Origin of the sequence: Serratia ureilytica, from assembly GCF_013375155.1 — a bacterium.
Lineage (GTDB): Bacteria > Pseudomonadota > Gammaproteobacteria > Enterobacterales > Enterobacteriaceae > Serratia > Serratia ureilytica.
In genome coordinates this window covers 54,625-169,197 of sequence record NZ_JABXOF010000008.1, presented here as the reverse complement: position 1 = coordinate 169,197, position 114,573 = coordinate 54,625, and the positions used below count along the sequence as shown (strand labels likewise).

At 59.7% G+C, this 114,573-nt stretch carries 105 protein-coding genes, 1 other RNA gene and 1 other annotated feature (2 of these 107 cut by a window edge); of the genes, 62 read left to right on the top strand and 44 right to left on the bottom strand.

From position 1 onward, the window contains the following. Positions 1 to 251: the 5' portion of an exodeoxyribonuclease VII small subunit gene (gene xseB / locus HWW83_RS16010; RefSeq protein WP_033642062.1), read on the bottom strand. Its footprint begins 13 nt before the window's first position; 251 of the gene's 264 nt are visible here — the first part of the coding sequence; the start codon lies at positions 249 to 251; its stop codon lies off the left edge, out of view. A gap of 160 nt (positions 252 to 411) precedes the next feature. Here xseB and thiI point away from each other — a divergent pair, with 160 nt between their 5' ends. Beyond that, positions 412 to 1,860, top strand: a complete 1,449-nt coding sequence (gene thiI / locus HWW83_RS16005) for a tRNA uracil 4-sulfurtransferase ThiI (protein ID WP_033642063.1) — start codon at positions 412 to 414, stop codon at positions 1,858 to 1,860. Between the two features lie 66 nt (positions 1,861 to 1,926). Here the strand turns inward: thiI and yajL are convergent, their stop codons facing one another. Both yajL and panE read right to left on the bottom strand, forming a co-directional pair. Next, positions 1,927 to 2,517 (bottom strand): protein deglycase YajL, encoded by a 591-nt coding sequence (gene yajL / locus HWW83_RS16000; protein WP_176589418.1) that lies wholly within the window; start codon positions 2,515 to 2,517, stop codon positions 1,927 to 1,929. Continuing rightward, positions 2,480 to 3,391, bottom strand: coding sequence for a 2-dehydropantoate 2-reductase (gene panE / locus HWW83_RS15995; RefSeq protein ID WP_033642065.1), 912 nt, complete (start codon positions 3,389 to 3,391; stop codon positions 2,480 to 2,482). Before panE ends, yajL begins: the two co-directional genes overlap by 38 nt. A gap of 182 nt (positions 3,392 to 3,573) precedes the next feature. Between panE and HWW83_RS15990 the strand changes: the two genes are divergently transcribed. Beyond that, on the top strand, positions 3,574 to 4,065 hold the full coding sequence (locus tag HWW83_RS15990) for a YajQ family cyclic di-GMP-binding protein (protein ID WP_004940373.1): 492 nt from the start codon (positions 3,574 to 3,576) through the stop codon (positions 4,063 to 4,065). A gap of 34 nt (positions 4,066 to 4,099) precedes the next feature. Here HWW83_RS15990 and HWW83_RS15985 read toward each other — a convergent pair whose 3' ends face one another. The 8 genes from HWW83_RS15985 to HWW83_RS15950 all read right to left on the bottom strand — a co-directional run bounded on the left by HWW83_RS15985 (position 4,100) and on the right by HWW83_RS15950 (position 13,007). Then, on the bottom strand, positions 4,100 to 5,464 hold the full coding sequence (locus HWW83_RS15985) for an MFS transporter (RefSeq protein WP_025301760.1): 1,365 nt from the start codon (positions 5,462 to 5,464) through the stop codon (positions 4,100 to 4,102). A 198-nt stretch (positions 5,465 to 5,662) separates the two neighbouring features. After that, positions 5,663 to 6,553: a heme o synthase gene (gene cyoE, locus HWW83_RS15980; RefSeq protein ID WP_025301761.1), complete on the bottom strand. Its 891-nt coding sequence runs from the start codon at positions 6,551 to 6,553 to the stop codon at positions 5,663 to 5,665. Between the two features lie 17 nt (positions 6,554 to 6,570). Next, entirely contained in the window at positions 6,571 to 6,909 is a 339-nt protein-coding gene (locus HWW83_RS15975) for a cytochrome o ubiquinol oxidase subunit IV (RefSeq protein ID WP_004940369.1), read from the bottom strand. Next, on the bottom strand, positions 6,909 to 7,523 hold the full coding sequence (locus HWW83_RS15970) for a cytochrome o ubiquinol oxidase subunit III (protein WP_004940367.1): 615 nt from the start codon (positions 7,521 to 7,523) through the stop codon (positions 6,909 to 6,911). The genes HWW83_RS15975 and HWW83_RS15970 overlap by 1 nt, the downstream gene beginning before the upstream one ends. After that, positions 7,513 to 9,504, bottom strand: a complete 1,992-nt coding sequence (gene cyoB, locus HWW83_RS15965) for a cytochrome o ubiquinol oxidase subunit I (RefSeq protein ID WP_033642067.1) — start codon at positions 9,502 to 9,504, stop codon at positions 7,513 to 7,515. Before cyoB ends, HWW83_RS15970 begins: the two co-directional genes overlap by 11 nt. A gap of 3 nt (positions 9,505 to 9,507) precedes the next feature. Further along, the gene (cyoA, locus tag HWW83_RS15960) at positions 9,508 to 10,458 is read right to left on the bottom strand and encodes a cytochrome o ubiquinol oxidase subunit II (RefSeq protein WP_033642069.1); all 951 of its coding nucleotides are present in this window, start codon (positions 10,456 to 10,458) and stop codon (positions 9,508 to 9,510) included. Between the two features lie 440 nt (positions 10,459 to 10,898). Continuing rightward, positions 10,899 to 12,377, bottom strand: a complete 1,479-nt coding sequence (gene ampG, locus HWW83_RS15955; protein ID WP_047572454.1) for a muropeptide MFS transporter AmpG — start codon at positions 12,375 to 12,377, stop codon at positions 10,899 to 10,901. Between the two features lie 51 nt (positions 12,378 to 12,428). Beyond that, entirely contained in the window at positions 12,429 to 13,007 is a 579-nt protein-coding gene (locus tag HWW83_RS15950; protein ID WP_033642071.1) for a lipoprotein, read from the bottom strand. A 314-nt stretch (positions 13,008 to 13,321) separates the two neighbouring features. Between HWW83_RS15950 and bolA the strand changes: the two genes are divergently transcribed. From bolA to HWW83_RS15905, 9 genes are all read left to right on the top strand, one after another. Then, on the top strand, positions 13,322 to 13,636 hold the full coding sequence (gene bolA, locus HWW83_RS15945; RefSeq protein WP_004940361.1) for a transcriptional regulator BolA: 315 nt from the start codon (positions 13,322 to 13,324) through the stop codon (positions 13,634 to 13,636). 367 nt (positions 13,637 to 14,003) lie between these two features. Continuing rightward, a complete protein-coding gene (gene tig / locus HWW83_RS15940) occupies positions 14,004 to 15,308 on the top strand; it encodes a trigger factor (protein ID WP_031300019.1) in 1,305 nt (434 codons plus the stop codon). 438 nt (positions 15,309 to 15,746) lie between these two features. Continuing rightward, complete coding sequence (gene clpP, locus HWW83_RS15935) at positions 15,747 to 16,370, top strand: ATP-dependent Clp endopeptidase proteolytic subunit ClpP (RefSeq protein WP_016928858.1); 624 nt, start codon at positions 15,747 to 15,749, stop codon at positions 16,368 to 16,370. A gap of 143 nt (positions 16,371 to 16,513) precedes the next feature. Next, positions 16,514 to 17,785, top strand: a complete 1,272-nt coding sequence (gene clpX, locus HWW83_RS15930; RefSeq protein WP_004940354.1) for an ATP-dependent protease ATP-binding subunit ClpX — start codon at positions 16,514 to 16,516, stop codon at positions 17,783 to 17,785. 194 nt (positions 17,786 to 17,979) lie between these two features. Next, positions 17,980 to 20,334, top strand: coding sequence for an endopeptidase La (gene lon, locus HWW83_RS15925; protein WP_019454189.1), 2,355 nt, complete (start codon positions 17,980 to 17,982; stop codon positions 20,332 to 20,334). Positions 20,335 to 20,550: 216 nt separating this feature from the next. Next, complete coding sequence (gene hupB, locus HWW83_RS15920) at positions 20,551 to 20,823, top strand: nucleoid-associated protein HU-beta (RefSeq protein WP_004940351.1); 273 nt, start codon at positions 20,551 to 20,553, stop codon at positions 20,821 to 20,823. Between the two features lie 178 nt (positions 20,824 to 21,001). Then, positions 21,002 to 22,885 carry a peptidylprolyl isomerase gene (ppiD, locus tag HWW83_RS15915; RefSeq protein WP_046688356.1) on the top strand — a complete coding sequence of 628 codons (1,884 nt, stop codon included), beginning with the start codon at positions 21,002 to 21,004 and terminating at the stop codon, positions 22,883 to 22,885. Between the two features lie 138 nt (positions 22,886 to 23,023). Beyond that, positions 23,024 to 23,404, top strand: coding sequence for a ComEA family DNA-binding protein (locus HWW83_RS15910; RefSeq protein ID WP_033642074.1), 381 nt, complete (start codon positions 23,024 to 23,026; stop codon positions 23,402 to 23,404). Between the two features lie 154 nt (positions 23,405 to 23,558). Then, complete coding sequence (locus HWW83_RS15905) at positions 23,559 to 23,960, top strand: acyl-CoA thioesterase (protein ID WP_033642075.1); 402 nt, start codon at positions 23,559 to 23,561, stop codon at positions 23,958 to 23,960. Between the two features lie 44 nt (positions 23,961 to 24,004). On the opposite strand, the gene queC is transcribed toward HWW83_RS15905, so the two are convergent. Next, complete coding sequence (gene queC / locus HWW83_RS15900) at positions 24,005 to 24,703, bottom strand: 7-cyano-7-deazaguanine synthase QueC (RefSeq protein ID WP_160204021.1); 699 nt, start codon at positions 24,701 to 24,703, stop codon at positions 24,005 to 24,007. A 94-nt stretch (positions 24,704 to 24,797) separates the two neighbouring features. Then, positions 24,798 to 26,534 carry an SgrR family transcriptional regulator gene (locus HWW83_RS15895; RefSeq protein WP_069100181.1) on the bottom strand — a complete coding sequence of 579 codons (1,737 nt, stop codon included), beginning with the start codon at positions 26,532 to 26,534 and terminating at the stop codon, positions 24,798 to 24,800. 104 nt (positions 26,535 to 26,638) lie between these two features. Between HWW83_RS15895 and cof the strand changes: the two genes are divergently transcribed. Continuing rightward, positions 26,639 to 27,463: an HMP-PP phosphatase gene (cof, locus tag HWW83_RS15890; RefSeq protein WP_069100182.1), complete on the top strand. Its 825-nt coding sequence runs from the start codon at positions 26,639 to 26,641 to the stop codon at positions 27,461 to 27,463. A gap of 60 nt (positions 27,464 to 27,523) precedes the next feature. Here cof and HWW83_RS15885 read toward each other — a convergent pair whose 3' ends face one another. Then, positions 27,524 to 28,564, bottom strand: coding sequence for a PLP-dependent cysteine synthase family protein (locus tag HWW83_RS15885; RefSeq protein WP_046688359.1), 1,041 nt, complete (start codon positions 28,562 to 28,564; stop codon positions 27,524 to 27,526). A gap of 122 nt (positions 28,565 to 28,686) precedes the next feature. On the opposite strand from HWW83_RS15885, the gene HWW83_RS15880 reads away from it, so the two are divergent. The 5 genes from HWW83_RS15880 to amtB all read left to right on the top strand — a co-directional run bounded on the left by HWW83_RS15880 (position 28,687) and on the right by amtB (position 34,726). Further along, a complete protein-coding gene (locus HWW83_RS15880) occupies positions 28,687 to 29,148 on the top strand; it encodes an Lrp/AsnC family transcriptional regulator (RefSeq protein WP_004940330.1) in 462 nt (153 codons plus the stop codon). 92 nt (positions 29,149 to 29,240) lie between these two features. Next, positions 29,241 to 31,016: a multidrug efflux ABC transporter permease/ATP-binding subunit SmdA gene (smdA, locus tag HWW83_RS15875; RefSeq protein WP_046688360.1), complete on the top strand. Its 1,776-nt coding sequence runs from the start codon at positions 29,241 to 29,243 to the stop codon at positions 31,014 to 31,016. Further along, complete coding sequence (gene smdB, locus HWW83_RS15870) at positions 31,009 to 32,787, top strand: multidrug efflux ABC transporter permease/ATP-binding subunit SmdB (protein WP_160204024.1); 1,779 nt, start codon at positions 31,009 to 31,011, stop codon at positions 32,785 to 32,787. The genes smdA and smdB overlap by 8 nt, the downstream gene beginning before the upstream one ends. Positions 32,788 to 33,065: 278 nt before the next feature. Continuing rightward, the gene (gene glnK, locus HWW83_RS15865; RefSeq protein ID WP_004940327.1) at positions 33,066 to 33,404 is read left to right on the top strand and encodes a P-II family nitrogen regulator; all 339 of its coding nucleotides are present in this window, start codon (positions 33,066 to 33,068) and stop codon (positions 33,402 to 33,404) included. A gap of 35 nt (positions 33,405 to 33,439) precedes the next feature. After that, positions 33,440 to 34,726, top strand: a complete 1,287-nt coding sequence (gene amtB, locus HWW83_RS15860; RefSeq protein ID WP_033651092.1) for an ammonium transporter AmtB — start codon at positions 33,440 to 33,442, stop codon at positions 34,724 to 34,726. 90 nt (positions 34,727 to 34,816) lie between these two features. On the opposite strand, the gene tesB is transcribed toward amtB, so the two are convergent. After that, positions 34,817 to 35,680: an acyl-CoA thioesterase II gene (gene tesB, locus HWW83_RS15855; RefSeq protein ID WP_033642086.1), complete on the bottom strand. Its 864-nt coding sequence runs from the start codon at positions 35,678 to 35,680 to the stop codon at positions 34,817 to 34,819. Positions 35,681 to 35,911: 231 nt separating this feature from the next. On the opposite strand from tesB, the gene HWW83_RS15850 reads away from it, so the two are divergent. Beyond that, positions 35,912 to 36,403 (top strand): YbaY family lipoprotein, encoded by a 492-nt coding sequence (locus HWW83_RS15850; protein WP_033642087.1) that lies wholly within the window; start codon positions 35,912 to 35,914, stop codon positions 36,401 to 36,403. Positions 36,404 to 36,467: 64 nt separating this feature from the next. Here the strand turns inward: HWW83_RS15850 and HWW83_RS15845 are convergent, their stop codons facing one another. Continuing rightward, entirely contained in the window at positions 36,468 to 36,782 is a 315-nt protein-coding gene (locus HWW83_RS15845) for an MGMT family protein (RefSeq protein WP_033642088.1), read from the bottom strand. Between the two features lie 156 nt (positions 36,783 to 36,938). Between HWW83_RS15845 and ffs the strand changes: the two genes are divergently transcribed. The 16 genes from ffs (at position 36,939) to HWW83_RS15765 (ending at position 50,039) form a co-directional block, all read left to right on the top strand. Then, positions 36,939 to 37,035: signal recognition particle sRNA small type (ffs, locus tag HWW83_RS15840), an RNA gene on the top strand. 365 nt (positions 37,036 to 37,400) lie between these two features. Next, positions 37,401 to 38,198, top strand: a complete 798-nt coding sequence (locus tag HWW83_RS15835; RefSeq protein WP_033642089.1) for a winged helix-turn-helix domain-containing protein — start codon at positions 37,401 to 37,403, stop codon at positions 38,196 to 38,198. Further along, on the top strand, positions 38,183 to 38,677 hold the full coding sequence (locus HWW83_RS15830) for a FidL-like protein (protein WP_176589417.1): 495 nt from the start codon (positions 38,183 to 38,185) through the stop codon (positions 38,675 to 38,677). The genes HWW83_RS15835 and HWW83_RS15830 overlap by 16 nt, the downstream gene beginning before the upstream one ends. A gap of 435 nt (positions 38,678 to 39,112) precedes the next feature. Further along, positions 39,113 to 39,556, top strand: coding sequence for a winged helix-turn-helix domain-containing protein (locus tag HWW83_RS15825; protein WP_226772955.1), 444 nt, complete (start codon positions 39,113 to 39,115; stop codon positions 39,554 to 39,556). A 30-nt stretch (positions 39,557 to 39,586) separates the two neighbouring features. Beyond that, entirely contained in the window at positions 39,587 to 40,090 is a 504-nt protein-coding gene (locus HWW83_RS15820) for a type II secretion system protein N (RefSeq protein ID WP_042783791.1), read from the top strand. A gap of 51 nt (positions 40,091 to 40,141) precedes the next feature. Beyond that, on the top strand, positions 40,142 to 42,106 hold the full coding sequence (gspD, locus tag HWW83_RS15815; protein ID WP_080280853.1) for a type II secretion system secretin GspD: 1,965 nt from the start codon (positions 40,142 to 40,144) through the stop codon (positions 42,104 to 42,106). After that, the gene (gene gspE / locus HWW83_RS15810) at positions 42,103 to 43,599 is read left to right on the top strand and encodes a type II secretion system ATPase GspE (protein ID WP_046688364.1); all 1,497 of its coding nucleotides are present in this window, start codon (positions 42,103 to 42,105) and stop codon (positions 43,597 to 43,599) included. The genes gspD and gspE overlap by 4 nt, the downstream gene beginning before the upstream one ends. Continuing rightward, positions 43,589 to 44,800: a type II secretion system inner membrane protein GspF gene (gspF, locus tag HWW83_RS15805; RefSeq protein ID WP_176589416.1), complete on the top strand. Its 1,212-nt coding sequence runs from the start codon at positions 43,589 to 43,591 to the stop codon at positions 44,798 to 44,800. The genes gspE and gspF overlap by 11 nt, the downstream gene beginning before the upstream one ends. Positions 44,801 to 44,841: 41 nt before the next feature. Further along, a complete protein-coding gene (gene gspG / locus HWW83_RS15800) occupies positions 44,842 to 45,270 on the top strand; it encodes a type II secretion system major pseudopilin GspG (protein WP_033644207.1) in 429 nt (142 codons plus the stop codon). Further along, positions 45,267 to 45,842, top strand: a complete 576-nt coding sequence (locus HWW83_RS15795) for a prepilin-type N-terminal cleavage/methylation domain-containing protein (protein ID WP_069100187.1) — start codon at positions 45,267 to 45,269, stop codon at positions 45,840 to 45,842. Before gspG ends, HWW83_RS15795 begins: the two co-directional genes overlap by 4 nt. Next, positions 45,754 to 46,101, top strand: coding sequence for a type II secretion system minor pseudopilin GspI (gene gspI / locus HWW83_RS15790; RefSeq protein WP_069100188.1), 348 nt, complete (start codon positions 45,754 to 45,756; stop codon positions 46,099 to 46,101). Before HWW83_RS15795 ends, gspI begins: the two co-directional genes overlap by 89 nt. Further along, complete coding sequence (gene gspJ, locus HWW83_RS15785; RefSeq protein WP_060659863.1) at positions 46,098 to 46,712, top strand: type II secretion system minor pseudopilin GspJ; 615 nt, start codon at positions 46,098 to 46,100, stop codon at positions 46,710 to 46,712. The genes gspI and gspJ overlap by 4 nt, the downstream gene beginning before the upstream one ends. Further along, on the top strand, positions 46,709 to 47,611 hold the full coding sequence (gspK, locus tag HWW83_RS15780) for a type II secretion system minor pseudopilin GspK (protein ID WP_149542987.1): 903 nt from the start codon (positions 46,709 to 46,711) through the stop codon (positions 47,609 to 47,611). The genes gspJ and gspK overlap by 4 nt, the downstream gene beginning before the upstream one ends. A gap of 3 nt (positions 47,612 to 47,614) precedes the next feature. After that, on the top strand, positions 47,615 to 48,748 hold the full coding sequence (gspL, locus tag HWW83_RS15775; protein WP_047572436.1) for a type II secretion system protein GspL: 1,134 nt from the start codon (positions 47,615 to 47,617) through the stop codon (positions 48,746 to 48,748). Further along, entirely contained in the window at positions 48,745 to 49,239 is a 495-nt protein-coding gene (locus HWW83_RS15770) for a type II secretion system protein M (protein WP_046688369.1), read from the top strand. The genes gspL and HWW83_RS15770 overlap by 4 nt, the downstream gene beginning before the upstream one ends. Continuing rightward, positions 49,224 to 50,039: a prepilin peptidase gene (locus tag HWW83_RS15765; RefSeq protein WP_089194359.1), complete on the top strand. Its 816-nt coding sequence runs from the start codon at positions 49,224 to 49,226 to the stop codon at positions 50,037 to 50,039. Before HWW83_RS15770 ends, HWW83_RS15765 begins: the two co-directional genes overlap by 16 nt. Here HWW83_RS15765 and gspS read toward each other — a convergent pair. Beyond that, complete coding sequence (gspS, locus tag HWW83_RS15760; protein ID WP_033642100.1) at positions 50,036 to 50,398, bottom strand: type II secretion system pilot lipoprotein GspS; 363 nt, start codon at positions 50,396 to 50,398, stop codon at positions 50,036 to 50,038. The two genes, HWW83_RS15765 and gspS, sit on opposite strands and share 4 nt — an antisense overlap. Positions 50,399 to 50,655: 257 nt before the next feature. Between gspS and gbpA the strand changes: the two genes are divergently transcribed. After that, entirely contained in the window at positions 50,656 to 52,083 is a 1,428-nt protein-coding gene (gbpA, locus tag HWW83_RS15755; protein WP_176589415.1) for an N-acetylglucosamine-binding protein GbpA, read from the top strand. A gap of 52 nt (positions 52,084 to 52,135) precedes the next feature. Beyond that, a complete protein-coding gene (locus tag HWW83_RS15750; RefSeq protein WP_033651103.1) occupies positions 52,136 to 52,654 on the top strand; it encodes a cytochrome b in 519 nt (172 codons plus the stop codon). 281 nt (positions 52,655 to 52,935) lie between these two features. On the opposite strand, the gene hha is transcribed toward HWW83_RS15750, so the two are convergent. The 3 genes from hha to HWW83_RS15735 form a co-directional block, all read right to left on the bottom strand. Beyond that, entirely contained in the window at positions 52,936 to 53,139 is a 204-nt protein-coding gene (gene hha, locus HWW83_RS15745) for a hemolysin expression-modulating protein Hha (protein ID WP_004940313.1), read from the bottom strand. A 50-nt stretch (positions 53,140 to 53,189) separates the two neighbouring features. Continuing rightward, positions 53,190 to 53,558 (bottom strand): Hha toxicity modulator TomB, encoded by a 369-nt coding sequence (gene tomB / locus HWW83_RS15740; RefSeq protein ID WP_004940312.1) that lies wholly within the window; start codon positions 53,556 to 53,558, stop codon positions 53,190 to 53,192. A 159-nt stretch (positions 53,559 to 53,717) separates the two neighbouring features. Further along, positions 53,718 to 54,071: a hypothetical protein gene (locus HWW83_RS15735; protein ID WP_047572432.1), complete on the bottom strand. Its 354-nt coding sequence runs from the start codon at positions 54,069 to 54,071 to the stop codon at positions 53,718 to 53,720. Between the two features lie 407 nt (positions 54,072 to 54,478). Between HWW83_RS15735 and HWW83_RS15730 the strand changes: the two genes are divergently transcribed. The 3 genes from HWW83_RS15730 to HWW83_RS15720 are packed head-to-tail and all read left to right on the top strand — an operon-like array spanning position 54,479 to position 56,950. Then, positions 54,479 to 55,192, top strand: a complete 714-nt coding sequence (locus HWW83_RS15730; RefSeq protein ID WP_069100193.1) for a metal ABC transporter ATP-binding protein — start codon at positions 54,479 to 54,481, stop codon at positions 55,190 to 55,192. Next, positions 55,189 to 56,046 carry a metal ABC transporter permease gene (locus HWW83_RS15725; protein WP_047572431.1) on the top strand — a complete coding sequence of 286 codons (858 nt, stop codon included), beginning with the start codon at positions 55,189 to 55,191 and terminating at the stop codon, positions 56,044 to 56,046. The genes HWW83_RS15730 and HWW83_RS15725 overlap by 4 nt, the downstream gene beginning before the upstream one ends. Before the next feature lie 25 nt (positions 56,047 to 56,071). Then, entirely contained in the window at positions 56,072 to 56,950 is an 879-nt protein-coding gene (locus tag HWW83_RS15720) for a metal ABC transporter substrate-binding protein (protein WP_033642106.1), read from the top strand. A 105-nt stretch (positions 56,951 to 57,055) separates the two neighbouring features. Here the strand turns inward: HWW83_RS15720 and ykgO are convergent, their stop codons facing one another. From ykgO to sdeX, 4 genes are all read right to left on the bottom strand, one after another. Further along, entirely contained in the window at positions 57,056 to 57,196 is a 141-nt protein-coding gene (ykgO, locus tag HWW83_RS15715; protein WP_004940304.1) for a type B 50S ribosomal protein L36, read from the bottom strand. Positions 57,197 to 57,208: 12 nt separating this feature from the next. Beyond that, the gene (locus HWW83_RS15710; RefSeq protein WP_004940303.1) at positions 57,209 to 57,463 is read right to left on the bottom strand and encodes a type B 50S ribosomal protein L31; all 255 of its coding nucleotides are present in this window, start codon (positions 57,461 to 57,463) and stop codon (positions 57,209 to 57,211) included. 186 nt (positions 57,464 to 57,649) lie between these two features. Then, complete coding sequence (gene sdeY, locus HWW83_RS15705) at positions 57,650 to 60,796, bottom strand: multidrug efflux RND transporter permease subunit SdeY (RefSeq protein WP_060659858.1); 3,147 nt, start codon at positions 60,794 to 60,796, stop codon at positions 57,650 to 57,652. A 17-nt stretch (positions 60,797 to 60,813) separates the two neighbouring features. Then, positions 60,814 to 62,001: a multidrug efflux RND transporter periplasmic adaptor subunit SdeX gene (gene sdeX, locus HWW83_RS15700; protein WP_033642108.1), complete on the bottom strand. Its 1,188-nt coding sequence runs from the start codon at positions 61,999 to 62,001 to the stop codon at positions 60,814 to 60,816. 142 nt (positions 62,002 to 62,143) lie between these two features. Here sdeX and acrR point away from each other — a divergent pair, with 142 nt between their 5' ends. The 3 genes from acrR to mscK all read left to right on the top strand — a co-directional run bounded on the left by acrR (position 62,144) and on the right by mscK (position 66,661). Then, a complete protein-coding gene (gene acrR / locus HWW83_RS15695) occupies positions 62,144 to 62,803 on the top strand; it encodes a multidrug efflux transporter transcriptional repressor AcrR (protein WP_033642109.1) in 660 nt (219 codons plus the stop codon). Positions 62,804 to 62,814: 11 nt separating this feature from the next. Continuing rightward, positions 62,815 to 63,168 (top strand): DsrE/DsrF/TusD sulfur relay family protein, encoded by a 354-nt coding sequence (locus tag HWW83_RS15690; RefSeq protein ID WP_033642110.1) that lies wholly within the window; start codon positions 62,815 to 62,817, stop codon positions 63,166 to 63,168. Positions 63,169 to 63,268: 100 nt separating this feature from the next. Continuing rightward, entirely contained in the window at positions 63,269 to 66,661 is a 3,393-nt protein-coding gene (gene mscK, locus HWW83_RS15685; RefSeq protein WP_176589414.1) for a mechanosensitive channel MscK, read from the top strand. Positions 66,662 to 66,692: 31 nt separating this feature from the next. On the opposite strand, the gene rsmS is transcribed toward mscK, so the two are convergent. Together rsmS and priC are read right to left on the bottom strand one after the other, a co-directional pair. Then, positions 66,693 to 66,872 carry a pleiotropic regulatory protein RsmS gene (gene rsmS, locus HWW83_RS15680; RefSeq protein ID WP_016928837.1) on the bottom strand — a complete coding sequence of 60 codons (180 nt, stop codon included), beginning with the start codon at positions 66,870 to 66,872 and terminating at the stop codon, positions 66,693 to 66,695. Positions 66,873 to 66,980: 108 nt separating this feature from the next. Then, positions 66,981 to 67,517, bottom strand: a complete 537-nt coding sequence (gene priC, locus HWW83_RS15675) for a primosomal replication protein PriC (RefSeq protein WP_033642112.1) — start codon at positions 67,515 to 67,517, stop codon at positions 66,981 to 66,983. Between the two features lie 134 nt (positions 67,518 to 67,651). On the opposite strand from priC, the gene HWW83_RS15670 reads away from it, so the two are divergent. From HWW83_RS15670 to HWW83_RS15615, 12 genes are all read left to right on the top strand, one after another. Beyond that, complete coding sequence (locus HWW83_RS15670) at positions 67,652 to 68,032, top strand: DUF454 family protein (protein WP_016928835.1); 381 nt, start codon at positions 67,652 to 67,654, stop codon at positions 68,030 to 68,032. A gap of 268 nt (positions 68,033 to 68,300) precedes the next feature. Further along, complete coding sequence (gene apt, locus HWW83_RS15665; protein WP_019454166.1) at positions 68,301 to 68,852, top strand: adenine phosphoribosyltransferase; 552 nt, start codon at positions 68,301 to 68,303, stop codon at positions 68,850 to 68,852. A gap of 92 nt (positions 68,853 to 68,944) precedes the next feature. Beyond that, a complete protein-coding gene (dnaX, locus tag HWW83_RS15660; RefSeq protein ID WP_176589413.1) occupies positions 68,945 to 70,894 on the top strand; it encodes a DNA polymerase III subunit gamma/tau in 1,950 nt (649 codons plus the stop codon). Then, positions 70,236 to 70,300 (top strand) — a sequence feature (DnaX frameshifting element). It overlaps the preceding gene by 65 nt. Positions 70,895 to 70,935: 41 nt before the next feature. Next, positions 70,936 to 71,265, top strand: a complete 330-nt coding sequence (locus HWW83_RS15655) for a YbaB/EbfC family nucleoid-associated protein (protein WP_004940264.1) — start codon at positions 70,936 to 70,938, stop codon at positions 71,263 to 71,265. Beyond that, a complete protein-coding gene (gene recR / locus HWW83_RS15650; RefSeq protein ID WP_004940263.1) occupies positions 71,265 to 71,870 on the top strand; it encodes a recombination mediator RecR in 606 nt (201 codons plus the stop codon). The genes HWW83_RS15655 and recR overlap by 1 nt, the downstream gene beginning before the upstream one ends. 143 nt (positions 71,871 to 72,013) lie before the next feature. Beyond that, positions 72,014 to 73,879, top strand: coding sequence for a molecular chaperone HtpG (gene htpG, locus HWW83_RS15645; RefSeq protein WP_033651110.1), 1,866 nt, complete (start codon positions 72,014 to 72,016; stop codon positions 73,877 to 73,879). Between the two features lie 202 nt (positions 73,880 to 74,081). Next, entirely contained in the window at positions 74,082 to 74,726 is a 645-nt protein-coding gene (gene adk, locus HWW83_RS15640) for an adenylate kinase (RefSeq protein ID WP_004940261.1), read from the top strand. A gap of 165 nt (positions 74,727 to 74,891) precedes the next feature. Continuing rightward, complete coding sequence (locus tag HWW83_RS15635) at positions 74,892 to 76,025, top strand: sugar diacid recognition domain-containing protein (protein ID WP_033651111.1); 1,134 nt, start codon at positions 74,892 to 74,894, stop codon at positions 76,023 to 76,025. Between the two features lie 119 nt (positions 76,026 to 76,144). Further along, positions 76,145 to 77,410: a GntP family permease gene (locus HWW83_RS15630; RefSeq protein ID WP_033642116.1), complete on the top strand. Its 1,266-nt coding sequence runs from the start codon at positions 76,145 to 76,147 to the stop codon at positions 77,408 to 77,410. Between the two features lie 9 nt (positions 77,411 to 77,419). Beyond that, on the top strand, positions 77,420 to 78,583 hold the full coding sequence (locus HWW83_RS15625; RefSeq protein ID WP_176589412.1) for a glycerate kinase: 1,164 nt from the start codon (positions 77,420 to 77,422) through the stop codon (positions 78,581 to 78,583). 119 nt (positions 78,584 to 78,702) lie between these two features. Next, on the top strand, positions 78,703 to 79,665 hold the full coding sequence (gene hemH, locus HWW83_RS15620; protein WP_004940253.1) for a ferrochelatase: 963 nt from the start codon (positions 78,703 to 78,705) through the stop codon (positions 79,663 to 79,665). Positions 79,666 to 79,755: 90 nt separating this feature from the next. Beyond that, the gene (locus HWW83_RS15615; protein WP_164119915.1) at positions 79,756 to 81,060 is read left to right on the top strand and encodes an inosine/guanosine kinase; all 1,305 of its coding nucleotides are present in this window, start codon (positions 79,756 to 79,758) and stop codon (positions 81,058 to 81,060) included. Between the two features lie 54 nt (positions 81,061 to 81,114). Here HWW83_RS15615 and ybaL read toward each other — a convergent pair whose 3' ends face one another. Both ybaL and HWW83_RS15605 read right to left on the bottom strand, forming a co-directional pair. Further along, entirely contained in the window at positions 81,115 to 82,806 is a 1,692-nt protein-coding gene (ybaL, locus tag HWW83_RS15610) for a YbaL family putative K(+) efflux transporter (RefSeq protein WP_004940247.1), read from the bottom strand. 245 nt (positions 82,807 to 83,051) lie between these two features. Next, the gene (locus HWW83_RS15605; RefSeq protein WP_176589411.1) at positions 83,052 to 84,272 is read right to left on the bottom strand and encodes an MFS transporter; all 1,221 of its coding nucleotides are present in this window, start codon (positions 84,270 to 84,272) and stop codon (positions 83,052 to 83,054) included. 178 nt (positions 84,273 to 84,450) lie between these two features. Here HWW83_RS15605 and ushA point away from each other — a divergent pair, with 178 nt between their 5' ends. Continuing rightward, the gene (gene ushA, locus HWW83_RS15600) at positions 84,451 to 86,103 is read left to right on the top strand and encodes a bifunctional UDP-sugar hydrolase/5'-nucleotidase UshA (RefSeq protein ID WP_096241969.1); all 1,653 of its coding nucleotides are present in this window, start codon (positions 84,451 to 84,453) and stop codon (positions 86,101 to 86,103) included. Positions 86,104 to 86,211: 108 nt separating this feature from the next. Here ushA and HWW83_RS15595 read toward each other — a convergent pair whose 3' ends face one another. Then, positions 86,212 to 86,979: an AraC family transcriptional regulator gene (locus tag HWW83_RS15595; RefSeq protein ID WP_176589410.1), complete on the bottom strand. Its 768-nt coding sequence runs from the start codon at positions 86,977 to 86,979 to the stop codon at positions 86,212 to 86,214. Between the two features lie 99 nt (positions 86,980 to 87,078). Here HWW83_RS15595 and HWW83_RS15590 point away from each other — a divergent pair, with 99 nt between their 5' ends. Beyond that, positions 87,079 to 88,242 carry a multidrug effflux MFS transporter gene (locus tag HWW83_RS15590; protein ID WP_176589409.1) on the top strand — a complete coding sequence of 388 codons (1,164 nt, stop codon included), beginning with the start codon at positions 87,079 to 87,081 and terminating at the stop codon, positions 88,240 to 88,242. Positions 88,243 to 88,245: 3 nt separating this feature from the next. Here the strand turns inward: HWW83_RS15590 and HWW83_RS15585 are convergent, their stop codons facing one another. The 6 genes from HWW83_RS15585 to HWW83_RS15560 form a co-directional block, all read right to left on the bottom strand. Beyond that, positions 88,246 to 89,013, bottom strand: a complete 768-nt coding sequence (locus HWW83_RS15585) for a thioesterase II family protein (protein ID WP_176589408.1) — start codon at positions 89,011 to 89,013, stop codon at positions 88,246 to 88,248. A gap of 63 nt (positions 89,014 to 89,076) precedes the next feature. Further along, positions 89,077 to 89,814, bottom strand: coding sequence for a tryptophan 2,3-dioxygenase family protein (locus HWW83_RS15580; protein WP_033642125.1), 738 nt, complete (start codon positions 89,812 to 89,814; stop codon positions 89,077 to 89,079). Further along, positions 89,811 to 90,623: a cyclase family protein gene (locus tag HWW83_RS15575; protein WP_176589407.1), complete on the bottom strand. Its 813-nt coding sequence runs from the start codon at positions 90,621 to 90,623 to the stop codon at positions 89,811 to 89,813. Before HWW83_RS15575 ends, HWW83_RS15580 begins: the two co-directional genes overlap by 4 nt. Further along, positions 90,610 to 96,318 carry a non-ribosomal peptide synthetase gene (locus HWW83_RS15570; RefSeq protein ID WP_176589406.1) on the bottom strand — a complete coding sequence of 1,903 codons (5,709 nt, stop codon included), beginning with the start codon at positions 96,316 to 96,318 and terminating at the stop codon, positions 90,610 to 90,612. The genes HWW83_RS15575 and HWW83_RS15570 overlap by 14 nt, the downstream gene beginning before the upstream one ends. Before the next feature lie 68 nt (positions 96,319 to 96,386). After that, positions 96,387 to 97,322: a diiron oxygenase gene (locus tag HWW83_RS15565; protein WP_033642127.1), complete on the bottom strand. Its 936-nt coding sequence runs from the start codon at positions 97,320 to 97,322 to the stop codon at positions 96,387 to 96,389. A 13-nt stretch (positions 97,323 to 97,335) separates the two neighbouring features. Then, positions 97,336 to 97,620: a 2Fe-2S iron-sulfur cluster-binding protein gene (locus HWW83_RS15560; protein ID WP_071845084.1), complete on the bottom strand. Its 285-nt coding sequence runs from the start codon at positions 97,618 to 97,620 to the stop codon at positions 97,336 to 97,338. A 354-nt stretch (positions 97,621 to 97,974) separates the two neighbouring features. Here HWW83_RS15560 and dacB point away from each other — a divergent pair, with 354 nt between their 5' ends. Next, complete coding sequence (gene dacB, locus HWW83_RS15555; protein ID WP_123061434.1) at positions 97,975 to 99,441, top strand: D-alanyl-D-alanine carboxypeptidase/D-alanyl-D-alanine endopeptidase; 1,467 nt, start codon at positions 97,975 to 97,977, stop codon at positions 99,439 to 99,441. A gap of 10 nt (positions 99,442 to 99,451) precedes the next feature. On the opposite strand, the gene ybaK is transcribed toward dacB, so the two are convergent. From ybaK to copA, 3 genes are all read right to left on the bottom strand, one after another. Next, complete coding sequence (ybaK, locus tag HWW83_RS15550) at positions 99,452 to 99,931, bottom strand: Cys-tRNA(Pro)/Cys-tRNA(Cys) deacylase YbaK (RefSeq protein ID WP_004940240.1); 480 nt, start codon at positions 99,929 to 99,931, stop codon at positions 99,452 to 99,454. 228 nt (positions 99,932 to 100,159) lie between these two features. Beyond that, complete coding sequence (locus HWW83_RS15545; protein WP_033651122.1) at positions 100,160 to 100,966, bottom strand: TraB/GumN family protein; 807 nt, start codon at positions 100,964 to 100,966, stop codon at positions 100,160 to 100,162. Positions 100,967 to 101,099: 133 nt separating this feature from the next. After that, a complete protein-coding gene (gene copA / locus HWW83_RS15540; RefSeq protein ID WP_033642131.1) occupies positions 101,100 to 103,811 on the bottom strand; it encodes a copper-exporting P-type ATPase CopA in 2,712 nt (903 codons plus the stop codon). Positions 103,812 to 103,918: 107 nt separating this feature from the next. Here copA and cueR point away from each other — a divergent pair, with 107 nt between their 5' ends. Then, entirely contained in the window at positions 103,919 to 104,320 is a 402-nt protein-coding gene (gene cueR / locus HWW83_RS15535) for a Cu(I)-responsive transcriptional regulator (RefSeq protein ID WP_033642132.1), read from the top strand. Here cueR and HWW83_RS15530 read toward each other — a convergent pair. Both HWW83_RS15530 and HWW83_RS15525 read right to left on the bottom strand, forming a co-directional pair. After that, the gene (locus HWW83_RS15530; protein WP_033642133.1) at positions 104,317 to 104,778 is read right to left on the bottom strand and encodes an NfeD family protein; all 462 of its coding nucleotides are present in this window, start codon (positions 104,776 to 104,778) and stop codon (positions 104,317 to 104,319) included. The genes cueR and HWW83_RS15530 overlap by 4 nt on opposite strands. A 2-nt stretch (positions 104,779 to 104,780) precedes the next feature. Next, positions 104,781 to 105,686, bottom strand: a complete 906-nt coding sequence (locus HWW83_RS15525; protein ID WP_004940203.1) for an SPFH domain-containing protein — start codon at positions 105,684 to 105,686, stop codon at positions 104,781 to 104,783. Between the two features lie 319 nt (positions 105,687 to 106,005). On the opposite strand from HWW83_RS15525, the gene cfa reads away from it, so the two are divergent. Then, positions 106,006 to 107,157, top strand: a complete 1,152-nt coding sequence (gene cfa / locus HWW83_RS15520) for a cyclopropane fatty acyl phospholipid synthase (RefSeq protein ID WP_033642134.1) — start codon at positions 106,006 to 106,008, stop codon at positions 107,155 to 107,157. A 112-nt stretch (positions 107,158 to 107,269) separates the two neighbouring features. Here the strand turns inward: cfa and HWW83_RS15515 are convergent, their stop codons facing one another. From HWW83_RS15515 to tesA, 3 genes are all read right to left on the bottom strand, one after another. Further along, on the bottom strand, positions 107,270 to 108,124 hold the full coding sequence (locus tag HWW83_RS15515; protein WP_033642135.1) for a co-chaperone YbbN: 855 nt from the start codon (positions 108,122 to 108,124) through the stop codon (positions 107,270 to 107,272). Positions 108,125 to 108,201: 77 nt separating this feature from the next. Continuing rightward, positions 108,202 to 108,978: an SDR family oxidoreductase gene (locus tag HWW83_RS15510; protein ID WP_004940195.1), complete on the bottom strand. Its 777-nt coding sequence runs from the start codon at positions 108,976 to 108,978 to the stop codon at positions 108,202 to 108,204. 26 nt (positions 108,979 to 109,004) lie between these two features. After that, entirely contained in the window at positions 109,005 to 109,643 is a 639-nt protein-coding gene (tesA, locus tag HWW83_RS15505) for a multifunctional acyl-CoA thioesterase I/protease I/lysophospholipase L1 (protein ID WP_162472522.1), read from the bottom strand. Here tesA and ybbA point away from each other — a divergent pair. From ybbA to HWW83_RS15490, 3 genes are all read left to right on the top strand, one after another. Continuing rightward, positions 109,614 to 110,300 carry a putative ABC transporter ATP-binding protein YbbA gene (gene ybbA / locus HWW83_RS15500; protein WP_004940192.1) on the top strand — a complete coding sequence of 229 codons (687 nt, stop codon included), beginning with the start codon at positions 109,614 to 109,616 and terminating at the stop codon, positions 110,298 to 110,300. The two genes, tesA and ybbA, sit on opposite strands and share 30 nt — an antisense overlap. Beyond that, positions 110,297 to 112,729: a putative ABC transporter permease subunit YbbP gene (ybbP, locus tag HWW83_RS15495; protein WP_176589405.1), complete on the top strand. Its 2,433-nt coding sequence runs from the start codon at positions 110,297 to 110,299 to the stop codon at positions 112,727 to 112,729. Before ybbA ends, ybbP begins: the two co-directional genes overlap by 4 nt. Before the next feature lie 357 nt (positions 112,730 to 113,086). Then, positions 113,087 to 114,493 (top strand): sugar porter family MFS transporter, encoded by a 1,407-nt coding sequence (locus HWW83_RS15490; protein ID WP_033642138.1) that lies wholly within the window; start codon positions 113,087 to 113,089, stop codon positions 114,491 to 114,493. 64 nt (positions 114,494 to 114,557) lie between these two features. Here the strand turns inward: HWW83_RS15490 and purK are convergent, their stop codons facing one another. Next, positions 114,558 to 114,573, bottom strand: the end of a protein-coding gene (purK, locus tag HWW83_RS15485; protein WP_069100256.1) for a 5-(carboxyamino)imidazole ribonucleotide synthase. 1,052 nt of this gene lie beyond the right edge of the window; the window shows 16 of its 1,068 coding nt (coding positions 1,053-1,068); its start codon lies off the right edge, out of view; it ends in the stop codon at positions 114,558 to 114,560.

The window sequence follows — 114,573 nt, the reverse complement described above, 5'->3', positions numbered from 1 at the left end:
GGTGTGAAAGGCGCCAACGCCGCGTCGTCGGCGCTGTCGTTAAGGAGGATCTGCACACGCTGTTCCGCCTGTTGCAGTTTCTGCTGGCCTTGACGCGCCAGCTGCACGCCGCGTTCGAATTCGTTCAGCGCGTCTTCCAGCGGCAGTTCGCCCGACTCCAGACGCGTCACGATGCTTTCCAGCTCGCCGAGGGCGCTTTCAAAGCTGGCTGTTTGCTCTGTACTGGCTGATTGTGCTGGTTTTTTCGGCATAATTTTCTTTTTACGTCATCATGTGAACCGTGGCGCCAGAGCCTATCCTAGCGGATCTTGATTAGCAAATCATGGCGCTCATGTGTGGTTTTGTGCGCAGAGCACGGCGATATGGTGATATACTCCGCGCCGTAATTCTTATCTGACAACAAAGACCGCCATGAAGTTTATCATTAAATTGTTCCCGGAAATCACCATCAAGAGCCAATCTGTGCGCTTGCGCTTTATCAAGATTCTCTCGACCAATATTCGCAACGTCCTGAAGCAGTATGATGAAACGCTGGCGGTCGTCCGTCACTGGGATCATATCGAAGTTCGCGCCAAAGATGAAAACCAGCGGCCGGTCATCGCCGACGCGCTGACGCGCATTCCCGGCATCCACCATATTCTGGAAGTGGAAGATCGCGCTTATACCGATATCCACCACATCTTCGAGCAGACGCTGGAAGCCTACCGCGCCCAGCTGGAAGGCAAAACCTTCTGCGTGCGCGTCAAGCGCCGCGGCAAGCAGGCGTTCAACTCGCAGGACGTGGAGCGCTACGTCGGCGGCGGTCTGAACCAGCATATCGACAGCGCGCGCGTTAACCTGACCCGCCCGCAGGTCACGGTAAACCTCGAGATCGAAGACGACAAGCTGATGCTGGTTAAACGCCGCCTCGAAGGCATCGGTGGTTACCCGGTCGGCACTCAGGAAGACGTGATGTCGCTGATTTCCGGCGGTTTCGACTCGGGCGTGTCCAGCTATATGCTGATGCGTCGCGGCTGCCGCGTGCACTTCTGCTTCTTTAACCTGGGCGGCGCCGCGCATGAGATTGGCGTGAAGCAGGTGGCGCACTATCTGTGGAACCGTTTCGCCAGCTCGCACAAGGTGCGCTTCGTCGCTATCGACTTCGAGCCGGTGGTGGGCGAGATCCTGGAGAAAGTCGACGACGGCCAGATGGGCGTGGTGCTCAAGCGCATGATGGTGCGCGCCGCTTCGCAAGTGGCCGAACGCTACGGCGTGCAGGCGCTGGTAACCGGTGAAGCGCTGGGGCAGGTGTCCAGCCAGACGCTGACCAACCTGCGCTTGATCGACAATGCGTCCGATACGCTGATCCTGCGTCCGCTGATCTCGCACGATAAAGAGCACATCATCAAACTGGCGCGTGAAATCGGCACCGAAGACTTCGCCAAAACCATGCCGGAATACTGCGGCGTGATTTCGAAGAGCCCGACGGTAAAAGCCGTCAAGGCCAAGATTGAAGAGGAAGAAAGCCACTTCGATTTCAGCATTCTCGATCGGGTGGTGAGCGAGGCGAAGAACGTCGATATTCGCTCCATCGCCGAGCAGGCGCAGGAGCAGGTGACCGAAGTGGAAACCGTCGCGGCCTTCGGCGCCGACGAGGTGATCCTGGATATCCGTTCCAACGACGAGCAGGAAGAGAAGCCGTTGCAGCTGGAACAGGTTGAAGTGAAAGCGCTGCCGTTCTATAAGCTGAGCACCCAGTTCGGCGATCTGGATCAGAGCAAAACCTATCTGCTGTACTGCGAGCGCGGCGTAATGAGCCGCCTGCAGGCGCTGTACCTGCTGGAGCAGGGCTTCAGCAACGTGAAGGTTTATCGCCCGTAACGCGGGCAGCGGCGTAAATGAGAGGGGCTGAACCGGTGTTCAGCCCTTTTTTTATCGGCAAGCCGCTCAGTCGCGGAAATCGTACATCCCAGGGATCAGCACCAGCTGCGCGGCGATCTCCGCCGCTTTGGCCTTGCCGAGCATCAGGTCTATCAGCTTCAGCGCAAACTCCATCGCGGTGCCCGGCCCCTGGCTGGTGAGTAGGTTGACGCGCGCGTCGTACACCACGCGGCGCTCCATCCATTTATCCGCCGGTATCCGATCTTTCAAACCCGGAAAACCGGTCATGTTGCCGATCGGGAACAGATCGTGGTGCTGCAACACCAGCGCCGGGGCCGCGCAGATGGCGGCGACGATGTGGCCCTGCAGATGCATCTGCCGCACTTTTTCCACCAGCAGCGGACTGTCGCGGAAGCATTCCGCCCCCTGCAGGCCGCCGGGCAGCACGATGGCGTCGAAAGGCTCATCGACGATCGCCACCAGCGGCGCGTCGGCCAGCAGCTTGACGCCGCGCGAACAAACGATAGTCAGCTCGCCGTCGCCGGCGACGCTGGCGGTAGTGACTTTAACGCCCGCCCGCACCAGCAGATCGATGGTGGTGACGGCTTCGGTTTCTTCGCTACCAAGTGCCAGGCAGACCAGCGCCGATACGCTCATATTCATTTTCCTTTCGTTTAATCAATTCAAACAGCCGCGCATTCTCCGGCAGCGTGAGGCCGTGGCTGCGCGCGCGGCGCAGCAGGTAGCCGGTGATGTAGTCGATCTCGGTATGCCGCTGGCTGCGGATATCCTGCAGCATCGACGAAACGTTGTCGGCGGTGCTGTGGATCACGTCCATCACGTATTGCATCAGGCCTTCGCAGGAGGTGTGGTAACCCTCCATGGCCATCACGCTGGCGACTTCACGACACAGCGCTTCGATCTGCTCCGGGTAGCGCTGCAGATCGCCGTTGCGGCAGCCGTACAGCGCCGTCAGCGGGTTGATCACGCAGTTGACCGCCAGCTTGCGCCAGTTGGCCGAGGCGATGTTGTTGTGCCAGGCGACGTCGGGCAGCGCCTGATGCAGCACTTCCGCCAGGTGGCTGAGGTGCTGGGCGGCCGGTGAGGTGGGGCCGATGTGGGTGATGCCGGTGGCGACGTGGATAATGGTGCTGCCTTCGTGGCGCGCGGCGTGGGTGGTGGTGCCCTGCAAGATGGGCTGGCCGTTCGGCGGCAGCTCTTCCTGAGTGCCCATGCCGTTGTGCAGCAGCAAGATGGCGCAGCGGGGGCTCAGCTTCGGCAACAGCGCGCTGACCGCGCTGGATACCTGCCAGGCTTTCAGCGTCACCAGCAGCAGCTCGCTTTGCGCGAGGTGCTCCGGATCGTTGGTGGGCAAATTGCGATTAAACGAGACGCCTTCCGGCTCTATCACGTTCACGGCGCAAAAAGGCTGCGGCACTCTTAGCCATCCCTGTACATCGTGGCCCTGCTGATACAGCCGGGAGAGCCACAGTTGTCCGAGCGCGCCGCAACCAAGAATGGTTATTTTCATTCAGTCTCCTTGGAAACACGGGAATACCGCTCAATTACCGTGATCTAACTATAGGCTTTATGGCAGCCTGAAGCGCTATCCCTGCGTGCGTTCAGCAGATTTTGTCTGAGGCGGCAAAGCGGTTATCATGCTCGGCATCAAAATCGCCTAAGCTATTAGGCACTCATTCAGGAGGAAGAAGTATGCCATCTTTCGACATCGTTTCCGAAATTGATATGCAGGAAGTGCGTAACGCCGTTGAGAACGCCACCCGCGATCTCGGCACCCGCTGGGATTTTCGCAACGTGCCGGCCAGCTTTGAGCTAAACGAGAAGAATCAAAGCATCAAGGTTGCCACCGAGTCTGATTTTCAGGTGCAGCAGCTGCTCGACATTCTGCGCGAAAAGCTGAGCAAGCGCAGCATCGACGGCGCCGCGCTGGAGATCCCGGAAGAGTTTACCCACAGCGGTAAAACCTACAGCGTGGAAGCCAAGCTGAAGCAGGGGATTGAAACCAGCGTGGCGAAGAAAATCGTCAAGCTGATCAAAGACAGCAAGCTGAAGGTGCAGGCGCAGATCCAGGGCGAAGAAGTGCGGGTGACCGGCAAGTCACGCGACGACTTGCAGAGCGTGATGGCGCTGGTGCGCGGCGGCGATCTGGGCCAGCCGTTCCAGTTCAAGAACTTCCGCGATTAATCTCGACGGGGCCGGCATTGCCGGCCCTGATTTTTTACAGCGAATTGACCAGCGCTTCCAACTGACCGCGATTGGTCTGCTTGGTATCCACCTTGACGTAGGCGCTGCGCTCTTCCGGCACGACGATCGCCTCGGCCACGCCGGGCTGCGCCTTCAGGCGGCTTTCCAGCGCTGAATCCTTCACCGCCAGTTCCGACAGCGTAATGCGCAGGCTGCTGACATACGGCGGCTCTTTCATGGTGCTGCTGACCAGGAACCAGACGGCGGCCAATACCGCGCCGGCGATAAACACCAAGCCTGCCCCCTGCAAACCGTACAGCCAGCCGCCGAGGCTGCCGCCGATCGCCACGCCGATAAACTGGCTGGTGGAGTACACCCCCATCGCGGTGCCCTTGTAGCCGGCCGGCGATTCTTTGCTGATCAGCGAAGGCAGGATGGCTTCCATCACGTTGAAGGCCATAAAGAACAGCTGCACGCCGGCGATGATGCCCCATAGATGAGCGCCGGAGAGCCACAGCAGCACTTCGGCGCAGAACAGTACCGCCACGCAGCCCATAAACACCTGCTTCATGCGGCGATATTTCTCGGCATAGATAATGAACGGCACCACGGCGGCGAACGACACCAGCATGGTCACCAAGTAGACGATCCAGTGTTCGCTGGCCGCCAGCCCGGCTTTTTCCATCGCCAGCGGCAGCGCCACGAAGCTCGACATCAGCAGAATGTGCAGACACATGATGCCGAAGTTGAGTTTCAACAGGCGCGAGTTGCTCAGCACTTTGCGGAAGCTGCCGCGCACGATGCTGGACTCGCGGTTCAGCAGATGGGTGTCGGCGGAAGGCACCACTGCCAGGGTGATGACGATGCCGGCCAGCGCCAGCACGGCGATCATCCAGAACAGCGCGTGCAAGCCCAAGGCGTGAGTGATGATAGGGCCCAGAACCATGGCGATGGCGAAGGTGATGCCGAAGCTGACGCCGATAAACGCCATCGCTTTGGTGCGGTTCTGCTCGCGGGTCAGATCGGAGAGCAGCGCCATTACCGCGGCGGCGATGGCGCCGGAGCCTTGCAACGCGCGGCCGAGGATCACGCCCCAGATAGAGTCAGTGACGGCGGCGATCACGCTACCGAGGGCAAAGATCAGCAGGCCGCCGACGATCAGCGGCTTGCGGCCGATGCGATCGGACACCAGGCCGAACGGGATCTGGAACACCGCCTGCGCCAGGCCGTAAATGCCGATGGCGATGCCGATCAGCGCTTCGCTGGCGCCGTTGAGCGCCATGCCGTAGGTGGTCAACACCGGCAATACCATAAACATGCCGAGCATGCGCAGGGAGAACACGGTGCCCAATCCCCAGGTGGCGCGGCGCTCCTGCGGGGTCATTGAATTATCGTTCACGTCAAACCTCGGTAAAAACCATGCCATCAGACGTTGAGACAGCGCCTGATGGCATGATTTCTGTAAAGCTGCGTCATTTTAGTGTGCAGGGCAGGGGGGGTAAATCGAATGTTGTTTAACAGATATTACAGTTTGGCCGCTTTTCGGCGTGACAAATAAAATGGGCCGCATACGCGGCCCATTGACAGATGATTTGGCTTACCAAACGTAGGTCACCAGCGCTTCAGGCGCCGCCGTGGCGCTGAAGTCGATCGACATCATCACGCTCAGCGAGGTGATGGCGACGATGGAGAACACGAACAGTTTACGCGCCCAGACGCTGTCGTTTTCGGTTTTGTAACCGCGCAGCGCCATGCCCAGCCACCATACGCTCACCGCCGCAGCGACGATCAGGTATTTGTAGCCGGCGTAGCCCACCAGGGTCAGCATCAGCGTGGCGATCATAAACGCCAGGATGTAGACCGTGATGTGGTTCTTGGCGACGGAAATGCCTTTCACCACCGGCAGCACCGGAATGTTGGCCGCCTGGTAATCTTTAAAGCGGAAGATAGCGATCGCATAAGAATGCGGCATCTGCCACAGGCTAAAGATAGCCAGCAGGATCAACGCACCGGCGTCGAACTCGTTGGTGACCGCGCAGTAACCGATAACCGGCGGCGCGGCACCCGACAAGCTGCCGATCAGCGTGCCGTAGACCGAGTGGCGCTTCATGTACAGGCTGTAAACGCCGACATAAACCACGAAGCCCATCACCGCCAGCCACATGGCCAGCGGGTTGGCCGCGATATACAGCAACGCGAAGCCCACAATACCCAACGCGGTCGCATAAACCAGGGTGACACTCGGCGCGATCAGGCCTTTTACCAGCACCCGATTCTTCGTTCTCTCCATCTTCTTGTCGATGTCGCGGTCGATGTAGTTGTTAAACACACAGCCCGACGCGACCACCAACGAGACACCCACCAGGGTGGCGAGAAACAGGGGATAGTCGATGCTCCCTTTGGAAGCGAGCAGGAATCCCCCAACGACAGAAATTAAATTGCCGAAAATAATTCCTGGTTTAGTGACTTGCAGGTATTGCTTAATCATCACGTGCAGCTCAGCTCTTAATCGACCATCATATTGATGTTGAGGTTGTACATAATCCAGAGTGAACCTACAACAACGATACCGATGATCATAGCGGTGAACAGCAATGCCACCAGGTTCCAGCGCTCTTCCGATGAGGTGTTCATGTGCAGGAAGTAAACCAGGTGAACAATCACCTGGATAACCGCCATACCGACAACAACCGCCAGGATGGTGGAATGAGAGGCAGTGCCGTTCATTACCATCGCAAATGGAATTACCGTCAGGATGATCGACAGGATAAAGCCGATCAGGTATGACTTCACGCTGCCGTGGCTTGCGCCGCCGTGAGAGGTTTCATGGGATGAATGGCTCATTACATAACCCCCAGCAGGTAGACAACGGTAAATACGCAGATCCAGACCACGTCCAGGAAGTGCCAGAACAGGCTCAGGCACATCAGGCGGGTTTTGTTGGTCGCGGTCAGGCCGAACTTGCTCACCTGAATCATCAGCACGATGATCCAAATCAGGCCGGAAGTCACGTGCAGACCGTGGGTGCCGACCAGCGCGAAGAAGCTGGACAGGAACGCGCTGCGATCCGGACCGAAGCCTTCGGCGATCAGGTGATGGAATTCATAGATTTCCATCGCCACGAAGCCCAGACCGAACAGGAAGGTCAGGAACAGCCAGGTGTTTACACCGCCAACTTTACCCTTGTTCATGGCGATCATCGCCATGCCGTAGGTGATGGAGCTGAATAACAGCAGGAAAGTTTCGACCAAGACAAACTTCAGGTCGAAGATGTCTTTGCCAGAGGGACCGCCGGCGGTCCCGTTCACCAGGACTGCATAAGTCGCGAACAAGCTCGCAAACAAAATACAGTCGCTCATCAGGTAGATCCAGAATCCGAAGACCTTGGTCTCACCCGCATCGTGGTGCCCATGCTCTGCATGGGCTGCGTTATGATTGGTCAGAGTTTCAGTTGACATGGTTCACGCCTGCTTTACGGATTTGTTCGTAGTGTTGGTTCTCAATGCGCTCGATTTCATCAACCTGCACATAGTAGTCAACATCGTGATCGAAGCTCTTGCCGATCCAGACGACGATCATACCGATGAAACCGGCCAGAGCCATCCACCAGATTTCCCAAATCATTGCGAAACCGAATACCAGGCTGAAGAAGGCGATGATAACGCCGGCGCCGGTGTTCTTAGGCATATGAATCGGTTCGTACTTAGCCGGTTTCTTATAGGCTTCGCCTTTTTCTTTCATGTCCCAGAACTCATCACGGTCATGAATCTGCGGCACTACGGCAAAGTTATAGAACGGCGGTGGAGAAGACGTTGACCACTCCAGAGTACGAGCGCCCCATGGGTCACCGGTCAGATCGCGGTTCTGTTCGCGGTCACGGATACTGACGAAGATCTGGGTCAGCTGGCACAAGATGCCGCAGGCGATCAGCGCCGCACCGCCGGCTGCAACCAGCAGCAGAGGGTGGAACTCAGGGTTAATGTTCTGGCTGATACGACGGGTCATGCCCATAAAGCCCAATGCGTACAGCGGCATGAAGGCGGTGAAGAAGCCGATGATCCAGAACCAGAACGCGCGGATGCCCCATTTTTCGTTCAGCGTGAAGCCGAAGGATTTCGGGAACCAGTAGGTCAGGCCCGCGAAGCAACCGAACACCACGCCGCCGATGATGACGTTGTGGAAGTGCGCGATCAGGAACAGGCTGTTGTGCAGCACGAAGTTCGCGCCCGGCACCGCCAGCAGAACGCCGGTCATACCACCCACGGAGAAGGTGATGATGAAGCCAACGGTCCACAGCATTGCGGAGTTGAGCTTGATGCGGCCCTGATACATGGTGAACAGCCAGTTGAAGATTTTCACCCCGGTCGGGATGGAAATGATCATGGTGGCGATACCGAAGAAGGCGTTAACGTTCGCGCCGGACCCCATGGTGAAGAAGTGGTGCAGCCAGACGATGAACGACAGAACGGTGATCGCGATAGTTGCCCATACCAGTGAGGTATAGCCGAACAGGCGTTTTCTGGAGAAGGTCGCGGTGACTTCGGAGAACACGCCGAACACCGGCAGAACCAGAATGTACACCTCTGGGTGACCCCAGGCCCAAATCAGGTTGATGTACATCATCATGTTGCCGCCCATATCATTGGTGAAGAAATGGGTGCCCAGATAGCGATCCAGGGTCAGCAGCGCGATGGTGACGGTCAGAATTGGGAAAGAAACGATGATCAGGACGTTGGTACACAGCGCCGCCCAGGTGAACACCGGCATCTTCATCATAGGCATGCCAGGGGCACGCATCTTCAGAATGGTGGCGAAGAAGTTCACGCCGGTCAGCAGGGTACCCAGACCGGAAATCTGCAGACTCCAGATCCAGTAATCGACCCCGACGCCAGGACTGTACTCTTTACCCGACAGCGGCGGATACGCCAGCCAACCGGTCTGAGCGAATTCACCGACCCCCAGGGAGATGTTGATCAGCACAACGCCCACCACGAAGAACCAGAAGCTCAGGGAGTTCAGGAACGGGAAGGCGACGTCGCGCGCGCCGATTTGCAGCGGCACCACGACGTTCATCAGGCCGACCACGAAAGGCATCGCCATGAAGAAGATCATGATGACGCCGTGCGCGGTGAAGATCTGGTCGTAGTGGTGCGGCGGCAGGAATCCGGCTTCGCCGGCGGACGCCAACGCCTGCTGGCTACGCATCATGATGGCGTCGGCGAAGCCGCGCAGCAGCATGACCATCGCCACGACGATATACATGATACCAATTTTTTTATGGTCGACCGAAGTCAGCCATTCGCTCCACAGCCACTTCCATTTGCCGAAATAGGTCAGCAGCGCCAGCACTGCCAGGCCCCCGACGATAATTGCGGCTACGGTGACCATGATGATCGGTTCGTGGTACGGAACCGCATCAAGTGTTAATTTTCCCAACATCAGTTATTCCTCGGCTCCGGCGTGAGCAGCATGTTCACCCATGTCCATACCTTGGCTCATGTCCATGCCTTCGTGCGCGCCAGCGCCCTTGTGCATATCCATGTCGCCCATGAATTTGGCAATTGTTTCTTTGAACAAATTCGGTTTGACAGCGGCAAAGTACTCGACCGGGTTGTTTTCACTCGGCTCTGCCAGTTTGTTAAAGTCGTCGGTGGTGTTCAGGTTTTTAGGCGATGCCTTCACCTTGGCCACCCACTGATCGAAGTCGCCTTCGGTCGGGGTAACGATCGCGGTGAATTTCATACCGGAGAAGCCTGCGCCGCTGTAGCTGCTGGAGATGCCCTTGTAGGCACCGGCTTCGTTGCCGATCAGGTGCAGTTTGGTCTGCATGCCGGCCATCGCATAAATCTGTCCACCCAACTGCGGGATAAAGAACGAGTTCATTACCGAGTTAGAGGTGATCTTGAATTCGACTGGAACATCTTTCGGGAAAGCCAGCTCATTAACGGTCGCAATGCCTTGTTCCGGATAGATGAACAGCCATTTCCAGTCGAGCGACACCACTTCGATCGTCATCGGCTTCTTGTCGGTGACAATCGGCTTGAACGGGTCGAGTTCGTGGGTAGTCTTCCAGGTAATGGTGCCAAGGATGGCGATGATAATGATAGGAATGGTCCAGACGACCGCTTCGATCTTGTTGGAGTGGGCCCAGTTCGGACTGTACTTGGCGTCTTTGTTGGAAGCGCGATACTTCCAGGCAAAGGCGAACGCCATGAAGATAACTGGCACCACCACGATCAACATCAACGCGATTGCAGTGATAATCAGTGTCCGTTGCTCAACACCAATTGCTCCTTTGGGATTCATCAAAACCATATCGCAGCCACTGAGCAATACAGTGCCTGCAATTAATGACAGCATCCCAATACTTTTATTGTATTTCTTAAGTCTCATCTAACGACCTCAATAACAAAGGCTCAATTGTCGTTTCATGTGTGCGGGCATTTTACGGGAAGGTTGCAGTACTGTAAACATGCTTAAGGGAGTGTCAGCGGCTTGTTGACACTTTCTGTTAAGGGGGTCACAGATGTAACCCTGCGTGACAATTTACCAATGACAACAACGCGTTGGCACGCTGAATCGTGACGAGCAGTCCGTATGTTAAGGAAAACTAAAGGTATGATGAATCTGGCGAAGAAATGCGCGGCGGGGAAATACGCAGAAAAGGTTTATTTAATGTAAAATAATTGTGTCTTAAAGGTGAATTTAATTTTATTTCCGAGCGCCGCAGTCGGATAAAAAAATAATTTTCTCGCTGATTATCTTTTTTTAACGAAATAAATACACCCCCGGATCGCTTTTTTTTCGGCCGGCAAAATCGCCGGCCGGTCGGGTTACGCCAAACGAGCGCGGCGCAGCGCCAGATAATCCAGCATGCTGCCCATCGCGACGCCGAGCAGGCTCAATGCGGCGCCGATCTGCAGCAGCCGGTCGGCCAACAGCGGCGCCTGCGTCCAGTCGAGCGCATTGGCGATCAGCAGCAGCAACCACAGCCCCAGCAGCGAGCAGCCCAGCGTCAGCAGGCGCAGCGCCCAGCGGTAAGCCTGGGTAAACGCGGTGCGCGGCATAAAATCGCCATGCTGCTGGGTGTGTTCCAGCGTCTGGCGGCAGACGCCGAGCAACAGCAAGCCCGGCAGCGCGGCGGCGATCGAGAACAGATAGAACAGCGGCCAACCATGGGCTTCGACGAACCAGCCGGCGATCGGCCCGACATAAACGCGACCCACGGCGGACAGCGCCGACAGCAGCGCGAACTGGGTGGCGGAGAACGAACGGTTGCACAGCGTCATCAGCAGCGCGACGAAGGCCGCGGTGCCCATGCCGCCGCACAGGTTTTCAAGGAAGATGGCGCTGCCCATGGTGAGCAGGTTCTTGTCGGTCACCGCCAGAATCCAATAGCCGAGATTGGATACCGCCTGCAGGACGCCGAACAGCATCAGGGCGCGGAACAGGGTGAGACGCTGCATCAGCACGCCGCCGAACAGAGCGCCGACGATGGTGGCGAACAGCCCGAGGGTTTTGTTCACCAGCCCCACTTCGCCGGCGTCGAATCCCACGCCGCGGATCAGGAAGGTGGTGCTCAGGCTGCCGGCGAAGGCGTCGCCCATTTTGTACATCACGATCAGCAGCAGGATCAGCCAGGCGTTGTTGCGGCTGAAGAAATCGCGCAGCGGCGCGACGACCGCCTGTTCCATGGTGCGCGGCGCCGGGATGCTTTCATCCGGTTCCGGCGCCATCAGCGTGGCGGCCACGCCGATCAGCATCAATCCGGCCATCAGCCAGTAGGTGGCTTGCCAGCCGAAATAGCGATCCGCCAGCCACAGCGCCAGGCCGCCGGAAACCAGCATCGCCAGCCGATAACCCAGCACCGATATCGCCGCGCCCGCGCCGCGTTCTTCGGCTTTCAGCAGGTCGGTTTTATAGGCGTCGAACACGATATCTTGCGAGGCGGAGCAGAACGCCACCAGCACCGCCAACGCCGCCAGCCACCACAGGTGCTGCGCGGGTTGCATAAAGCCCATCGCCACGATCGCCGCCACCAGCAGCAGCTGGCTGATCAGCAGCCAACCGCGCCGCCGCCCGAGGAACGGCGGGGTATAGCGATCCATGAAGGGCGACCAGAGGAATTTGAAGACGTAGGCCTGGCCCACCAGCGAGAAGATGCCGATGGTTTTCAGATCGATGTTTTCGACGGTCATCCAGGCTTGCAGCGTGCCGGAGGTCAGTGCCAGCGGCAGACCCGACGCGAAGCCCAGCAGCAGCAGAATGGCGGAGTTACGCTGGGTGAAGATGTTCAGATAGTGTTTCGACATGAGTTCCCTGTCTGCGCCGCCCGATCCGCCGGGCGGCGCCAGGCGCGCCGATTAGCGCGCGTTTTGCTTGATAAAGTCGTTGACGCTGGTGTCCTGCGCCATATCTGCGATCACGTCGCCCAGCACGGAGTTGACGGCGTCGGTGATCTTGTCGTTGGTCGCCGTGAAGGCGCCCTGCACGTTATAGGTCGAGCGGTAGTTTTTCACCTGTTTGTTGCCGTTCTTCGCCTGGGCGATGATCGAGATGTCGGCTTTGGTGGTGATGTTGTAGCGCAGGTTGCCTTCGGATACGTCCGCGTACAGATTATTGACGACCACCTGCAGCGCGACCGGGCCGTCGGCGCCAATCATGTAACCGCGGGCGCCCATTTGTTTCTCCAGCACTTCCTGCAGCAGGAAACGCAGATCGCGCGACGGCGTCAGCGTGACCAGTTGGCCGTCGCGGTTTACCTTGGCCAGCGCCTGATCGGTGCGCTGATCCGCGCCGTTGATGCTGATGGTGATGCCCTGCAGGGTCGGATCCTGCTGCGGCAGAACGATTTTCGGCGTGACGTTCAGGGTGTTGCTGCTGGTCGCGCAGCCGGCCAGCAGCAGGGCGGTCAGCAAAGGAAGACAAAGTTTCTTTAACATGTTTTCTGTCTCATTCTCGATGGATTTAGCAATAATCAGAGCGGGATAGCCGACAACGAATTGCCGACATCATAGCATCGCCGCCGTGCGGTGGAAGCGCGGAAGGCGCCTGAGTGACAAATTTTTACCTGCCGTTGATAAAAACACGCTTTTTTGGCCCGCTCAATCGGATAATCCCCCAAGCGGCGGGGATGACGCTCATCCTCTGACCGCAGAAAAGAGAAATTTGTCCAGGCGATGGTCTAAACGGGGGAAAACCGGCTAATATTGAACTAGATGGGCACGGTCCTCTGCCGGTGTTGTAAGGAGATCCTATGATTCGCGAGCAAATAGAAGCAAAGTTAAGGGCGGCGTTTGAGCCCGCGTATCTGGAAGTCGTTGATGAAAGCTATCGTCATAACGTTCCGGCGGGTTCAGAAAGTCATTTCAAAGTGGTATTGGTCAGCGATCGCTTCGTCGGCGAACGGTTTTTGACGCGTCACCGCTCCATCTACGGGGTATTGTCGGAAGAGTTGGCCGATGGCGTACACGCGCTGGCGCTGCACACCTATACGCTCAAAGAGTGGGAAGGGTTGCAGGATACCGTGCCGGCCTCGCCGCCGTGCCGCGGCGCCGGGACGCTGGCCTGAGGGGGAAATTTTCAGGTATCAGTGGAACTTTGCCCTCGAATTAGGGTATTACTACTGACGAATTTTGAAACGGCCTGCGGGCCGTTTCTGTTTTTGACGACGACACGGCCGATGCGCAATATGGCCAACGTTCGGTCTGTTTTGGCGGCCTTTTGGCGATCGAATCGACAAAAGTGTGATTTTTAGCGCGCCTGCGCCGCCTAGCTTTCCTCGACTCGCCATGCATGCGCCGCTATAATGTCGCGTCTTATTTTTCCGGAATGGTTTCGGGACGCTTCTGTCATCAGGGAACTCGGTTCTTATTTGTAGCCGTCCTGGTTCTTGGAACGGAGTTGACCGAGCACTGTGATTTTTTTGAGGTAACAAGATGCAAGTTTCAGTAGAAACCACTCAAGGCCTTGGGCGCCGTCTCTCTATTACTGTACCGGCTGATACTATCAAGCAGGCGGTGAAGAAAGAGCTGATCAACGCAGCGAAAAGCGTGCGTATCGACGGCTTCCGCAAAGGCAAAGTGCCGATGAACATCGTGGAACAGCGTTACGGCGCCTCTGTTCGTCAGGACGTGCTGGGCGAAGCGATGCAGCGCAGCTTCGTTGACGCGATCATCAAAGAAAAGATTAATCCGGCCGGCGCACCAAACTACGTGCCGGGCGAGTACAAAGAAGGTGAAGACTTCACTTTCGCCGTTGAATTCGAAGTGTATCCAGAAGTTGAGCTGAAAGGCCTGGAAAACATCGAAGTTGAAAAACCAGTAGTGGAAGTGAACGACGAAGACGTCGACGCGATGCTGGACACTCTGCGTAAGCAGCAGGCGACCTGGAAAGAAACCGATCGCGCGGCGGAAGCTGAAGATCGCGTGACCGTTGACTTCACCGGTTCTATCGACGGTGAAGAGTTCGAAGGCGGCAAAGCGTCCGACTTCGTGCTGGCAATGGGCCAGGGCCGCATGATCCCAGGCTTCGAAGAAGGTCTGGTCGGTCACAAAGCGGGCGAAGAGTTCTCCATCGACGTGAACTTCCCGGAAGACTACCACGCGGAAAACCTGAAGGGCAAAGCGGCTAAATTCGCTATCGTGCTGAAGAAAGTTGAAGAGCGCGAGCTGCCGGAACTGACCGAAGAGTTCATCAAGCGTTTCGGCGTGGCGGACGGTTCCGTTGCCGGCCTGCGCACCGAAGTTCGCAAGAACATGGAGCGCGAGCTGAAAGGCGCCGTGCGTAACCGCATCAAGTCTCAGGCGATCGAAGGCCTGGTGAGCGCGAACGAAATCGACGTGCCTGCTGCGCTGATCGACGGCGAAATCGACGTGCTGCGTCGTCAGGCTGCACAGCGTTTCGGCGGCAACGAGAAGCAAGCGCTGGAACTGCCACGCGAGCTGTTCGAAGAGCAAGCCAAACGCCGCGTAGTGGTTGGCCTGCTGCTGGGCGAAGTGATCAGCACCAACGATCTGAAAGCTGACGAAGACCGCGTGAAGACGCTGATCGAAGAAATGGCCTCCGCCTACGAAGATCCGAGCGAAGTCATTGAGTTCTACAGCAAAAACAAAGAGCTGATGAACAACATGCGCAACGTGGCTCTGGAAGAGCAAGCGGTTGAAGCCCTGCTGGCAAAAGCGAAAGTGACTGAAAAAGCCACTACCTTCAGCGAGCTGATGAACCAAACTCAACAGGCGTAATGCCTGCGTGCCGGGCGCGATGAACGGCGCCCCCGGTTTCGCCTGGCGAACCGGCGCACGATGAAAAAGCCCGCAACCTCAGGTTGCGGGCTTTTCTTTTTGCCACGTTGCTGATTAATCTCAGGTTAAGCGGGGCAATATGCACTATATTTACCCTGTTGCCTGGGGAACTGGCTGGCATGATAACGGTCAGAATAACGGCATCGTTTCCGGCGCGCGGAGAAAATCGGCCTCTGGGCTTGAAATCGCGCCGGGCTCCCCCAATCTGTAAAGAATAATTCTGGGGCTGTTTGCCAAAGTGCGCGGGATGAAATAACCGTCGGGTACGTGTGGCGCGGGTCGAATGCTTGAGCATAGTCATCATGGCCGTTCTCAAGTAGAATCGGCGTATTAGGGTGACACCCTGGCCGCCAAGGCAATTTCTATTAGGAGACGGTAATGTCATACAGTGGCGAACGAGATCAATTTGCACCGAACATGGCGCTGGTGCCGATGGTGGTAGAGCAGACTTCACGCGGGGAGCGTTCTTACGACATCTATTCCCGCCTGCTGAAAGAGCGCATCATTTTCCTGACCGGCCAGGTGGAAGATCACATGGCCAACCTGATCGTGGCGCAAATGCTGTTCCTCGAAGCGGAAAGCCCGGAAAAAGACATTTTCCTCTACATCAACTCGCCGGGCGGGGTGATCACCGCGGGCATGTCGATTTACGACACCATGAAGTTCATCAAGCCGGACGTCAGCACCATCTGTATGGGGCAGGCGTGCTCGATGGGCTCCTTCCTGCTGACCGCGGGCGCCAAAGGCAAACGTTTCTGCCTGCCGAACTCGCGCGTGATGATTCACCAGCCGCTGGGCGGCTACCAGGGCCAGGCGACGGACATCGAAATCCACGCGCGTGAAATCCTCAAGGTGAAAGCGCGCATGAATGAACTGATGGCCGAGCATACCGGCCAGCCGCTGGAGCAGATCGAGCGCGATACCGAGCGCGATCGCTTTATGACCGCGGAAGAAGCCGTGGAATACGGCCTGGTTGACGGCATTCTGACACACCGCAGCTAGAACCACGCGGCGCCGATGGACTATAGTAATCAGAGTGGGCAGGGGCTCGCTCTGTTGTAGCCCCCCGGCGTTCCCGATATGAGTTTGGGCGCACTGCCGCCGTGATTTTCCTGCGGGACAAGACTAAAGAAGAGGTTTGACTGATGACAGATAAGCGCAAAGACGGTTCAGGAAAGCTGCTGTACTGCTCTTTTTGCGGCAAAAGCCAGCATGAAGTGCGTAAGCTGATTGCCGGGCCGTCAGTGTATATCTGCGATGAATGTGTCGATCTGTGTAACGACATTATTCGCGAAGAGATTAAAGAAGTTGCCCCGCATCGTGAGCGCAGTGCGCTGCCGACGCCGCACGAAATCCGCCACCACCTGGATGACTATGTCATCGGTCAGGAGCAGGCGAAGAAAGTGCTGGCGGTTGCGGTGTACAACCACTACAAACGCCTGCGCAACGGCGATACCAGCAACGGTATCGAGTTGGGCAAGAGCAACATCTTGCTGATTGGCCCAACCGGTAGCGGCAAGACTCTGCTGGCGGAAACGCTGGCGCGCTTCCTGGACGTGCCGTTCACCATGGCCGACGCCACCACGCTGACCGAAGCCGGTTACGTGGGCGAGGACGTGGAAAATATTATCCAGAAGCTGTTGCAAAAATGTGACTATGACGTGCAGAAAGCGCAGCGCGGCATCGTTTATATCGATGAAATCGATAAGATTTCCCGCAAGTCCGACAACCCGTCTATCACGCGTGACGTTTCGGGTGAAGGCGTGCAGCAGGCGCTGCTGAAGCTGATTGAAGGCACCATCGCCGCGGTTCCGCCGCAGGGGGGGCGCAAGCATCCGCAGCAGGAGTTCCTGCAGGTCGATACCTCCAAGATCCTGTTTATCTGCGGCGGCGCATTTGCCGGCCTGGATAAGGTGATCGGTCAGCGCGTCAACACCGGCTCCGGCATCGGCTTCGGCGCGACCGTCAAGGGCGAGTCCGAGAAGGCCACTGAAGGCGAACTGTTGCTGCAGGCCGAACCGGAAGACCTGATCAAGTTCGGTCTGATCCCTGAGTTCATCGGCCGTCTGCCGGTGGTGGCGACCCTGAGCGAGCTGAGCGAAGACGCGCTGATTCAGATCCTGAAAGAGCCGAAGAACGCTCTGACCAAGCAGTATCAGGCGCTGTTCAACCTGGAAGGCGTGGAGCTGGAGTTCCGTGACGAAGCGCTGAACGCCATCGCCAAGAAAGCCATGGCGCGCAAAACCGGCGCCCGCGGCCTGCGTTCCATCGTGGAAGGCGCGCTGCTCGATACCATGTACGATCTGCCGTCGATGGACAGCGTGGATAAAGTGGTGATCGACGAGTCGGTGATCGCCGGTCAATCCAAACCGCTGCTGATTTACGGCAAGCCGGAAGCCCAGGCATCTGGCGAATAATTAGCCAGTTAAACCAGCGCGTTATCAGCAAAATGGGGGATTTCATCCCCCATTTCTTTTTCCTGCATTCTTGCCGTTGAATGTAAGAGATTCATCCCCATATACTCATTAACCAGATTTTATGAAACGTTAGATGCTTGCGTCTCATGAGATTCCCCCTCAACCTGGCGGAAATTAAACTAAGAGAGAGCTCTATGAACCCTGAGCGTTCCGAACGCATTGAAATCCCCGTTTTGCCATTGCGCGACGTGGTGGTTTATCCGCACATGGTGATCCCGTTATTTGTTGGCCGGGAAAAATCGATTCGGTGCCTCGAAGCCGCAATGGATCACGATAAGAAGATCATGCTGGTGGCACAGAAAGAGGCCTCAACGGATGAACCTGGCATTAACGACTTGTTCTCGGTTGGCACCGTAGCGTCGATCCTGCAGATGCTGAAGCTGCCGGACGGCACGGTAAAAGTGCTGGTCGAGGGGCTGCAGCGCGCACGCATCACTACGCTGTCCGACAGCGGTGAGCATTTTGCCGCGCAGGCGGAATACCTTGAATCGCCGGCTATCGACGAGCGCGAGCAGGAAGTGCTGGTGCGCACCGCGATCAATCAGTTTGAAGGCTATATCAAACTGAACAAAAAAATCCCGCCGGAGGTGCTGACGTCACTGAACAGCATCGACGACGCCGCGCGCCTGGCGGACACCATCGCCGCCCACATGCCGCTGAAACTCAGCGACAAACAGTCGGTGCTCGAGATGTCCGACATCACCGAGCGTCTGGAATACCTGATGGCGATGATGGAGTCGGAGATCGACCTGCTGCAGGTTGAGAAACGCATCCGCAACCGCGTCAAGAAGCAGATGGAGAAGAGCCAGCGCGAGTACTATCTGAATGAGCAGATGAAGGCGATTCAGAAAGAACTGGGCGAGATGGACGACGCGCCGGACGAGCACGAAGCGCTGAAGCGCAAGATCGATGCGGCGAAAATGCCGAAAGAGGCGCGCGAGAAAACCGAAGCGGAACTGCAAAAGCTGAAGATGATGTCGCCGATGTCGGCGGAAGCGACCGTGGTACGCGGCTACATCGACTGGATGCTTCAGGTGCCGTGGAACGCGCGCAGCAAGGTGAAAAAAGACCTGGTCAAGGCGCAGGAAGTGCTCGATACCGATCACTACGGCCTGGAGCGCGTCAAGGATCGCATCCTCGAGTACCTCGCGGTGCAGAGCCGCGTCAGCAAAATCAAAGGGCCTATCCTGTGTCTGGTTGGGCCGCCGGGCGTGGGTAAAACCTCGCTGGGGCAGTCGATCGCCAAAGCGACCGGGCGCCAGTACGTGCGCATGGCGTTGGGCGGCGTGCGTGACGAAGCGGAAATCCGCGGTCACCGCCGTACCTACATCGGATCGATGCCGGGCAAACTGATCCAGAAAATGGCCAAGGTTGGGGTGAAGAACCCGCTGTTCCTGCTGGATGAGATCGACAAGATGTCTTCCGACATGCGCGGCGATCCGGCTTCCGCTCTGCTGGAGGTGCTGGATCCGGAACAGAACGTGGCGTTCAACGACCACTACCTGGAAGTGGATTACGATCTGTCCGACGTGATGTTCGTCGCCACCTCCAACTCGATGAACATCCCTGCGCCGCTGCTGGACCGTATGGAAGTGATCCGTCTGTCGGGTTATACCGAGGACGAAAAGCTCAACATCGCCAAACAGCACCTGCTGCCGAAGCAGCTTGAGCGCAACGCGCTGAAAAAAGGCGAGCTGACGGTCGACGACAGCGCCATCATCGGCATCATTCGCTTCTACACCCGCGAAGCCGGGGTGCGCAGCCTGGAGCGTGAAATCTCCAAACTGTGCCGTAAAGCGGTGAAAACGCTGCTGATGGACAAGAAGCGCAAGCACATCGAGATCAACGGCGACAACCTGAAGGACTACCTGGGCGTGCAGCGCGTCGATTACGGCCGTGCGGATACCGAAAACCGCGTGGGCGAAGTCACCGGGCTGGCGTGGACGGAAGTGGGCGGCGATCTGCTGACCATCGAAACCGCCTGCGTGCCGGGCAAAGGCAAGCTGACTTACACCGGCTCTCTGGGTGAAGTGATGCAGGAATCGATTCAGGCGGCGCTGACCGTGGTGCGCGCGCGCGCGGAGAAATTGGGCATCAACGCCGATTTCTACGAGAAGCGCGACATCCACGTGCACGTGCCGGAAGGGGCGACGCCGAAAGACGGCCCAAGCGCCGGTATCGCGATGTGCACCGCGCTGGTCTCCTGCCTGACCGGCAACCCGGTACGCGCCGATGTGGCGATGACCGGCGAGATCACGCTGCGCGGCCAGGTGTTGCCGATCGGCGGCCTGAAAGAGAAACTGTTGGCGGCGCATCGCGGCGGCATCAAAACCGTGCTGATCCCTTACGAGAACAAGCGCGATCTGGAAGAGATCCCGGACAATGTAATCGCCGATCTGGAGATTCATCCGGTGCAGCGAATCGATGAAGTTTTGAACATTGCGTTGCAAAACCCGGCCTTCGGCGCACTGCCGGTAGCGGCAAAATAGTGACGAATCGCAAAAACCATTGATAAAACTTATACTGGCAAGCCATTTCGGACTTGCCAGTATTTTTTTGTACCGCTAAGTTAGATCTCTGTCGGCCCACGTTTTGCCACCCAGTCGGTGGCTTGCCAAGGTTCGATGGGATTGATATAACAGCTGCGCTGTCGCAACCGTAGGGATTTTTCGGTGCGACGATAGAATTCTAGAGGGGATGATAGAGTGAATAAGTCACAACTGATCGACAAGATTGCCGCAGGTGCTGATATTTCCAAAGCGGCAGCTGGACGTGCTTTAGACGCAGTAATCGCTTCCGTTACCGACTCTCTGAAAGCTGGGGATGACGTGGCTCTGGTTGGTTTCGGTTCCTTCACCGTGCGTGAACGTTCGGCTCGTACCGGCCGTAACCCGCAAACCGGTAAAGAAATCAAGATCGCGGCAGCCAAAGTGCCGGCCTTCCGTGCAGGGAAAGCGCTGAAAGACGCTGTAAACTGATTTGGCGTCTAACCGTTTAGCGTAACAGGGTTTTGTAATAAACAATCACCTGACGCAGCGGTGCTGGTAAGGTAAGATACAAGGCGCATCGGACTGATGCGCTTTTTTTATTTTTGTCGCAGGGAACGCGCCTGCACAAGGGTTGTTAATCCACATCACAGCGGAGTGTTGTCACACTATGATGGACAATTTACGCGCGGCTGCCAATCACGTCGTGCTCAAAATCATCCTGGCCCTGATCATCCTGTCATTCGTCCTGACCGGGGTGGGTAACTACCTGATCGGCGGCTCCGGCGATTATGCTGCGAAAGTAAATGGTCAGACGATCGAACGCGCTCAGCTGGAACAGGCTTTCCAAAGCGAGCGTAGCCGCATGCAGCAGCAGCTGGGTGACCAGTTCTCTGCGCTGGCCGGCAACGAAGGCTACATGCAGCAGATGCGCCGTCAGGTGTTGTCCCAGTTGATCGACAACATGCTGCTCGACCAATACGCCAAGAAGCTGGGCCTGGCGGTCAGCGACGATCAGATCAAGGACGCCATCCGCAAGGCGCCTTATTTCCAAACCAACGGCCAGTTCGATAACGCCAAGTACCTCGACCTGATCGGCCGTATGGGCTACACCGCCGACAACTTCGCGCAGTCGATGCGTCAGCAGCTGGTCAATCAGCAGCTGATCCAGGCCTTCGGCGAATCCGGCTTCGTGCTGCCGTCCGAATCACTAGCCATGGCGGCGTTGGTGCTGCAGGAGCGCGACGTGCGTCTGGCGACTATCGATCTGAAGGCGCTGCAGGCGAAACAGAGCGCCGGCGACGACGAACTGAAGGCGTATTACGATCAGAACAAGAACAGCTTCATCGCCCCGGAGCAGGTGAAGGTGAGCTATATCCCGCTGGACGCCGCGTCCATGCAGGACAAGGTGAAAGTGAGCGAAGAGGACATCAGCGCTTACTACGACCAGCACAAGAGCAGCTACGGCCAGCCGGAGCGTAAAAACTACAGCGTGATCCAGCTGAAAACCGAGGCGGAAGCCAATGCGGCGCTGGATGAGCTGAAGAAGGGCGCCGATTTCGCCACGCTGGCGAAAGAGAAATCCACCGACATCATTTCACGCCGTACCGGCGGCGAACTGGGTTGGCTGGAGCCGGAAACCACCGCCGACGAGCTGAAGCAGGCTAACCTGACTGAAAAAGGGCAGCTGTCCGGCGTGGTGAAATCTTCCGTCGGCTACCTGATCGTGCGTTTGAACGACATCGAACCAGAGAAACTGAAGCCGCTGAGCGAAGTGCATGACGCTATCGCCAAGCAGGTGAAGCAGGAGAAAGCGGTAGATGCGTATTACGCGCTGCAGCAGAAGGTGAGCGAAGCGGCAACCAGCGACAACGAATCCCTGGCCTCGGCTGAAGAAGCAGCCGGCGTGAAAGCGGCGCAAACCGACTGGTTCACCCGCGACAACATCCCTGCGGCGCTGAACTTCAAACCGGTGGTGCAGGCGATCTTCGACGGTTCGCTGATCGGCGAGAACGGCGCGCCGGGCAGTAACTCCGACGTGATCACCGTAGACGGCGACCGCGCCTTCGTGGTGCGCGTGAGCGGCCACAAGCCGGAAGGCATCGAGCCGTTCGACCAGGTAAAAGACCGCGTGGCGGATCTGGTGAAGCGCAACAAGGCGGTGCAAGAAGCGAAACTGCAGGGTGAGAAGCTGCTGGTTGAGCTGAAGCAGGGCAAGGGCGATGAGGCGATGAAAGCCGCCGGCCTGAGCTTTGGTGCCGTGCAGAAGATGGCGCGCGCGCCGGAAGACAGCCAGCTGGTGGAGAGCGTGTTCGCGCTGCCGCACCCGCAGGACGGCAAACCGGTGTACGGCATGTCGCAGGATCGCCAGGACAACGTGGTGCTGATCGCACTCGATGCGGTGAAGCCAGGCACGCTGCCGGAAGACGAAATGAAAACCTTCGTCGGCAAGATGGAAGAGGGCGCGACCGGCGTTTCCTTCGATTCGCTGCTGGCGAGCCTGCGTAAAGAAGCCAAAATTAAAATGGGCGCCGCTGAGCAACAGCCGCAGTAATCGCCGCATTTTTCTGCAACGCAGTGCAACAAACAAAGGCCGCTTTCGCGGCCTTTTCCACATCTGATATCCGCCGATTGCTGAATATCTGCCGCCGCGGCAAGGTAGCCGTGCTGTCACACACAAGGAGGATACAGCATGCAACATACAGAGAAAAAAACGTTATCAGGTTACCGTCATCACGTTAAAGCCGCGCTGGCCGCGCTGTTGTTATGCCTGGCGGTGCCGGCCGCCGCGGCGGATAAAGCCGATGCGCCGGCGCCGATGCTCTCAACCCCGACGAGCAATGGCGGGCAACAGGCGATGACCAAGGCGGCCGAAGAGACGGCGGTCAGCATCAATCAGGCCACCGCCGAACAGCTCGCAGCGGCTTTGAGCGGTGTCGGTCTGAAGAAGGCGGAAGGCATTGTGCGCTATCGCGAACAGAACGGGCCATTCACCCAGGTTGAGCAACTGCAGGAGGTGCCGGGCATCGGACCGGCGCTGTTCGAGAAGAACCGCACTCGGCTGAAAATGTGATCCCGGTCGCGGCTGCGCGGCAAAATGCCGCTGAGGCAATGGCGACTCTGCTACATTTTACAGGTCTTACCAGTTTGGCGCGTTGACCAAACGGGCGAGGGAGCCCACGCGGCTCCCTCTTTCTGTAATCACCAGGCAGGAGCGATCGTTCCCTATGCAAACCTTTATCAAAGTTCGCGGTTATCACCTTGATGTCTACCAGCACGTTAACAATGCCCGCTATCTGGAGTTTCTGGAGGAGGCGCGCTGGGAGTGGCTGGAAAACGAGGCAGGGTTCCGCTGGATGACGGAAAACAACATCGCTTTCATCGTGGTGAACATCAATATCAATTACCGCAGCCCGGCGGTATTGGGGGATAAACTGCGCATCGACAGCCAGATGGTGCAGCTCAACGGCAAAAGCGGGGTACTGAGCCAGAAGGTGACGCAGGATCCGGCGGGGACGCCGGTGGCCGACGCGCTGCTGACTTTCGTGTGCGTCGATCTGAAAACGCAGCGGGCGCTGCCGATTGAAGGGGAATTGCGCGAGCACCTGGAAGCGCTCACGCCCAAATAACATTCGCAGTCAGCTCACCGGCGGCGGCTGCCGCCGTCGCTGCCTCAGGCCAGACCGGCCTTCTGTTTCAACGCCGCCATCACTTCCGCCTGGTTGGCGCGATACTGCGTCAGGCCATTGGCGCGCAGGTTGCAGGCGGCGCATTCGCCGCAGCCGTCACCCTTGATGCCGTTGTAGCAGGTCAGCGTATCCTGACGCACCCGATCCAGCTGCTGGTAATAGTCCGCCAGCGCCCAGGTTTCGGCCTTGTTCAGCCACATCAACGGCGTTTCGAAGCGGATATCGCGGGCGATGCCCAACACCACCGCCTGGTTCAGCGCTTTGACGAACTCGTCGCGGCAATCCGGGTAGCCGGAGAAGTCGGTTTCACACACGCCGGTGATCACCGCCTCCGCTTCCACCTGGTAGGCGTAGATCGCCGCCAGCGTCAGGAACAGGATGTTGCGGCCCGGCACGAAGGTGCTCGGCAGCGCGTTTTTATGGTTGGGATCGTAGGCGGGAACCGGAATATTGTCGCGAGTCAGGCTGCTGATGGCCAGCTCATTGAGCAACGTCACGTCCAGCACCTTGTGCGCCTTGGCGCCGAGGGCCTCCGACAGCTCCTGAGCCACTTCAATTTCGGCGCGATGGCGCTGGCCGTAATCGAACGTGACGCAGTGAACTTCGTCATACTGTTGCAATGCCTGGATCAAGCAGGTCGTGGAGTCTTGTCCACCGCTGAAAACGACAACCGCGCGCTTCATAAAATCACCTTTTTGGGCTTTGGCCATTCCCGATACACATTCGGGCGGCAGGATAAAAATTGCGTTGCGGCGACAATAGTAGCAGAAAGGGCCGTCAGGCGCAGGGCGGTTCGGCTCCGGTCGGTGCGTCATCCACCGGCGGCGGCAGCCACGCCTGGCAAAAATCGAACCAGCCATGGGCGGTCAGCGTCACGCCATGCATACGCGGCGGCGCGCTGATCTGATACTGGTAGTGGAACAGCGGCGTGATGATGGCGGCGGCCATCAGCTGTTGATAATAGGCCTGCAGCCGTTCGAAGCGCAGTGGCTGCGCCTGCAGCTGTTGGATCTCCCGCAGCGTCTCCTGCTGCTGCTGCCAGCGGCTTGCCGTCAGGATACCGCGCCACAGCGAATCCTGCCGCAGCCAGCTCTCCAGCGTCGCCTCAGGCGCCTCGCCGATCAGGTTGTCTGCCAGCAGCAGGTCGGCCTGGGCGATTTGCACCTCGCTTTGCCAGCGCTTGCCGGCGTAGTAACGCACTTCCAGCTCGCAGCCGTGCTGCGCGAGCAGCCGCTGTAGCGCGACCGTCACCGTTTGCAGCTCGACCGGCGGCCGATACAGCAATGTTAGCCGAGCGGGCAGCGGGACATCTTCTTCAATCCGTTGGCTGGGGATGCGCCAGCCGGGCAGCATTTCATGGCTGGGGGTGATCACGCTGTTGGGGATCGGCAGATGGCTGAGCAGGCCGGACTGCTGGATCAGCATCAGCAGCTTTTGCCCCTGGGCTTCGCTCAGCACGCCGTGGCGCAGGTTCAGCGCCAGATAACACCAGCCCAGGCTCATGCTGCGCTGCACCGGCCGGGCCTGCGCCAAATCGTCTTGCTGACCGATGGTGATGCGCACCGGATGCCGGCAGCTGGCGTCGGCGCCGGTGATGGGCAGATCGGGCGTGATCCAGTATTCGATGGTGTCCAGATACGGATGCTGCAGATGGTAACCGGCATGCTGTTCCAGCCTCACCAACTGCGGTTCATTCAACGCCAGTTTAAATGGGCCGGCGCCGATGGCCGGCAGTTCGGGGTGCGTCATCAGACAAGGCAGCTCCGCCAGCCGGTGTGCCAGCCAATAGTCCGGCAGGTGCAGGTCGAACTGAATGCACAGCGGATGCGGCAGGCTGACGTTCGCGACGCTGCTCAGGCTGGGTTGGCTGCGCGGATGGCCCAGCAGTTTTTCCAGCGTTTGCAGCAGTTGCTGGCCGGTCAACGGTTCGCCGTTGTGCCAGCGCAGCTGGCTACGCAAAAAGAATCGCCAGCGCAGGCCGCCATCGCTTATCTGCCAGTGGTGCGCCAGATCGGGCTGCGGCTCCGGGTTACCGGTCATCAGGCGCGTCAGCCCGGCGTGCAGGGTCGACACCAGATGTTGCTCGGCGCGGCCGGTCAGCGTGAGCGGATCGAGCGCCTCCAGCGTACGGTAATAGGGAATGCGCAGCGTCGGGCTGCCGGCCTGCCATTGCCCGCCGAGGTGCGGGCTGAGCAGATCCTGCAGGTGTTGCGGATCGAGCTGCGCCATCTCCAGCGCCCCCTGATGATTGCCCTGTTGCAACAGCTGCTGCAACAGCTGCGCGCGCAGCTCATCCGGTGTTTTCAGGCAGCGCAGGCTGGCGCGTTTGCCGCGGCCGGGCTGCGAATGCCAGCTCAGCCAGCCCTGATCCTGCAGCTGCTGCACCAGCGTGCGGGCATGGCGTTCGCTGCAGTAGAATATTGCCGCCAGCTCGCCGATGGTCACGGCGACCGTCGCGTTGCCGAGCTGTTGATACAGGCGTTGATATTGGCTGAGACGGTGAACCAGGCGCATGAGCAGAAATCCGGAACAGTTTTCCCAAATTGTTCACTATTACTTCCGCAAATACCATCCCATACTGCACTGATTGTAATCGCGTTCACATTCATGAGGTCTTTATGTATCGCCTGGCGGCTTTCGATATGGACGGCACGCTGTTGATGCCGGATCACCGGGTTGGCCCGGAAACGCTGGCGGTGCTGAACCAGCTGGTGGAGCGGGAGATGGTGGTGACGTTCGCCACCGGGCGGCACTACCTTGATGCGCAACCGATCATGGCGCAGCTGGGGCTGCAGGGCTATCTGATCACCGGCAACGGCACGCGGGTGTATGACAACCGTGGCCAACAGCTGCACGCCACCGATCTGCCGGCGGCGGTCGCCGAAGAGGTGCTGCATCATCATTGGCGCACCCGCGCCAGTATGCACGTGTTCCGCGACGAAGGTTGGCTGACCGAATTCCCCGTGCCGGAAGAGATGCTGCGGGCGCATCACCTGAGCGGTTTTCGTTTTCAGCTGGCCGACGTGCGCCGCCTGCCGGCGTTCGGCAACAGCAAGGTGTGTTTTGTCGCGCCGCACGAGGAGTTGCTGGCATTGCAGGTACAGCTGCGGGCGCAGCTGGGCGGTGAGGCAGACCTATGCTTTTCCGCCTACGACTGCCTGGAGGTGCTGCCGCTCGGTTGCAACAAAGGCACGGCGCTGGACCGACTGAGTCGCCATCTGGGGCTGACGATGGCCGACTGCATGGCGTTCGGCGACGCGATGAACGACAAAGAGATGCTGGGGGCGGTGGGACACGGCGTGGTGATGGGCAACGCCCTGCCGCAGCTGAAATCCCTGCTGCCGCAGCTGCCGGTTATCGGCCATTGCCAACAACAGGCGGTGGCCCACTATTTACAACATTGGCTGCGTTCACCTTGCCTCACCTATTCCCCCGAAGAATGAGGTTCTCCTTACAGCCGGCCGGGTATGACTACCCGGCTTTTTTTTACCCGAAGCCTGGCGTTACAAATTTGCCAGCTGCGCCAGATACGGCTGCAGATCGCCGATGTTGTTGCTGACCCATTCCGGGTTGTAATAGGTATCCAGGTAACGCTCGCCGCTGTCGCACAGCAGGGTGACGATCGACCCTTGCTCGCCGTTTTCCCGCATCTGTTTCGCCAGCTGCAGCGCACCCCAGACGTTGGTGCCGGTGGAGGCGCCGACCTTGCGGCCGAGCACGCCTTCCAGCCAGTGAATGGTGGCGATGCTGGCGGCATCCGGCACCCGCAGCATGTTGTCGACCACCGACGGGATGAACGACGGCTCGGCGCGCGGGCGGCCGATGCCTTCGATACGGCTGCCGCAGCTGCCGATCAGGGTGCGATCGCCGTGGTGGAAGCAGTCATAGAACACCGAGTTTTCCGGATCGACCACCGTCAATTGGGTGTCGTGCCCCTGATAGCGGATATAACGCCCCAGCGTGGCGGAGGTGCCGCCGGTGCCGGCGCTCATCACGATGTGTTTCGGCACCGGGAAGGGTTCGCGCGCCATCTGGCGGAAGATGCTGTCGGCGATGTTGTTGTTGCCGCGCCAGTCGGTGGCGCGTTCGGCGTAAGTGAACTGATCCATATAGTGGCCGTTCAGCTCTTTCGCCAGCTGTTCGGAGGCGGCGTAGATCTGGGCGGCGTGATCGACGAAGTGACAGCGGCCGCCGTAAAAGGCGATCTGTTCCACCTTGCGGCGTGCGGTGCAGGACGGCATCACCGCGATGAACGGCAGACCGATCAGCCGCGCGAAGTAGGCTTCGGACACCGCCGTGCTGCCGGAAGAGGCCTCGATGATGGTGGTGTTCTCGGTGATCCAGCCGTTGCACAGGCCATAAAGGAACAGCGAGCGCGCCAGACGGTGTTTCAGGCTGCCGGTCGGGTGGGTGCTCTCATCCTTCAGATACAGGCAGATGCCGGGAAACGCCGGCAGGTTCAGGCGAATCAGGTGCGTATCGGCGGAGCGCTGAAAATCCGCTTCTATTTCACCGATAGCATATTTTACCCAAGAGTTTGTCATGATTTGGCCTCAGAATAGGGGGCTGATTTATGGCGTAGCATAGCCTGTCGGCGGGAAAAAAGGATTGCCATTTTCCCTGTTTAATCGCTTAATGGGAGAAAATTTTTCTCCAGGTGGCCGCTATGTTAGATAAAACAGACCGTAAGCTGCTGTGCATGCTGCAGCAAGATTGCACCCAGTCGCTGCAGGCGCTGGCCGATGCGGTTAATTTGACCTCTACGCCGTGCTGGAAGCGCCTGAAGCGTCTGGAAGACGAAGGCTATATCCGCGGCCGGGTGGCCTTGTTGGATAACGAAAAGCTTGGCCTGGGGCTGACGGCGTTCGTGCTGATCAAGACCCAGCAGCACAGCAGCGAGTGGTATCAGGCGTTTGTGCAGCTGACCAGCCAGATGCCCGAGGTGCTGGCGTTCTACCGTATGGCGGGAGAGTACGACTACCTGATGCAGGTCGAAGTGGCGGACATGAAAAGCTACGACGGTTTTTACAAGCGCCTGGTGAACGGCGTGCCGGGCCTTATCGACGTCACCTCGAGCTTTGCCATGGAAAAAATCAAGTACACCACCGCGCTGCCGGTGCCGGAGTGAAAAGTTCACCGGACGGGCGGCTCAACGGTGGTATCCTGCTCCGTTGAAGCGGAAAAAGAGACAAACCTCATAAAACCCTGGAATCAAACTGCGTGAGATTATTTGCACAAATCGGCTGGTACTTCCGCCGGGAGTGGCGCCGCTACCTGGGCGCGGTGGTATTGCTTATCGTCATCGCCATCCTGCAACTGCTGCCGCCTAAACTGGTCGGCATCATCGTGGACGGCGTCACCGAAAAACAGATGTCTACCGGCGTGCTGTTGGCCTGGCTCGGGCTGATGATCGGCACCGCGATCGTCGTTTACCTGCTGCGCTATGTGTGGCGGGTGCTGCTGTTCGGCGCTTCCTACCAACTGGCGGTCGAGCTGCGCGAAAACTTTTACCGTCAGCTCAGTCGGCAGAACCCGGCGTTCTACCTGCGCCACCGCACCGGCGATCTGATGGCGCGCGCCACCAACGACGTGGATCGCGTGGTGTTCGCCGCCGGTGAAGGCGTGCTGACGCTGGTGGATTCGCTGGTGATGGGGTTGGTGGTGCTGGTGGTGATGAGCACCCAAATCAGCTGGCAGCTGACGGTGTTGGCGTTAATCCCGATGCCGCTGATGGCGATCGCCATCAAATATTACGGCGATCAGCTGCACCAGCGCTTTAAATCGGCGCAGGCGGCGTTTTCCAGCCTCAACGATCAGGCGCAGGAAAGCATGACCAGCATCCGCATGATCAAGGCCTTCGGGTTGGAGGATCACCAATCCAACCGCTTCGCCGACGTCGCGGCGCAGACCGGCGCCAAGAACATGCACGTGGCGCGGGTGGATGCGCGCTTCGATCCGACCATTTATATCGCCATCGGCGCCTCTAACCTGCTGGCCATCGGCGGCGGCAGCTGGATGGTGGTGAACGGTTCGCTGACGCTCGGGCAACTGACCAGCTTTGTGATGTACCTCGGCCTGATGATCTGGCCGATGCTGGCGCTGGCCTGGATGTTCAACATCGTCGAGCGCGGCAGCGCGGCCTACAGCCGTATCCGCAGCCTGCTCAACGAGGCGCCGGCGGTGCAGGACGGCCCGCAGGCGTTGCCGGCCGGGCGCGGCGTGCTGGAGGTGGATATCCGCGCGTTCCACTACCCGGAAAACCCGCACCCGGCGCTGCATGACCTGGCGCTGACGTTGAAGCCGGGGCAGATGCTGGGGCTGTGCGGGCCGACCGGGGCCGGTAAGTCGACATTACTGTCGCTGATCCAGCGTCAGTTCGACGTCGACCAAGGGCAGATCCGCTATCACGGCCTGCCGCTTCCGCAGGTCAGGCTCGACGACTGGCGTTCGCGGCTGTCGGTGGTGAGCCAGACGCCGTTCCTGTTCTCCGATACCGTGGCGAACAACATCGCGCTGGGCCAGCCGGGGGCGACGCAGGCGCAGATTGAACAGGCGGCGCGGCTGGCCAGCGTCCATGAGGACATTCTGCGGCTGCCGCAGGGCTATGACACCGAAGTGGGCGAACGCGGCGTGATGCTGTCGGGCGGCCAGAAACAGCGCATCTCCATCGCGCGCGCGTTGCTGCTGGATGCGGAGATCCTGATCCTCGACGATGCGTTGTCGGCGGTGGACGGCCGTACCGAGCACCAGATCCTGCACAACCTGCGCAGCTGGGGGCAAGATCGCACGGTGATCATCAGCGCGCACCGGCTGTCGGCATTGACCGAAGCCAGCGAAATCCTGGTGATGCAGCACGGCGGCGTGGCGCAGCGCGGCGATCCGGCGGCGCTGGCGGCGCAGCCGGGCTGGTATCGCGATATGTACCGTTATCAGCAGCTGGAAGCGGCGCTGGACGAAGCGCCGGAAAACGGTGAGGAGGCGTTGGCCGATGAATAAAGTGCAAAAGCTGTGGCCGACGCTGAAGCGGCTACTGGCCTACGGCTCGCCGTACCGCAAACCGCTGGGGGTGGCGGTGCTGATGCTGTGGGTGGCGGCGGCGGCGGAAGTCGCCGGGCCGATCCTGGTCAGCTATTTTATCGATAATTACGTCGCCAAAGGGCAACTGCCGCTGATGATTGTCGGCGGGCTGGCGGCGGCTTACATCCTGCTGGAGCTGCTGGCGGCGGCGCTGCACTACTTCCAGGCGCTGCTGTTCAACCAGGCGGCGGTAGGCGTGGTCCAGCGGCTGCGCACCGACGTGATGGACGCCGCGCTGCGCCAGCCGCTCAGCGCCTTCGACACGCAGCCGGTCGGGCAATTGATCTCGCGCGTCACCAACGACACCGAGGTGATCAAGGATCTGTACGTGATGGTGGTCTCCACGGTGCTGAAAAGCGCCGCGCTGATCGGTGCCATGCTGGTGGCGATGTTCAGCCTCGACTGGCGCATGGCGCTGGTGGCGGTCTGCATCTTCCCGGCGGTGTTTGTGGTGATGGGCATCTATCAATACTACAGCACGCCGATCGTGCGCCGGGTGCGCAGCTATCTGGCGGACATCAACGACGGTTTCAACGAAGTGATCAACGGCATGGGCGTGATTCAGCAGTTCCGCCAGCAGGTGCGCTTCGGTGAACGCATGAGCGCCGCCAGTCAGTCGCACTATCTGGCGCGCATGCAGACCCTGCGGCTCGACGGTTTTCTGCTGCGGCCGCTGCTCAGCCTGTTTTCGGCGCTGGTGCTGTGCGGGCTGCTGATGCTGTTCGGCTTCAGCGGCGAGGGGGTGATTGGCGTCGGCGTGCTCTATGCCTTCATCAACTACCTGGGGCGCCTGAACGAACCGCTGATCGAGCTCACGTCGCAGCAGTCGATCCTGCAGCAGGCGGTGGTGGCCGGTGAACGCATTTTCGAGCTGATGGATCGCAGCCAGCAGAGTTACGGCGCCGACGATCGTCCGCTGGCCGGTGGCCGCATCGACATCACCGATCTGAGCTTCTCTTACCGCGCGGACAAAAAGGTGCTGCAGCACATTTCGCTGGCGGTGCCTTCGCGCGGCTTCGTGGCGCTGGTCGGGCATACCGGCAGCGGCAAGAGCACCTTGGCCAACCTGCTGATGGGCTATTACCCGGTCAGCGAGGGGGAAGTGCGTCTCGATGGCCGCCCGATCTCCAGCCTGTCGCACCGCACGCTGCGCCAGGGCGTGGCGATGGTGCAGCAGGATCCGGTGGTGATCGCCGATTCGGTGCTGGCCAACGTTACGTTGGGCCGCAACATCGAGGAAGACGCCGTGTGGCAGGCGCTGGAAACGGTGCAGCTGGCGAGTCTGGTGCGCGGCTTCCCGCAGGGTATTCACACCCGGCTGGGAGAGCAGGGCAATAACCTGTCCGTCGGACAGAAACAGCTGCTGGCGATGGCGCGGGTCTTGGTGCAGGCGCCGCAGATCCTGATCCTCGACGAGGCGACCGCCAATATCGACTCGGGCACCGAACAGGCGATCCAGCGCGCGCTGCGAGCGATCCGCGAGCACACCACGCTGGTGGTGATCGCCCACCGGCTGTCGACCATCGTCGATGCCGATTCCATCCTGGTGCTGCATCGCGGCCAGGCGGTAGAGCAGGGCAACCATCAGCAGCTGCTGGCGCAGCAGGGGCGCTACTACCAGATGTACCAGCTGCAGCTGGCGGGCGAGCAGCTGGCGGAAGCGGTGCGCGAAGAGAGCCAACCCGCCTGAGCATGGGCCGCGATCGCGGCCCTTCTTTTTTTCCCACGCACCACAAGCAGGCAACCCGCCTGCGCCATGCCCCCTTTCTGCACTTTTTCGACGCGATGCGCACCAAATCAGTGCGCGATATTTAATCAATTCAGGGTATCGGTATGGCGCCGCGGTCTGATGGTGCCCGCGTTCCCGCTAATCCGCTGAATCGTCATGCAAAATCAAATCTGGCACAGGCCTTGCTACATATGACGCGTACCAGGGGTGAGTTTGGGTTTAATTCGTGGAGGGGCAATATGAAGCTGGTGACCGTGGTAATCAAACCGTTCAAGCTGGAGGACGTGCGCGAGGCTCTGTCCTCCGTGGGCATTCAGGGGTTGACCGTAACCGAAGTGAAGGGCTTTGGCCGCCAGAAAGGGCACGCCGAGCTGTATCGCGGTGCCGAATATAACGTCAACTTCCTGCCCAAGGTCAAAATTGACATTGCCATCGCTGACGATCAGTTGGATGAAGTGGTTGATGTGATTAGCAAAGCCGCCTACACCGGCAAAATCGGCGACGGCAAAATTTTCGTTGCCGAATTGCAACGCGTGATCCGTATTCGCACCGGCGAAACCGACGAATCGGCACTGTAACCGCGAACTCAGTTAAGTGATGGGGATGATTGATAATGAAAAGACTGTTATCCATGTTGGGCCTGAGTTCGGTAACACTGGTTCCTTCTTTGGCCCTGGCCGCCCCGGCGGTCGCCGATAAGGCCGACAACGCCTTTATGATGATCTGCACCGCGTTGGTGCTGTTCATGACGCTGCCCGGCATCGCGCTGTTTTACGGCGGCCTGCTGCGCGGCAAAAACGTGCTGTCGATGCTGACGCAGGTCACCGTCACCTTCGCGCTGGTCTGCGTGCTGTGGGTGCTGTATGGCTACAGCCTGGCGTTCAGCGAAGGCAATGCGGTGTTCGGCGGATTCCAGACGGCGATGCTGAAAGGCATCGGCATCGACAGCGTCACCGGCAGCATCAGCCAGATGATCCACGTCGCTTTCCAGGCCTCCTTCGCCTGCATTACCGTGGCGCTGGTGGTGGGGGGCTTCGCCGAACGCATTCGCTTCTCGGCGGTGCTGATCTTCGCGATCCTGTGGTTCACCCTGTCTTACCTGCCGATCGCACACATGGTGTGGGGCGGTGGCTATCTGGCCACCGACGGTGCGCTGGACTTCGCCGGCGGCACCGTGGTGCACATCAACGCCGCCAGCGCCGGGCTGATCGGCGCCTATCTGCTCGGCAAACGCGCCGGCTTCGGTAAAGAGGCGTTCAAACCGCATAACCTGCCGATGGTGTTTACCGGCGCGTCCATCTTGTATATCGGCTGGTTCGGCTTTAACGCCGGTTCCGCCAGCGCGGCTAACGGCATCGCGGCCTTGGCATTCCTGAACACTGTGGTGGCTACTGCGGGCGCCATTCTGTCCTGGACCTTCGCCGAGTGGGTGCTGCGCGGCAAGCCTTCGTTGCTGGGCGCCTGCTCCGGCATGATCGCCGGGCTGGTTGCCGTTACGCCGGCGGCGGGCACCGTGGGCGTGGGCGGCGCGTTGATCATCGGCCTGGTGGGGGGCGTCGCCGGCCTGTGGGGCGTAGTGACGTTGAAGAAATGGCTGAAAGTGGACGACACCTGCGACGTGTTCGGCGTGCACGGCGTGTGCGGCATCGTCGGCTGTCTGCTGACCGGCGTGTTCACCGCTTCTTCCCTCGGCGGCACCGGCTATGCCGAAGGGGTGACGATGGGGCATCAGGTGTGGATCCAACTGCTGAGCGTCGTGATTACGCTGGTGTGGTCAAGCGTCGCCGCCTTTATCGCCTTCAAGATCGCGGGCGCGATGGTGGGGCTGAGAGTGCCGGAAGAGCAGGAGCGCGAAGGGTTGGACGTCAACAGCCACGGCGAGAGCGCCTACAACCAGTAAGACTCGAAGCAGGGCAGTGCGCTAAATACGAAAATAATGATGAAGCAAAAAGGGGCGATGGAAACATCGCCCCTTCCTTTATGCCGCGAATCAGGCGTCGCGTTGGCGAATCACCCCTTCCTGTACGGTGGTGGCGACCAGCACGCCGTCGCGGGTGTATATCTGGCCGCGCACAAAGCCGCGTGCGCCGGAGGCGGAGGAGCTTTCCACCGCGTACAGCAGCCAATCATCCATGCGGAACGGGCGGTGGAACCACATTGAATGGTCGATGGTGGCCACCTGCATGCCCGGCTCGAGGAAGCCGACGCCGTGCGGCTGCAGCGCCGTCGGCAGGAAGTTAAAGTCCGATGCGTAGCCCAGCAGATATTGGTGGATGCGCGCATCGTCCGGCATGCTGCCGTTGGCGCGGAACCACACGTAGCGATGCGGTTCTTCCACGCTGCCCTTCAACGGGTTGTGGAATTTCACCGGGCGCATTTCGATCGGCTTCTGACCGATAAATTTTTCGCGTACTTTGGTCGGCAGCATCGGCGCCAGCTTCTGAGCAATCTCTGATTCGGACAGCAGCCCTTCCGGCGGCGGCACGTCCGGCATCTGGTTCTGGTGCTCGAAACCTTCTTCCGGGCTCTGGAAGGAGGCGGTCATATAGAAGATAGGTTTGCCGTGCTGGATGGCGCTGACGCGACGGGCGCTGAAGCTGTTGCCGTCGCGCAGGGTTTCTACGTCGTAGACGATCGGCTTGCTGCTGTCGCCCGGGCGCAGGAAGTAGCTGTGGAACGAGTGCACGCTGCGCTCGTCCGGCACCGTCTGTTTGGCGGCGTACAGCGCCTGGCCGACCACTTGCCCGCCGAACACCTGACGCAGCCCCAGATCTTCGCTTTGGCCGCGGAACAGCCCTTCTTCGATTTTCTCCAGATCCAACAGATCGAGGAGGTTTTGCAATGCCTGGCTCATAAAATTGTTACCTTTCTAATAATCATTTTGCGCAGTGTGCGGAATATCACGGCGCGGCGTCAATATCTTGCGTTAAAGGGCCGATGAGAATGCTCTTAATAGTGAGCGCATTGGGCTGGCTAAGTGATTAATAGGCGGGGCAAAGTGGATTTATCAGTGTTTTGTGCTAAGTTTAATGAGTGAGGTGGTGAAAGCCACCAACGTGTTGATAATAAAAAAGGAGACCGATCCATGAAACTCTGGCAAATCGTAGGCGGTGCCGCAGCACTGACGATCACGCTGGCAGGATGCGCGCAAAAGAGTGCTGATGTGCCTACACCGGCGGCCGGCAACCCGGCGGCTGCGCAAACGCAGATTCAGGGGCCGGCGGTGACAGGTTCGGTTAATATACGTCAGCGCATTGCGCTGCCGCCGGACGCCGTACTGACTGTCACCCTCTCTGATGCCTCGCTGGCGGATGCGCCGTCCAAAGTGATTGCACAGCGCGCGATACGTACCGAAGGGCAACAAGCGCCGTTCAACTTTACGCTGCCGTACAACCCGTCTGATATCCAACCGAATGCGCGCATCATTCTGAGCGCGGCGGTGACGGTCAACGGGCGACTGATGTTCATTACCGACACGATCCAGGAAGTGGTTAACCGCAACGGCACCCGCGCCGATCTGCTGCTGGTTCCGGTGCAGGGCGTGCCGATGCAGGCTGCGCCAAGCGCGATGCAGTAATTCTGCTGCGGTACGGCAAGACCCAATCAACAGCCTTTGCGCTTCGGCCAAAGGCTGTTTTGTTTTACCAGCGCCAGCCGTAGCGATCGAAATCGACCGTGCTGTGCGGGCCGAAAATAATCCCCTCCGCCAGCAATGCCTGCCGTTGCCGTTGAAAATCCTCCCCCTGTTGCGAGATTTGCCCGTGCCGGTTGATTACGCGGTGCCACGGCAGCGTGCTGCCTTCCGGCAAACGCCGCAGCACACCGCCGACCTGACGCGCGGCGCGCGGCGAACCGGCCAGACGGGCGACTTCACCGTAGGTGGTGACTTTGCCGTACGGAATAGCGGCCACGATATGGAATACCCGCTGGCTGAAAGAGGCGTCTTCTGGTTGCATGTTGCAGTTCCTGCGCGAGTCAAAACCCAGGCGGAGAGTGTGCCACAATGCAGGTGGGCAAGAAAACAGCGGTTGGCCCGGGTTGGCTTGCTATTTGATGGGGCATCGCCGATAATGCCCACCGCTTCGGAGTACAGAAGCCGTCAATGGGGACCCTGTTGGTTCTCCCGCAACACTAACTTGTGAACTCGGTCAGGTCCGGAAGGAAGCAGCCGCAGCAGGTGACGTGTGTGCCGGGATGTAGCTGGCAGGGTCCCCACCCATTTGCGTCCCGCAAAACGCTCTTCCCCGTTATTCATCAAGTCGATACGCTGAACAGGCGTTACTTTCACGTCGCGATCGCGAAGCGTGTCCTCTGCACCGTTTTAGCCTTTATCCCCCTGATAGAAATGTATTGTTGCCAACAGATCCGATGACGGCGAAAAAATAACGCGTATACCGCCATTTGTGGGACAAATAAGGATGGAGAGATGGGGAAAATTCTTAAAGTTGCGCACCTGTTGGGATGACGTTAGTATTGTTTTTTCTCTGTGCGAAAAAACTATCCGCGCTTAGCGGCGGTCGTCGAACTGGCTCAATAAGTTTAAATAATAACCCGTGTGCGCTGTCAGGCTAAACATGATTTATATCATTGATAAAGATATTACATTTAATACTGAAAACGGTTCATTGAAAAGTTTAAAGAAGGGGCGGGAAGTTTTCTTATCCAGCGTCAATGCCAGAGTATTCAAATGCTTGCTTGAACACGGCCATGAGACGGTGAGCCGCGAGACGCTGTTGCAGCAGGTTTGGACCGATCACGGTTTGAGCGCCTCTTCCGCGACGTTAAATCAATATATCAGCCTGACCCGACGCGCATTGACGTCTGTCGGTTTCAACGAGCGCCTCATCGTTACCCTATCCAAAAAGGGGTATAGACTTAATCGAATAATACCTGTCGACCGACTGCGGATTGATTTACCCGAGCCCCCTCAGCTTGCCGATGCCGCGGTGACGTTGGCGTCACCTGCCGCAACGACAAAAAACACCCATCACTATTTTTTTATTCTGCTGCGCAGTTTATCGATCGTCGTACCCTTATCTTTTCTGGCGCTGTGTTTCATCTATTACAAGCACCATCGCGACAGTGAAAAGAAGCAGGTATTGTCCTACGTCGGCACGGTGAACGGTTGCCCGATCTACTATGCCGGCCATTTTTTGGCGAATCACCAGGACGGCTACTTGCAGTTTCTGGTCAGGAAAGATTTGTATGGCCGGCATTGCCGATCCGGCGAGGTCGTCATTACCAAGGTTAACCGTTCTCAAAATGCCAATGAAGACAGCGGACGCCAGTTTATCGCCAAATGCACGAAGGACAGTGCGGCTGTTTTGCATAACTGTGAGAGCGAGTACATTCGGGCATGGAAAAAAAGTTAAATATTCTGTCAGCCACGCTGGTCGGCCTGTGCGTGTTGACCGGCAGCGTGATGTATTCCCTGATACGCAGCCATCATGACTTCAGTGATTTTTCCTGTGAAGCGAACGCCACGTTCAATTATTTCAATTCACTGGACGCGCAGGCGGTTCATAACGACATTCAGCTGTCGCTGAAAATAAACTACATCTTTTTGTCCGGCGATAAGGGCGTGATGGTCCTGTCGGGGTTAGCCAACGACGGTGAAAAGAAATACTTCGTCAATCGGCGGGTTAACTTCAGCTATGTTTCGCAGGGGAGTTTTTATCGCTTTCAGTATGGCGAGGTCAACTATTCGCCGCGTGATACCTTGCCGGAAGAGATTTATACCTACTTTTTCAGCAATGAGTCGACGTTTTATCATATTCGCAGCATTGATAAAAACACGTTGATGTTTAGCAATGCCTATTCGCCGATGTTCTTATGCAATATTGAATCCTGACGTTTACTTTATTGCCCCCTCCGATAAAGATGCATTTTATTTGCCGTTTATAGCGTTCTGCCGTCTTTTTAGCGCACAACTAATAACATGAGTTATTATCGGTCATTGTCTATTTTTCGCATCACTAATCGAATTTAATGGCGGTTCACTTATTTTATAAATTCTTCTATCACTATGTTTTTAAATGACTTAATGGCTTTAGGTTTGTGTTGTTTTGTTAGATTAATTTTATATTGTTTATTTTAAATAAATAAGTTGCATGAATATTTTTAACATGATTAATTGAGCCGGCTCTTAACACGGCGAATCACTTATTTGCGTTGAAAATGCATCTGCCGCATGCGTGCAAAGGTAATGGCACAGGGAGCCTTTGGACTTCATTAAACTGATAGGCGAGAGATGGACATACATAGCATTGCCCTGAACGAGACTCTGTTGGAAAATGAGTTGGTGATCTTAAACAACAATGAAAAGACGCTGTTATTTAAAAAAGAGAATGTGCTCATCGAAATGACCGAATTGCAGCGGCGTTTCATGCTGTGCCTGTTGAGTGGCATCTATAAGAAAAATGACATTATACGCGCAGTCTGGTTCTGCAACCATGAGACCATCAGCGACAATAACTATTATCAAATGATATTCCAATGCCGCGCTTTGCTCTCCCGCCACGGTATTCCGGGCGAGGTGATCAAAACCATTCCCCGATTTGGCGTGATGCTGAGTTTCCAGGCCTGCGAACGCGCGAATACGCGGGAGCAATGCTTGGCACCGGCGGCTAATAAACAGCGGCGAACGTGGCTGGACGCCGTGAATTATAAAGTGGCGCTGGCCATCACGCTGCTGTTTTCCGTGGCGATGGTGTTGGGCATTTCCGCTTAGCGTTGGCGCCGTTGAATAACCGGGGGGCCAGTGAGCAAGCGGTTGATAGACTTTTTTATTCTACTTTTCTTCCTGGCTAATTTGACGTTCATGCTTTCTCAGGTGTGGCGAATGATAACCGTGAATAACGAACCCGTTGAGCCGCACCTTGAAAGTGGGCGTGAGCAAGTGCGCCATGGCGTCTTTCCCCAGGAAGATGACATCGAGAAAATTAACGACGCACACTGGTTTGGCCGCTATCAGGCGGCGAAAAGCGGCGAAAAGGCGCGCGGGTATAAGGTCGGCGAGTGGGCGATCGGCGCCGAGCTGCTGGCTAACGCGCCGGAGGCCGCGGCGCTCGGCAAGATAACCGGTCTGCTGTTCAGTGATAACGCCGAAAAAAGCCTGGTTATCGTGGAACATGGCGGTAAGCAAACCGGGTATGGCGTTGGCGATCGGCTGGTCGGCAGCAATGCCGTTATCGTGCGGATATTAAAAAACAAAATACTGCTCGATGAAAACGGTTATTACGCCGCGCTGACGTTTAAAGAGTAGCCGGCGCGCCGCTTCGGCGTGGGGTGTTTTACAGCATAAGGCAACACTGTGATGACGCATTTTATTTTTCGTTCCCGCGCAGGCTGGAGCGCCGGTTTATGGCGCGCGTTAGCGGCGGTGGCCGTCATGATTGCCCTGGGGGGCCTGGCGCGTGCGGAGCAATTCTCCGCCAATTTCAAAGGCACGGACATTCAGGAATTTATCAATACGGTCAGTAAAAACCTGAGCAAGACCATCATTATCGATCCGGCGGTGAAAGGTAAGGTTACGGTGCGCAGCTACGAACAGCTCGACGAGAAGCAATATTACCAATTCTTTCTCAATGTGCTGGACGTCTACGGCTATACGGTCATCGGCATGCCCAACAATGTCCTGAAGGTGATCGCCGCCAAAGAGGGAAAAAGAGCCGCGCTGTCGCAAAGCGGCGGCGAGGCGATCGCCGAAGGGGATGAAGTGGTGATGCGCGTGGTGCCGCTGCGCAATATCGCGGCCAAAGACGTTTCGCCGATCTTGCGCCAGCTTAACGACAGCATCGGCGTGGGCAGCGTGGCGCATTACGAGCAGGGCAATGCGCTGTTGATCACCGGCCGAGCCGGGGTAGTCAACGGCCTGCTCGACCTTGTCAGGGAGATGGATCAGGACGACGGCAATCAGGTTGAGACCTTCGCGCTGAAGCATGCGGCGGCGCCGGAGATCGCGCGGATGGTGAACGAACTGTTTCGCGAAGAGGGCAAACGGCGTATGGCCGGGGCAGGCTCGCTGCGGCTGGTGGCAGATGAACGCACCAACAGCGTGATGATCGCCGGGGACGATCGGGCCCGCGAACACGCCAAAGAACTGATTGAGCAGTTGGATAACAAGAGTGTCACCCAAGGCAATACCCAGGTCATTCCGCTCAAATACGCCAAGGCGCAGAGCCTGGTCGAGGTGCTGACCGGCGTGAGCGCGGGCCTGCAAAACGAGAAAGAGAGCGCCGCCGCCAACGTGGCGCTGTTGAAAAATGTGGTGATCAAGGCCGATGAGCAGACCAATGCGCTGATCATCACCGCCGCGCCGGACGTGATGCGCGATCTGGAGGCGGTGGTCGCCAAGCTGGATGTACGGCGCGCGCAGGTGCTGGTCGAAGCGGTGATCGTCGAGGTGCAGGATGGGCAGGGGCTGAACATCGGCGTGCAGTGGGCCAACAAATACGGCGGCGGCACGCAGTTCGCCGGCCAGGCGCCCGGCATCTCGGCGGGGTTCGAAAACGGCATGAGCGATGTGTTCGGCAAGGCCAACGGCCTGATGACCGGTTTCTACAGCGGCAACTGGGGCGTATTGCTGTCCGCCATCGCCAGCAACAACCAAAACAATATCCTGGCTACGCCGAGCATCGTTACGCTCGATAACGCCGAGGCGGAGTTCAGCGTCGGCCAGGATGTACCGATCCTCACCGGTTCGCAAACCACCAACAGCGATAACGTCTTCAATACCGTGTCGCGCAAAACGGTGGGCATCAAGCTCAAGGTCAAACCGCAGATCAATCAGGGCCAGTCCGTGCTGATGCAGATCGAGCAGGAGGTCTCCAGCGTTGCCGACAGCGCCGGCGCCACGCCGGATTCGCTGGGGGCGACCTTCAATATCCGCACGGTCAACAATACGGTGCTGGTGGACAGCGGTGAGACCGTGGTGGTGGGCGGGCTGCTGGACAAGTCCAACTCGGAGCTGGAGAGCAGCGTGCCGATCCTGGGCAAGATCCCGCTGGTGGGGGCGCTGTTTCGCTCGAACGCCACTAAAGCGAGCAAGCGTAATTTGATGCTGTTTATCCGCCCGACCATCATTCGCAGCTCCGAGGGGTATGCCCGGCAGAGCCAGCGCAAGTTAGGCAAGTTCGACGCCGAGCAGCAGGACGATCGTGAGCTGAATAACGCACTGCGCAGCGAGATCGCCGGCGATAAGAAGGCGATCGACAATCGGGCGTTCCTCGCCACCGTCGCGCGTATCGAGGCGTTTTATTCGCGCGGAGCGCGCCCGTGAAGCCCCGTTCTGTGGGGCCGCGGCTGCCTTTTGGCTGGGCGCGGCAGCATGGCGTGCTGGCCGTCGACGGGCAGAGCGGCATCCAACTGTATTGTCACCCCGAGACCCGCCAGGCCGCGTTGATGGAGGCGTACCGCTGCCTGCCCGGTGAGCCGACGCTGGCCCGGCTGGACACGGAGGCCTTTGAACAACGGCTGGTGGCGCACTATCAGCGGGAAAGCGGCCAGGCGCAGAAAATGATCGACGATCTGGGTGGCGAACTGGATTTCTATGCGTTGGCGGAAGAGCTGCCGCAGCAGCAAGACCTGTTGGACGAACAGGACGATGCGCCGATTATCCGCCTGATTAACGCCTTGCTGAGTGAGGCGATCAAAGAGCGCGCCTCCGATATTCACATCGAAACCTACGAGAGCGAGCTGGTGATTCGTTTTCGCATCGACGGCGCGCTGCGCCGCATTCTGGCGCCACAGCGCAAGCTGGCGGCGCTGCTGGTGTCGCGCATCAAGGTCATGTCGAAGCTGGATATCGCCGAGAAGCGCGTGCCGCAGGATGGGCGCATGGCGCTGAAGGTTGGCGGGCGGGCGATCGACGTGCGGGTGTCGGTGATGCCGGCCAGCCACGGCGAGCGCGTGGTCATGCGCCTGTTGGATAAACAGGGCGTGCGGCTCGAACTGCCCAGCCTGGGCATGGCGGCGGCGCACCAACAGGCGTTGCTGCGCCTGATCCGCCAGCCGCACGGCATTATTCTGGTCACCGGCCCGACCGGTTCGGGCAAGAGCACCACGCTTTATACCTTGCTGAACCAGATCAATGACGAACAGCGCAACATCATGACGATCGAAGATCCCGTCGAGTATGAACTGGCCGGCATCGCGCAGACGCAGGTGAACCCCAAGGTGGACATGACCTTCGCGCGCGGGCTGCGCGCGCTGCTGCGTCAGGATCCCGATGTGGTGTTGATCGGCGAGATCCGCGACGGTGAAACGGCGCAGATCGCGGTGCAGGCCTCATTGACCGGACATCTGGTGCTGTCGACCCTGCATACCAACACGGCGATCGGCGCCGTGACCCGGCTGCGGGACATGGGCGTTGAACCGTTTTTGCTTTCCAGCTCGCTGAGCGGCGTGTTGGCGCAGCGCCTGGTGCGCCGGCTTTGTCCGCACTGTCGCGAGCCTTATGCGCTGCCTGACGCGCAGCGGCGCCAACTGGGGCTGGCGTCGACGCGGGCGCTGACCTGCTGGCGCCCGATAGGATGCGAGGCCTGCGGCGGGCAGGGCTATCGCGGCCGAATCGGTTTGCATGAACTGTTGGTGCTGGATGAACCGATGCGCAGGGCAATCCACCGTAGCGACGGTGAGCTGGACATCGCCAGGCTGGCCGGGGAGCGCTATCAGCCGCTGCGCCAGGATGGGATCGCCAAAATGTGCGCCGGAGAGACCAGCCTGGAAGAAGTGTTGCGGGTGACGCGCGAAGGGGATGGCGATGAAGTTTGATTATCGCGCCTGCGATCGTGAGGGGCGCGCCCGGCGTGGCGTGTTGGAGGCGGATTCTCTGCGCCAGGCCCGCGATCGGCTGCGTGAGAAGGGGTGGCAGGTGCTGGCGGTGCAGGCGCGCAGGCGATCCGCTCTTGCCGGCCTGCTCGCCGGCCGTTGGATGGGCGGCGTGAGCAGCGGCGATCTGGCGCTGCTCACCCGGCAACTGGCGACGCTGCTGTCTGCCGCGCTGCCGCTGGAAGAGGCGCTGATGGCGGTGGCGCGGCAAACGGAGAAAAAAGGCCTGCAGGCGGCGTTGACTCAGGTGAGGCAGCGCATTCTGGAGGGTTTCCCGCTGGCGCAGGCGCTGGGGCAGCATCCGCAGATTTTTGACCGCCTCTATTGCGCCATGGTGGCCGCCGGTGAGATTTCCGGCCATCTGGCGCCGGTGCTGGAACGGCTGGCCGACTACGTCGAACAGCGCCAGCAAATGAAGAACAAAATCGTGCAGGCGCTGGTGTACCCGATGGTGCTGACGACGGTGGCAATCGGCGTGGTGGCGATCCTGTTGACGGCGGTGGTGCCGAAGGTGATCGAACAGTTTGTGCATATGAAGCAGACCTTGCCGCTGTCGACCCGGATGCTGCTCGGCGCCAGCGACGGGCTGCGACGATGGGGGGCGTTGGCGCTGATATCGGTGCTGACGGGCCTTGGCGCGTTCCGCTATCGCCTGCGGGATCCGGCGCGGCGCGTGCGCTGGCATGCGTTCATCCTGCGGTTGCCGGTGGTCGGCAAGCTGTCGCTGGCGGTGAACACGGCGCGCTACGCCAAAACGCTGAGCATTTTGAACGCCAGCGCGGTGCCGTTGCTGGAGGCGATGCGCATCAGCGCCGGCGTGTTGGGCAACGATGCCGCCCGCGAACGGCTGCTGGCGGCGATGGAGCGGGTGCGGGAGGGCGAAGGATTGTCGCCGTCGCTTGAGGGCACCGCGCTGTTCTCACCGATGATGCGGCACATGATCATGTCCGGCGAGCGCAGCGGTGAGCTGGACATGATGCTCGAACGGGCGGCGACGATGCAGCAGGAGGCCTTCGGCCGGCAAGTCACGCTGGCGCTGGGGCTGTTTGAGCCTTTATTGGTGATCGCGATGGCCGGTTCGGTGCTGTTTATCATTTTGGCCATCCTGCAGCCGATATTGCAGCTCAATAATATGGTCGGCTAATCATGCCGTTAATGGAGAGTAAAGTGATTCATATCAGCAAGATGCGCAGGTCGCGGCAGCGAGGGTTTACGCTGCTGGAAATCATGGTGGTGATCGTCATTCTGGGGCTGTTGGCCAGCCTGACCATTCCAAGCCTGATGGGAAACAAGGAGAAGGCCGATCGGCAAAAGGCCGCCAGCGATATCGTCGCGTTGGAGAACGCGTTGGATATGTACAAGCTGGACAACGGGCGTTATCCCAGCGCGGAACAGGGGCTGGCGGCGCTGGTGACCCGGCCGACGCTGGCACCGATCCCAAGGAATTATCCCGAAGACGGTTATATCCGCCGCTTGCCGCAAGACCCCTGGGGGCAAGCGTATCGTCTGCGCAACCCGGGGCGCCATGGCAAGCTGGATGTGTTCACGCTGGGGCCGGACGGTGTCGCCGATACCGATGATGACATCGGTAACTGGGTGGCCGACGCGCCATGAGGCGCATACGCGGTTTTACGCTGCTGGAGACCATGTTGGTATTGCTGCTGCTGGGGGTGACCAGCGGCCTGGTGATGCTGAGTTTTCCGGCGGATGAGAAGCCGTTGGCGCAGCAGGGAGAGCGATTGAGCCATTGGCTGAATGCCCTCGCCGAGCGGGCCGAGCGCGAAGGGGTGAGGTATGGCGTGGCGTTCGATGACGGCGGTTGGCGTAGCGTCGCCGAAGCGGGGCGGGAGAGCCGGGAGCAGTACGCTCTGCCGGACGGCGTCGCGCTGCGGCTGAGCGTTGAAGGGCAAACCGTCGCGCTAGCCGCAGAGGCGGCGCTGCCACAGGTGTGGCTGTATCCGGGGGGCGAAACCACGGCGTTCAGCGTGGAGCTATCGCAGGGCAAGTGTCTGTGGCGATTGCAGGCGCCCGGTTACTTTGTATTTGAAACGACGGACATTCGTTGCGATGACGCGGAAAATGAGACGCCAGCAGGGCATGACGCTGCTGGAAGTGATGGTGGCCATGATGATCTTCGCCATCGGCTGTCTGGCGCTGATCAACAGCACCGGCGGCCAGGTGCGTAGCCTGAGCGCGATCGAAGCCAAGACCGTGGCGCTGTGGGTGGCGGACAACCAGCTGACGCTGCTGCAGCTCGATCCCCGCCCACCGACGCTGGCCTGGCATTCGGGCTCCACGGTGATGGCCGGTGAAACCTGGCACTGGCGCTATCGCGGGCGGGAGACCAGCGACGCCGGGATGCGGGCGATCGCGATTGAAGTTAGGCGCGACCCGGAGGATCGCAATGCGCTGGTGGAGATGCTCGCCTACAGGGCGTTGCCGTGAAGCGCGCTTTGCAACGGGGTTTTACGCTGGTGGAAATGCTGTTGGCCATTGCCCTGTTCGCCATGCTGTCGCTCACCGCATTGACGGTCTTCAGAGGCGTGCTGAAAAACGACGAAATCACCCAGCGCAAATCGACGCAGTTGACCCAGCTGCAACGGGCGCTGGCGATCGTCGAGCGCGATTTGACGCAGGCGCAGGCGCGCGCGCCGACCGGCGATAAACGCTGGCCGGCGGCGCCGGAGTTTGCGGTGCTGCAGACGGCGGGAGAGGAAGGCGGCGATTTTCAGCTGCTGCTGATCCGAAACGGCTGGCCGAACCCCCAGGCCCGATTGCCGCGCGCCACGCAGGAGCGGGTGGCGTATCGCTACCGGCAGGGGCGGCTCGAACGCCTCAGTTACCCGAATTTGAGCAGCCCGCAGGCGGCGGCGCGCAGCGTGCTGCTGCTGTCTGAGGTGACGCGGTTCCAACTGCGTTTTTACCGGCAGGGCGAATGGTTGACGGCCTGGCGCGCCGGCGGGCTGCTGCCGCAGGCGGTGGAGATCGCCATCGACACCTCTGCGCTGGGGGAAGTCCGGCGCATCGTCACGTTGCCTGCCGCGAGGCCATTATGAATAAACAACGCGGTATGGCGCTGTTGATGGTGTTGCTGATGATGTCGCTGATGGCGATCGTGGCGGTCAATATCAACGATAACTGGCAGCGTTCGCTGGCGCGCACCCAGTCTCAGCAGGATCGGTTGCGGGCGAAATGGTTGCTGCTGGGCGGCGAGAGCTACGCCCGGCAGCGGCTGCAGCAGGCGGGAGAGCAGCGGAAGGCGTGGGGGGCATCAGGGGTGACCTTCAGCATGCGCACCGAAGAGGGGGAAGTGGCGATACGTCTGCGCCGCGTTGACGCCTGTTTCAACCTCAACGCCCTGATCCGCGCTGCCGGCCCGGCGGATGTCGGCGATAGCGAGGGGGGAACCCCCAATAAGGAGAGGCGAATATTCATGCTGCTATTGAACAATCAGGGGATCGCCGCTGCCCAGGCGGGCGCGATTGCCGATGCGATCGTCGCCAGAGCCTATGGCGAAGGGTATCTGATGGGGGATGTCAGCGAGCTGCGGGAGCTGGCCGGCATCGACCGCGAGCTTTATCTGCGTCTTGCGCCGCTGCTTTGTGCGGCGCCGGATGCCGAGCTGCGCCTCAATCCGGACGCCGTGAACGAAGCTCAGCTGCCGCTGCTGCGGGCGATGTTGATGAACGCGCTGAGCGATGAGCGGATGCGGGGGCTGCTGGCGGCCCGCCCGCCGCAGGGCTGGCAGACGCTGGCGTTTTTGTCGCAGGAAAAAGCGCTGCAGGCGCTGGGCGAGGATGGCCTTGGCGAGCGACTTATTTTCGACGATAACCGCTGGATTGCGCAGCTGCAGCTTAGGCTGAACGACGGACGCTATCGGCTGGTCAGCGCGTTGCAGCCGGGCCCGTCAGGCGTCACGGTCAGCGGACGTCGGTTCGACAGAGGGGAAGGGTAAACGATGGCGAACACCATCCTGCTTATCGCGCTGGACGAGGATGCGATGGCCGATGTGCGCTGGGGCCGCGTCGGCGAGACGCGCTGCCGCTTTGCCGCCCGCCTCGATCTGGCCGAAGGCGGTAGTGAGTTGGCGGCCATGGCGCAGGGCAGCCGGGTCGTGGTGCTGGTGCCTGCCCGTCATGTGGTGCTGAGACAAACGACATTCCAGGGCAAGGCCCGGCAGGCGACGCCGCTGGCGCTGGCGTACTCCCATGAGACCGGGTTGTTGAACGATGTCGAGCAGATGCATTGGGCGGTGCTGGGCAAGGTGCAGCGCGATTTCACTATCGCCGGCGTTGCGCTGGCGCAGATGCAAGGGTGGGTTGATAGCCTCAACGCCTGCGGCATTCGCGTCGATGCCCTGCTGCCCGACGTGCTGGCGTTGCCGTTGCCGAACCAATGCAGCGCACTGCGCTGGCGCGGACACTGGCTGCTCCGAACGGGGGGCATGCAGGGCATGCAGTTGCCCGATGCCTGGGGGGACAGCGTCCCGTGGCCGACGCCGGATTGGTGTCTGCACAGTGGCGGAGAGGTGCCGGCGGGCTGGGAAACGGCGCGTATCGATGAGGATCCGCTGTGGCGATTGGCGGAAGAGGCCTGGAACAGCACATCCACGCTGTTGCAGGGGCGTTTCAAACCGGGCGTGCGCTGGCCGCGCCGTCTGCCCGATAAGACCGCCTGCGCGATGCTGTTGCTCAGCGGTTCGCTGCTGGTGGGGGGCTTGCATCACCAATTAATGGCCAGACAGAGCGAAAGCCAGATAACGGCGCTGACTCAGCGCCTGCTGCCGAGTGGCGAGACCGCGCCGGCGTTCGCCGAACGGGCGGCGCAAACGTGGGCACGGCGTATGCAAGACACCCTGAATGCGCCGCAGCTGTTCAGGCTGTTGCCCTACGCGGCCGAGGCGCTTGCTGTCTGGGAACCTCCGCAGTTGCAGGCGCTGGCTTTCGACGCCGCCGACGATCGTTTGGTGGTGACGGTAAACAGAAACGACGCGCCGCTGCCGGCGCCGGTCAACGACGGCGGCGTCAGCATGACGTTCAGCGAGGGAAGCGCGCCTAACCAGGCGATCCTGACGGTGAGAGGTGAGCGATGAACATCGGTTGGCGCGATAAGGCGCTGCGGCGGGCAGTGCTGTTAAGCCTGTTGATGCTGATGGCCTGCGGCTACTGCCTGTATCAGTTTTCGCAGGCGCAAAAAAACGCACAACGGCTGGCGGCGCTGCGAGAGCAGGCGCGCGTCATCCAACAATTGCAGGCGCGTTTGCCGCAGAGCGCCGCCGCGCGCGAGCAACTGCCGGAACGACTGCGACAGAGTGCGCTGGCATATCGCATCGCCATCGCCGAACTGACGGAAAGTGAAGCGGATGTGCGGGTCACGCTGCCACCGGTGCCGTTTGAACGCCTGTTGCCGTGGCTGGCCGCCCTGCAACGCGAGCACGGGATCCGCGTGCTCTCACTCGCCGCAGAACGTGCGGGGCAGGCGCCGGGCGTGGTGCAAATCAGCCAACTGCGGGTAACGGCGCAACCGGGATGTCACCCACGCGACGACAATAGAGGATCCAGAGAGCCATGCTATCCGCAATAAACGCAGTGGCCGATGAACACTGGCTGCTATTTAGCGCCGTGTTGAGCCTGTGCATCGGCAGTTTTATCAATGTGGTCGTTTATCGGCTGCCTGTCATGCTTGAGCGCGAAATGGAAATGGCGCAGGCCGAACGATTTAATCTCTTTTTGCCGCGTTCATTCTGCCCGTGTTGCACAATGAAAATACCGGCGCTCGATAATATTCCTTTATTAAGTTGGCTGCTGTTGCGCGGTCGCTGTCGTTATTGTCGCACGCCTATTTCCATCCGTTATCCACTGGTGGAGCTATTGCTGATGCTAATGGGAATAACGCTGGCCTGGCGCGTCGGCATCGGTGTGGATTGGGTTTTCATGTTAGCGTTTGCTGCATTGCTGCTGGCCTTGGCGGCGATCGACAGCGAGCGTCAGCTGTTGCCGGATTGCCTGACGCTGTCGCTGCTGTGGGCCGGGCTGTTGTGGCATTGCCTGGCGCACCCGGCATTTTTGCCGACGGCGGTCATCGGCGCGCTGGCGGGGTATTTGACGCTGTGGCTGCTGTATTGGGGATTTCGTCTCGCGACCGGCCGCGAGGGGCTGGGATACGGCGATTTTAAACTGCTGGCGGCGCTCGGCGCCTGGGGCGGCTATGCCGTTTTGCCGTCGATTCTGCTGTTTGCCGCCACCGGCAGCCTGCTGTGGCTGCTGCTGCGGGTGTGGCGCGGCGGCGATGGGGCACAGCCCCTGCCTTTTGGCCCGGGTTTGGCGGTGGCGGGCGCCGGCGCGGTAGCCTGCCAGTGGCTTGCGCTACCGCTGGCGGGTTAACGGAGCTGGGCTAAAAACGGCGCCAGCGTTCGGTTGAGTCCGCTGCACTTCTCTTGCAACGGCGTAGCGTCGGCCTCCAGCTGCGCGGCGACGTTTTTGCCTGCGTCAAGTAACTGGGTGCGATTAAGCGCCGGCGCCCAGCCTTTTCTCTCCGCCGCCTGCAACGCCGCCGCCGCGAGTGGGTCGTTGGCCGGGATATCGGCGCGGTTGCAGCGTTCTCTCAGAAACTGGCCGGCGCCGACCAGCGATGACAGCTGGTCGCGCTGGATGGCGGCGTCAGGGGCCGATTTGGCGGCGTGCTGACAGCCGGATAACAGCAGGCATGCCATGAACGCCGTGGCGATGTTTTTCAATGTCACGTTATTTTCCCTGTGGAATTAATTGGCGCGGTGTCGGTATTTTCTTGCGCCGCATGGCGGCGCTTTACGAGGTCAGGAATATGTTAACCCTTTATCATGCGGTTTAATATTCTGACGGCATTAGGTTTTATTATTTTAATGCATTCTAAGTGCCGGGCGTTCAGGGCTTCTACTTATTATTCCTCTCGCGGTATCGCCGCATCTCTTTGAGTTTCTTCTCACTCAGTTGGAATCCAATAAATTTAACTGGAGTCGTAATGAAATTATCCAAAATCGCCCTGATGATGGCAGCGCTCACTGCCTCCTCGGCCGCCTGGTCGCACGGTTATATCGAAGTGCCCGAGAGCCGCGCCTACAAGTGCAAGCTGGGCAGCAACACCGACTGCGGCCGAGCGCAGTGGGAACCGCAGAGCGTCGAGCAGGTTTCCGGCTTCCCTGGCGGCGCGACGCCGCGCGACGGCCAGCTGGCCAGCGGCGGGGTGGGCGGGTTCGAGCCGCTGGATCGTCAGGGCGTCAACGTCTGGGCGTTGAACACCATGAAGCCGGGACCGCAGACGTTCACCTGGTACCACACCGCCAAGCACAAAACCAATAACTGGCGTTATTACATCACCAAACAAGACTGGGACGTGAATAAGCCGCTGTCGCGCGAGGCTTTCGAAAAAGAGCCGTTCTGTGAAGTCGATGGCCATGCTCAGGCGCCAAAAGATCGCGAAGTGCACCAGTGCGTGGTGCCGGAGAGAACCGGCTATCAGGTGATTTATGGCGTGTGGGAAATCAATGACACGGTGAACAGCTTCTATCAGGTGGTTGACGTCAACTTCGAGGACGACGGCGTCGTGTCCGAATGGCGCAAGCAGCTGCAAGGCTCTCTCACCGGCAAAAACCTGCAGGTTGGCGACAAGGTGATCGCCCGTTTCTTTGATGCGGACGGTGAAGTGCTGACGATGAAAACCGAGCTGGCGATTGACAGTGAGGCGCTGACCGACAAAAACCGCTGGAGCCACGCGCTGGCCAGCAAGATCAACGCCGAACAGAAAGCGGTGCGTGCCGGGGTGAAAGACGGTAAAGGCAACGTCAATCCGGTGTTTGGCAATAATGCGGTCTTTGCCAAACAAGGCAGCACGATGGAGAGCGTGGTGATCTCCTATGAGGAAGAAACGCCGACTATCACCGAAGAGATCCGCATCGGCAACCTGTCCAGCACCAAGATCAAGGACGGTAAAGCTCAGCTGACCTTCAATGCCGAGGTTAAAGGCAAATTGACCGTTGAAGCGCGCGTTTACGATCACGGCCAGACGGAAAAAGGCTACGTGAAAGAGACGTTGGAAGACGCCAGCCAGCCGCTGACCATCGCGCTGAACAACGTCAGCGAGGGCCATCACATGCTGAAAGTGATCGCCAGCAACGACAATGGGCAGAGCATTCAGCCGGATATCGAAAACTTCAATCTGGAAGCTGAATCCACCGGCGGTGGCGGCAATGGCGACTACAACTTCGTCTTCCCGAACGCGCTGAGTAAATACACCGCCGGCACCACGGTGCTGCAACCGAAAGACGGCAAGGTTTATCAGTGCAAACCTTTCCCTTACAGCGGTTACTGCATGCAGTGGAACAGCGGCGCGACTCAGTTTGAGCCGGGCGTGGGATCCAACTGGCAGGACGCCTGGGTCGTGAAAAAGTAAGTGCGAATCGGATAGTCAAGCGGCCAATGATGGCCGCTTTTAAAGGAGCTTTATGTCACACGAACCTGCCCGTTACGATCTTTTCAGTCGGTTACTGCATTGGGGCATTGCCGCCGTGATGATCTACGTCATGATCGTGGGTTATTCACTGCATTTTATGACGGATGCGCGCATCTTCGCCTTTTTCTCCGTGACCAATATGTCGTTGGCCTTGGTGCTGACACCGCTGATGGCGGCGCGCTTTATCTGGCGTTTTTTCCGGCCTAAAGTGCCTTATGGCGATATGCTGCAAGGGCGCGAGAAGGGGTTGGTGCATTTGCTGCACGAAATATTCTACCTGCTGATTTTCGTGGTGTTGCTGAGCGGATTTCTCATGCTGGAGCACGGCTTTGCGGTTTTCGGCGCGATCGATTTCCCCCGTCCGATTGCGAATCTTGAGGTTAATCGTTTCTTTTTCGCCGTGCACCGTTATTCATGCATCGCGCTGTCGGCCATGATTGTGCTGCACATCGCGGCGGTGATTAAGCATCACTGTTTCGCCCGGCGGGCGATTTTGCGCCGCATGCTCTGAGCCTGGCGGTGATGGATCACGCCGCCCGGCGCGGCGGCGTGGCAGCGATGGCCTCAGGGATATTCGCCGCGATGTGCACCACACAGGCAATGTGAGGCGAGCGTCTTCACGCGTGAATAGCGTTAAGGCGTAATACCCCGGGCATTAACCGAGAATTGTTGCTATTTATTATTAACGGCAAAGATGAGTGTAATTAACATTTCGTTGTCAATAGGAAAATGACCTATTCAACTTGAACATTGAAGCCGATAAAAGCATCGGCTCAACGCGTTGGGGGCTGATTATCTGACATATTTCCAAACGGAGGTGGGGATTTTGTCATACAGCTTGTTCATGGTCAGCTCCGCCAAACGATGATCGGCGGCTGAGTAAAACAGCTCCAGTTCATCATCGGAAAGCTCGTACTTATTTTTTTCAATAACACGTTCGAGAGTATCAATCGTGGTGCATTTACGTAAACGCATCAGATAGTCGGTTTTAGTCATGGTGGCCTTTTAGTTTAATAACCGTAAAATAGCTCGGGAATAATTATCCCCTAAGTTTTCATTGTCGTACAGATGTCCTCTCCTGAGAACATTCTGAATAATCTCGCCTTGGTTTTTTGCCAGCGGCGCAGGTCGGAATCATTGATACCGTAGCTGCTGAACAGCGTATAGGTATCGTCGAGATATTCCTCGACTAACTCCGACAAATCGGATTCGTCCATGTATTTAATTTTATAACTCATCACAAACGAAGCGATATGTTCGATCAACTCATTAAGCTGAAGGTTGACGGAGGATGTCGGATCGTTGACCCACCCGTGGTGGCTGTCTCCCAGGGTGGCGATACCTTCATCATACAAATTTTCGCACAAGAATTTGAGTTGAGCAATGTCGTGTCGCTTAGGCGAATACTCATCCATATCATCCCCTCCGTAAGTCTTAATGGCGGTGTTGATAACACTATGTGAGTAAGCTGATTTACATCATGAACGGAGGCAGCTTAACGGTGGTTAAATAAACTTCCCGTAAAATGAATATAAATCATTTTTTCGCGTTTGGCCTGCAGTTATTACGTAAACTTACAATTCATCCGCGGTTGATGGGCGTGAGTTATCAATGATGTCGAAGATTAAACCCCGTTGCGCCACACGGAACCGGACGCTATCGCTGATCGTGTCTTCGCTGTTGATATCCAGGCAAGCATTAAAAATGCCCCACTTATAGCGATAACTCATTGAATAATCGCTGTCACCTTGTTGCACTATATCAAGTATTTCTAATGAATCTTCGGCATAGCGTGCGCTTTCAGAATAAAAACTGAGTCCGCTGGTCAGCGCCGGCACTAACTCCGCAATATTGTCATTAATCACTTTCTTTAATTTTTTAACAGAAAGTGCGTTGACGTCCAGGTTACAGGCAAGGGTAACAAGCATTAATCTCGGCCAACAACAATGTTATCTGCTCATCTTACTCCTTTTCCACTCGCGCCGGTAAATTTTTCGATTTACCGCTGTTTTTTTACCTTCCGCCAACATTTGCGTCGAACGGGAATATCCCTGAGTTTGATAAGGGGGCGAGGGGGGGGACCTGCTGCGCGACGAGCTGTTACGTTCCGTTGCATTAATGAGTCCGGCAACGCTTGAGACATACCATTAATTGTGATGTTATATTGTAACTATAAATCTGCTGCTTTGGTTATTCCCTTGATTCCCACTTCGCAAAATGACGCCGCGTCGTCACTGAATTCGTTGTTCACCACCTCCGCGGCCGTGCGCTGTGTGGGCGCTATCGTTTTGTTGACTCTGCTGTGGCTCGGCATTTTTTGGGCGGTGTCGCTGCCATGATTTCATTACGTCAGCTGGCGATAGGCTATGGCGCCACGCCGCTTTTCCCGCCGCTGAGCGGGCAGTTTAGCGCCGGTTCGTTAACCGCGGTGGTGGGCGTCAACGGGGCAGGGAAATCGACGTTGCTGAAAACGCTCGCCGGTTTGTTGCCGCCTGTGGCGGGTCGCCTGGACTTTAGCGGTGAAAAGCCGCCGCGCAAGGCTTATTTACCGCAGCAGGCGGAGCTGGATCGGCAATTCCCGATCGCGGTGAGCGATCTGGTGGCGATGGGATGTTGGCCGCAAAGCGGCATGTTCGGCGGTATGAATCAGCGTGCGGCGAGCCAGGTTAATGAGGCGCTGGCGAGCGTCGGCATGAGCGCGCTGGCGCACAGTCCGGTGGGCGAGCTCTCCGGCGGCCAGCTGCAGCGGGTGCTGTTTGCGCGACTGCTGGTCCAACAGGCGCCGTTGATCCTGCTGGATGAACCCTTCACCGGCATCGACAGCGCCACTACGCAGATCCTGCTGCAGGTGATCGCGCAGCTGCACCAGCAGGGGAGAACGGTGATCGCCGTCCTGCATGACATGTCGATGGTCGCCGAGCATTTTCCGCAGGTGCTGTTGCTGACCCCGCAGGCGTGTCATTGGGGCGCGGCCGAGCGCGTGCTGGAACAGGTGCCGCGGTATCTCGCCGCCGAACGGCAGCCGGGCCTGCGGGTGGTGGCGCCATGATGCTGTTGCATGGGCTTATCGACCCTTTTCTCTCTTTCGGTTTTATGCGACGCGCATTGATGGCGTGTCTGGCGCTGTCGCTCAGCGCCGCCCCGCTGGGGGTGTTTCTGTTGCTGCGCCGCATGAGCCTGGTGGGGGATGCGTTGTCCCACGCGGTGTTGCCCGGCGCGGCAATCGGTTATCTGATTTCCGGCATGTCGCTGGTGGCGATGGGGGTGGGCGGCTTTATCGCCGGGTTGGCGGTGGCGATGCTGTCCGGCCTGGTGAGCCGCCGCACGCCGTTAAAAGAAGATGCCAGCTTCGCAGGATTCTATCTGGGCTCACTGGCGCTGGGGGTCACGCTGGTCTCGCTGCGCGGTTCCAGCGTAGATCTGCTGCACGTGCTGTTCGGTTCGATTCTGGCGGTGGATGCGCAGGCGATGCTGATGGTCGGTGCGATCGCCACGGTGTCGCTGCTGGCGCTGGCGGCGCTGTACCGCGCGTTAGTGATCGAATCTTTCGACGTGACTTTTCTGCGCGTCAACGCGCCACGCCGGTTGGCGCTGATCCACGGCCTGTTTCTGGCGCTGGTGGTGGTCAATCTGGTGGCGGGATTCCAGATCCTCGGCACCCTGATGTCGGTGGGGCTGATGATGCTGCCCGCCGCCAGCGCGCGCTTCTGGGCGCGCAATCTGCCGCAGACGCTGGCGGTGGCGATGGGCATCGGCGCGCTGTCCAGCCTGATTGGGCTGGTGTGGTCCTATTATGCGTCATTGCCTGCCGGCCCGGCGATCGTGCTCAGCGCCAGCGTCATCTTTTTCGTCTCGATCCTGTTTGGAACGCGCGGAGGCATTTGCGCCTTCGCGCGCCGTTGAGAAGTGCCCTTTGCAAGGAGAAAGTATGAAACGTTTACCTATATCGCTGGCGGTTGCTGCTCTGCTGGCCAGCCCATTGGCGATGGCGAAGACCGTCGACGCCGTCGCCAGCTTTTCCATTCTGGGCGATATCGTCAAACAGGTGGGAGGCGATCACGTCAAGGTTAGCACGCTGGTGGGGCCGGATGGCGATCCGCACAGTTTCGAGCCTTCGCCGCAGGACGGCAAGAAGCTGGCTCAGGCTGATGTGGTGTTCGTCAGCGGCCTGGGGCTGGAAGGGTGGATCGATCGCCTGGTCAGCGCTTCGGGTTATAAAGGGCAGGTGATCACCGCTTCACAGGGGATCAACACCCGCCAGATGGAGGAGGACGGCAAACCGATTACCGATCCCCACGCCTGGAACAGCATGAAAAACGGCGTGCAGTACGCCACCAACGTGATGAACGCCCTGATCGCCGCCGATCCCGAGGATGCCAACTATTTTCGCCAGCGCGGCGCCGAATACATTCAGCAGTTGCAAAAGCTGGATCTGTGGGCCAAAACCCAGTTCGCCGCTGTGCCGCCGCAGAAACGTAAGGTGCTCACCAGCCATGATGCCTTTGGTTACTTTGGGCAAGAGTATGGCGTCACCTTCCTTGCGCCGGTCGGATTTTCCACCGAGGCCGAAGCCAGCGCCAGCGATGTGGCCGGCCTGATCAAACAAATCAAACAGGAAAAAGTTAACGCTTACTTTATCGAAAACCAGACCGATCCGCGGCTGGTGAAACAGATTGCCGCCGCCACCGGCGCCAAGGCGGGCGGCGAGCTGTACCCTGAAGCGCTCTCGCGCGTGGGCGGCCCGGCGGCCACCTATGAGCAGGCGTTCAAGCACAATGTCGACGCGCTGCTGAGCAGCATGAAGTAATCTCCGCCCCCGCTTGCCGGCGGGGGCAGCTTGTAGGCACTTTCTCGCCATAAAAAAAGCCCCGTTGAGCAGCAACGGGGCTTTGCGACAGATGGCACTTTGGAGTTAACGCTTTTTCTTACGTCCCTGTACCGCTTTGAATCGCGGATTGCTTTTACAGATCACATAGATGCGGCCACGACGACGCACGACTTTGCAATCCGGGTGGCGATTTTTCGCCGAACGCAATGAACTCAATACCTGCATGGGGGTTCCTTGTTACTTATTGCCGATAAAGCGGCCAAAGCGCTGCTGGAAGCGCGCCGTGCTGCCTTCTTTGGAATAGTCTTTCTGCTTGCCGGTGTAATACGGATGCGAAGCGGAAGAGACGTCGAGGGTGACATACGGCCAGCTTTCGCCGTCCAGCTCGATTGTGCGATCGGTTTTGATGGTCGATCCCACTTTGAAGTAGGCGTTGGCGCTGACATCGTGGAACACCACGGTGCGATAATCGGGATGGATGCCGGGTTTCATAATGGCTCTCTCGTGTAATGTTATACTATAACAACAATTATGCGCCGACCGGGCATCACGATCAAGCGTAAATTGCACACACGAGTGAATTAATGAGAACGGTTTGCATTAAGCAACTGAAGCAAAAGAAAAAGGCCGCATGCGCGGCCTTTTCGATTATCGGGTAGAAATCTCTTCACTGAACGATCAGTGATGCTCTACCGGGTGGCTGTGTTCCAGGTCTTCGTTCTTCTTGCTGAAGCGGCGGCGAACCACCACGAAGAACACCGGTACGAAGAAGATCGCCAATACGGTCGCGGTGATCATCCCGCCCATTACGCCGGTACCTACCGCGTTCTGTGCGCCGGAGCCTGCGCCGCTGCTGATAACCAGCGGCAGAACCCCGAGGATGAAGGCCAGGGACGTCATCAGAATTGGACGCAGACGCATACGCACCGCTTCCAACGTCGCTTCGATCAGACCTTTGCCTTCTTTCTCCATCAGATCCTTGGCGAATTCCACGATCAGGATGGCGTTCTTCGCCGATAGACCGATGGTGGTCAACAGCCCCACCTGGAAGTACACGTCGTTATTCATGCCGCGCATCGTCGCGGCCAACAACGCACCGATAACCCCCAGCGGCAATACCAGCATGACCGAGAACGGTACGGACCAGCTTTCATACAGCGCCGCCAGACACAGGAACACCACCAGAATCGAGATGGCGTACAGCGCCGGCGCCTGGTTGCCCGACAGACGTTCCTGATAGGACATGCCGGTCCAGTCGTAACCGATGCCGCTTGGCAGTTTGGACGCCAGCTGTTCCATCAGGTTCATCGCTTCACCGGTACTCTTGCCCGGTGCAGCCTGGCCCAGAATTTCCATCGACGGCAAGCCGTTATAGCGTTCCAGACGCGGTGAGCCGTATTCCCATTTCGCCGAAGAGAAGGCGGAGAATGGCACCATCTGGCCGCTGGTACCGCGCACGTACCACTTGTTGATGTCTTCCGGCAGCATACGGAACGGCGCGTCTGCCTGTACATACACCTTCTTCACACGACCGCGGTCGATGAAGTCGTTGACGTACGAACCGCCCAGTGCGGTGCTCAGCGTGCTGTTGATGGTGGTGATGCTCACGCCCAGCGCCTTGGCTTTCTCCTGATCGACGATCAGTTTGAACTGCGGCGTATCTTCCAGGCCGTTCGGGCGCACGCCCACCAGCACGTCCGGATGCTGAGCAACCATGCCCAACAGCTGGTTACGCGCTTCGGTCAGTTTTTCGTGCCCCAGGCCGCCCTGGTCAATCAGCTCGAAGTCGAAGCCGGTTGCGGTACCGAGTTCGATGATCGCCGGCAGGTTGAACGGGAACACCAGGCCTTCTTTAATCTGCGAGAAGGCGCCCATGGCGCGACCCGCGATCGCTTCCACCTTGTTCCCGGCCCCTGGACGCTCACCCCAGTCTTTCAGGCTGACGAATGCCAGGCCGTTGTTCTGGCCGTTACCGTTGAAGCCGAAGCCCGCGACGGTAAACACCGAAACCACGTTGTCCTTTTCCTTGTTCAGGAAGTAGTCGGAGACTTCTTCCAACACCTTGTTGGTGCGGGATTCGGTGGCGCCGGCAGGCAACTGCACCATGGTCAACAGGATGCCCTGATCTTCGTCCGGCAGGAACGAAGAAGGAAGACGCAGGAACAGCAGGCCCATGCCAACCACGATCAGCAGGTAGATGATCAGGTAGCGGCCGGTGCTGCGCAGAATGTTGCCCACGCTGTCGGTATAGTGATGCGTGCTCTTCTCGAACATGCGGTTAAACCAGCCGAAGAAGCCCGTTTTAACCCCGTGATCGCCTTTCGGGATCGGTTTGAGCAGGGTGGCGCACAGCGCCGGTGTCAGGATCAAGGCCACCAGCACCGACAGCGCCATCGCGGACACGATGGTGATCGAGAACTGACGATAGATGGCGCCGGTTGAACCGCCGAAGAACGCCATCGGCACGAATACCGCCGACAGCACCATGGCGATACCCACCAGCGCGCCCTGGATCTGGCCCATCGATTTACGGGTAGCTTCTTTCGGCGGCAGCCCCTCTTCGGACATGACGCGCTCGACGTTTTCCACCACCACGATGGCATCATCCACCAGCAGGCCGATCGCCAACACCATGCCGAACATCGTCAGGGTGTTTATCGAGAAGCCGAACGCCGCGAGTATCGCAAAGGTCCCCAGCAACACCACCGGCACCGCGATGGTTGGGATCAGCGTCGCGCGGAAGTTCTGCAGGAACAGATACATCACCAGGAATACCAGGATGATGGCTTCGATCAGCGTTTTCACCACTTCGTTGATGGAGATCTTAACGAATGGAGTGGTGTCGTACGGATAAACCACTTTCATCCCTTGCGGGAAGAATGGCGCCATCTTGGCCAGCTCGTCTTTCACACCTTTGGCGGTGTTCAAGGCGTTGGCGCCGGTCGCCAGTTTGATACCCAGGCCGGCGGCAGGCTTGCCGTTATAACGCGCGGTAACGGCATAGCTTTCCGCGCCGCGCTCGATGTGAGCGACGTCGCGCAGGCGCACCTGGGAACCGTCGGTATTGACCTTCAGCAGGATCTTGCCGAACTCTTCCGGCGAAGTCAGACGGGTCTGCGCGATGATCGAGGCGTTCAACTGCTGCCCCGGCACCGGCGGCAGGCCGCCCAGCTGGCCTGCGGCGATCTGGTTGTTCTGCTCGGTGATGGCGGAGGTCACATCCGTGGTCGTCAGCTGGTAGTTGTTCAGCTTGTTCGGATCCAGCCAGATACGCATCGCGTACTGGGCACCGAACAGCTGCACTTCACCCACGCCGGACGAACGGCTGATCGGGTCCTTGATGTTGGACGCCACGTAGTCCGCAATATCGTCCTGAGTCATGTTCGGATCGTCGGAAACGAAGCCGGCCACCATCAGGAAGCTGCTGCTGGATTTTTCTACTTTCAGGCCCTGCTGCTGAACTTCTTGCGGCAGCAGCGGGGTGGCCAACGACAGTTTGTTCTGGACCTGAACCTGCGCGATGTCAGGATCGGTGCCGGACTCAAACGTCAGGGTAATGGTGACGCTACCAGAGGAATCACTGGTGGAGGACATGTACATCAGGTTATCGATACCATTCATGTTCTGTTCGATAATCTGTGTGACGGTATCCTGCACCGTTTTGGCATCTGCGCCCGGGTAGTTGGCGGAAATACTCACCGCCGGCGGTGCAATAGTGGGATACTGCGCGATTGGCAGTTTCATTATTGCAAGCACCCCCGCCAACATGACGATGATGGCGATTACCCAGGCGAAAATTGGGCGGTCTATAAAGAACTTAGCCATGTATTACAGGCTCCTTTTTATGACTTCTGCGCTTCAGACTGCGGCTGTTTTTGCGCCTGAGTGTCAACTTCCTGCACTTTTACCTGCGCGCCCGGATGCACTTTCATCAGGCCGGTGACGATGACGCGATCGCCGGCTTTCAGGCCATCGGTAACCAGCCATTTGTCGCCAATCGCCTGGTCCGCCTTCAGCGTGCGCAGCTCAACTTTGTTGTCTGCCCCTACCACCAACGCCGTCGCGTCGCCGCGCGGGTTGCGGGTGACGCCCTGTTGAGGCACCAGCAATGCATCGCTGCGTACGCCTTCGTCCAGACGGGCGCGCACGAACATGCCAGGCAACAGCGTATCGTTCGGGTTAGGGAACAGGGCGCGAATGGTGATGGAGCCGGTGGTCTCATCGACGGTGACGTCGGAGAACTCCAGCGTGCCTTCCTGCGCGTATTCGGTGCCGTTTTCCAGCATCAGTTTCACTTTGGCCTTGCCGTTTTCCTGCTTCAGCGCGCCGCTGGCCAGTTCTTGCTTCAGGCGCAGGAAGTCGGTGCTCGACTGGGTGACGTCGACATACATCGGATCCAACTGCTGCACGGTGGACAGGGCGGTTGCCTGGCCGTTGCTGACCAGCGCGCCTTCGGTCACGGCGGATTTGCCGATGCGGCCGGAGATCGGAGAGGTCACCTTGGTGTACGCCAGGTTGATGCGCGCGGTTTCCACGGCGGCCTTGGCGGCCACCACGGCGGCATCCGCTTGCTGCAGCGTGGACACGGCGTTGTCATAGTCCTGCTTGCTGATGTAGCTGGTGCCCAGCAATGGCTTGTAGCGGTTTACCGTCACGCGTGCGATGGAAGCGCTGGCCTGCGCTTTGGCCAAATCGCCTTTCGCGCTGTCGTAGCTGGCCTGATAGGTCGCGGGATCGATTTGGTACAGAGACGTCCCGGCCTTGATATCGCTGCCTTCAACGAAGTTACGCTTCAGGATGATGCCGCTGACCTGAGGGCGAACTTCGGCGATGCGATACGCAGCGGTGCGGCCAGGAAGATCGGTAGTGATATTGAGAGGCTCGGCCTTCAAAGTGACTACGCCCACTTCAGGAGCCTGCTGTTGGGCGCCTTGCTGTTGGGTTTCTTTATCGTTACATCCTGTTAGCACTAAGCTGCCTGAAAGCATCAGAACGGCCGCCAGAGGCGTTAACCCTCTGTTTTTGTTCATAGAAAAACCTCAAGTGTCCGATTTCAAAATGATCAATGGATCACAAGCTTTAAAACCCATTGCTGCGTTAATTATATGTGCGTGCTATGGTACATACATTCGCGAATGTATGTAAATCACACTCCCCCTAAATAACAATGCCATGGCACGAAAAACCAAACAGCAGGCGCAAGAAACCCGGCAGCAAATCCTCGATGCTGCGGTGAGAGAGTTCTCTGAACGTGGCGTTGCTGCAACGTCACTGACAGATATTGCCACCGCTGCCGGGGTTACGCGTGGAGCCATTTACTGGCACTTCAAGAATAAGGTAGACCTGTTTAATGAAGTTTGGGAATCTACCGAGCCGAAAATTGACCAGCTCGAAACAGAGTATCAGGCAAAGTTTCCCGATAATCCACTGCGGGTTATCCGGGAAATTCTGATTTACATTCTGACGTCTACGGTTGAAGACGGCCGCAGGCGGGCGTTGATGGAGATTATATTCCACAAATGCGAGTTTGTCGGTGAAATGATGCCGCTGCTGGATTCGCGCAAGGTGTTGTACCTCGCCGGCTACGAACGCATCGAAGCGGTGCTGTATAACTGCATTCACCACGAGCAATTGCCCGCCGATTTGCATACCCGCCGTGCGGCGATCATCCTGCGCGGTTATATCACCGGCCTGATGGAAAACTGGCTGTTTATGCCGGAAAGTTTCGATCTGCGGGCCGAAGCCGAAGCGCTGGTCGATGCGTTTTTGGAGATGCTGCAGTTTTGCCCCACCTTGCGCCTCAACCCCGACGTCGACCGCCTTCCTTTATAAGGAGAGATTTCATGTCATCAGTTGTTCTTATTGCCAATGGCGCCGCCTATGGCCATGAATCCTTGTTCAATGCGCTGCGGTTGGCCATCGCGCTGAAAGAGCAGCAAAGCAATCTCGACCTGCGGCTGTTTCTGATGTCCGACGCGGTGGTGGCCGGGCTGGCAGGACAGCAGCCGCACGAAGGATACCATCTGCAGCAGATGCTGGAGATCCTCACCGCGCAGCAGGTGCCGGTCAAGCTGTGCAAGACCTGCGCCGACGCGCGCGGCGTCAGCCGCTTGCCGCTGGCGGACGGCGTGGAGATCGGCACGCTGGTCGAACTGGCGCAGTGGACGCTGGCGGCGGAGAAAGTGCTCACTTTCTGATTTCGCGACAACGGGACATCACCGGCAACGTTTTTGTTGTTCGTTGCCCGCCGGCGATCGTGATAATCTTCAGGCTTCTTAACCGATCCGAAGCTAAATCATGCATCGCTGGTTGACTCTGCCCTCTCTGACGCCGCGCTCGTTTGTCGGCGCATGCCGGCGGCGCATCGCCGCCGCGACACTCCTTTTCCTGATTTGCGCGCTGAGCTTGCCGGTGCAGGCGGCGCTGAACGGCGATTTGCCGCAGCGCAGCGAAGTGCAAAGCCAGCTGGAAGCGCTGAACAAGCAAAAAGCCCTGACGCCGGTCGAAAAGCTGTCCCAACAGGATTTAACCCGCACGCTGGAGCTGCTGGACGCCATCGAGCGCAATCGGCAGGACGCGGCGCAGCTTAAACAGCAGGTGCAGCAGGCGCCGGCGAAGCTCAATCAGGTGACCGCCGAACTGGATGCGCTGAAGCAGCCGGTAGACAATGCGGCGGCGCGCGCCGCGCTGTTGCCGCTGTCGCTGCGCCAATTGGAAAGCCGGCTGTATCAAACGCTCGACGAGCTGCAAAGCGCGCAGGAGAGCCTCTCTACTTACAACAGCCAACTGGTGTCGCTGCAAACCCAGCCTGAACGAGTACAAAGCACCATGTACGCCGCTTCGCAGCGCCTGCAGGAGATCCGCAGCCAGCTCAGCGGCCAGACGCCGGGGCAAGATTCGCTGCGCAACAGCCAGCAGGTGATGCTGACCACCGAGCAGGCGTTGCTCAACGCGCAGCTGGAGCTGCAGCGCAAAAGTCTGGAAGCCAATACCACGCTGCAGGATCTGCTGCAAAAACAGCGTGATTACACCACGGCGCATATCGACGCGCTGGATCGCTCGGTACAGTTGCTGCAGGAGATCGTCAACAGCAAACGTTTGACGCTGTCTGAAAAGACCGCCAAAGAGGCGCAGAACCCGGAAGACGCCACCGATATTCAGCACGATCAGCTGGTCAGCAAGCAACTGGACGTCAACCGCCAGCTGAGCCAGCGGCTGATCGCCGCCACCGAAGAGAGCAACACCCTGTTCCAGCAGAACATTCGGGTCAAAAACTGGCTCGACCGCGGGCTGCAGGCGGAGCGTAACCTGAAAGAACAGATCCAGGTGCTGAAGGGCAGCCTGGTGCTGTCGCGCATCCTGTATCAGCAGCAGCAGAGCCTGCCGCAGGGCACGCTGTTGGCGGATATGGACACGCGCATCGCCGATTTGCGGCTGGAGCAGTTCGATATCAATCAGCAACGCGACGATCTGTTCAAGGGAGAGGATTACATCAACCAGCTGGTGGCCGAAAGCAAGGAAAAGGCCGGCCCGGAGGTGATCGACGCGTTAAACGAGATCGTCGATATGCGCCGCGAACTGCTGGATCAGCTGAACAAGCAGCTCAGCAACCAGCTGTCGCTGTCGATCAACCTGCAGATCAATCAGCAGCAGCTGACCAGCGTTTACGGTTCGCTGCAAGATACGCTGACCCAGCAGATTTTCTGGGTTAACAGCAACAAGCCGGTCGATCTGGCGTGGCTGAAGGCGATGCCGGAGGCGGTGCGCGATCAGATTGCCGGTCTCGATCTCAAATTCGACGGCGGCAAGCTGGTGCAGGGCGGGCTGAATGCGCTGGTGTTCCTGATCCCGATGCTGTTGGCGATCGGGGTATTGCGCTGGCGCTACCGGCTGATCGACGGCCATTTGCAAAAGCTGGCCAACGACGTGGGGCAACTTAAGCGCGACGGCCAACTGCACACGCCGAAGGCCATCGCGCTGACCTTGCTGAAAGTGTTGCCCGGCGCCGCGTTACTCCTCGGCGTCGGTTTCTGGATGTATCGCGCGGATTTCGGCATCAGCGACTTTATATGGGCATTGTCGCAGCAGCTGGCGCTGTCGTGGCTGGTGTTCGGCTTCAGCTATCGCATGCTGAAACCGGGCGGCATCGCCGAGCGGCATTTCAACTTCGGCGCCAACCTGTGCGCGCATTACCGCCGTCAGACGCTGCGGCTGGGGTTGGCGCTGCAGCCGTTGATCTTCTGGTCGGTATTGGGCGAGAAAGCGCCGCTGCGTCTGGTGGAAGACGTGATCGGCCAGATCGTGGTGATGTTGACGCTGGCGCTGCTCACGGTGCTGGTGTTCCCGCTGTGTCGCGACAGCTGGCGTGAAAAGGGCTCGCACGCCGTGCGGCTGGTGGTGGTCACCGCGCTGGCCGCCACGCCGCTGATCCTGCTGGGGCTGATGTTCGCCGGCTACTTCTATACCACGCTGCGGCTGGCCAGCCGCTGGATAGACAGCCTGTATCTGTTTTTCCTGTGGAATATCGTATACCTGACCGCGCTGCGCGGCCTGAGCGTGGCGGCGCGGCGTCTGGCTTACCGGCGCGCGTTGGCGCGGCGGCAAAACGTGGCGAAAGAAGGAGCCGAAGGCGGCGAACCGGTGGTGGAAGAGCCGCCGCTGGCGCTCGATCAGATCAACCAGCAGTCGCTGCGCCTGACCACCCTGGTGCTGTTCGCCATCTTCGCCAGCGCTTTCTACGCCATTTGGTCGGATCTGGTGACGGTCATCGCTTATCTGGACAGCATCACGCTGTGGCATTACACCAGCACCGTGGCGGGCAGCAGCGTGTCGCAGGCGGTGACGCTGGGCAACATGATGGTGGCGATCGCCGCAGTGATTGTCGCCTACGTGCTCACCCGCAACTTGCCCGGTTTGCTGGAGGTGGTGGTGCTGTCGCGGCTGCAACTGCGGCAGGGGGCGTCTTATGCCATCACCACCGTGCTCACTTACCTGATTACCGCCGTGGGCGCCGTGGTTGCGCTGGGATCGCTCGGCGTATCCTGGGACAAACTGCAATGGCTGGCCGCCGGTCTGACGGTCGGGCTGGGCTTCGGCCTGCAAGAGATCTTCGCCAACTTCGTCTCCGGCCTGATCATTCTGTTCGAACGCCCGATCCGCATCGGCGATACCATCACCATCGGCACCTTCTCCGGTTCGGTCAGCAAGATCCGCATTCGCGCCACCACCATTACCGACTTCGATCGCAAAGAGGTGATCATTCCGAACAAGGCGTTCGTCACCGAGCGTCTGATCAACTGGTCGCTGTCCGATACCATCACCCGCGTGCTGATCAAGGTCGGCGTGGCCTACGGCTCCGATCTCGACAAGGTGAAAAAGGTGCTGCTGCAGGCGGCGCACGACAACCCGCGGGTCATGACCGATCCCGAACCGCAGGTGTTCTTCCTCAACTTCGGCGCCAGCACGCTGGATCACGAACTGCGGCTCTATGTGCGGGAACTGCGCGATCGCAGCTACACGGTGGACGAACTGAATCGCTCAGTCGACCGCTTGTGCCGGGAAAACGGCATCGACATCGCCTTCAACCAGCTGGAGGTGTATCTGCATAACCAGCAGGGCAATGAAGTGCAGGAAGTGAAAAGAACGCTGTCGCCGGACGACGGCGGCCAGACGGCGGCGGATAAGCAATGAGAGGCGAAAGGGACAGCGGCGCTGTCCCCGGTTACTGTCCGGCAGGCAGATAGGGAGAGGTGACGCCGGCGCGCTGCAGCTTTTCCTGATAATCCCGTTTGACGATATCCAGCGCCGCCAGCGCGGTGGCTGGATCGATCTCGTTGCATTCCAGCAGGTAAATCAAGTCTACCGCCAGCTGCAGTTCGGGTGAGGCGTTTTCCAGAGACATAGCACCTGCGCTTATTTAATTAATGGGATGAATAACTCGGGTATCGGCAGAGTATAGTGAACCCGGCGCGCAACCGGGGAATAATCATTAAAATATTGTGATAAATCTTCAAAAACCGTTTTCTTTGCGCTCGATATTGCGCTCGATGCGCGCCAACGCCTGACGACAGCGCATCAGCCGCCCCTCCAGCGCCGCCAGCTCGTGCTGCAGCTTTTGCTGGGCCGCCAGCGTGGTCTGGCGCCCCAGCAGGCTTTCCCGATCCTGAATCATGGCGATCAGCCGGCGTTCGTAATCCTGATGCTCGGCCAGCTTGTGGTAGAGATCGACCTCGGGGGCTTCCTTCGGCTGATTCTTGCGCCGCAGCGCCTGGGTCGCCAGCTCGCGCTGCAGGGCGGCGATCTGAGCCACCAGTTTTTCGGCCAGAAAGGCCACCTGGCTGGCGCGGCTGTCGTTAGCGGCGTTTTGCAGCTGGGCGAAGTTTTTCTCCACTTCGGCCAGGTAGTCGCGCAGCCGCGTGCCGCGGTTGGCGAACAGGGCGGCGTCGAACCGCGCCTGCGGGATCGGGGCGTCGCCGCGCGGGCTGACTTCGGCCGCCAGCGCCGCAATCTGCTGTGCCAACACCTGTAATAGACGCTGAGTGCTCACATAAGCTCCCTCTTGATTTCAACAGGCGTAAGCTTGCCCGCGAAGCCGTCCTGAAACAAGCGCCGCATGCATATTCCGCCGGCGCGGCGCCGATGCTACAGTAAGCCGCAACCGATTGAGGAGCGAAGAACCGCATGACGCGTGGGTTATTGATCATTTTGGGCTGGTTGGCGGTGGTGCTGGCGACGTTGGGCGTGGTGTTGCCGCTGTTGCCGACCACGCCGTTCCTGCTGTTGGCCGCCTGGTGCTTCGCCCGCTCCTCGCCGCGCTTTCATCACTGGCTGCTGTACCGTTCCTGGTTTGGCCCTTATCTGCGCCATTGGCAGCAGCATCGCGCGCTGCCGCCGGGGGCGAAGTGGAAAGCGGTGCTGGTGATCGTGCTGACCTTCGCCTGTTCGCTGTGGCTGGTGAAAATCTGGTGGGTGCGCGGGCTGTTGCTGCTGATGTTGGCCATTTTGCTGACCTTTATGCTGCGCCTGCCGGTTATTGATCTGCCGCAACAAAAACAGCGCTGATTGTACCTTAAACTCCTCAATAGCTTTCAAGCCGCAGCCAGGCGACAAACGCAGGCATCCCCGGGAGCTTACTTAGGTAAGTAATGCGTGCGGTCAACAACGCTGCGGGTTGAAAGATGCAGGGGAGAGTTGCATTTGTCCGCCAGTTTGCATAGATTTGGGCGTTTTCGTGCGCGGATCGCCTGCCATTTTTTCTCCGGTGTGTTTCACCCGGGGGCGGCGGGTGAGCGGCGCGCCGGTTTTCAGGCAGTTTTATCAGGCAACAATTATGACCGCTACTGCGCAGCAGCTTCAGTTTATTAAAGACAGTATCAAAACCATCCCGGATTATCCGAAGCCGGGCATCCTGTTCCGCGACGTGACCAGCCTGCTGGAAAACCCGTTGGCCTACGCCGCCAGCATCGAGCTGCTGGTTGAGCGCTATCGCGAAGCGGGCGTGACCAAGGTGGTGGGTACCGAAGCGCGTGGTTTCCTGTTCGGCGCGCCCGTCGCGTTAGCGTTGGGCGTCGGTTTCGTGCCGGTGCGCAAACCGGGCAAACTGCCGCGCGCCACGCTCAGCGAAAGCTATGAGCTGGAGTACGGCACCGACAAGCTGGAGATCCACACCGACGCCATCACCGCGGGCGACAAAGTGCTGGTGGTGGACGATCTGCTGGCGACCGGCGGCACCATTGAAGCGACCACCAAACTGATCCGCCGTCTGGGCGGTGAAGTGAAAGACGCCGCGTTCATCATCAACCTGCCGGATCTGGGCGGAGAAGCGCGTCTGAACAAGCTGGGCATCGATTGCTACTGCCTGGTGGACTTCGCCGGTCATTGATGCGGCATCGCCCCTTGGGCACAACGGCCTCGCGGATTGCCGCGGGGCTGTGTTAGCATGACCCTCCAGATTACTCGACTTCTCCGGTATTAATGAGCTATCAGGTTCTCGCCCGTAAGTGGCGCCCTCAAACGTTCGCAGACGTGGTCGGCCAGGAACATGTCCTGACCGCGCTGGCCAACGGCCTCTCGCTGGGGCGGATCCATCACGCCTATCTGTTCTCGGGCACGCGCGGCGTGGGGAAAACCACCATCGCCCGCTTGCTGGCCAAAGGCCTGAACTGTGAAACCGGCATCACCGCCACGCCGTGCGGCCAATGCGACAACTGCCGCGAGATCGAGCAGGGGCGCTTCGTCGATCTGATCGAGATCGACGCCGCTTCCCGAACCAAGGTGGAAGATACCCGCGATCTGCTGGACAACGTCCAGTACGCGCCGGCGCGCGGCCGCTTCAAGGTCTACCTGATCGATGAAGTGCACATGCTCTCGCGCCACAGCTTCAACGCGTTGCTGAAGACGCTGGAAGAGCCGCCGCCGCACGTCAAATTCCTGTTGGCCACCACCGATCCGCAAAAATTGCCGGTGACCATTCTTTCCCGCTGCCTGCAGTTTCACCTCAAAGCGCTGGACGTCGATCAGATCCGCCAGCAGCTGGAAACTGTGCTGACGGCGGAGCAGATCACCAGCGACGCCCGCGCGCTGCAGCTGCTGGCGCGCGCCGCCGACGGCAGCATGCGCGATGCGCTGAGCCTGACCGATCAGGCGATCGCCATGGGGCAGGGGCAGGTGACGGCCGCAACCGTCAGCCAGATGCTCGGCACGCTCGATGACGAGCAGCCGCTGGCGATCCTCGAAGCGCTGGTCAGCGCCGACGGTGAAAAGGTGATGGCGCAGGTCGCGCAGGCCGCTTCGCGCGGCGTGGATTGGGAAAACCTGCTGGTGGAGACGCTGGCGTTGCTGCATCGCATTGCGATGGTGCAACTGCTGCCTTCGATGCTCGACAACCACTACGCCGCCGTGGAACAACGGCTGCGCGAGCTGGCGCGCACCCTGCCGCCGGCCGATGTGCAACTCTATTACCAGACGCTGTTGGTGGGCCGCAAAGAGCTGGCCTATGCGCCGGATCGCCGCATGGGGGTTGAGATGACCCTGCTGCGCGCGCTGGCGTTTCACCCGAAAGCGGTGATCCCGGAGCCGGTGGCGTTGGTGCAGACCGCGCCGGCGCCGATGGCGCAGCCGCAGCAGGCCGCATCGCCACAGCCGCCGCAGTTTCAGGACGCGCCGCCGCCGCTAGGGCAGCCGGCCGCGCCGCAGCGACAATCATCGACTCCTTTACCGGATGCCACCGCCCAGCTGTTGAAAGCGCGGTCCCAGCTGCAACGGCAGCAGGGAGCATCCACACCAAAAAAGAATGAGCCGGCGGCGCCAGGAATAGCGCGGCCGGCAAACTCGGCGCTGGGGCGTTTGGCTTCCGTGACCGAGCGCAGCCAGCAGCGCCTGGCGGAGAAGAAGGTGCCGGCGAAACCGGAAGCCTATCGTTGGCGCGCGCAGACCGAGCCCGAGGCGGCGCCGGAACCGCTGGCGACGCCGAAAGCGCTGCGCACGGCGTTGGAGCACGAGAAAACGCCGGAGCTGGCCGCCAAGCTGGTGGTGGAGTCGCTGGAGCGCGACGCCTGGGCGGCGGAAATCGATAAGCTGAAGATCCCGAAACTGGTGCAGCAGCTGGCGTTGAACGCCTTCAAGCAGCAGCCGGAGCCGGGCAAGATTAGCCTCCATCTGCGGTCTTCGCAGCGCCATCTGAATTCGCCTTCGGCGCAGAAGACGCTGGCCGACGCGCTCGGTGAGCTGTACGGCGGTCCGATCGAGCTGACCGTGGTGGAGGACGATAATCCGGCGGAGCGCACCCCGCTGGAATGGCGACAAGCCATCTATGAGGAAAAGCTGGCGCAGGCGCGCCAGTCCATCGAAGCGGATACCAACATTCAGACGCTGCGCCGATTCTTCGACGCGGATCTGGATGAAGAGAGTATTCGCCCCCTTTAAATGCTGCGCGATGTGCGCGGCCCTAGCGACGAGAGACGACTATGTTTGGTAAAGGCGGTCTGGGCAACCTGATGAAGCAAGCCCAGCAAATGCAAGAAAAAATGCAGCAGATGCAGGAAGAAGTCGCCAAATTGGAAGTGACCGGCGAATCTGGCGCCGGCCTGGTGAAAGTCACCATCAATGGCGCGCACAACTGCCGCCGCGTGGAAATCGATCCAAGCCTGATGGAAGACGACAAAGAGATGCTGGAAGATCTGATCGCCGCTGCGTTTAACGACGCCGCGCGCCGCATCGAAGAGACCCAGAAAGAGAAAATGGCCTCCGTCTCCAGCGGCATGCAGTTGCCGCCTGGCTTCAAGATGCCGTTCTGATGCAAACCAGCCCGCTCCTTGAATCCCTGATGGAGGCGCTGCGCTGCCTGCCGGGCGTCGGCCCGAAATCGGCGCAGCGCATGGCGTTTCAGCTGCTGCAGCGCGATCGCAGCGGCGGCATGCGTCTGGCGCAGGCGTTGACGCGCGCGATGTCGGAGATCGGCCACTGCGCCGATTGCCGCACCTTCACCGAGCAGGACGTCTGCACCATCTGCGCCAATCCGCGCCGCCAGCAAAACGGCCAGATTTGCGTGGTGGAAAGCCCGGCGGATATCCACGCCATCGAGCAGACCGGCCAGTTCGCCGGGCGCTACTTTGTGCTGATGGGGCATCTGTCGCCGCTGGACGGCATCGGGCCGGGCGATATCGGTCTGGATCGCCTGGAGCAACGGCTGGAAAAGGAAAGCATCACCGAAGTGATCCTCGCCACCAACCCGACGGTGGAAGGGGAGGCGACCGCCAACTACATCGCCGAGATGTGTGGCCAGTATGGCGTGCTCGCCAGCCGCATCGCCCACGGCGTGCCGGTGGGCGGCGAGCTGGAGATGGTCGACGGCACCACGCTGTCGCATTCGCTGGCGGGGCGCCACGCCATCAAGTTCTGATGTTTTCCCGGATGGGGCCGCCCGGCCCCATTGTTTTTTGCCAAAAATTTCCCGCCGTCCGCTTGAAAAACAAGACCCTGACCCTCATCTGATCCTCATTGTTCGATTTTGGTAGCCATTGTCTTTTGAGGTAATCAATGAGTATGAAAGGTCAAGAAACCCGCGGGTTCCAGTCTGAAGTAAAACAGCTGCTTCATTTGATGATCCATTCGCTGTACTCCAACAAAGAAATTTTTCTGCGCGAGCTGATCTCCAACGCCTCTGACGCCGCCGACAAGCTGCGCTTCCGCGCTCTGTCCGCGCCGGAGCTGTATGCCGGCGATGGCGAGCTGCGCGTGCGTTTGTCCTTCGATAAAGAGCAGCGCACCCTGACCATTGCCGACAACGGCATCGGCATGCGCCGCGAAGAAGTGATCGAAAACCTCGGCACCATCGCCAAATCGGGCACCAAAGCGTTCCTGGAATCCATCGGTTCCGACCAGGCGAAAGACAGCCAACTGATCGGCCAATTCGGCGTTGGTTTCTACTCGGCGTTCATCGTGGCGGACAAAGTGACCGTGCGCACCCGCGCGGCCGGCGCCGCCGATGACGAGGGCGTGTTCTGGGAGTCCGCCGGTGAAGGCGACTACACCATCGCCGACATCACCAAAGAGACCCGCGGCACCGAAATCACCCTGCATCTGCGCGAAGGCGAAGATGAGTACCTCGACGCCTGGCGCCTGCGCTCGGTGATCGGCAAATATTCCGATCACATCGCCTTGCCGGTAGAGATCGAAAGCAAGAACGAAGAAGACGGCACCGTCACCTGGGAGAAGATCAACAAGGCGCAGGCCCTGTGGACCCGCAGCAAGGCTGACGTGACCGACGAAGAGTACAAAGAGTTCTACAAGCACATCGCCCACGATTTCACCGATCCGCTGAGCTGGAGCCACAATCGAGTGGAAGGCAAGCAGGAATATACCAGCCTGCTGTATATCCCGGCGCAGGCGCCGTGGGACATGTGGAACCGCGATCACAAGCACGGCCTGAAGCTGTACGTGCAGCGCGTGTTCATCATGGACGACGCCGAGCAGTTCATGCCGAACTACCTGCGCTTCGTGCGCGGCCTGATCGATTCCAACGATCTGCCGCTGAACGTATCGCGCGAGATCCTGCAAGACAGCCGCGTGACGCAGAACCTGCGCGGCGCGCTGACCAAGCGCGTGCTGCAGATGCTGGATAAGCTGGCCAAAGACGACGCCGAAGGCTACCAGAAATTCTGGCAGCAGTTCGGTCTGGTGCTGAAAGAAGGCCCGGCGGAAGATAACGGCAACCAGGAAGCGATCGCCAAACTGCTGCGCTTCGCGACCACCCACGGCGACAGCTCGGCGCAGACCGTGTCGCTGGAAGAGTACGTCGGCCGCATGGCGGAAGGGCAGGAAAAGATTTACTACATCACCGCCGACAGCTACGCCGCCGCCAAGAGCAGCCCGCATCTGGAGCTGTTCCGCAAGAAAGGCATCGAAGTGCTGCTGTTGTCCGATCGCATTGACGAGTGGATGATGAGCTACCTGACCGAGTTCGACGGCAAGCCGTTCCAGTCGGTCAGCAAGGCGGATGAAACGCTGGATAAACTGGCGGATGAAACCGAAGAGCAGAAGGCGGCCGAGAAGCAGCTGGAACCGTTCATCGAACGCGTGAAAACCCTGCTGGGCGACCGCGTGAAGGATGTGCGTCTGACGCACCGCCTGACCGATACGCCGGCGATCGTGGTGACCGACGCCGACGAGATGAGCACCCAGATGGCCAAGCTGTTCGCCGCTGCGGGCCAGCAGGCGCCGGAAGTGAAGTACATTTTCGAGCTTAATCCTGAGCATGCGTTGGTCAAACGCGCATCCGACGTGGGCGATAACGAACATTTCGCCGAGTGGATCGACCTGCTTTTGGATCAGGCGCTGTTGGCTGAACGCGGCACGCTGGAGGATCCGAACCTGTTCATCCGCCGCATGAACAAGTTGCTGTCCGCCTGAAGTTGATTATATGCGCCCTTAACGGCATCGTTAGGGGCGCATTTCCGGTTTTTCCCCGCATTTTCCCCTCTTTTGTTCGCTTGAATTTTTGCATATTCCGCAATCGATTTCCTTCGCGCGCCTTGAGCCTGCCCCCCCTGAAATGGTATCGTTGAGCGTTTTCGCAATTTTATAAAAACTACATAGCAAGGGGATTTACGCAATGCGTATCATTCTGCTGGGCGCTCCGGGCGCTGGTAAAGGTACTCAGGCTCAATTCATCATGGAGAAATACGGCATTCCGCAAATCTCCACCGGTGATATGTTGCGCGCAGCCGTGAAGGCCGGCAGTGAACTGGGCAAGCAGGCGAAAGAGATCATGGACGCCGGCAAGCTGGTGACCGATGAGCTGGTGATCGCGCTGGTCAAAGAGCGCATCGCTCAGGAAGATTGCCGCAAGGGCTTCCTGTTGGACGGCTTCCCGCGCACCATTCCGCAGGCTGACGCGATGAAAGAAGCCGGCATCAACGTGGACTTCGTGCTGGAGTTCGACGTGCCGGACGAGCTGATCGTTGACCGCATCGTTGGCCGCCGCGTGCACGCGCCGTCCGGCCGCGTATACCACGTGAAGTTCAATCCGCCGCAGGTGGAAGGCAAAGACGACGTGACCGGCGAAGAGCTGACCACGCGCAAGGACGATCAGGAAGAGACCGTGCGCAAGCGCCTGGTGGAATACCATCAGATGACCGCGCCGCTGATCTCTTACTACAGCAAAGAAGCGGCAGCGGGCAACACCCAATACCGCAAAATCGACGGCACCCGCAAGGTGGCCGAAGTGAGCGCAGAGCTGGCGACTATCCTCGGTTGATAGCAAGCTGGCTGTGCATGACGCCGGGCCTGTGGCCCGGCGTTTTTTTTGCCGTTTTCCCGTTAAATTGTGATCGCGGCGGCTTGTTGCGGCCGTGCCCGTTAATCGCCCGCGCCAAATGGCGTATAACAAGCCTGCGTTTTCATCCTCAGCAGGGAGCCGGGCATGCTCAGACAGACCAAACTTCTGGCGGAAGCCACCGCGCGCCAGATCGTCCAGCGGGCGATGGGCATCATCAGCCATTCCGTCAACGTGATGGACAGCAACGGCGTGATCATCGCTTCCGGCAACCCACAGCGTCTGTTCCAGCGTCATGAAGGCGCGGTGCTGGCGCTGGCGGAGAATCGGGTGGTGGAAATCGACCGCGCCACCGCCGAACACCTGAAGGGCGTGCGGCCCGGCATCAACCTGCCGTTCAGCTTTCGCAATCAGCGGGTGGGAGTGATCGGCATTTCCGGCGAGCCGGCCGAGGTGCGCGCCTACGCCGAGTTGGTCAAAATGGCGGCGGAGATGATGGTGGAGCAGGCGGCGCTGCTGGATCAGCACCAGTGGGAAAAACGCTACCGGGAAGAGCTGGCGAACCAGCTGTTGCAGCCGCAGCCGAACACGGCGTCGCTGGAAGCGATGGCGGCGTATCTGGGATTGGATCTGCGCCAGGCGCGCATCGTCTGGATCGTCGAGCTGCAAGAGGCGCAGCCGCACCTGCTGCGCGAACTGCTGGCTGAGCTGGAGGCCACCCAGCGCGATGCGTTGATCGCCATTACCGGCTTCAATGAAATGACCCTGCTGCGCCCGGCCAGCATGGCGCAAGGCGAGTGGAGCCTGAAGCTGGAGCGCCAACAGGCGCAGCGTCTGCAAAACCAGCTCAAGCACCGCTTTCGGGTGCGGCTGATCGTCGGCGGTTTCTACGACGATCCGCAAAGCGCCTACCGCTCCAGCCTGACCGCGCGCGCCACCCAGGCGATGGCGCAGCGCCTGAAATTGCGCCACGCCACGCTGTTCTACCACGACTATCCGCTGCCGTCGCTGCTGTGCGATCTCGGGGAGGACTGGCGAGCGCAAGAGCTGGGGCGCCCCTGGCGGACGCTGGAGGAACAGGATGAAAAAGGCGTGCTGCGCGCCACGCTGCGCCACTATTTTTCGCAGAATTGTGATCAGACGCAGGCCGCCGCGCAGCTGCATATTCACGTCAATACCCTGCGCTATCGCCTGCAGCGCATCGAAGCCATAACCGGTATGAAAATCAATCAATTAACTGACTCTCTGCGGTTGTATATCGGCATGCTGATGCACGACTGAGTTGTGCCAACCCACAAATTCCGCGCCGTTCCTTCGGCGATTTTTTGTTGTTTCCCCTCAGGCCAACGCCGGGCGCGCGGGATATGTTGGCCTGCACATCAACCACGGAGAAAACAACAATGACAACCGTATCCACTCTGGGGGCGCTGGTGGCGTTAGCCGTCGCCATCGTCCTGATTCTACGCAAGGTTCCACCGGCTTACGGCATGATTGCCGGCGCGCTGGCGGGCGGGCTGTGCGGCGGCGCCGATCTGGTGCAGACCGTGACGCTGATGATCGGCGGGGCGCAGGGCATCACCAACGCCGTGATGCGCATTCTGGCGGCGGGGGTATTGGCCGGGGTGCTGATCGAATCCGGCGCGGCGCACACCATCGCCGAAACTATCGTACGCAAGGTGGGCGAAACCCGCGCGCTGCTGGCGCTGGCGGTGGCTACACTGATCCTGACGGCGGTGGGGGTGTTTATCGACGTGGCGGTGATCACCGTCGCGCCGATCGCGCTGTCGATCGCCCAAAAGGCCGGCATTTCTCGTGCGGCGATCCTGCTGGCGATGATCGGCGGCGGCAAGGCCGGCAACGTGATGTCGCCCAACCCGAACACCATCGCGGCGGCGGACAACTTCCACGTGCCGCTCACCTCGGTGATGATGGCCGGCATCGTGCCGGGGCTGTGCGGCCTGGTGGTGGCCTATCTGCTGGCGCGTCGCCTGAGCGATAAAGGTAGCAGGGTGATGGCTGAAGAGCTGACTCAGCATGCCGAAGGGGCGCGGCCGGGCTTCGCTGCGGCGATCAGCGCGCCGCTGGTGGCGATCCTGCTGCTGTCGCTGCGGCCGATCGCCGGTATCGCCGTCGATCCGCTGATCGCACTGCCGGCCGGTGGTTTGGTGGGCGCGCTGCTGATGGGGCGCATTCGTCAGTGCAATCAGTTTATGGTCTCCGGCCTGTCGCGCATGGCGCCGGTGGCGATCATGCTGCTCGGCACCGGCACGCTGGCGGGCATTATCGCCAACTCGGGGCTGAAGGATGTCTTGATTACCGGTTTGACGCACACCGGGCTGCCGGCCTGGCTGCTGGCGCCGCTGTCCGGCGCGCTGATGTCGATGGCGACCGCGTCGACCACCGCCGGCACCGCCGTCGCCTCCGGGGTGTTCAGCTCCACGCTGCTTGAGCTGGGGGTGAGCGGATTGGCCGGCGCGGCGATGATCCATGCGGGCGCCACGGTGCTGGATCACCTGCCGCACGGCAGCTTCTTCCACGCCACCGGCGGCAGCGTCAATATGGCGGTGCACGAGCGGCTCAAACTGTTGCCGTATGAAACGCTGGTGGGGTTCACCATCGCGGCAATCTCGGCGCTGATGTTTGGCGTATTTAACCTGGCGGGATAAGGAACAGTGATGAAAACGCTGAAAAAAGTGGTTATTGCCCCGGATTCTTTCAAAGAGAGCCTGAGCGCGCTCGGCGTCGCCGACGCCATCGAGCGGGGATTCCGTCAGATTTACCCGCAGGCGCACTACGTGAAGCTGCCGATGGCGGACGGCGGTGAAGGCACGGTGGAGTCGATGGTGGCGGCCACCGGCGGTGAAATCGTTCAGGTGACGGTCACCGGCCCGCTCGGGGAGCCGGTGCAGGGGTTCTATGGCTTGTTGGGCGATGGCGAAACCGCGGTGATTGAAATGGCCGCCGCCTCCGGGCTGCACTTGGCGCCGCCCAACCGGCGCGATCCGCGCATCACCACCAGTTACGGCACCGGCGAACTGATGTTGGCGGCGCTGGATCGCGGCGTGAAGGCGATCGTTCTCGGCATCGGCGGCAGCGCCACCAACGACGGCGGCGCCGGAATGATGCAGGCGCTGGGCGTTAAATTGCTGGATAAGGATCGTCGCCCGCTGCCAATGGGCGGCGCGGCGCTGGCGCAGCTGGCGCACCTCGATCTCGCCGGGCTGGACGCGCGTTGGCAGCGGGTGAGCGTAACCGCCGCCTGCGACGTGGATAACCCGCTGTGCGGCGCAAAGGGCGCGTCGGCGGTATTCGGGCCGCAGAAAGGGGCGACGCCGGAGATGGTGGCGCAGCTCGATGCGGCGTTGCACCACTATGGCGAACTGCTGGAACGGGAAACCGGCCGCGCCGTGCTGACCCAGCCAGGGGCGGGTGCGGCGGGCGGCATGGGGGCGGCGCTGCTCGGCATGCTCGACGCGCGCTTGCGGCCGGGCATCGAAATCGTCACTGAAACCCTGCGCCTGGATGAAGCGGTGCGCGATGCCGATTTGGTGATCACCGGCGAAGGGCGGCTGGACAGCCAGTCTGTCCACGGTAAAACGCCGATCGGCGTGGCGCGGGTAGCCAAGCGTCACGGCGTGCCGGTGATCGCCATTGCCGGCAGCCTGGCGCCGGATTATCCGGTGGTGCATCAACACGGCATCGATGCGGCGTTTTCGGTGCTCGATCGCATCGTGACGCTGGAAGAAGCGCTGGCGGACGCCGATCGCAATCTGCAGGTGACGGCGCGCAACGTGGCGGCGGTATGGCAGCTGGCGCAAGGAAGATGCCCACAGGCATAGCCTGTTGCTGTTATCGGTTTCGACGCAGGACTTTTCCGTTACAATAGCCGGCATTAATGGCTGCTGACATCCCGACCCAGAACGGAATGCCGGCCGGAAAGGAAATGAGGGGAACTGAGATGAAGCAAGAGAAACACGGCGTATTGCTGGTGAACCTGGGCACGCCAGATGCGCCGACCTCGTCGGCGGTCAAACGCTATCTGAAGGAATTCCTCAGTGACGATCGCGTGGTCGACACGGCGCCGCTGATCTGGTGGCCGATCCTCAACGGCGCGATCTTGCCGATCCGTTCGCCGCGCGTGGCTAAACTCTATCAGTCGGTGTGGATGGAAGAGGGTTCGCCGCTGCTGGTGTACAGCCGCCGCCAACAGCGGGCGCTGGCGGCGCGCATGCCGAATACGCCGGTGGAGCTGGGCATGAGCTACGGTTCGCCGAGCCTGGCGGAAGCCATCGACAAGCTGCTGGCGCAGGGCGTGACCAACCTGGTGGTGCTGCCGCTCTATCCGCAATATTCCTGTTCCACCAGCGCGGCGGTATGGGATGGCGTGGCGCGGGTGCTGAAAGGCTATCGCCGCTTGCCGTCGGTGGCCTTCATTCGCGATTACGCCGAACACCCGGCCTATATCGCCGCGCTGCAACAAAGCGTGGAGCGCTCGTTCGCCGAGCACGGCCAGCCGGACCGGCTGGTGCTGTCTTTCCACGGCATCCCCAAACGTTATGCGCGGCTGGGCGACGACTACCCGCAGCGCTGCGAGGATACGCTGCGTGCGCTGAGCGCCACGCTGCCGCTGGCGCCGGAGCGGGTGATGATGACGTACCAATCGCGCTTCGGCCGCGAGCCTTGGCTGACGCCGTATACCGATGAGACCCTAAAAGGGCTGCCGGCGCAGGGCGTGAAGCACATTCAGCTGATCTGCCCCGGTTTCTCGGCGGACTGCCTGGAAACGCTGGAAGAGATTAAAGAGCAGAACCGCGAGATCTTCCTTAAGGCCGGCGGCGAGAAGTTTGAATACATCTCAGCGTTGAACGACGAGCCGGCGCATATCGATATGATGCAGCAGTTGGTGGCGCAGCGTCTGTAATCATCCATAATCTGTCTATTAGGTGCATCGTGATCGGGCGGGGATGTGTTAACATTCTCCGCTTGTTAAACCGCCACCACCACCAATCACATGAAATTTCCTGGTAAACGCAAGTCCAAACACTATTTCCCGGTGAGCGCCCGCGATCCGCTTCTGCAGCAGGCCCAGCCCGAAAGTGAAATCAGCACCTCGTATATCGTCGGCATCGACCAGACGCTGGTGGATATCGAGGCGAAAGTGGACGACGCTTTTGTCCAGCGCTACGGCCTGAGCCTGGGCCACTCTCTGGTGATCGAAGACGACGTCGCCGAGGCGCTGTATCAGGAACTGAATGACAACAACCTGGTTACCCATCAGTTCGCCGGCGGCACCATCGGCAATACCATGCACAACTATTCAGTGCTGGCGGACGATCGCTCGGTGCTGCTCGGCGTGATGTGCAGCAACGTGAAAATCGGCAGCTATGCCTACCGTTACCTGTGCAATACCTCCAGCCGTACCGATCTTAACTATCTGCAGGGCGTTGATGGCGCCATCGGCCGCTGTTTCACGCTGATTGGCGAAAGCGGCGAGCGCACCTTCGCCATCAACCCCGGCCAGATGAACCAGCTGCGCCCGGAAAGCATCCCTGAAGAGGTGATCGCCGGCGCGTCGGCGCTGGTGCTGAGCTCTTATCTGGTGCGCTGCAAGGAAGGGGAGCCGATAAAGGAGGCTACCCTGCAAGCGATCGAGTATGCCAAAAAGCACGATGTGCCGGTGGTGCTAACCCTGGGCACCAAGTACGTGATCGCCGACAACCCGCAGTGGTGGCGCGACTTCCTGAAGGAAAATGTGACCATTCTGGCGATGAACGAAGACGAAGCGCTGGAGCTGACCGGGCTGAGCGATCCGTTGACCGCCTCGGACATGGCGCTGGAGTGGGTGGATCTGGTGCTGTGCACCGCCGGACCGAACGGCCTGTATATGGCGGGCTACACCGAAGAGGCCAACAAGCGTCAGACCCAGCACCCGCTGTTGCCGGGGCATATCGCCGAGTTCAACCGCTACGAGTTCAGCCGCGCCATGCGCCGCGAACACTGTGAGCATCCGCTGCGCGTTTACTCGCACATCGCGCCGTATATGGGTGGGCCGGAGAAGATCATGAACACCAACGGCGCCGGCGACGGCGCGCTGTCGGCGTTGCTGCACGATATCGCCGCCAACGGTTATCACCGCCACAACGTGCCGAACTCGAGCAAGCACGTGCGCAGTTACCTGACATACTCTTCGTTGGCGCAGGTGTGCAAATACGCCAACCGCGTCAGCTACCAGGTGTTGAACCAGCATTCGCCGCGTCTCACTCGTGGCCTGCCGGAGCGCGAAGACAGCCTGGAAGAGTCCTATTGGGAGCGTTAATCCGCTGAAAAAGAAAAGGTCCGGCATGCCGGACCTTTTTTAATGCGCGGTGCCTCAGATCGGGCAGCCCCCCATTTTTTCTTCTTCGCTCAGGGTATCCAACTGCAGGATGTTCAGCATGCTGTTGGCGATCTCCCGTTCGCCCATCACCACCTGATTGGCGCCGCGATCGGTGATGTAGGCCACTTCGTCGTCGTAGTGGGCGCGGGCGATGATCTCGATGTTCGGCCGCTTGGCGCGCGCCGAGGCGACGATCTCGCCGGCCTCATAGCCGTTGGGGATGGTCAGCAGCAGCCAGCGCGCGCAGTCGAGCCGCGCCAGATCCATCACTTCCGGATTGGCGGCGTTGCCCAGCACCGTCTTGATGCCCTGTTCGCGCAGCGCTTCCACCCGCGGGCGGGAGTTCTCGATCACCACCAGCGGAATGCCCGCCTCGGCCAGTTTGCCGCCCAGCAGGCTGCCGACGCGGCCGTAGCCGACCACCAGCGCATGGTTGCACATGTCCACCGGGATCTGCTTCTCTTCTTCCACCGCCTCTTCGAGGATTTGCTCTTCGATGGTTTCGGTTTTGGCCAGATAGCGCTCCAGCAGGGTGAACAGCAGCGGGTTGAGCATGATGGACAGAATGGCGCCGGCCAGCACCAGATTGCGCCCGTGTTCCGACATCATGCCGAGCGCGATGCCGAGGCCCGCCAGAATAAAGGCGAACTCGCCGATCTGCGCCAGGCTGGCGGAGATGGTCAGCGCGGTGCGCTTGGAGTGGCCGAACATTTTCACCAGCAGGAACGCGGCGGCGGATTTGCCGAACACGATGATCGCCAGCGTCGCCAGCACCGCCAGCGGTTCGTTAATCACGATCATCGGATCGAACAGCATGCCAACCGAGACGAAGAACAGCACGGCGAACGCGTCGCGCAGCGGCAGGGTGTCGTGCGCCGCGCGGTGGCTCAGCTCGGACTCGTTCAGCACCATGCCGGCGAAGAAGGCGCCCAGCGCGAAGGAGACGTCGAACAGCTTCACCGCGCCGTAGGCGATGCCGAGCGCCAGCGCCAATACCGCCAGGGTGAACAGCTCGCGCGAGCCGGTGCTGGCGGTTTTCGACAGGATCCACGGCACCAGGCGGCGGCCGACCACGATCATCAACGCAATGAAGGCGATGACCTTACCGATGGTCAGCGCCAGCTCCATCAGCAGCTGGCTGCTGCTGGCGTTGTCGTTGCCCAGCATGTTGCCGAAGGCGGGCAGTAATACCAGCGTCAGCACCATCGCCAAATCTTCGACGATCAGCCAGCCGATGGCGATTTGCCCGCGCTGGCTGTCGATCAATTGCCTCTCCTCCAGCGCGCGCAACAGCACCACGGTGCTTGCGGTGGAGAGACAGAGGCCGAACACCAGGCCGGAGATCAGATCCCAGCCGAGCAGCTTGGACAGCCCCATGCCGAGCAGGGTAGCGACGGCTATCTGCGCCACGGCGCCGGGTATGGCGATAGATTTTACTGCGAGGAGGTCTTTCAAAGAGAAGTGCAGGCCAACACCGAACATCAACAGGATAACGCCGATTTCCGCCAGTTCCGGCGCCAGTGAGGTATCGGCGACGAAACCGGGGGTGAACGGGCCGGCGAGCACCCCTGCGGCCAGATATCCCACCAGGGGTGAGATGCGCAGGCGGTTCGCCAGCATACCGAGGAGGAAGGCGAGTACTAACCCTCCGACGATGGTGGTGATGAGCGGTGTTGAATTATGCATCCATACTCCTTCTGGCTATGCATCGCGGCACGGGAGAAACGCAACAAAGTTACGAAAAGATACATTTAGTTTATTGCATTTGTTCGCGGCTTGCTTGGCTAATTTGGTCTTTTTTGTAAAAAAGCAGAGGATTTCGCTTAAGGCGCGTCAATGAGGGGGTTTTGTGCCAGATAAACCAAATAACATTGATTTATCCGTAGGATAACCCGGATGAATAAATACTTTCATCCGGGCAGTTCGCGGGGTTATTGCGGTTTATGCTCCATATTGGGCAGTAGCGCGGTAATAATGCCGATCAGCGGCAGGAAAGCACAGATTTGGTAGACCAGCTCGATACTGGTCAAATCCGCGACATAACCAAGAACTGCCGCGCCTAACCCGCCCATACCGAAAGCAAAACCGAAGAATAAACCGGAAACCATGCCGACTTTACCGGGGATCAGCTCCTGTGCGTAGACCAGGATGGCGGAGAACGCTGAGGCGAGAATAACCCCGATGATCACCGTCAAAATGCCGGTCCAGTACAGGGATGCATGGGGTAAAATAAGCGTAAATGGCGCCGCACCAAGGATTGAGCCCCAAATAACGTATTTTCTCCCTATCTTGTCGCCAAGGGGCCCGCCGATGATGGTTCCAGCGGCCACCGCAAACAGGAAGGCGAACAGGTGAATTTGCGCATTCTGCACCGAAACGCCGAACTTATGTATCAGATAAAAGGTGTAATAGCTGCTGATACTGGCCAGATAGAAGTATTTAGAGAAAATCAGCACCAGCAGAATGCCCAGCGAGTAGGCGACGGTACGTTTTGGCAGCGGTTTCAGCATTGCGGGGCTTTTCGGCTGCCCTTTCGCCGCCCGATGCTGATGTTGGTACCACTTGCTGACCTGCAGCAATACCACGATCGCCAGCAGCGCCGCCAGCGTGAACCAGGCGACGTTGCCTTTGCCGTAAGGCGCGATGATCAGCGCGGCCAGCAGCGGGCCGAGCGAGCTGCCGAAGTTGCCGCCGACCTGGAACAGCGACTGCGCCAGGCCGTGTCGTCCGCCGGAGGCCATGCGCGCCACGCGCGAGGATTCCGGGTGGAATACCGATGAGCCGGTGCCCACCAGCGCCGCCGCCAGCAGCACCAGCGGGAAGGTGTTCGCCACCGACAGCAGCAGCAGACCGGACAGGGTAAAGCCCATGCCGATAGGCAGCGAGTAAGGCTGCGGGTGTTTATCGGTGTAATAGCCGATCAGCGGTTGCAGCAGGGAAGCCGTCAGCTGATAGGTCAGGGTGATCATACCGATCTGCACGAAGCTGAGGTGGAAATCGGCTTGCAGGATCGGATAAATCGCCAGGATCAGCGACTGGATCATATCGTTGAGCAGGTGAGACACGCTGATGGCGCCGAGGATGGAGAAAGCGGTCCTCTTTACCGTACTGCCCTTGGCGGGCGGCATCGCGCCTTGGCTACTGTCGGTCATATTATTATTAGCCTGATAAGTTGTTGAGCACAGAGATGACATCTTAGGCAGGGCGTTCAATTTTTACCATATCTGAAATAATCAGACTCACATCGCAAAAAATTGAAATCAGCTGTCATTAATTCGCGCTACAATTTCGCCCTCATCATAAAAGCCATTTAATACACGGAGATCCGCCATGCGTTTTTCGCTGAAAACCACCGCATGCGCGTTGGCCGTATCCCTGACGCTGCTGTCGGGGGCCGCCAGTGCCTGGGAAAAGGATAAGACCTACGCCATCACCATTCTGCATACCAACGATCATCACGGTCACTTCTGGCAGAACGATCACGGTGAATACGGTCTGGGCGCGCAGAAAACCCTGGTGGACGGCATTCGCCGCGAAGTGGCGGCGCAGGGCGGCAGCGTGCTGTTGCTGTCCGGCGGCGACATCAACACCGGCGTGCCGGAATCGGATCTGCAGGACGCCGAGCCGGACTTTCGCGGCATGAACCTGGTGGGTTACGACGCGATGGCGATCGGCAACCACGAATTCGACAACCCGCTGAGCGTGCTGCGCCAGCAGGAGAAGTGGGCGACCTTCCCGCTCTTGTCCGCCAACATCTACCAGAAAAGCACAGGCCAGCGCCTGTTCAAGCCTTACGCCTTGTTCGACAAACAGGGTATCAAGATTGCCGTGATCGGCCTGACGACCGACGACACCGCCAAGATAGGCAATCCGGAGTACTTCACCGACATGGAGTTCCGCGTGCCGGCGCAGGAAGCGAAGCAGGTGGTGGAGCAACTGCGCAAGGACGAGAAGCCGGACGTGATCATCGCCGCCACCCATATGGGGCACTACGACAACGGCGAGCATGGCTCTAACGCGCCGGGCGACGTGGAGATGGCGCGCAGCCTGCCGGCGGGATATCTCGACATGATCGTCGGCGGCCACTCGCAGGATCCGGTGTGCATGGCCGGTGACAACCGCAAACAGGCGGATTACGTACCGGGCACGCCATGCTCGCCGGATCGTCAGAACGGCACCTGGATCGTGCAGGCGCACGAGTGGGGCAAATACGTCGGGCGCGCCGATTTCGAATTCCGCAACGGCGAGCTGAAGCTGGTGCATTATCAGCTGATCCCGGTGAACCTGAAGAAGAAGGTGGAGAAAGCCGACGGCACCAGCGAGCGGGTGTACTACACCCAGCAGATTGCGGAAGATCCGACCATGATGAAGCTGCTGACGCCGTTCCAGGATAAGGGCAAGGCGCAGCTGGGCGTGAAGATCGGCAGCGTTAACGGCAAGCTGGAGGGCGATCGCAGCAAGGTACGCTTCGTGCAGACCAATCTGGCGCGGGTGATGCTGGCCGCGCAGAGGGAGCGCGCCGACGCCGACTTCGCCGTGATGAGCGGCGGCGGGGTGCGCGATTCGATTGAAAGCGGCGATATCACCTATAAGAACGTGCTCAAGGTCCAGCCGTTCGGCAATACCCTGGTGCATGTCGATATGAAAGGCAGTGAGATTGAGCAATACCTGGCGGTAGTGGCCAATATGAAGCCGGATTCCGGCGCCTACGCCCAGTTCGACAACGTCAGCCTGGTGGCGGACGGCAAGGGCGTCAGCGAGGTGAAGATCAACGGCCAGCCGCTGCAGGCGGATAAAACCTACCGCATGGCGACGTTGAACTTCAATGCACTGGGCGGCGACGGCTATCCGAAGCTGGATGGGCTGCCAAGCTACGTCAACACCGGCTTTATCGATGCCGAGGTGCTGAAGCAGTATATCGAGAAACACTCGCCGCTGGATGCGGCGGCCTACGAGCCAAAGGGCGAGATCGTCTATCGCTAGAGGCGTAGCGAAACGGCGCTCTCGTTTGTTGCGGGGGCGCCGTTCCCGCCGTCGCTTTTCTCCCCTCCATCAACGCCTTCTGTCGACGTTGCCGTTTTAGACGGCGTTTTACTTTCGTCTCTCCATATACGCTCTCGGCGGGCTGCCCGCCATATTCTTGAAAAAAGTGGCGAAGGCGCTGTCGCTGGAAAACGCCAGCCGACCGGCGACGTCGGATTGGCTCAGCCCTGCGGCCAGCATCTCTATCGCTTTGATCAGACGCCATTGCTGACGCCACTGTTGATAACCGAGCCCGGTTTCACGGCGGAAAATCCGGCTGATGGTTTTCTCGGAAGCGCCGCTATAGCGCGATAGTTCGTGCAGCGGCGGAAGCATGTCCAGATTGGCCAGATGGCGCAGGCGCCGGTCGCTGGGCAGCGGCAACAACGTCAGTTCGCGCGGCGCGGCGGCGATCTCGTCCAGGCAGACCGCCAGAATATTGGCGTGAGGCCCATGCTGCCAGTCGGTGTCGAAGGCGGCGAACGCGATGCGTTCCAACACCTCGCGCAGCAGCGGCGAGGCTGTCAGTACGGCAAGCTGCGCAGGCAGACAGGCATAGCGATCGGCGTCGAGATAAAGCGAACGGTAACCGACGACGCCGTTGACCTGAACGCGGTGAGCCACCTGCGGCGGGATCCAGGCGACTCTGCCCGGCGGCAGCATGCAGATGCTTTGGTTGAGCGTGATGCGCATGCTGCCTTGCTGACAGAACAGCAACTGCCCCCTGTCATGCCAATGCGTGCCCGAGTCGTGCTGCGCCAGTTCGGCGGCGATCCCGAGCACCCCGTTGTCGAGCGTATCCGGATTAAAACTGTCCTGCGCCTGAAGCCACGCCATAGTCTGTCCGATTTTGTAAATTTATTGTCTTTTATATTGTAATCGGCGCTGGGACCAGATGCTACCTTGTGCAGCCTATTCTTGGCTACAGGATCTGTTATGCAACGTAAACTGACGCTGACGTTGGCGACGTCGATGATGATGTTTCCCCAGGTGGTGGAGACCATCTACAGCCCTGCATTGACGCATATTGCGCACGGTTTCCGGGTCAGTGCGGAAATGGCGGCGCAAACGCTCTCTTGTTACTTTTTCGCCTTTGCGCTGGGCGTGGTGGTATGGGGACGGATGTGCGACGTCATCGGGCGGCGTCCCACCATTTTGGCCGGGCTGACGCTCTATCTGCTGGCTTCTCTCGTTGCGCTGTTCAGCGGCAGCTTCAGCGTACTGCTGGCCGCGCGGGTGCTGGCCGCCTTTGGCGCGGCGGTCGGTTCGGTCGGGACGCAAACGGCGATTCGCGATCGCTTCGACGGTTATGAATTGGCGCGGGTGTTCTCGGTGATGGGGATCGCCATGGCGATCAGCCCGGCGGTTGGCGTGTTGAGCGGCGCAGTGCTGACTCACTATTGGGGCTATCAGGGGGTGTTCGGCGGTTTGGCGCTGTTGGCGGCGCTGTTGCTGGGCTATGCCGGTTGGCAACTGCCGGAGACGCGTCCGCAACAGGTGGTGAAGAATTCATTTTTCGGCACGCTGGGACGGATGGTCAAGGACGGGGATATTTGGCTCAGCGCGCTGTTGGTGGCGTTGTTCAATATTTGCATGTTCAGCTATTACCAGCTGGCGCCATTCCACTTCTCGGCGTTGGCGCTGCCGGCACAGTGGTTCGGTTATACCGGTTTGGTGTTGGCGGCCGGGGTGGGCATCGGCGCGGCGATCAACAAGTTTTTGATCGGCAAGCACTGGCTGTTCCCCGCGCTGTTGATGCTGGCCTGCGGATTATCGCTGACCGGCGGCCTGCTGGTACTGCTGCTGGAAGGGAGCTTGTGGTTCGTTCTGCCGATGATGCTGGTGGTGATGGCGTACGGTATCGCCATTCCCAATATTCTGGCGCGCGCGCTGCGCCATTATAAAGACTGCATGGGCACCGCCGGCGCCATCCTTGGCCTGATGTATTACCTGATGCTCGGCGGTGGCTTGGTGTTGGCGGGGCTGTCGCAGCACCTGGGCGCCGTGCTGTCGCTCTGCAGCCTCTGCTTGCTGCTGTTGGCGTGGCGGGTGGTGCACAACGAGCGTCGTTTGGCGATGCTTGAGAGTGAAAACGCCTGACGGCTATATGCTGGCCGGTTCACTCAGGTGGCCTGCCAGCAACTGGTGAATGCCGGCTATCACGGCGTCGCGCTGCGTGGTGATATACATATGCCCGCCGGCAAAAGTGCGCTGCTGAAAGTCGCCTTGCGCGATCCGGCGCCAGTCGAGCAAATCCTGCCGATCGATCAGCTCGTCGTTTTCACCATAGAACATCGCCAGCGGGGCGGGGTAACCCGGTTGCGCAGGGAAAAGCAATTGGCTGGACAGCATCAGATCGGCACGGATCAGCGGCAGATAGTAATCGAGCAGCGCGCTGTCGTCGATGAGCGACGCATCCAGACCCTCGCCGGCACATAGCGCGTTCAACAAAGCGGCACGCGGCATTCTCAGCAACGAACTGTGGCGCGCCAGGAAGGGCGATGAACTGGCGGAAATGATCAACTGCAGCGGCGGCTGAGGCAGCGCCATCGCTAACGCCAGCGCAACCCGTCCGCCAAGACTGTGGCCGAAAAAGATCAGCGGTTTGTCCTGCAGTGGCTGCAGTGCCGGCATCAGTTGATTGATGAGTGATTGGGGGTGACAGAGCGGCGCTTCGTTTGCCCGCTCCTCTCGACCGGGGTATTGCACGGCATAGAGTTCGATGTCCTGATGCAATGAGGGGCTCCACTCCTGAAAGGCAGTGGCGCCGGCGGCGGCGTGGGGAAAAGCGATCAGCCGCAGGCTGCCCTGGCGCCCTGGCGTCAGCGGTTTCAAGCTGCGTGGGGCGTTGGGGAAGTGGGTGCAATGCATGGCGAAATCCGTATTTTCAGGAGACCAAGGAAGCCTGAGCTTCCTTGGCGTTAAGGAACGCATTCAGTTGATGGCGTTCCACAATTCATCGAAGATCGGCGTGAACAGCGTAGATTTCAGATAGTCTGAACCCGATGAACCGCCAGTACCTTTCCGCTGCCCGATAGTACGTTCCACCAGTTTCACATGGCGATAACGCCACTCCTGCAGCAGTGAATCCAAATCCAGCAGTTGATTGAGCAGCAGCGACTCGCAGCTCGAACGCGTCAGCGATTGCCTGATGATGTCGTCGAAGCCCCGCGCCGTCTGATTGGGCTGGTCATTGAGACGCATCAGATGGCCGCGTATTGCCTGCCATAGTGAAACCGGTTGGATGATAGCCGCCAATCGGCGCTGTGCTTCTTCATCACCCTGATACTGCTGTAGTTTTTTCGGATTTTCCTTGCCGAGCAGCGCTTCTATGCCGGCGAACTGGTAGGATTGAAAACCGCTGGCGGTGCCGAGATAGCTGCGAAAACGCTGGAATTCGTGAAACTTCAGCGTGCAAATCACGGCGATCTGATTCACCACGGTTTGGGTAATGGCATTGACGCGCGTCATCGTTTCGATCGCCGCCGGTATATCTCCTTCTTCGATCTGCGCGATCGCCAGATGAAGCTCATCGATCAGCTGCTTGAACCAGAGCTCGTAGGTTTGATGAGTGATGATAAACAAGTTTTCATTGCGGTGTTCCGCAGACGGCGAGGCTGGCTGTTGCAGCGACAGCAGCTGGTTTAGCTGCAGATAGCTGGCGTAATTCATGATGTCACTTTCCCTGTAGAAAACGAAAATAAGATGGGCCGGCTGGGAAGGGCATCCCCGCTCAGATCCGGCAGTTGAATGGTCAGAAAATAGTGTCCCGCCGTGGCCTGCGCGGGAACCTGAATCAGCTCGGTCACGGAGGCGTATCTGCGCCCTTCTTGCGGCCTGTCGGGGGCCTCAAGCCCCCAAAAACGGCGATGGTTGTCCATGCGTCCGCCGTCGTATAGACGGTCGATCGACGGAATGTCCACCAACAGATGCTGGACGCCGAGTTCGACGATGCGCGCCAAGGCTTGATGGCTGAAGTAGGGCGCGCAGGACGCGGCGCGGAATTCGCTCGGCGCCTCGACCGCAATCACCAAAGCCTGCAGGTAGTCGCCCGACAACGGCGCCAACGCGTCATCGAGCGCCGCCCGGGTAATCAGCCAATCTTCACAGGCAGCGCTGGCGTTATAGCTCTCCGCGGTCGCGTCCGCTCGCTGAGGCCTGACGCGAATCAGGGTGGCGGCAATGAACGGTTCAAGCGGCAAGTCAGCCACGTTGCGCGTTTCAGGAAGAATATGGCCGATGCATTCGGTGTGCGTACCATGGCAGTGCGGCACCAGGCTGATGCGCTCGGCGTTGCAGACCCCGCCATGACGCACGCTGGCGACGGTATCGCCGTAACTCAGCGGCGCCGAGTCGGCGGGGGCCACACCATAAAGGTTGGTTGGGTTATCGGCGAAGTCCAGCCTGGCCGAGAGCCGCAGCGGCTCTCGGTGGTCAAGGTGATGACAACGCCCTTGGTGGTACACCTCAATGCGTTTCATCGGCGGCCTCGGCAGTTTTGCTCAAGGCCAGCGCGGTAAGTTCGCGGATCTGGCTGTGCATGATGAATTCGCGGATAGTCAGCGAGACGCCCATCTGTTGACGAATGGCGTGCAGCAGCTGCGGGATCTGCAGTGAATTTCCACCCAGGCTGAAGAAGCTGTCGCAGACGCTGATCTGCGTCTGTGACAATACTTGTTGCCAGATATGCTGCATGGCGCTTTCCGCCTCGTTGGCCGCGGGCGTGTAGTCCGCTTCGGAAGCCGAGTAGCGGGTTTCCGGCGCCGGTAGCCGACGGATGTCGATTTTGTTGTTGTTGGTGAGCGGGAAGGCCGACAGCACCACAAAACCGGACGGGATCATGATATTCGGCAAACGGGCTTTCAGCGCCGTGCGTACCGCTTTTTCATTCAGCTCTTCGCCCGACGTTAACTGCAGGTAGCTGACGATGCGGGCCTGCTGGCCTTCACCGACAATTAAACTGAGTGACCGCTCGATATTGTCGAGGGACGATAGACTGAGATCGATTTCGCTCAACTCAATACGGTGGCCGCGAATTTTGACCTGGTGATCGTTCCGGCCGAGATACTCCAGCTGCCCCTGTCGATTAAAACGCACAATGTCGCCGGTGCGGTACATATAGCGCTCGGCGCTGAACGCCTGACGCCGTAGAAAGACCTTATCGCTCAGCGTCGAGTTGCGCCAATACCCCGGCGATACCCCTGCGCCGCCCAGCCACAGCTCACCAAATGCGCCGCTTGGCAGCGGGTTGCCGGCCTGATCCATGACCAGAACCTCAGTCGCCTGGATCGGCGTGCCGATACAGTCGCTTGCGCCTTCGTGAGTCAGATCGGCGCAGGTCGACCAGATGGTGGTTTCCGTCGGGCCATACACCTGCAGCACCCGTGTCGCGATGCGTCGCAATTGCGTCAACAGGGCCGCCGGCATTTTCTCGCCGCCGCATAGCACGGTCAGGGGGCGTTGGCTCGCCGCCGGCAGGTGGTGGACGATGGTACTCCAGACGGTAGGTGTTGCTTGAATCACGCTGGGCTGCTGTCGCTCGATAAAGTGATACAGCTTGACCGGATCCATGGCGGTTTCTCGTGGACACAGCGTGACGTGCGCGCCGCCGGCCAGCGAGCAGAACAGTTCCAACCCAAAAATATCGAAACTGATGCTGGTCAGGCTGAGCACCTTATCGCGCGCGCTCAGCGCCAGCCGCCCGACGAAGTCGTTGGTGAAATTGTTCAGGTTGCCATGCGTGATCATCACCCCTTTGGGGTTACCGGTTGAGCCTGAGGTGTACATGATGTAGGCCAGCGTATCGTCGGCTGGGATCGGCAATGCGTCGGCCGCTGCAGGATGAGAAACCAGCGAGTCGAAACCGACGGCGGGACTGGCCCAACCTTGCTCTGGCTCACCATCGGTCACCAGCAACCGGGCTTGCGCGTTCTCGATCATGTAGCTCACGCGGTCGGCCGGGTAGTGTACGTCAATCGGCACGTAGTGTTTGCCGGCTCTCAGCACGCCGAGCAGGAGCACGGCGACGTGGCAACTTTTCTCCATCATGACGCCGACCGAGAAAGGCCGGCTGTCGATGCGCAGCAAGGCATGCGCGACGCGCTCAGACTGCGCCCACAGCTGACGGTAGCTGTACTGTTGCCGTTCGCAGCTGACGGCGAGGCTGTCAGGCTGGGTATGTGCCAACCGGCCAATTTGCACCAGCAGCGAGTCACGTGAGCCTGCGTCCGCGTTGACGGCCAACTGTTGCAGCCAATCTTGTTCCCGTTCGCATAGCGGGTTAAGGGCATGCTGCGCCGTATTGGCCGGCAGGGTGAGCAGTTGTTGCAGCGTTTGCTGATAGTTGTCCAACAGCATCTGCATGCTGGCGGGATAAAACAGTTCGCTGGCGTAATCGAGTTCGATGGCGACGGCGCCTTGTTCCACACTGAAGTTCCAGGTCATATCGAACATCGAGAAGCCCGATGAAAGCGGCAAGCGATGCAGCGTGCAATCGCGCAGGTTTTGTTGGCATACGTCGCCGGCGTTCTGCAGGATCGCCATGATTTGGAATAACGGATTTTTGTTCGACATCCGCTCGTATTCGATCTGGTGCAAGATCCGGTCGAACGAGAGCTGCTGATGCTGATAGGCGCCGATGCAGGTTTCCATCATGTTACCGATCAGCCCGGCGAGGGTGTCCTGTTCGCCCAGTTGGATACGCAGCGGAACGGTATTGACATGGAAGCCGCTGACTTGCGCCTGATCCAGGTTGTCCCGCGCTGCGATGGCGGTGCCGATGACGATATCCTGCTGCTGAGTATAACGGCTGAGCAGCAAACTTAATGCCGTGCAGAGCAAGGCGAAAGGCGTGGCGCCCAGCGCTTTGCCCCGTGACGCCAGCAGATCGGCGACGTCGGGCTGCAGCTGATAATGGATGCGTTCTCCGGCGTGCGTCGGCATTAGCGGGCGCGGCTTATCCAGCGGGAAGTCCAGTTCGCGGCAGCCTTGCAGCTGCTGTTGCCAGTAAGCGGCATCCGCCGGTGCAGGTGACGCGATGCCGCTGTTAACGATATCGATGGTTTGGATCTGCGGCTGCGGTGCGTCGAAGCCGTTGTGATTGTCGAGCTCGTTATAGCGCTGCCACAGATCGTTAAGGATCAGTTGTTCGCTCCAGGCGTCGGTAATAATGTTGTGTTTTACCCAAATCAAAACATGGTGCTGCTGCTGATACTGTACCAGCCGAAGCGCCAGTGGCGGCCGAGCGGTGATGTCGAAAGGCGTAGCACACAGTTGGCGCACCCACTTTTCTGCCGACTGCGTTTGGCCGTCCACCCAGTGGTCGGCAAGGCGAATCGGAGCATGCGGTTCTGCCAACTGATAGGCGACACCGTCGGTTTCGGCGAAACGAGTGCGCAGGCTTTCATGTTTTTCATAAATAAAATTGATCGCCTGCTCAAAGCGCGCCAGATCGAGCGGGCCCTGGATGTCTACCGCCAGCGGCAGGTTGTAACTGCAGTCGTCAGGATTCAATGCGCTCAGGTACCAGAGCAGGTTCTGCTGCGGGCTGAGCGGCGCGCGGCGTTCGTCGCAGATCGCGATGGCGCGCTCCGCGGCAACGGCCTTATTCTCGATATATTCGGCCAATTTGCGCACCGTATTGTGGCGGAACAGATCGGCGATGCTCAGGTGGCAGCAAAGATCGCGTGCGACGAGCGCGACGATTTTGCTCATAGTCAGCGAGTGCGCACCCAGGTTGATGAACTCCTGTGTGACGTCGGCTTGCGGACAGCCGATGGCGTTGGCCACGATGCGCTCGAGAATAGCCTCCGTTTCGGTTTCCGGCGGCGTCAAGCGCTCATTGCGCTCATCCAACGGCCAGTTTTCCAACTGTTGACGGGCGATCTTGCCATTGATGGTCAGCGGCAGCGCCGGCAAGAAAATAAAAACGCTGGGGATCGCGGCGGGGTGGAGCTGTGTGACCAACGCGTGACGCAGCGCGTCGATCGTCAGCTCAGGCGAAACGGGTTGCACGAAGGCGGCGAGAATTTTGCCCGAGGGCTGGCTGCGAGCGACCACGCAGGCGCTTTCAACCAGTGGGTGACTGCGGACGGCGCTTTCCACTTCTCCCATCTCGATGCGCACTCCGCGTATCTTCACCTGGTGATCGCGGCGGCCGACGAAAATAATGTTGCCCTGTTCGTCCCATTTGGCGATGTCGCCGGTTCGATAAAGACGCTCTTCGGCCGCCATATACGGTAGCCGACAGGTAATGAACTTCTCTGCGCTCAGCGCCTCTTGATGCAGGTAACCGTGCGCCAGGCCGCTGCCGGCGATGCACAGTTCGCCCTCAAAACCGACCGGCAGTGGATTATGGTGGGGATCAAGGATGTGGCAACGGTAGTTTTTCAGCGGTTTGCCAATGCAGTTCCAGGGAACGCCGGGACGATACTCGCACAGCGAAGTGGCAATGGAAGCCTCGGTCGGCCCGTAACCGTTGCACAATCGGGTGCGTTCGGCCCACCAGGCAACGACGTCCGCAGGCGGGGCATCTCCCATGACGATCATCGTCCGCAGTCCCGGCCACATTTCGCGGGGCAACAATTCCAGAATTGCCGGCGTAATAGTGATATGGCCGATATCGTGTTGAGTCAGATAGTCGTGCAGCGCGCCGACATCGGTATGCAGCTCCGAGGGCGCAAGATAAAGCGTCGCGCCGCTGACTAACGCGCCATAGACGTCCCAGCCGAAGGCGTCGAAACCCAGCGAGGCGATGGCCAGCACGCGGCTGCCTTGCGCCAGTCCAATGAAATCGCGGTGGTTTTGCGCCACGTTGCTCAGGCCTTCACGCCCGATCATGACGCCTTTGGGCTTGCCTGTCGTCCCGGAGGTATAGCAGACGTAGGCCAGAGCGTCTCGCGATTGAGGGAGTTGCTCCGCATGGATGTTCAGCGAACGGTAATCAATGCTTGATGGCGCAATGCACGGCACGTCGCCGGAGTGCAACGGCGAGTCGGCCAAAATCAGCGCGGGCTGTACGTCGTCAAGAATGCTTTGATTGCGCGCCGCTGGCGCCTGCGGGTCGAGCAGTACATAGGTTTTATTGCTTTTCAGTATCCCCAACAGCACGATCAGCAGCGTCGCTGACTTGTCCATCGAGACGGCGACGACCGCACTGGCGGCGCCGCTGTGTTCAAGCAGCCAACAGGCAAACTGATCCGAGGCGCGATCGATTTCTCCATAGCTGTATGTCTGGCCATCGGCATGCAGCGCGGCCTGTTGCGGATGAGCGGCGGCGGCGTGGCGGAACAAAGCGATGACGTCGTGCGCCAGGAGCTCGGCATCGTCGGTTGCGTTGAATTGGCTCAGGCGATGTAACGTGTGAGGTTGAGTAACAATGGGCGCGGCGATGGGATCGGCCGGATCTGCCAATAGCGCGTCAAGATAGTCGGTGAACGCGTTGAAACGCATGTCGTCGCCATACAGGGTAAGCTGAGTGCCGTCACCGCAAGCCGCTACGTCGACCATCACTCGTGGCTGGGCATAGCGTCCCTGTTTGAGCGCGCCGGTTTCATTAAAGAAGAAATGTTGCAGCTGTGCGGGGGACGTGATGTCCGCTACCGGCACCGTATGGAAGTCGGCGCCGGGTTGCCAGGTGAGATGGCAGAGATCGCTGCCGCAACGTCCCTGCATCTGATCGCCAAGACGTTCCATCAGCAATGCGGTCAATTCGCGCATGCGCGTCGGTGATTCGGCATAGTATTTACGCGCCAAGCGGTAGGGAAGTTCTTGTACCGGCGGTATACCGCCACGCGACAGCTCGACCACAATGTCGACAAGCCTTTCCTGCAGCAGGGGAAGTTGGGCGTCAGCGGCCATATCCGACAGCGCATCGCACAGATAAGCGGCCTGGCCGGCGGAGCTAAAGTACAGAGAGAAGTGTTCTTGGTTTTGCAGGGTGTCAATGTCGTTAATATTTTTTTTATTGGTTGCGAGCGTCAGCAGATTTTTTCCCTGCTGTTGCAGTCGTCGTATTGTTTCAGCGTTATTTTCAGTGGTGATAATAAGGTCGAGCTTTTCGGTTGGGCGGTGTTCGAGACTGATAAAGCTAACCTGATGGCCGTATTCCTGGATTTCGTCGGTTAATAATTTACCGCAGGCGCTGTCGCCGAAATAGCCAATATGAAGTAATTCCATTTTTGCTTCCTGAGAATAATGGTTTCCCTTGCGGAATATCAAAGGTGCTGGATTTTTATACCGGTTAATTAGATTTTTGCATGCAGCGCATCGGCGATAGGCAAATCAGCCAGAATGCCCGATTTATTCAGCGCCACCAACATTTGCTCCGTGACGATATTATTGGTTTCCCACGGTTTAACATGCGTTGCTGGATAAGTGTCTGCGATGATGTCGATAATTTCCGCTTCTGTCAGTCCGAGTTGGCGCAACATGCAGGCGCTGAAATCTTTGGCGATAGCGTCGGTTGCGTAGCCTTCCAGGAAAGCCAAAATCGGTTGTTGCAACGCTTGCTTGGTGACCGCGTCGCTGTGGCGCCAGATATGGCTCAGCACCTGCTGTGAGAAGCGGGCATGGCGGCCTTCATCCGCAACGTGATCTTTCATCACCAGATAGAAAGTCGGGAAGATATCTTCGTTGTTGATCACATCGATCAGATCGGTCGTCAGCGCCTGCTCCGACAGGGACACGCAAACCAGTCGCAGCAGCTCGCGCAGCCGTTCGTCGCCCATTGCCAACGATTGCGCCAGGGCATAGGAGGCCTCGGTATCTTTTGGCATCGGCAGCGGCGCAATGGACGTCATCTGCTCTACCTGATTGATCAGATCCAGCGCCACCAGGGCGTGATAGGACTCATCCACGACCACGGTCAGCGCGTCTAAGCGCATTTCAAGCGGAAAGTCTACGCCGACCGCGTTTTTGTAGAGCTTGTAACTGGAATCATTGATGATATCCAACTCGATGTTGGCGATGCCATTCAGGTAATGGTAGAGGGTTTGTACCTGAATATAGCGCAAGGCTTGTTCACCGAGCGCGGCAACGCGCGGATGGAGGCACAGCGGCAGACGTTCGAGGGGGAAGAAAAGGGTTGATTGGCTGTCCTGTTCGTTGAGAAGGCGACGCGGGCGAGAGCGGACAATCGCGGCGCGATCCCATTTTTTCAACGTGGTTTCAATGAGGCTCATCGGTTAATCCTTATTAATAGAGTTCTATTTCAATATCCGATTGTGAATAGGCGCAGCAGGCCAGAATAATATTCTCTTCCAACTCCTCTTCGCATAAGGCACTCTGTTTTTCATGGCGTATATTTCCGCTGATTAGAAGTAATTTGCAACAGCCGCACCTCCCCTTTCGGCATAGGTTGGGAATGTCGATATTTAATCTTTCAAAGTTTTCAAGCAGCGACGTTTCAGGACAAAAGTCACCGATGCCCGCGCCATCAAAAATAACTTGATGACCATCGGGCCCTGTATTTGCAGACATGGCGTGTTATTCCCTATGGAAGTCAGTGAGTGAGATCACATTTTAAAATTCATATAAGTAAATTGTTATTAATAATAGGTTGTGAGTTTTAATGGGGAGTAACGATAGCTTTGGCTTTGTTTATTGTCAACACGACACATTAAAAACATTAACATTATATTAAAGGTTGTTTCACATAATATAGTTCATATTCAAACTTTATTGCCTGGATTGTTTAGCAATTCTTATTATTGCTTGTTTTATAATATTAATAGGCAAAAATCGTTGTTCAGTGAATGGAAAACAGGACGTCGCCGCCTTCCAATGATAGCCTGAGCGACAATTTGGTTTTGATAACGCAAACAGGAAGATGACATGTTGAAAACCGCAGGCTGGCTGCTGCCCGCCATCGTGGCGCTGGCGGGGTGTTCGTCATCCGGCGAACGTCATGGACAAACCCTCAGCCAGGCGCTGGCGGCCCTCGGCCAAGACAAGGCGTTGGTCGGGGCGTCGAACGGCGTGATGGTGCGCGATGCCGACAGCGGCAAAGTGCTGTATCAGGCGCACGCGGAGCAGCGTTTGGCGCCGGCTTCCAACATGAAGATCTTCACTTCTTTGGCGGCGTTCGGCGTGCTGGGGGCGGATTACCGGTTTGAAACCCGGCTGCTGACCGCCGGCGAGCAGCGCGGCGACACGTTGCGGGGAGATCTCTATCTGCAGGGCAGCGGCGATCCGACGCTGCATCCGGACGATCTCGACACCTTCGCCGCGGCGCTGGCGCAGCGCGGCATCCGTCATATACAGGGGCGGTTGTTGCTGGACGCCGGCGCCTTCGATCAAACGCCATTCGGCGCCGGCTGGAGCTGGGACGATGAACCCTTCGCCTTCGCTGCGCCGATCTCGGCGCTGAACTACGCCTTTACCCCCGGCGGCGATATCAACGTGGTGCAGGTGGATGTGCGGCCGGGCGCTCGCGCCGGCGCGCCGGGACGGGCGAGCTTCTATCCCGCCAATGACGCGGTGACGCTGGTCAATCGCACCACCACCGGCAGTGACACCGCGCTGACGTACGAGCGCCGGCCGGGCAGCAACCGGATCGTGGTCAGCGGCACCATCGCCGCACAGCCGGAGGCCAGCTCGCGATTGATTACCGTCGATCAACCGGCCCTCGTCGTCGGCGCTTTATTGCAACATGCTCTGCGCGCGCACGGCATCACCCTGCGCGGCAACGCTGAAGAGGGCGTGACGCCGGCCGGCGCACAGCTGCTGGCGAAAAAAACCTCGCCGCCGCTCTCCCGCCTGGTCGTTACCTTCCTGAAAGTGTCCAATAACGGCTACGGCGAGATATTGACCAAGGCGATGGGCCGCAAGACGCAGGACAAAGGGGATTGGGCCGCCGGCCTTCAGGCGATAAACGGATTTGTGCAAAGCCAGGGCATCGCGGCCGACGCGTATCGCCAGGTGGACGGTTCAGGGCTGTCGCGCATGAACCAGATCACGCCGCAACAGCTGACGACGCTGCTGCTGGCGGCCAGAAAACAGCCGTGGTTCGGCGACTGGTATCGCGCCTTGCCCGTTGCGGGCGAGCCGGGGTTGCTGGTGGGCGGCACGCTGCGTAACCGCATGGTGAAAAGCGCGGCGGCGGGGCGCGCTCACGCCAAGAGCGGTTCCATGACCGGCGTATCGTCGCTCAGCGGCTATGTCGATTCGGCGACCGGGCGGCCGCTGGCGTTCGCCATCATCAGCAATAACTATCTGGTGCCCGGCGCGCAGGTGAAGGCACTGGAGGACCGCCTGGTGGAAACGCTGGCGGCCTGTGACGCCACGGTGGTGTGCCGCTGAGTACGCGGCGTCAGTCGCGTTTGGCGATGTCGGCGAAGCTGCCGGCCAGCAGGCGGCACAGATCGGCGGCGGCCAGCTCAATATCCAGCCCGCGTTTGCCGCCGGAGACGTAGATGGTGGCGAACGCTTGCGCCGGGCTGTCGATCACCGTCGGCAGCCGTTTTTTCTGCCCCAGCGGGCTGATGCCGCCCACCAGATAGCCGGTGACGCGCTGCGCCAGCTGCGGATCGGCCATCTCGGCCTTTTTGGCGCCGAGGGCGCGGGCAACCTTTTTCAGATCCAACTGGGTTGCGACCGGCGTGACCGCCACCGCCAGGTGTTTGGCGTCGCCGTTCAGCGCCACCAGCAAGGTTTTGTAAACCCGATCGGCATCCAGCCCCAGCTTTCTCACCGCCTCATCGCCGAAGTTGGTTTCGTCGCTGTCGTGGTGATAAGGATGGAGGGTGAAGGCGACCTTTTGTTTCTCAAGCAGAACGACTGCGGGCGTCATGATGTGTTGTCCAAAATGTCCCCGGCGGGGAAAGGGTGATAACCAGCCTTAAAAATACAAAAATCCAACCAGCCCGGCAACCTGAGCGGCTGTTACATAAAGCGGGTTGCCAAGATATTCACCGGGTTGCTACCCTGTTTACTGTAACCGTTAACACGGTTGCTATGCGTATAACTAGAATACAAGAAATTCCTCTTTGACTGGCCAATAGCGATATTGGCCACTTTTTTACCCCTGCGGCTGCAGCATCGCCGGCAGGTTATCCTCGCCATACAGGTGCAATGCGCCAACCGCCACCACATAGTCTCCGGCCGGCAGCGCCTCCAGCTGACGCCGCCAGTCGCGATTGCGTTGATGCATCAGCACGTCGTAAAGCCCGGCGCTGAAGGTGGCCGGCAGCGTGTCCAGCGTGCCGCGCGGTTTGGCGTCCAGCCACCAGCTCACCATGGTTTGCAGCAGCCGCGCGTTGGTATGCCAATGCTCCAGCGTATCGCGCAGCAGCGCGATGCCGCCTTCCGGCAGCTGTTCCAGCATCGCCAACTGCTGCTGTGCCCCCTCGAGTTCGATCACCGGTTTGTCCTGCGCTCTGGCGGCCTGCAGCAGCTGATAATCTACGCCGTACTCTGCGCGCAGACCCAGACGCTGGGCCTGCCGCGCCTGCATCATCAGCGCCACCTGCCAGCCGGGCAGGGTGGCGAAGGCGTGCGGATCGGCGCCCAGTTCGTGGCACAGCGCCAGCAGCTGTTGATATTCTTCGGCGGACAGGCGCTGTTCCAGTTCGGGCTGTTGCTCTGCGTGGTCGAAAGGGGAGGCGGTGCCGGTGATATCGGCTTCGACGATCAGCGCGTCGGCCTGTTGCAGCCGGGCGGCCAGCCGGGGCGGCAGCGGCGCCATATCGACGGTGCCCATATGGATGCTGCCCACCAGATGGAGCCGACGCTCGCCCGGCAGAGTGATGTCCAGCGCCGGATAAGCGTAACTTTTGGGCGAGATCAGGCCGAGAAAGGCGGCGAGGCGGCGTAACAGTTGACCCATACGGCGTGGCTCCTGAATAACGGGTGCGCGTTTTCGCGTGCAAGGCGAGGGAAAATCGTCATTCATGCTAAACGCTATCCGCCGCGCAGGGAAGCCCGGAAAACAGCGGGGCGCCTTGACGACGCCCCGGAGCTTACTTCCTGGGTTTAAAACGCAGCAGCCGGTTGGCGTTGCTGACCACGGTAATGGACGACAGCGCCATCGCCGCGCCCGCCACCACCGGGCTGAGCAGCGTGCCGGTCAGCGGATAGAGCACGCCGGCGGCGATCGGAATGCCCAGCGTATTGTAGATAAAGGCGCCGAACAGGTTCTGCTTCATGTTGCGCAGCGTGGCCTTCGACAGTTCCACCGCATCCGCCACCCCGTGCAGGCTGTGACGCATCAGGGTGATGGCGGCGGTCTCGATGGCGATGTCGCTGCCGCCGCCCATCGCGATGCCCACGTCGGCCTGCGCCAGCGCCGGGGCGTCGTTGATGCCGTCGCCGACCATTGCCACGCGTTGGCCCTGCGCCTGCAGCTGTTTGATCGCCGCCGCTTTGCCGTCCGGCAGCACGCCGGCAATCACCCGATCGATACCGGCCTCTTTGGCGATGGCGTTGGCGGTCACCGGGTTGTCGCCGGTCAGCATCACCAGCTGATATCCCTGCTGGTGCAGGCGCTGCAGCGCCGCGACGCTGTCCTCGCGCAGCGGATCGCGAATGGCGAACAGCGCAGCCGGTTTACCGTCAACAGCCAGCAGCACCGGCGTCACGCCGCGTTCGGCCTGGGAGCGCATCGGCGCCTCCAGTTCGTCGGCCGCGACCTGATGTTGTTTCAGCAGCGCGGCGTTGCCCAGCAGCACCTGCACGCCGTCGATCTCCCCGCTGACGCCGGCGCCGCGCAGGGTGCGGAACTGCGCCACCTGCGGCAGCGTTTGCCCGGCGGCGCGTTCCATGATGGCGCGCGCCAGCGGGTGGTTGGAGCCTTGTTCCAGCGCGGCGGCCCAGCCGAGCGCCTGCTGTTCGCTGACCTGATTGAAGGTCAGGATCTCCACCACCTGCGGTTTCCCTTCGGTCAGGGTGCCGGTTTTATCGAACACCAGGGTATCCAACTGGCTGGCCTGCTGCAGGGCGTCGGCGTCGCGCACCAGCACGCCGAATTCCGCCGCGCGGCCCACGCCGGAGATGATCGACATCGGCGTCGCCAATCCCAACGCACATGGGCAGGCGATGATCAGCACCGTGGTGGCGATCACCAGCGTATAGACCAGCTGCGGCTGCGGGCCAAAGAAGTACCACACCGCTGCGCTGAACAGGGCGATCGCCACCACCGCCGGCACGAACACCGCCGAGACGCGGTCGGCCAACTGGCCAATCGCCGGCTTACTGCTCTGCGCTTGACGCACCAGTTTGATGATGCGCGCCAGCGTGGTTTGGCTGCCGATGGCGGCGGCGCGGAACAGCACGCTGCCGTCGTCGACTACCGTCCCGGCATGCACCGTGTCGCCGGGGCCTTTTTGCTGCGGCACCGCTTCGCCGGTCAGCATCGCTTCATCGAGCCAGACTTCGCCCTGCACGATTTCACCGTCGACCGGCACGCGATCGCCGGTGGTCAGCCGCAGCGTCATGCCGAGCTGCACCTCCGCCAGCGGAATATCGCGCTCGCCGTCGTCAGTCACCAGCCGCGCGGTGGGCGGCGTCAGATCGAGCAGCCGCTCCAGCGCCTGCGAAGAACGCTGGCGGGCGCGCTGTTCCAGCGCATGGCCGAGGTTGATCAAACCGATGATCATCGCGCTGGCCTCGTAATAGAGGTGACGCGCCTCCATCGGGAAGAAATCGGGCCAAATGTTGACGGCGATCGAATAGAGCCAGGCGGCGCCGGTGCCGAGCGCCACCAGGGTATCCATGGTGGCGCTGCCGTTCATCAATGCGCGCCAGGCGTTGCGGTAGAAGTGCCCGCCGGCGAACACCATCACCGCCAGGGTAATGACGCCGACCAGCAGCCAGGGGCGCTGGGTTTCCGGCGTCAGCGTCATGCTGCCGCCGAACAGCCCCCAGGCCATCAGTGGGATACCCAACGCCAGCCCCAGCGCCGCCTGCCAGCTAAAGCGCTTCATGTTGGCGCGTGCGGTCTGTTGCTGACGTTCGCGGCGTTCGGTTTCGTCCTGAATCATCTCGGCGCCGTAGCCGGCTTTTTCCACCGCCGCCACCAGCGCCTGCGCATCGGCGGCGCCGGTCACCAGCGCGCTGCGCTCCGCCAGGTTGACGCGCGCATGCTCCACGCCGGGAACGCTTTGCAGCGCCTGCTGCACCTTATTGACGCAGCTGGCGCAGGTCATGCCGCTGAGCAGCAGCTGTACGCTGTCGTCCGCGCTGTCGGTTGCCGGAAGAGAAGGCTGCGCCGCTGGCTGAACGTCCGGCAACGAAGGTGTTGCGTCAGTCAACGGCTCAGTTTTTGGGACGACGGCGCCCGCCACGCTGGCGTGATAACCGGCATGTTCCACCGCGGCGATCAGCGCCTGCGGATCGGCATCGCCGTACACTTTCGCGTTGTCGATCTCGACGTCGGCGGCGAACACCCCCGGCACCGCTTCCAGCGCCTTGCGGGTGCTGCCGACGCAGTGCATGCAGCTCAGGCCGCTCAGCTGTAATTCGGTGTCGGCGCGCGGCGCGACTTCTGCCTGATAACCGGCGGCGATCACGCTGTCGATCAGCGCGCTGTCCGGCGCTTCGCCGGTCACTTTGGCGTAATGGACGTTAACCTCCGCCTGTTCGACATCGCTGCGGCTTTCCAGGGCTTTTTTCACCCGCTGCGCGCAGTTCATGCAGGACAACCCCTGCAATGCCAGCATAGTGGTGTGTGACATGATTGAACTCCTTGCGTAGAGGCGGTGTTTAAAGGTTGACCGCCGGACCTGTTTTCACTAAGAATGGAGCTTAAACCTTCCAGCAAGGGTAAGGTCAAGGAGGGAAAGTGAATATTAGCGACGTCGCGAAAAAAACCGGTTTAACCAGCAAGACGATTCGTTTTTACGAAGAGAAAGCGTTGATTACCGCTCCGATCCGCAGCGACAACGGTTACCGCCACTATTCCGCCAAGCATGTCGACGAGCTGACGCTGCTGCGTCAGGCGCGGCAGGTGGGCTTCAACCTGGACGAGTGCCGCGAGCTGGTAGCGTTGTTCAACGATCCGGCCCGCCACAGCGCCGACGTGAAGGCGCGCACGCTGCAGAAGGTGGCGGAGATCGAAAAGCACATCAGCGAGCTGGGAAACATGCGCCAGCGCCTGTTGACGCTGGCGGAACAATGCCCGGGCGACGAGGGGGCGGAGTGCCCCATCATCAATAACCTGGCGGGGTGTTGTCGTTCTAATTAACGGCTGATGGCGCGGATCACCAGCGTGACCCCTTCCACCGCCACCACTTCCACTTCGGTGCCGGCGGGCAGATCTTCCGCCGCCTGCGCGCGCCAGCTGCTGTCACCGATATTAATGCGCCCCATGCCGTTGTGCATCGGCTCCGTCAGCGTGGCGCGGGTGCCGATCAACTGACGGTTGCGCTGGTTGAGCACCGGCGAACCGCCGGATGCGGCCGCCGGGCGGCGACGCAGCCAGTACCACCACAGATAGGCGACGACGACGGTCAGGACGGCGAAGATCACGCCTTGCCATTCCCAGGAAAGCGGTGGCAGCAGCCAGATCAAGGCGCCGACCAACAGCGCCGCCACGCCGCTCCACAGCAGGTAGCCGCCGGCGCCGAGCATTTCCGCCGCCAGCAACACGCCCCCGAGGGAGAGCCAGAACCACAGCGGATTCGCCGCGATCAGTTCGAGCATGATTATTTGCCTTTGCTTTCTTTCAGCAGTTCGGTAATGCCGCCGATCGAGCCGAGCAGGCTGCTGGCGTCCAGCGGCATCATCACCACCTTGCTGTTGTTGGAGGAACCGATCTTCTGCAGCGCGTCGGTGTATTTCTGCGCCACGAAGTAGTTCACCGCCTGAATGTTGCCGCTGGCGATGGCGTCGGACACCAGCTGGGTGGCGCGCGCCTCGGCCTCGGCGGCGCGTTCACGCGCTTCCGCCTGCAGGAACGCCGACTGGCGTTCGCCCTCGGCCTTCAGGATCTGCGATTGTTTCTCCCCTTCGGCGCGCAGAATGGCCGCCTGACGCACCCCTTCCGCCTCCAGGATGTCGGCGCGCTTAGTGCGCTCGGCCTTCATCTGGGCGTTCATCGAGGCGATCAGTTCCGCCGGCGGCCGCACGTCGCGGATCTCGATACGGGTGATTTTCACCCCCCAAGGGTTGGTCGCTTCATCGACGATGTGCAACAGGCGGCTGTTGATGCTGTCGCGCTGCGACAGCATTTCGTCCAGCTCCATCGAGCCGAGCACGGTGCGGAAGTTGGTCATGGTCAGGTTGACGATCGCCTGTTCGAGGTTGCTGACCTCGTAGGCGGCGCGCGCCGGATCGACCACCTGGATAAAGCACACCGCGTCGATGGCGACGTTGGCGTTATCGCGGGAAATCACCTCTTGGGAAGGGATGTCCAGCACCTGCTCCATCATGTTGATTTTGCGGCCGATGCGGTCCATGAACGGCACCACCAGGTTCAGGCCCGGCATCAGCGTTTTGGTATAGCGGCCGAAGCGTTCTACCGTCCATTGGAACCCCTGCGGCACAATTTTGACGCCGGCGAACACCACAATCAGCGCGACGACGATCACGATGGGAATAAAAGTAAGCATGCAAACCTCCTGTCAGACATATGTAAACAGATATTACGACAGCGCCGGAAAAATGCCTACTGATACCGCGACTTAATCCAGGGCGCTGACGCAACCCGCGAGCGGTGGATCCCGCGTCTGGAACAGAGTGTTGTCACGACAAGTGTGGCACAGCTGAAAAATAAGTATGCCTAAATGGCATGATTTCAATAATTTTTATTCATTTCATGATGTTGCTCGCCTTGGCTAGAGTAAAAACACCCCCGTGTTTACCGTCAAAAATTTGTCATTTTCATTTGCGACTATGCTTTTTGAAATGACATTTCGGCCAAGGATTGTTATGGATTCGCTCAGTGTTGATGAACTCGCCCAGAAGAACGATCGCTGGTATCGCATTGTGGAGGAGATGTTGGCGGAAGCCGGCGTCGCCATCAACGGCCCGCGCGCCTGGGATATCCGGGTGCATAACCCGGCGCTGTTCAAACGCATTTTGCAGGAAGGCTCGCTCGGCTTCGGCGAAAGCTATATGGACGGCTGGTGGGAGTGCGAACGGCTGGACATGCTGTTCACCCGCATTCTGCAGGCCGGCGTCGATGAACGGCTGCCGAAAAGCCTGAGCGACATCGCGCGCATCGCCTATGCCCGGCTGTTCAATCGCCAATCGCGCAAGCGCGCCTGGCAGGTGGGCAAAGAGCACTACGACATCGGCAACGACCTGTTTCGGGCGATGCTCGATCCTTATATGCAATACTCCTGCGGCTACTGGAAAGAGGCGCAGACGCTGGAGCAGGCGCAGCAGGCCAAGCTCAGGATGATCTGCGAAAAACTGCAGTTGAAACCGGGCATGACGCTGCTGGATATCGGCTGCGGCTGGGGCGGATTGGCGCAGTTTGCGGCGCAAAACTACGGCGTCTCGGTGCACGGTGTGACCATTTCCGCCGAGCAGCAGAAGCTGGCGCAGGAACGCTGCGCTGGGCTGGACGTCGAGATCTTGCTGCAGGATTACCGCGATCTGGATCGCCAGTTCGATCGCATCGTGTCGGTCGGCATGTTCGAGCACGTCGGGCCGAAAAACTATGAGACCTATTTTAGCGTCGCGGCGCGCAACCTGAAGCCCGACGGTCTGTTCCTGCTGCACACCATCGGTTCCAATCAGACCGATCTCAACGTTGACGCCTGGATAGACAAATACATCTTCCCCAACGGCTGCCTGCCTTCGGTGCGGCATATCGCCGAGGCCAGCGAAGGGCGTTTCGTGATGGAGGATTGGCACAACTTTGGCGCCGATTACGATCGCACGCTGATGGCCTGGCTGGAGAATTTCAAACGGGCGTGGCCGGATCTGATGGGCGGTTATTCCGAGCGCTTCGAACGCATGTTCACCTATTACCTGAACGCCTGCGCCGGCGCGTTCCGTTCGCGCAACATTCAGCTGTGGCAGGTGTTGTTCAGCCCGGCGGGCGTGGAGGGCGGGGTGCGGGTCTATCGCTAATCCCCGTCATATTTCAAGCTGGCTGCACGTTCGAGCCCTGGTCGCTTAGTTATCTAAGCGCCCAGGGCTTCTCACATTTGCCGCCTGGATGCAGCTTCAAGTATGACGGATATCAGTACAGCAGGGAGTACAGCTGGCGGCGATATTTAGCGGCCAGCGCGTCTCCGGTGCCGAGCGCGGCCAGAATGTCCATCAGGGTTTTGCGCGCGCTGCCGTTGGCGGCGGCCAGATCTTTCTTCAGATGCCCCATCAGCAGTTCCAGCGCTTCTTCGTTACGCCCGACCTGATGCAGTTGCAGCGCCAGCTGCACCGCCAGTTCGACGTTGTCCGGCTGCTGCTGCACCTGCTGTTGCAGCTGTTGGATTTCCGGCGTGTCCGCCGCCTGCTTCAACAATTCAATCTGCGCCACCAGACCTTGATAGCGGGTATCGCGATCCTGCAGCGGGATGGTCGCCAGCACCGCTTCAGCGTCTTCGCTGCGGCTGAGCGCGATCTGAGTTTCGGCCAGCGTCAGGCCGATGTCGCTGCGCTGTTGGCTGCTCTGCCAGGCGTCTTTCAGCAGCGGCAGCGCTTCGGCGGCGTTGCCGGCGGCCAGCAGCTCCTGCGCCTGTGCCAGTTTCAGATCTTCTTCCTTCGGCAGGAAACGCTGCAGCAAATCGCGGATCGCTTCTTCCGGCTGCGGGCCCTGGAAGCCGTCGACCGGCTGACCGTCTTTGAACAGGTAGACCGTCGGAATAGAACGCAGCCCGAATTGCGAGGCGATCATCTGTTCGGCGTCGCAGTCCACCTTGGCCAGAATGAACTGACCGGCGTATTCCGCCGCCAGCTTGTCCAGCACCGGCGTGAGCTGCAGGCAGTGTTGGCTGCGCTCGGACCAGAAGTAGAACAGCACCGGTGTGGACATCGATTGTTCCAGCGTCTGGTGCAGGTTAGTTTCGTTAATATCAACAACAGCTTGAGCTAGCATCTTTTTTCTCTCTGATCGTGCGGAGCCATGGGGTGTAGATGGGGGCGCGCCGCCATTCTTCAACCCCGTCGGGCGAATTAAGCGTTGCTGCGCAGCAGCCAATCCAGACAGCGGCCCGGCAAAATGCGGCGCAGCACGCTCATCGCGTGCGCCAGCAGGGTGACCGGATAGCGCAGTTTGGCGCGCGGGCTTTCCAGCGCGTGGCGCAGTTTGGGCAGAATGGCCTCCGGCGGCAGCGTCAGGCGCTTGGCGATGCCGGGATTGTGCACCGGTTTGTCGCTCTGCGCCTGGTTGACGTTCTGGCTAAAGTGGGTGGAGATCGGCCCCGGTTCGATCAGGCTGACCTGAATGCCGCTGCCGTGCAGCTCCATGCGCAGCGCGTCCGACCAGGCTTCCAGCGCGAACTTGCTGGCGGCGTAGGCGCCGCGCCCGGCGCTGGAGACCAGGCCCATCACCGAGCTGGTCTGAATAATGCGCCCTTCGCCGTGCGGCAACATCGCGGGCAACAACAGCTGGGTCAGTTGGTGGGTACCGAACAGGTTGGTGGCGAACTGCCGTTCCAGCTGGCTGCGCGAAATGCGGCTGAGCGGGCCGTAAACGCCGAAACCGCCGTTATTGAACAGACCGTACAGCCGGCCGTCGGTCAGCGCGATCACCTCGGCGGCGGCGCGCTCGACGCTGGCGCTGTCGTCCAGATCCAGCTCGATGCCTTCCAGCCCGAGCTGGCGCATGTTTTCCACGTCCTGCGGCTTGCGGCAGGCGGCCAGCACCCGGTAGCCGCGGTTGCGCAGATCCTGCGCCGCAATCAAGCCAATCCCGCTGGAACAGCCGGTTATCAATACCGCTTTTTGCATAACTTTACCTAGTGTACGACCCTAATTTAGTGAGACTCATGCTTTACTAGAGGCTCCAGGCGCTCCGCCATCCAGGTGGCGATAAACGGCTGGGCGTCCCCATTGGGGTGCAATCCGTCATCCTGCATCCATTCCGGCTTCACCACCACCTGTTCCATATAGAACGGCAGCAGCGGAATGTTGAACTGCTTGGCCAGTGCCGGGTAGACGGCGCCGAACGCTTCAGTATAGCGGCGGCCGTAGTTCGGCGGGATGCGGATCTGCATCAGCAGCGGCTGCGCGCCGGCCTGCTGCACCAACGTGATGATTTGGCCGAGATCGCGCTGTACGTCCTGCGCCGGGAAGCCGCGCAGGCCGTCGTTGGCGCCCAGCTCGATCAGCACCCAGCGCGGCTGATGCTGTTTCAGCAGCGCGGGCAGACGCGCCAGCCCCTGCGCGGCGGTGTCGCCGCTGATGCTGGCGTTGACCAGCTGCGGCGCACCCGGTTTTTTCTGCCACTGTTCGGCCAACAGCGTCGGCCACGCCCGCTCGATCGGCAGGCGGTAACCGGCGCTTAAACTGTCGCCTAAAATCAACAAGGTATCGGCGGCGGCAGCGCGTAAACTGAATAATCCCAACAGCAAAAGGAAGGGAAGATGCCAGCGGAAAACGTTCTTGAAGTTCATCATCTTAGTAAACACGTTGGTCAGGGTGAGCATCAGCTCACCATCCTTACCGGAGTCGAGCTGCTTGTCAAACCCGCGCAGACGATCGCCCTGATCGGCGAATCCGGATCGGGGAAATCGACCTTGCTGGGCATTTTGGCCGGGCTGGATGACGGCAGCGAAGGCGAGGTGCGCTTGCTCGGCGAGTCGCTGACCGCGCTGGACGAAGAGGGGCGCGCCGCGCTGCGCGCCAGGAATGTCGGCTTCGTGTTTCAGTCGTTCATGCTGGTGCCGACGCTGAACGCGCTGGAGAACGTGCAACTGCCGGCGCTGTTGCGCGGCGAGAGCGACAGACAGAGCCGCGAGCAGGCGGTGCAGCTGCTCGAGCAGTTGGGGCTGGGGAAACGGCTCGATCACCTGCCGGCGCAGCTGTCCGGCGGCGAGCAGCAGCGCGTGGCGCTGGCGCGCGCCTTCAGCGGCCGACCGCGGGTGCTGTTCGCCGATGAACCGACCGGCAACCTCGATCGTCAGACCGGCGATCGCATCGCCGACCTGCTGTTTTCCCTCAACCGCGATTTTGACACCACCCTGATCCTGGTGACCCATGACGAAACCCTGGCGGCGCGCTGCCAGCGGCGGCTGCGGCTGCGCGAAGGCAAGCTGTGGGAGGAAGCATGATCTGGCGCTGGTTCTGGCGCGAATGGCGCTCGCCGTCGCTGCTGATCGTGTGGCTGGCGCTGACGCTCTCCGTCGCCTGCGTGCTGGCGCTGGGCAGCATCAGCGATCGCATGGACAAAGGGCTCAGCCAGCAGAGCCGCGATTTTATCGCCGGCGATCGGGTGCTGCGCAGCGCGCATCCGGTGCCGGAAGGCTGGCTGCTGGACGCGCAGCAACAAGGGCTGAAGGTGAGCCGTCAGCTGTCGTTCACCACCATGACCTATGCCGGCGATCGGCCGCAGCTGGCGGACGTGAAAGCCATCGATTTGGCCTATCCGCTGTACGGCAAGCTGGAAACGCGCCCGGCCAACATCCAGCCCGAACCGGGCAGCGTGCTGGTGGCGCCGCGTTTGCTGGCGCTGCTGAACGTGAAAGTGGGGGATTCGCTGGAGGTGGGCGACACCACGCTGCGCATCGCCGGTGAAATCATTCAGGAGCCGGACGCCGGTTTCAATCCATTCCAGACCGCGCCGCGCATCATGATCAACCTGGCGGACGTCGATAAGACCGGCGCAGTGCAGCCGGGCAGCCGCCTGACCTATCGTTACATGTTCGCCGGCGCCGAGCCGGATATTCAGCGTTACGAAGAACGGCTGACGCCGCAGTTGACGCCGGATCAGCGCTGGTTCGGGCTGCAGGAATCCGGCAGCGCGCTGGGCAAGTCGCTGCAGCGCTCCCAACAGTTCCTGCTGTTGTCGGCCCTGCTGACGCTGCTGTTGTCGATCGCCGCCGTGGCGGTGGCGATGAGCCACTATTGCCGCAGCCGCTACGATCTGATCGCGGTGCTGAAAACCCTTGGCGCCGGGCGCGGCGCGCTGCGCAAATTGATCGTCGGCCAGTGGCTGGCGGTGATGGCGCTGGCGGCGGTGTGCGGCGGGGCGATCGGGCTGGCGTTCGAGGCGCTGTTGATTCGCCTGCTGAAGCCGGTGTTGCCGGCCGCGTTGCCCGCCGCCGGCGTCTGGCCGTGGCTGTGGGCGCTCGGTGCGCTGGTGCTGATTTCGCTGCTGGTCGGGTTGCGGCCGTATCGCCAGTTGCTGGCCACCCAGCCGCTGCGGGTGCTGCGTCGCGATGTGGCGGCCAACGTCTGGCCGCTGCGCTACTTCCTGCCGGTGACGGCCGCGATCGTGGTCGCGTTGTTGGTGTTGCTGATGGGAGCCAGCACGTTGCTGTGGGCGATCCTGGCGGGCATGGCGGTGCTGGCGCTGCTGCTGGGCGGTATAGGGTGGGGCAGCCTGCTGCTGTTGCGCCGCATCACGCTCAAGAGTCTGGCGCTGCGGCTGGCGGTCAACCGCCTGCTGCATCAGCCGTGGGTGACCATCAGCCAGTTGGCGGCGTTCTCGCTGTCGTTCATGCTGTTGGCGCTGCTGTTGGTGCTGCGCGGCGATCTGCTCGAACGCTGGCAGCAACAGCTGCCGCCGGACAGCCCGAACTATTTCCTGCTCAACATGACCGAGGCGCAGGTGCCGCAGGTGAAAACCTTCCTGCAGCAGCACCAGATCAAACCGGAAACCTATTACCCGATCGTCCGGGTGCGCCTGACCGAGATAAACCAGCAGGTGGCGACCGAACGGGTGCATGAGGACGATCCGGGCGGCGAGGCGGTGAACCGTGAGCTGAACCTGACCTGGCTGGCCGAAATGCCGGATCACAATCCGTTGGTGGCGGGCAATTGGCCGCCGAAAAGCGGCGAAGTCTCGATGGATGAAGGCATTGCCGGGCGGCTGAAGATCAAGCTGGGCGACACGCTGACCTTCAGCGGCGATACCCAGGCGTTCAGCGCCAAGGTCACCAGTCTGCGCCAGGTGGATTGGGAAAGCCTGAAGCCGAACTTTTACTTTATCTTCCCGCCGGGCGCGCTGGACGGCCAGCCGCAGACCTGGCTCACCAGCTTCCGCTACGACGGCGATGGCCGGATGTTGACCCAGCTCAACCGCCAGTTCCCAACGCTCAGCCTGCTGGACATCGGCGCGATCCTGAAACAGGTCGGCGGCGTGCTGCAACAGGTCAGCCGCGCGCTGGAGGTGATGGTGGTGCTGGTGGTGCTGTGCGGCGGCCTGCTGCTGCTGGCGCAGGTGCAGGTCGGCATGCGTCAGCGGCGGCAGGAGCTGGTGGTCTATCGCACGCTGGGCGCCGGTAAACGGCTGCTGCGCCGCACGCTGTGGTGCGAGTTTGCCCTGCTGGGGCTGGTGGCGGGCATCGCGGCGGCGGTGGGGGCCGAGGCGGCGCTGTGGCTGCTACAAAGCCGGGTGTTCGACTTCCCGTGGACGCCGACGCCGGTGCTGTGGTGGGCGCTGCCGCTGGCCAGCGCGCTGCTGCTGTCGCTGTGCGGCGGCTGGCTGGGCGTGCGCTTGCTGCGCGGCCGGGCGCTGTTCCGCAGTTATGATGGCTGATCTGGCGATCGCAGGCCCGTTGCCGCCAAGCGTGGCCGGGCCTGCCGATTTTCTTTCGCGCGTCACTGGCGCAATTCCTCTTCATGCCCATTCATTGTGAAATCGATTACATTTATGTCATATCGATACGTTTGCCATTGGTCATCGGTGTAGCGGATAGTTGGCTGACTTCGCCTGTTTTACGCATTGATTTAGAGGGTTACGCATGTATTAAGTGAATTCATCCGCCATAAAAAACGGCCTAAAAAGATTTAATGGAATGTAACCGTTTTCACTAATGTGATCGCACTCACTTATCTCCGACGCATTGCCTCCTATCATGTCGCACACTGATGACCGTTTTCTCCTGGAGGCTGTATGAGCGATACCGTCAAAGTGACACCGGCGGAGAAAAGCCCGACTCATGTCGGCATGACTTTTTTCGTCTGTTTTTTAGCCGCCTTGGCCGGCCTGCTGTTCGGTCTTGATATCGGCGTGATCGCCGGCGCCCTGCCGTTTATTACCGATACTTTTCAGATCACCAGCTCTCAGCAGGAGTGGGTGGTCAGCTCAATGATGTTTGGCGCCGCCGTCGGCGCCATCGGCAGCGGCTGGATGAACTTCCGGCTGGGGCGCAAATACAGTTTGATGATCGGCGCAATCCTCTTCGTGGCGGGATCGCTGTGTTCTGCGTTCGCTCCCAACGTGGAGGTGTTGATCGTTTCACGTATTCTGCTGGGATTGGCGGTGGGGATCGCTTCTTATACCGCGCCGATTTATCTTTCTGAAATCGCGCCGGAGAAAATCCGCGGCAGCATGATCTCGATGTATCAATTGATGATCACCATCGGCATTCTGGCCGCTTACCTGTCTGATACGGCATTCAGCTATACCGGCGCCTGGCGCTGGATGTTGGGCGTCATCACCATCCCGGCCGGGCTGTTGTTGGTCGGCGTGTTCTTTTTGCCTGACAGCCCGCGGTGGTTGGCCTCGCGTAATCGCCATGAGCAAGCGCGTCAGGTGTTGGAGAAGCTGCGCGACAGCAGTGCCCAGGCGCAGTATGAGCTGAATGAAATTCGTGAAAGCCTCAAACTGAAGCAAAGCGGTTGGGCGTTGTTCAAAGGCAATAAAAATTTCCGCCGCGCGGTTTTCCTTGGCATTCTTCTTCAGGTGATGCAGCAGTTTACCGGGATGAACGTCACCATGTATTACGCGCCGAAGATTTTCGGTCTGGCGGGCTTCGCCAGTACGGAACAGCAGATGTGGGGCACGGTGATCGTCGGTCTGGTCAACGTGCTGGCCACCTTTATCGCTATTGGGCTGGTTGACCGCTGGGGCCGCAAGCCCACTTTGATCCTTGGGTTTATCGTGATGGCCGTCGGCATGGGGGCGCTGGGCACCATGATGAACATCGGCATGAACTCGGCGGCGGAGCAATATTTCGCCATCGTCATGCTGCTGATGTTTATCGTCGGCTTTGCCATGAGCGCCGGCCCGCTGATTTGGGTGCTGTGCTCAGAGATCCAGCCATTGAAAGGCCGCGATTTCGGCATCACCTGTTCCACCGCCACTAACTGGATAGCCAATATGATCGTGGGGGCGACGTTCCTGACCATGCTGAATTCGTTGGGCAGCGCTCACACCTTTTGGGTTTACGCGGGGCTTAACGTGCTGTTTGTTTTCATCACGCTGGCGCTGATCCCGGAAACCAAAAATATTTCACTGGAACACATTGAGCGCAATCTGATGGCCGGCAAACCGTTGCGTAATATCGGCTCGCGTTGATCTTTGCGGCAATAAAAAAGGCTCAGCCTGGGCTGAACCTTCTTCTTTTCGGCGGTGTAAACCGTTAAGCCAGCTTCTGC

Coding starts and splice junctions, on each gene's coding strand:
- ampG (WP_047572454.1), bottom strand. CDS start 12,377: ATGTCGAAACACTATCTGAACATCTTCACCCAGCGTAACTCCGCCATT.
- clpX (WP_004940354.1), top strand. CDS start 16,514: ATGACAGATAAGCGCAAAGACGGTTCAGGAAAGCTGCTGTACTGCTCT.
- HWW83_RS15630 (WP_033642116.1), top strand. CDS start 76,145: ATGACAACCGTATCCACTCTGGGGGCGCTGGTGGCGTTAGCCGTCGCC.
- HWW83_RS15595 (WP_176589410.1), bottom strand. CDS start 86,979: ATGGCGTGGCTTCAGGCGCAGGACAGTTTTAATCCGGATACGCTCGAC.
- panE (WP_033642065.1), bottom strand. CDS start 3,391: ATGAAAATAACCATTCTTGGTTGCGGCGCGCTCGGACAACTGTGGCTC.
- hha (WP_004940313.1), bottom strand. CDS start 53,139: ATGACTAAAACCGACTATCTGATGCGTTTACGTAAATGCACCACGATT.
- HWW83_RS15905 (WP_033642075.1), top strand. CDS start 23,559: ATGCAAACCTTTATCAAAGTTCGCGGTTATCACCTTGATGTCTACCAG.
- HWW83_RS15880 (WP_004940330.1), top strand. CDS start 28,687: ATGTTAGATAAAACAGACCGTAAGCTGCTGTGCATGCTGCAGCAAGAT.
- HWW83_RS15570 (WP_176589406.1), bottom strand. CDS start 96,318: ATGGAATTACTTCATATTGGCTATTTCGGCGACAGCGCCTGCGGTAAA.
- hemH (WP_004940253.1), top strand. CDS start 78,703: ATGAAGCAAGAGAAACACGGCGTATTGCTGGTGAACCTGGGCACGCCA.
- HWW83_RS15850 (WP_033642087.1), top strand. CDS start 35,912: ATGAAACTCTGGCAAATCGTAGGCGGTGCCGCAGCACTGACGATCACG.
- HWW83_RS15835 (WP_033642089.1), top strand. CDS start 37,401: ATGATTTATATCATTGATAAAGATATTACATTTAATACTGAAAACGGT.
- HWW83_RS15765 (WP_089194359.1), top strand. CDS start 49,224: ATGCTATCCGCAATAAACGCAGTGGCCGATGAACACTGGCTGCTATTT.
- HWW83_RS15655 (WP_004940264.1), top strand. CDS start 70,936: ATGTTTGGTAAAGGCGGTCTGGGCAACCTGATGAAGCAAGCCCAGCAA.
- yajL (WP_176589418.1), bottom strand. CDS start 2,517: ATGAGCGTATCGGCGCTGGTCTGCCTGGCACTTGGTAGCGAAGAAACC.
- ppiD (WP_046688356.1), top strand. CDS start 21,002: ATGATGGACAATTTACGCGCGGCTGCCAATCACGTCGTGCTCAAAATC.
- gspG (WP_033644207.1), top strand. CDS start 44,842: ATGCGCAGGTCGCGGCAGCGAGGGTTTACGCTGCTGGAAATCATGGTG.
- cof (WP_069100182.1), top strand. CDS start 26,639: ATGTATCGCCTGGCGGCTTTCGATATGGACGGCACGCTGTTGATGCCG.
- ykgO (WP_004940304.1), bottom strand. CDS start 57,196: ATGCAGGTATTGAGTTCATTGCGTTCGGCGAAAAATCGCCACCCGGAT.
- HWW83_RS15885 (WP_046688359.1), bottom strand. CDS start 28,564: ATGACAAACTCTTGGGTAAAATATGCTATCGGTGAAATAGAAGCGGAT.
- HWW83_RS15970 (WP_004940367.1), bottom strand. CDS start 7,523: ATGTCAACTGAAACTCTGACCAATCATAACGCAGCCCATGCAGAGCAT.
- HWW83_RS15735 (WP_047572432.1), bottom strand. CDS start 54,071: ATGCTTGTTACCCTTGCCTGTAACCTGGACGTCAACGCACTTTCTGTT.
- HWW83_RS15690 (WP_033642110.1), top strand. CDS start 62,815: ATGTCATCAGTTGTTCTTATTGCCAATGGCGCCGCCTATGGCCATGAA.
- HWW83_RS15950 (WP_033642071.1), bottom strand. CDS start 13,007: ATGTTAAAGAAACTTTGTCTTCCTTTGCTGACCGCCCTGCTGCTGGCC.
- HWW83_RS15750 (WP_033651103.1), top strand. CDS start 52,136: ATGTCACACGAACCTGCCCGTTACGATCTTTTCAGTCGGTTACTGCAT.
- HWW83_RS15895 (WP_069100181.1), bottom strand. CDS start 26,534: ATGCGCCTGGTTCACCGTCTCAGCCAATATCAACGCCTGTATCAACAG.
- clpP (WP_016928858.1), top strand. CDS start 15,747: ATGTCATACAGTGGCGAACGAGATCAATTTGCACCGAACATGGCGCTG.
- gspF (WP_176589416.1), top strand. CDS start 43,589: ATGAAGTTTGATTATCGCGCCTGCGATCGTGAGGGGCGCGCCCGGCGT.
- sdeX (WP_033642108.1), bottom strand. CDS start 62,001: ATGAACAAAAACAGAGGGTTAACGCCTCTGGCGGCCGTTCTGATGCTT.
- cyoE (WP_025301761.1), bottom strand. CDS start 6,553: ATGATTAAGCAATACCTGCAAGTCACTAAACCAGGAATTATTTTCGGC.
- tomB (WP_004940312.1), bottom strand. CDS start 53,558: ATGGATGAGTATTCGCCTAAGCGACACGACATTGCTCAACTCAAATTC.
- adk (WP_004940261.1), top strand. CDS start 74,082: ATGCGTATCATTCTGCTGGGCGCTCCGGGCGCTGGTAAAGGTACTCAG.
- gspL (WP_047572436.1), top strand. CDS start 47,615: ATGGCGAACACCATCCTGCTTATCGCGCTGGACGAGGATGCGATGGCC.
- ybbP (WP_176589405.1), top strand. CDS start 110,297: ATGATCTGGCGCTGGTTCTGGCGCGAATGGCGCTCGCCGTCGCTGCTG.
- gspD (WP_080280853.1), top strand. CDS start 40,142: ATGACGCATTTTATTTTTCGTTCCCGCGCAGGCTGGAGCGCCGGTTTA.
- HWW83_RS15910 (WP_033642074.1), top strand. CDS start 23,024: ATGCAACATACAGAGAAAAAAACGTTATCAGGTTACCGTCATCACGTT.
- HWW83_RS15635 (WP_033651111.1), top strand. CDS start 74,892: ATGCTCAGACAGACCAAACTTCTGGCGGAAGCCACCGCGCGCCAGATC.
- apt (WP_019454166.1), top strand. CDS start 68,301: ATGACCGCTACTGCGCAGCAGCTTCAGTTTATTAAAGACAGTATCAAA.
- HWW83_RS15725 (WP_047572431.1), top strand. CDS start 55,189: ATGATGCTGTTGCATGGGCTTATCGACCCTTTTCTCTCTTTCGGTTTT.
- HWW83_RS15720 (WP_033642106.1), top strand. CDS start 56,072: ATGAAACGTTTACCTATATCGCTGGCGGTTGCTGCTCTGCTGGCCAGC.
- bolA (WP_004940361.1), top strand. CDS start 13,322: ATGATTCGCGAGCAAATAGAAGCAAAGTTAAGGGCGGCGTTTGAGCCC.
- HWW83_RS15525 (WP_004940203.1), bottom strand. CDS start 105,686: ATGCTTACTTTTATTCCCATCGTGATCGTCGTCGCGCTGATTGTGGTG.
- queC (WP_160204021.1), bottom strand. CDS start 24,703: ATGAAGCGCGCGGTTGTCGTTTTCAGCGGTGGACAAGACTCCACGACC.
- HWW83_RS15530 (WP_033642133.1), bottom strand. CDS start 104,778: ATGCTCGAACTGATCGCGGCGAATCCGCTGTGGTTCTGGCTCTCCCTC.
- HWW83_RS15605 (WP_176589411.1), bottom strand. CDS start 84,272: ATGACCGACAGTAGCCAAGGCGCGATGCCGCCCGCCAAGGGCAGTACG.
- HWW83_RS15590 (WP_176589409.1), top strand. CDS start 87,079: ATGCAACGTAAACTGACGCTGACGTTGGCGACGTCGATGATGATGTTT.
- HWW83_RS15615 (WP_164119915.1), top strand. CDS start 79,756: ATGAAATTTCCTGGTAAACGCAAGTCCAAACACTATTTCCCGGTGAGC.
- HWW83_RS15830 (WP_176589417.1), top strand. CDS start 38,183: ATGGAAAAAAAGTTAAATATTCTGTCAGCCACGCTGGTCGGCCTGTGC.
- cyoB (WP_033642067.1), bottom strand. CDS start 9,504: ATGTTGGGAAAATTAACACTTGATGCGGTTCCGTACCACGAACCGATC.
- gspI (WP_069100188.1), top strand. CDS start 45,754: ATGACGCTGCTGGAAGTGATGGTGGCCATGATGATCTTCGCCATCGGC.
- HWW83_RS15845 (WP_033642088.1), bottom strand. CDS start 36,782: ATGCAACCAGAAGACGCCTCTTTCAGCCAGCGGGTATTCCATATCGTG.
- HWW83_RS15770 (WP_046688369.1), top strand. CDS start 48,745: ATGAACATCGGTTGGCGCGATAAGGCGCTGCGGCGGGCAGTGCTGTTA.
- htpG (WP_033651110.1), top strand. CDS start 72,014: ATGAAAGGTCAAGAAACCCGCGGGTTCCAGTCTGAAGTAAAACAGCTG.
- ybaK (WP_004940240.1), bottom strand. CDS start 99,931: ATGACGCCCGCAGTCGTTCTGCTTGAGAAACAAAAGGTCGCCTTCACC.
- HWW83_RS15975 (WP_004940369.1), bottom strand. CDS start 6,909: ATGAGCCATTCATCCCATGAAACCTCTCACGGCGGCGCAAGCCACGGC.
- tig (WP_031300019.1), top strand. CDS start 14,004: ATGCAAGTTTCAGTAGAAACCACTCAAGGCCTTGGGCGCCGTCTCTCT.
- ybaL (WP_004940247.1), bottom strand. CDS start 82,806: ATGCATAATTCAACACCGCTCATCACCACCATCGTCGGAGGGTTAGTA.
- HWW83_RS15795 (WP_069100187.1), top strand. CDS start 45,267: ATGAGGCGCATACGCGGTTTTACGCTGCTGGAGACCATGTTGGTATTG.
- rsmS (WP_016928837.1), bottom strand. CDS start 66,872: ATGTCTCTGGAAAACGCCTCACCCGAACTGCAGCTGGCGGTAGACTTG.
- HWW83_RS15625 (WP_176589412.1), top strand. CDS start 77,420: ATGAAAACGCTGAAAAAAGTGGTTATTGCCCCGGATTCTTTCAAAGAG.
- recR (WP_004940263.1), top strand. CDS start 71,265: ATGCAAACCAGCCCGCTCCTTGAATCCCTGATGGAGGCGCTGCGCTGC.
- gspK (WP_149542987.1), top strand. CDS start 46,709: ATGAATAAACAACGCGGTATGGCGCTGTTGATGGTGTTGCTGATGATG.
- ybbA (WP_004940192.1), top strand. CDS start 109,614: ATGCCAGCGGAAAACGTTCTTGAAGTTCATCATCTTAGTAAACACGTT.
- cfa (WP_033642134.1), top strand. CDS start 106,006: ATGGATTCGCTCAGTGTTGATGAACTCGCCCAGAAGAACGATCGCTGG.
- HWW83_RS15510 (WP_004940195.1), bottom strand. CDS start 108,978: ATGCAAAAAGCGGTATTGATAACCGGCTGTTCCAGCGGGATTGGCTTG.
- HWW83_RS15560 (WP_071845084.1), bottom strand. CDS start 97,620: ATGTCTGCAAATACAGGGCCCGATGGTCATCAAGTTATTTTTGATGGC.
- acrR (WP_033642109.1), top strand. CDS start 62,144: ATGGCACGAAAAACCAAACAGCAGGCGCAAGAAACCCGGCAGCAAATC.
- HWW83_RS15710 (WP_004940303.1), bottom strand. CDS start 57,463: ATGAAACCCGGCATCCATCCCGATTATCGCACCGTGGTGTTCCACGAT.
- HWW83_RS15670 (WP_016928835.1), top strand. CDS start 67,652: ATGACGCGTGGGTTATTGATCATTTTGGGCTGGTTGGCGGTGGTGCTG.
- HWW83_RS15565 (WP_033642127.1), bottom strand. CDS start 97,322: ATGAGCCTCATTGAAACCACGTTGAAAAAATGGGATCGCGCCGCGATT.
- lon (WP_019454189.1), top strand. CDS start 17,980: ATGAACCCTGAGCGTTCCGAACGCATTGAAATCCCCGTTTTGCCATTG.
- sdeY (WP_060659858.1), bottom strand. CDS start 60,796: ATGGCTAAGTTCTTTATAGACCGCCCAATTTTCGCCTGGGTAATCGCC.
- HWW83_RS15515 (WP_033642135.1), bottom strand. CDS start 108,124: ATGCTAGCTCAAGCTGTTGTTGATATTAACGAAACTAACCTGCACCAG.
- gbpA (WP_176589415.1), top strand. CDS start 50,656: ATGAAATTATCCAAAATCGCCCTGATGATGGCAGCGCTCACTGCCTCC.
- thiI (WP_033642063.1), top strand. CDS start 412: ATGAAGTTTATCATTAAATTGTTCCCGGAAATCACCATCAAGAGCCAA.
- copA (WP_033642131.1), bottom strand. CDS start 103,811: ATGTCACACACCACTATGCTGGCATTGCAGGGGTTGTCCTGCATGAAC.
- tesB (WP_033642086.1), bottom strand. CDS start 35,680: ATGAGCCAGGCATTGCAAAACCTCCTCGATCTGTTGGATCTGGAGAAA.
- HWW83_RS15580 (WP_033642125.1), bottom strand. CDS start 89,814: ATGAATTACGCCAGCTATCTGCAGCTAAACCAGCTGCTGTCGCTGCAA.
- HWW83_RS15730 (WP_069100193.1), top strand. CDS start 54,479: ATGATTTCATTACGTCAGCTGGCGATAGGCTATGGCGCCACGCCGCTT.
- HWW83_RS15585 (WP_176589408.1), bottom strand. CDS start 89,013: ATGCATTGCACCCACTTCCCCAACGCCCCACGCAGCTTGAAACCGCTG.
- dnaX (WP_176589413.1), top strand. CDS start 68,945: ATGAGCTATCAGGTTCTCGCCCGTAAGTGGCGCCCTCAAACGTTCGCA.
- HWW83_RS15575 (WP_176589407.1), bottom strand. CDS start 90,623: ATGAAACGCATTGAGGTGTACCACCAAGGGCGTTGTCATCACCTTGAC.
- glnK (WP_004940327.1), top strand. CDS start 33,066: ATGAAGCTGGTGACCGTGGTAATCAAACCGTTCAAGCTGGAGGACGTG.
- ushA (WP_096241969.1), top strand. CDS start 84,451: ATGCGTTTTTCGCTGAAAACCACCGCATGCGCGTTGGCCGTATCCCTG.
- dacB (WP_123061434.1), top strand. CDS start 97,975: ATGTTGAAAACCGCAGGCTGGCTGCTGCCCGCCATCGTGGCGCTGGCG.
- HWW83_RS15490 (WP_033642138.1), top strand. CDS start 113,087: ATGAGCGATACCGTCAAAGTGACACCGGCGGAGAAAAGCCCGACTCAT.
- HWW83_RS15990 (WP_004940373.1), top strand. CDS start 3,574: ATGCCATCTTTCGACATCGTTTCCGAAATTGATATGCAGGAAGTGCGT.
- HWW83_RS15545 (WP_033651122.1), bottom strand. CDS start 100,966: ATGGGTCAACTGTTACGCCGCCTCGCCGCCTTTCTCGGCCTGATCTCG.
- amtB (WP_033651092.1), top strand. CDS start 33,440: ATGAAAAGACTGTTATCCATGTTGGGCCTGAGTTCGGTAACACTGGTT.
- tesA (WP_162472522.1), bottom strand. CDS start 109,643: ATGAACTTCAAGAACGTTTTCCGCTGGCATCTTCCCTTCCTTTTGCTG.
- smdB (WP_160204024.1), top strand. CDS start 31,009: ATGAATAAAGTGCAAAAGCTGTGGCCGACGCTGAAGCGGCTACTGGCC.
- cyoA (WP_033642069.1), bottom strand. CDS start 10,458: ATGAGACTTAAGAAATACAATAAAAGTATTGGGATGCTGTCATTAATT.
- mscK (WP_176589414.1), top strand. CDS start 63,269: ATGCATCGCTGGTTGACTCTGCCCTCTCTGACGCCGCGCTCGTTTGTC.